The sequence below is a fragment of the Tenacibaculum aquaeponti genome (assembly GCF_052084715.1).
Classification (GTDB): Bacteria; Bacteroidota; Bacteroidia; order Flavobacteriales; family Flavobacteriaceae; genus Polaribacter.
Map to the genome: position 1 here is coordinate 3756714 of NZ_CP197288.1, position 115343 is coordinate 3872056.

General features: G+C 31.8%; 84 protein-coding genes (1 of these 84 only partly in view). 42 read left to right on the plus strand and 42 right to left on the minus strand.

The genetic code is table 11. The features are described 5' to 3' along the window. On the plus strand, window positions 1-193 hold the 3' portion of the coding sequence (locus ACSIGC_RS17095; protein ID WP_442265984.1) for a hypothetical protein. The gene continues 104 nt to the left of window position 1, outside the view; the window shows 193 of its 297 coding nt (coding positions 105-297); its start codon lies off the left edge, out of view; it ends in the stop codon at window positions 191-193. 1 nt (window position 194) lies between these two features. On the opposite strand, the gene ACSIGC_RS17100 is transcribed toward ACSIGC_RS17095, so the two are convergent. Beyond that, the gene (locus ACSIGC_RS17100; protein ID WP_442265985.1) at window positions 195-500 is read right to left on the minus strand and encodes a DUF6787 family protein; all 306 of its coding nucleotides are present in this window, start codon (window positions 498-500) and stop codon (window positions 195-197) included. An 88-nt stretch (window positions 501-588) separates the two neighbouring features. Beyond that, window positions 589-1230, minus strand: coding sequence for a DUF937 domain-containing protein (locus ACSIGC_RS17105; RefSeq protein WP_442265986.1), 642 nt, complete (start codon window positions 1228-1230; stop codon window positions 589-591). A 141-nt stretch (window positions 1231-1371) separates the two neighbouring features. Here ACSIGC_RS17105 and ACSIGC_RS17110 point away from each other — a divergent pair, with 141 nt between their 5' ends. The 6 genes from ACSIGC_RS17110 to ACSIGC_RS17135 all read left to right on the plus strand — a co-directional run bounded on the left by ACSIGC_RS17110 (window position 1372) and on the right by ACSIGC_RS17135 (window position 7048). Next, window positions 1372-2697 (plus strand): dicarboxylate/amino acid:cation symporter, encoded by a 1326-nt coding sequence (locus tag ACSIGC_RS17110; RefSeq protein WP_442265987.1) that lies wholly within the window; start codon window positions 1372-1374, stop codon window positions 2695-2697. A gap of 124 nt (window positions 2698-2821) precedes the next feature. Continuing rightward, window positions 2822-3853 carry a glutathione synthase gene (gene gshB / locus ACSIGC_RS17115; RefSeq protein WP_442265988.1) on the plus strand — a complete coding sequence of 344 codons (1032 nt, stop codon included), beginning with the start codon at window positions 2822-2824 and terminating at the stop codon, window positions 3851-3853. Window positions 3854-3864: 11 nt separating this feature from the next. Further along, the gene (locus ACSIGC_RS17120) at window positions 3865-4704 is read left to right on the plus strand and encodes a sulfurtransferase (RefSeq protein WP_442265989.1); all 840 of its coding nucleotides are present in this window, start codon (window positions 3865-3867) and stop codon (window positions 4702-4704) included. Between the two features lie 2 nt (window positions 4705-4706). Continuing rightward, the gene (locus tag ACSIGC_RS17125; RefSeq protein ID WP_442265990.1) at window positions 4707-5033 is read left to right on the plus strand and encodes a hypothetical protein; all 327 of its coding nucleotides are present in this window, start codon (window positions 4707-4709) and stop codon (window positions 5031-5033) included. After that, a complete protein-coding gene (locus tag ACSIGC_RS17130; protein ID WP_442265991.1) occupies window positions 5034-5864 on the plus strand; it encodes an N-formylglutamate amidohydrolase in 831 nt (276 codons plus the stop codon). 23 nt (window positions 5865-5887) lie between these two features. Continuing rightward, window positions 5888-7048, plus strand: coding sequence for a flavohemoglobin expression-modulating QEGLA motif protein (locus ACSIGC_RS17135; protein ID WP_442265992.1), 1161 nt, complete (start codon window positions 5888-5890; stop codon window positions 7046-7048). Between the two features lie 4 nt (window positions 7049-7052). Here ACSIGC_RS17135 and ACSIGC_RS17140 read toward each other — a convergent pair whose 3' ends face one another. From ACSIGC_RS17140 to ACSIGC_RS17150, 3 genes are read right to left on the minus strand one after another with little or no spacing between them, the layout of a single operon-like run. Then, window positions 7053-7745, minus strand: coding sequence for an SMI1/KNR4 family protein (locus ACSIGC_RS17140; protein ID WP_442265993.1), 693 nt, complete (start codon window positions 7743-7745; stop codon window positions 7053-7055). Then, on the minus strand, window positions 7745-8395 hold the full coding sequence (locus tag ACSIGC_RS17145) for an HAD family hydrolase (RefSeq protein ID WP_442265994.1): 651 nt from the start codon (window positions 8393-8395) through the stop codon (window positions 7745-7747). The genes ACSIGC_RS17140 and ACSIGC_RS17145 overlap by 1 nt, the downstream gene beginning before the upstream one ends. After that, entirely contained in the window at window positions 8396-8812 is a 417-nt protein-coding gene (locus ACSIGC_RS17150) for a thiol-disulfide oxidoreductase DCC family protein (protein WP_442265995.1), read from the minus strand. Window positions 8813-8948: 136 nt separating this feature from the next. On the opposite strand from ACSIGC_RS17150, the gene ACSIGC_RS17155 reads away from it, so the two are divergent. The 6 genes from ACSIGC_RS17155 (at window position 8949) to ACSIGC_RS17180 (ending at window position 16381) form a co-directional block, all read left to right on the plus strand. Further along, entirely contained in the window at window positions 8949-9650 is a 702-nt protein-coding gene (locus ACSIGC_RS17155) for an ABC transporter ATP-binding protein (protein WP_442265996.1), read from the plus strand. Between the two features lies 1 nt (window position 9651). Next, window positions 9652-10881: an ABC transporter permease gene (locus tag ACSIGC_RS17160; protein WP_442265997.1), complete on the plus strand. Its 1230-nt coding sequence runs from the start codon at window positions 9652-9654 to the stop codon at window positions 10879-10881. 5 nt (window positions 10882-10886) lie between these two features. Then, window positions 10887-12128, plus strand: a complete 1242-nt coding sequence (locus ACSIGC_RS17165; RefSeq protein ID WP_442267774.1) for an ABC transporter permease — start codon at window positions 10887-10889, stop codon at window positions 12126-12128. Between the two features lie 34 nt (window positions 12129-12162). Next, on the plus strand, window positions 12163-13284 hold the full coding sequence (locus ACSIGC_RS17170; protein ID WP_442265998.1) for an efflux RND transporter periplasmic adaptor subunit: 1122 nt from the start codon (window positions 12163-12165) through the stop codon (window positions 13282-13284). Between the two features lie 192 nt (window positions 13285-13476). Beyond that, window positions 13477-16065, plus strand: coding sequence for a DUF6923 family protein (locus tag ACSIGC_RS17175; RefSeq protein ID WP_442265999.1), 2589 nt, complete (start codon window positions 13477-13479; stop codon window positions 16063-16065). A 190-nt stretch (window positions 16066-16255) separates the two neighbouring features. Then, a complete protein-coding gene (locus ACSIGC_RS17180) occupies window positions 16256-16381 on the plus strand; it encodes a hypothetical protein (RefSeq protein ID WP_442266000.1) in 126 nt (41 codons plus the stop codon). A 145-nt stretch (window positions 16382-16526) separates the two neighbouring features. Here ACSIGC_RS17180 and ACSIGC_RS17185 read toward each other — a convergent pair whose 3' ends face one another. After that, on the minus strand, window positions 16527-17414 hold the full coding sequence (locus ACSIGC_RS17185) for a 3-hydroxybutyryl-CoA dehydrogenase (protein WP_299679613.1): 888 nt from the start codon (window positions 17412-17414) through the stop codon (window positions 16527-16529). 32 nt (window positions 17415-17446) lie between these two features. Then, the gene (locus tag ACSIGC_RS17190; protein WP_442266001.1) at window positions 17447-18412 is read right to left on the minus strand and encodes a Gfo/Idh/MocA family protein; all 966 of its coding nucleotides are present in this window, start codon (window positions 18410-18412) and stop codon (window positions 17447-17449) included. A gap of 117 nt (window positions 18413-18529) precedes the next feature. Here ACSIGC_RS17190 and ACSIGC_RS17195 point away from each other — a divergent pair, with 117 nt between their 5' ends. Then, the gene (locus ACSIGC_RS17195; protein WP_442266002.1) at window positions 18530-19171 is read left to right on the plus strand and encodes a protein-L-isoaspartate(D-aspartate) O-methyltransferase; all 642 of its coding nucleotides are present in this window, start codon (window positions 18530-18532) and stop codon (window positions 19169-19171) included. A gap of 396 nt (window positions 19172-19567) precedes the next feature. Here ACSIGC_RS17195 and ACSIGC_RS17200 read toward each other — a convergent pair whose 3' ends face one another. From ACSIGC_RS17200 to ACSIGC_RS17245, 10 genes are all read right to left on the minus strand, one after another. After that, window positions 19568-19726, minus strand: coding sequence for a hypothetical protein (locus tag ACSIGC_RS17200; RefSeq protein WP_157730221.1), 159 nt, complete (start codon window positions 19724-19726; stop codon window positions 19568-19570). A 24-nt stretch (window positions 19727-19750) separates the two neighbouring features. Next, window positions 19751-20605 carry a substrate-binding domain-containing protein gene (locus ACSIGC_RS17205; protein ID WP_442266003.1) on the minus strand — a complete coding sequence of 285 codons (855 nt, stop codon included), beginning with the start codon at window positions 20603-20605 and terminating at the stop codon, window positions 19751-19753. Beyond that, the gene (locus ACSIGC_RS17210) at window positions 20606-21475 is read right to left on the minus strand and encodes a nucleoside phosphorylase (protein WP_442266004.1); all 870 of its coding nucleotides are present in this window, start codon (window positions 21473-21475) and stop codon (window positions 20606-20608) included. Between the two features lie 7 nt (window positions 21476-21482). Further along, on the minus strand, window positions 21483-22415 hold the full coding sequence (locus tag ACSIGC_RS17215) for a DUF1835 domain-containing protein (RefSeq protein WP_442266005.1): 933 nt from the start codon (window positions 22413-22415) through the stop codon (window positions 21483-21485). A gap of 174 nt (window positions 22416-22589) precedes the next feature. Beyond that, window positions 22590-22913 carry a translation initiation factor gene (locus tag ACSIGC_RS17220; RefSeq protein WP_442266006.1) on the minus strand — a complete coding sequence of 108 codons (324 nt, stop codon included), beginning with the start codon at window positions 22911-22913 and terminating at the stop codon, window positions 22590-22592. A 6-nt stretch (window positions 22914-22919) separates the two neighbouring features. Then, window positions 22920-23867, minus strand: a complete 948-nt coding sequence (locus ACSIGC_RS17225) for an isopenicillin N synthase family dioxygenase (RefSeq protein WP_442266007.1) — start codon at window positions 23865-23867, stop codon at window positions 22920-22922. 61 nt (window positions 23868-23928) lie between these two features. Continuing rightward, entirely contained in the window at window positions 23929-24651 is a 723-nt protein-coding gene (locus ACSIGC_RS17230) for a DUF6048 family protein (protein WP_442266008.1), read from the minus strand. After that, window positions 24626-25108 (minus strand): DUF6452 family protein, encoded by a 483-nt coding sequence (locus ACSIGC_RS17235; RefSeq protein ID WP_442266009.1) that lies wholly within the window; start codon window positions 25106-25108, stop codon window positions 24626-24628. Before ACSIGC_RS17235 ends, ACSIGC_RS17230 begins: the two co-directional genes overlap by 26 nt. Before the next feature lie 6 nt (window positions 25109-25114). After that, window positions 25115-26566 (minus strand): 23S rRNA (uracil(1939)-C(5))-methyltransferase RlmD, encoded by a 1452-nt coding sequence (gene rlmD / locus ACSIGC_RS17240; protein ID WP_442266010.1) that lies wholly within the window; start codon window positions 26564-26566, stop codon window positions 25115-25117. A 123-nt stretch (window positions 26567-26689) separates the two neighbouring features. Continuing rightward, on the minus strand, window positions 26690-27043 hold the full coding sequence (locus ACSIGC_RS17245; RefSeq protein WP_442266011.1) for a hypothetical protein: 354 nt from the start codon (window positions 27041-27043) through the stop codon (window positions 26690-26692). A 138-nt stretch (window positions 27044-27181) separates the two neighbouring features. Between ACSIGC_RS17245 and ACSIGC_RS17250 the strand changes: the two genes are divergently transcribed. The 3 genes from ACSIGC_RS17250 (at window position 27182) to rocD (ending at window position 29494) form a co-directional block, all read left to right on the plus strand. Continuing rightward, a complete protein-coding gene (locus tag ACSIGC_RS17250; protein ID WP_442266012.1) occupies window positions 27182-27718 on the plus strand; it encodes an RNA polymerase sigma factor in 537 nt (178 codons plus the stop codon). A gap of 6 nt (window positions 27719-27724) precedes the next feature. After that, window positions 27725-28108 carry a DUF6768 family protein gene (locus tag ACSIGC_RS17255; RefSeq protein WP_442266013.1) on the plus strand — a complete coding sequence of 128 codons (384 nt, stop codon included), beginning with the start codon at window positions 27725-27727 and terminating at the stop codon, window positions 28106-28108. A gap of 141 nt (window positions 28109-28249) precedes the next feature. Next, window positions 28250-29494 carry an ornithine--oxo-acid transaminase gene (gene rocD, locus ACSIGC_RS17260; protein WP_442266014.1) on the plus strand — a complete coding sequence of 415 codons (1245 nt, stop codon included), beginning with the start codon at window positions 28250-28252 and terminating at the stop codon, window positions 29492-29494. A 55-nt stretch (window positions 29495-29549) separates the two neighbouring features. Here the strand turns inward: rocD and ACSIGC_RS17265 are convergent, their stop codons facing one another. The 5 genes from ACSIGC_RS17265 to ACSIGC_RS17285 form a co-directional block, all read right to left on the minus strand. Continuing rightward, window positions 29550-32525, minus strand: a complete 2976-nt coding sequence (locus tag ACSIGC_RS17265) for an AAA domain-containing protein (protein ID WP_442266015.1) — start codon at window positions 32523-32525, stop codon at window positions 29550-29552. Window positions 32526-32708: 183 nt separating this feature from the next. Next, window positions 32709-33053: a CCC motif membrane protein gene (locus ACSIGC_RS17270; RefSeq protein WP_442266016.1), complete on the minus strand. Its 345-nt coding sequence runs from the start codon at window positions 33051-33053 to the stop codon at window positions 32709-32711. 14 nt (window positions 33054-33067) lie between these two features. Continuing rightward, on the minus strand, window positions 33068-33382 hold the full coding sequence (locus ACSIGC_RS17275) for a DUF2752 domain-containing protein (protein ID WP_442266017.1): 315 nt from the start codon (window positions 33380-33382) through the stop codon (window positions 33068-33070). Between the two features lie 2 nt (window positions 33383-33384). Beyond that, window positions 33385-33762, minus strand: a complete 378-nt coding sequence (locus tag ACSIGC_RS17280) for a VOC family protein (RefSeq protein WP_442266018.1) — start codon at window positions 33760-33762, stop codon at window positions 33385-33387. Between the two features lie 8 nt (window positions 33763-33770). Next, on the minus strand, window positions 33771-34094 hold the full coding sequence (locus ACSIGC_RS17285; protein ID WP_299679685.1) for a YbaB/EbfC family nucleoid-associated protein: 324 nt from the start codon (window positions 34092-34094) through the stop codon (window positions 33771-33773). A 132-nt stretch (window positions 34095-34226) separates the two neighbouring features. On the opposite strand from ACSIGC_RS17285, the gene ACSIGC_RS17290 reads away from it, so the two are divergent. Beyond that, entirely contained in the window at window positions 34227-36323 is a 2097-nt protein-coding gene (locus ACSIGC_RS17290) for a S9 family peptidase (protein WP_442266019.1), read from the plus strand. A 109-nt stretch (window positions 36324-36432) separates the two neighbouring features. Next, window positions 36433-37449, plus strand: coding sequence for a PLP-dependent cysteine synthase family protein (locus ACSIGC_RS17295; RefSeq protein WP_442266020.1), 1017 nt, complete (start codon window positions 36433-36435; stop codon window positions 37447-37449). Here the strand turns inward: ACSIGC_RS17295 and ACSIGC_RS17300 are convergent. After that, window positions 37427-38698 (minus strand): exo-beta-N-acetylmuramidase NamZ family protein, encoded by a 1272-nt coding sequence (locus ACSIGC_RS17300; RefSeq protein WP_442266021.1) that lies wholly within the window; start codon window positions 38696-38698, stop codon window positions 37427-37429. The two genes, ACSIGC_RS17295 and ACSIGC_RS17300, sit on opposite strands and share 23 nt — an antisense overlap. A 4-nt stretch (window positions 38699-38702) precedes the next feature. Between ACSIGC_RS17300 and ACSIGC_RS17305 the strand changes: the two genes are divergently transcribed. The 4 genes from ACSIGC_RS17305 (at window position 38703) to ACSIGC_RS17320 (ending at window position 42455) form a co-directional block, all read left to right on the plus strand. After that, on the plus strand, window positions 38703-39935 hold the full coding sequence (locus ACSIGC_RS17305) for an ABC transporter permease (protein WP_442266022.1): 1233 nt from the start codon (window positions 38703-38705) through the stop codon (window positions 39933-39935). A 252-nt stretch (window positions 39936-40187) separates the two neighbouring features. Beyond that, window positions 40188-40427 carry a hypothetical protein gene (locus ACSIGC_RS17310; protein ID WP_442266023.1) on the plus strand — a complete coding sequence of 80 codons (240 nt, stop codon included), beginning with the start codon at window positions 40188-40190 and terminating at the stop codon, window positions 40425-40427. Window positions 40428-40877: 450 nt separating this feature from the next. Beyond that, window positions 40878-42146 (plus strand): TlpA family protein disulfide reductase, encoded by a 1269-nt coding sequence (locus tag ACSIGC_RS17315; RefSeq protein ID WP_442266024.1) that lies wholly within the window; start codon window positions 40878-40880, stop codon window positions 42144-42146. Between the two features lie 87 nt (window positions 42147-42233). Further along, window positions 42234-42455, plus strand: coding sequence for a hypothetical protein (locus tag ACSIGC_RS17320; protein ID WP_299679706.1), 222 nt, complete (start codon window positions 42234-42236; stop codon window positions 42453-42455). Window positions 42456-42583: 128 nt separating this feature from the next. Here ACSIGC_RS17320 and ACSIGC_RS17325 read toward each other — a convergent pair whose 3' ends face one another. The 3 genes from ACSIGC_RS17325 to ACSIGC_RS17335 all read right to left on the minus strand — a co-directional run bounded on the left by ACSIGC_RS17325 (window position 42584) and on the right by ACSIGC_RS17335 (window position 45406). Next, the gene (locus ACSIGC_RS17325; protein ID WP_299679709.1) at window positions 42584-43006 is read right to left on the minus strand and encodes an SRPBCC domain-containing protein; all 423 of its coding nucleotides are present in this window, start codon (window positions 43004-43006) and stop codon (window positions 42584-42586) included. A gap of 59 nt (window positions 43007-43065) precedes the next feature. Next, the gene (locus ACSIGC_RS17330; protein ID WP_299679712.1) at window positions 43066-43635 is read right to left on the minus strand and encodes a Crp/Fnr family transcriptional regulator; all 570 of its coding nucleotides are present in this window, start codon (window positions 43633-43635) and stop codon (window positions 43066-43068) included. Between the two features lie 157 nt (window positions 43636-43792). Beyond that, window positions 43793-45406 (minus strand): CTP synthase, encoded by a 1614-nt coding sequence (locus ACSIGC_RS17335; RefSeq protein WP_442266025.1) that lies wholly within the window; start codon window positions 45404-45406, stop codon window positions 43793-43795. A 218-nt stretch (window positions 45407-45624) separates the two neighbouring features. Here ACSIGC_RS17335 and rpmH point away from each other — a divergent pair, with 218 nt between their 5' ends. The 6 genes from rpmH to ACSIGC_RS17365 all read left to right on the plus strand — a co-directional run bounded on the left by rpmH (window position 45625) and on the right by ACSIGC_RS17365 (window position 54980). Then, on the plus strand, window positions 45625-45786 hold the full coding sequence (gene rpmH, locus ACSIGC_RS17340) for a 50S ribosomal protein L34 (protein WP_095072834.1): 162 nt from the start codon (window positions 45625-45627) through the stop codon (window positions 45784-45786). A 104-nt stretch (window positions 45787-45890) separates the two neighbouring features. Next, on the plus strand, window positions 45891-48743 hold the full coding sequence (gene carB, locus ACSIGC_RS17345) for a carbamoyl-phosphate synthase large subunit (RefSeq protein ID WP_442266026.1): 2853 nt from the start codon (window positions 45891-45893) through the stop codon (window positions 48741-48743). A 139-nt stretch (window positions 48744-48882) separates the two neighbouring features. Next, complete coding sequence (locus tag ACSIGC_RS17350) at window positions 48883-49338, plus strand: MarR family winged helix-turn-helix transcriptional regulator (RefSeq protein WP_442266027.1); 456 nt, start codon at window positions 48883-48885, stop codon at window positions 49336-49338. A gap of 8 nt (window positions 49339-49346) precedes the next feature. After that, window positions 49347-50480, plus strand: coding sequence for an efflux RND transporter periplasmic adaptor subunit (locus tag ACSIGC_RS17355; protein WP_442266028.1), 1134 nt, complete (start codon window positions 49347-49349; stop codon window positions 50478-50480). 3 nt (window positions 50481-50483) lie between these two features. Next, window positions 50484-53654: an efflux RND transporter permease subunit gene (locus ACSIGC_RS17360; protein WP_442266029.1), complete on the plus strand. Its 3171-nt coding sequence runs from the start codon at window positions 50484-50486 to the stop codon at window positions 53652-53654. After that, window positions 53655-54980 (plus strand): TolC family protein, encoded by a 1326-nt coding sequence (locus tag ACSIGC_RS17365; RefSeq protein WP_442266030.1) that lies wholly within the window; start codon window positions 53655-53657, stop codon window positions 54978-54980. 78 nt (window positions 54981-55058) lie between these two features. Here the strand turns inward: ACSIGC_RS17365 and ACSIGC_RS17370 are convergent, their stop codons facing one another. Further along, window positions 55059-57470 carry a TonB-dependent receptor domain-containing protein gene (locus ACSIGC_RS17370; RefSeq protein ID WP_442266031.1) on the minus strand — a complete coding sequence of 804 codons (2412 nt, stop codon included), beginning with the start codon at window positions 57468-57470 and terminating at the stop codon, window positions 55059-55061. Between the two features lie 157 nt (window positions 57471-57627). On the opposite strand from ACSIGC_RS17370, the gene ACSIGC_RS17375 reads away from it, so the two are divergent. After that, window positions 57628-57990, plus strand: coding sequence for a CoA-binding protein (locus tag ACSIGC_RS17375; RefSeq protein ID WP_442266032.1), 363 nt, complete (start codon window positions 57628-57630; stop codon window positions 57988-57990). Here the strand turns inward: ACSIGC_RS17375 and ACSIGC_RS17380 are convergent. Genes ACSIGC_RS17380 through pyrR form a run of 5 tightly spaced genes read right to left on the minus strand, consistent with a single transcriptional unit; the run spans window position 57987 to window position 61090 of the window. Next, window positions 57987-58928: a ribonuclease Z gene (locus ACSIGC_RS17380; RefSeq protein WP_442266033.1), complete on the minus strand. Its 942-nt coding sequence runs from the start codon at window positions 58926-58928 to the stop codon at window positions 57987-57989. The two genes, ACSIGC_RS17375 and ACSIGC_RS17380, sit on opposite strands and share 4 nt — an antisense overlap. Beyond that, window positions 58925-59245 (minus strand): T9SS type A sorting domain-containing protein, encoded by a 321-nt coding sequence (locus ACSIGC_RS17385; RefSeq protein ID WP_442266034.1) that lies wholly within the window; start codon window positions 59243-59245, stop codon window positions 58925-58927. Before ACSIGC_RS17385 ends, ACSIGC_RS17380 begins: the two co-directional genes overlap by 4 nt. A 19-nt stretch (window positions 59246-59264) precedes the next feature. Then, window positions 59265-59597, minus strand: a complete 333-nt coding sequence (locus tag ACSIGC_RS17390; RefSeq protein WP_442266035.1) for a hypothetical protein — start codon at window positions 59595-59597, stop codon at window positions 59265-59267. A gap of 3 nt (window positions 59598-59600) precedes the next feature. Then, complete coding sequence (locus ACSIGC_RS17395; protein WP_299679749.1) at window positions 59601-60533, minus strand: aspartate carbamoyltransferase catalytic subunit; 933 nt, start codon at window positions 60531-60533, stop codon at window positions 59601-59603. Then, complete coding sequence (pyrR, locus tag ACSIGC_RS17400) at window positions 60533-61090, minus strand: bifunctional pyr operon transcriptional regulator/uracil phosphoribosyltransferase PyrR (RefSeq protein WP_442266036.1); 558 nt, start codon at window positions 61088-61090, stop codon at window positions 60533-60535. Before pyrR ends, ACSIGC_RS17395 begins: the two co-directional genes overlap by 1 nt. Window positions 61091-61237: 147 nt before the next feature. Here pyrR and ACSIGC_RS17405 point away from each other — a divergent pair, with 147 nt between their 5' ends. Next, entirely contained in the window at window positions 61238-63130 is a 1893-nt protein-coding gene (locus ACSIGC_RS17405; RefSeq protein ID WP_442266037.1) for a SulP family inorganic anion transporter, read from the plus strand. 197 nt (window positions 63131-63327) lie between these two features. Here ACSIGC_RS17405 and ACSIGC_RS17410 read toward each other — a convergent pair whose 3' ends face one another. From ACSIGC_RS17410 to ACSIGC_RS17430, 5 genes are all read right to left on the minus strand, one after another. Then, window positions 63328-63963, minus strand: coding sequence for a class I SAM-dependent methyltransferase (locus ACSIGC_RS17410; protein ID WP_442266038.1), 636 nt, complete (start codon window positions 63961-63963; stop codon window positions 63328-63330). Window positions 63964-64000: 37 nt separating this feature from the next. Then, on the minus strand, window positions 64001-64714 hold the full coding sequence (locus ACSIGC_RS17415; RefSeq protein WP_442266039.1) for a hypothetical protein: 714 nt from the start codon (window positions 64712-64714) through the stop codon (window positions 64001-64003). A 194-nt stretch (window positions 64715-64908) separates the two neighbouring features. Then, complete coding sequence (locus ACSIGC_RS17420) at window positions 64909-66660, minus strand: M14 family metallopeptidase (RefSeq protein WP_442266040.1); 1752 nt, start codon at window positions 66658-66660, stop codon at window positions 64909-64911. A gap of 115 nt (window positions 66661-66775) precedes the next feature. Continuing rightward, on the minus strand, window positions 66776-67228 hold the full coding sequence (coaD, locus tag ACSIGC_RS17425; RefSeq protein WP_299679770.1) for a pantetheine-phosphate adenylyltransferase: 453 nt from the start codon (window positions 67226-67228) through the stop codon (window positions 66776-66778). Between the two features lie 41 nt (window positions 67229-67269). Continuing rightward, window positions 67270-68244, minus strand: a complete 975-nt coding sequence (locus ACSIGC_RS17430; protein WP_442266041.1) for a D-alanine--D-alanine ligase — start codon at window positions 68242-68244, stop codon at window positions 67270-67272. Window positions 68245-68353: 109 nt separating this feature from the next. On the opposite strand from ACSIGC_RS17430, the gene ACSIGC_RS17435 reads away from it, so the two are divergent. Together ACSIGC_RS17435 and ACSIGC_RS17440 are read left to right on the plus strand one after the other, a co-directional pair. Further along, on the plus strand, window positions 68354-68911 hold the full coding sequence (locus tag ACSIGC_RS17435; RefSeq protein ID WP_442266042.1) for a PASTA domain-containing protein: 558 nt from the start codon (window positions 68354-68356) through the stop codon (window positions 68909-68911). Between the two features lie 21 nt (window positions 68912-68932). Next, entirely contained in the window at window positions 68933-69970 is a 1038-nt protein-coding gene (locus tag ACSIGC_RS17440) for an RluA family pseudouridine synthase (protein ID WP_442266043.1), read from the plus strand. Between the two features lie 88 nt (window positions 69971-70058). Here ACSIGC_RS17440 and cmk read toward each other — a convergent pair whose 3' ends face one another. Together cmk and porQ are read right to left on the minus strand one after the other, a co-directional pair. Then, complete coding sequence (cmk, locus tag ACSIGC_RS17445; RefSeq protein WP_442266044.1) at window positions 70059-70751, minus strand: (d)CMP kinase; 693 nt, start codon at window positions 70749-70751, stop codon at window positions 70059-70061. Between the two features lie 55 nt (window positions 70752-70806). Then, window positions 70807-71853 carry a type IX secretion system protein PorQ gene (gene porQ, locus ACSIGC_RS17450; RefSeq protein ID WP_442266045.1) on the minus strand — a complete coding sequence of 349 codons (1047 nt, stop codon included), beginning with the start codon at window positions 71851-71853 and terminating at the stop codon, window positions 70807-70809. 163 nt (window positions 71854-72016) lie between these two features. Here porQ and ACSIGC_RS17455 point away from each other — a divergent pair, with 163 nt between their 5' ends. The 9 genes from ACSIGC_RS17455 (at window position 72017) to ACSIGC_RS17495 (ending at window position 111792) form a co-directional block, all read left to right on the plus strand. Beyond that, a complete protein-coding gene (locus ACSIGC_RS17455) occupies window positions 72017-74233 on the plus strand; it encodes a gliding motility-associated C-terminal domain-containing protein (protein ID WP_442266046.1) in 2217 nt (738 codons plus the stop codon). A gap of 6 nt (window positions 74234-74239) precedes the next feature. Then, entirely contained in the window at window positions 74240-76132 is a 1893-nt protein-coding gene (locus ACSIGC_RS17460) for a PorP/SprF family type IX secretion system membrane protein (protein ID WP_442266047.1), read from the plus strand. A 119-nt stretch (window positions 76133-76251) separates the two neighbouring features. After that, window positions 76252-105750, plus strand: a complete 29499-nt coding sequence (locus ACSIGC_RS17465) for a T9SS type B sorting domain-containing protein (RefSeq protein ID WP_442266048.1) — start codon at window positions 76252-76254, stop codon at window positions 105748-105750. 8 nt (window positions 105751-105758) lie between these two features. Beyond that, on the plus strand, window positions 105759-106724 hold the full coding sequence (locus ACSIGC_RS17470; protein WP_442266049.1) for a PorP/SprF family type IX secretion system membrane protein: 966 nt from the start codon (window positions 105759-105761) through the stop codon (window positions 106722-106724). Between the two features lie 73 nt (window positions 106725-106797). Continuing rightward, entirely contained in the window at window positions 106798-107616 is an 819-nt protein-coding gene (gene rluF, locus ACSIGC_RS17475) for a 23S rRNA pseudouridine(2604) synthase RluF (RefSeq protein WP_442266050.1), read from the plus strand. Window positions 107617-107695: 79 nt separating this feature from the next. Then, the gene (gene tgt, locus ACSIGC_RS17480) at window positions 107696-108826 is read left to right on the plus strand and encodes a tRNA guanosine(34) transglycosylase Tgt (RefSeq protein ID WP_299682315.1); all 1131 of its coding nucleotides are present in this window, start codon (window positions 107696-107698) and stop codon (window positions 108824-108826) included. Window position 108827: 1 nt separating this feature from the next. Next, window positions 108828-109907 carry an LptF/LptG family permease gene (locus tag ACSIGC_RS17485; RefSeq protein WP_442266051.1) on the plus strand — a complete coding sequence of 360 codons (1080 nt, stop codon included), beginning with the start codon at window positions 108828-108830 and terminating at the stop codon, window positions 109905-109907. Beyond that, window positions 109888-110790 (plus strand): DMT family transporter, encoded by a 903-nt coding sequence (locus tag ACSIGC_RS17490; RefSeq protein ID WP_442266052.1) that lies wholly within the window; start codon window positions 109888-109890, stop codon window positions 110788-110790. The genes ACSIGC_RS17485 and ACSIGC_RS17490 overlap by 20 nt, the downstream gene beginning before the upstream one ends. Before the next feature lie 48 nt (window positions 110791-110838). Further along, the gene (locus tag ACSIGC_RS17495) at window positions 110839-111792 is read left to right on the plus strand and encodes an acetyl-CoA carboxylase carboxyltransferase subunit alpha (RefSeq protein ID WP_442266053.1); all 954 of its coding nucleotides are present in this window, start codon (window positions 110839-110841) and stop codon (window positions 111790-111792) included. A 94-nt stretch (window positions 111793-111886) separates the two neighbouring features. On the opposite strand, the gene ACSIGC_RS17500 is transcribed toward ACSIGC_RS17495, so the two are convergent. From ACSIGC_RS17500 to ACSIGC_RS17510, 3 genes are read right to left on the minus strand one after another with little or no spacing between them, the layout of a single operon-like run. After that, window positions 111887-112570 (minus strand): response regulator, encoded by a 684-nt coding sequence (locus ACSIGC_RS17500; protein ID WP_299682301.1) that lies wholly within the window; start codon window positions 112568-112570, stop codon window positions 111887-111889. Between the two features lie 2 nt (window positions 112571-112572). Continuing rightward, a complete protein-coding gene (locus tag ACSIGC_RS17505) occupies window positions 112573-114573 on the minus strand; it encodes an ATP-binding protein (RefSeq protein ID WP_442266054.1) in 2001 nt (666 codons plus the stop codon). Window positions 114574-114621: 48 nt separating this feature from the next. Continuing rightward, a complete protein-coding gene (locus tag ACSIGC_RS17510; protein WP_442266055.1) occupies window positions 114622-114849 on the minus strand; it encodes a hypothetical protein in 228 nt (75 codons plus the stop codon). Window positions 114850-115343 lie beyond the last annotated feature (494 nt).

Genomic DNA, 115343 nt, shown 5'->3' on the forward strand with positions numbered 1-115343 from the left:
TATTTGGGCACCTGCTTCAGCTTATATTATGACCAAAATGTATAAAGGAAATCAAGGAAAGATAGCCGGAGCAATTTCTTTTATTGAAGAAATTTTACCAGGATTAGATATCATACCAACTTTTACTTTAATGTGGCTATATACTTATGTGTTAAAAGGAAAAAAAGAAACTAAGAAAATAATTGATGTTTAAGTTATTTCTTGAATAAGAAACCTAAACCTAGTCGAGATAGAAATTTCTTTTCAAATTCCCAAAAGAATTTAAACTGACCGAATAACCAACCAACTATTGGTAAAGTAGTTTGATAAATAGGGAATATTAATAGTATTCTTAAAGGATAATAAATCCAAGGGTTTAAAGTTTCTGGTGATAAACCAAGAAAACTTGTAATTGGTTTAGCAACCCAAGCAGAAAATGAACCATTAATGGCAAATACTATTAAGACGGCAACTACATCCCAAGTTGTTTTAAGTCCCCAACGTTCTTTTAATTTATCCACAGAAAAAAATTAAATAAAGGGCAAATGTATACAAAAGAAAAAGGGTAAACAAGCATGTTTACCCTTTTGTTGTTATATAAACTGAATCTTATTTCTTACCAAATAAACCACCTAAAAGTCCACCAAGTAAACCTCCAGATTTTTTCTGACTACCACCTAATATCATACCAGCAACATCATCGATAACACTACCGTCACCATCTGCATCTAAAATTTTCTCTAAGAAACTTTGTTCTTGTTGATTACTATTTCCGCCTAACATTCCACCTAACAAATCACCAATTCCACCAGCATTGCTTACTCCGTTTTGTCTTGATTGCTTTCCTAAAACTCCCATTAAGATTGGAGCAGCAGTTTTTAAAATATTTCCAACAGCACCAATATCCATTCCAGTTTTCTGACCAATAACTTGTTCAACTCCTTGTTGTTTAGACCCTAAAACATGTCCTAAAATTTTACCACCATCATTAACTACATCATTGTTTACACCACCATTAAACAAATCACCAAGGTTGTCTAATATTCCACCATCGTGTTTATTTAAAGCTCCCATTAATCCTTCAGCTCCTTGAGGTGTAGCTGCATTACGTTGCATTGCTTTCATTAAAACAGGTAAAGCCATTGTTAAAACGCTTCCTGTTTTACTGCTATCTTGTCCCGTAGATCCAGCAACTCCATTAATGATAGTTTTACCCATTGGGCTATTTAGTAAGTCTAAAATTCCTTCCATTTTTTTGATTTTAATATTAATTATACAGTTATACTGACACAATATACAAAAACAAAGTCACAATTTTCTTGTAAATTATAGATATGCTAATTGTATTCAATTTTATATTTTTACAAACATTACTCAAACCAAAATAAACAAATGAAGAAATTAGCATTACACTGGAAAATTATCATAGGAATGATTCTTGGTATAATTTTCGGTTTTTTAATGAATACTATAGATGGAGGTAAAGGATTTGTCTCAAGTTGGATTGCACCTTTTGGAAAAATTTTCATTAATCTGCTTAAATTGATAGCAGTACCTTTGATCTTAGCATCACTTATAAAAGGTATTTCGGATTTGAAAGATATCTCTAAGATAAAATCAATGGGGTTAAGAACATTAGGTATATACGTTACTACTACCTTAGTTGCTATTATTATAGGTTTAGGTATTGTAAATACAGTGAAACCAGGGGTTGGAATGTCCAAAGAAACAATAGAAAAGATTAAAGAAAAATATGCAAGTGATGCTGGTGTTGCAGATAAGTTACAAAAAGCTTCAGATCAAAGAGGAGCAGGACCTTTACAAGCTTTAGTTGATATTTTTCCTAGTAATATTTTTAAGTCATTTGTAAATGCTTCAATGTTACAGGTGATCTTTTTCGCACTTTTTGTTGGAATTAGTTTACTATTAATTGCAGAAGAAAAAGCAAAACCTTTAATTAGTTTTTTCGACTCATTAAATGAAGTTGTAATGAAGATGGTAGATTTAATAATGTTATTTGCTCCTTATGCTGTTTTCGCTTTATTGGCTAATGTTATAATTGCGTTTGATGACACTGAAATATTAGTAAAATTATTATGGTATTCAATGTGTGTTGTTTTTGGTTTAGCTTTAATGGTAGGTTTTTATCTTTTATTAATTAAAGTTTATGTAAAAAAATCTCCACTATGGTTTTTACAAAAGATTAGTCCAGCACAATTATTAGCGTTTTCAACGAGTTCGAGTGCTGCAACTTTACCAGTAACTATGGAACGTGTAGAAGAACATGTAGGAGTGGATAAAGAAGTTTCTGGTTTTGTATTGCCAGTTGGAGCAACAGTAAATATGGATGGTACCAGTTTATATCAAGGGATTGCAGCTGTTTTTATAATGCAAGTAATTTGGCCTGAAGGATTAACATTTACAAACCAATTAACTATCATTTTAACTGCCTTATTAGCATCAATAGGTTCTGCAGCTGTTCCAAGTGCAGGAATGGTAATGCTAGTTATTGTTTTAGAATCTGTAGGATTTCCAAGTGAATTGTTACCTATAGGTTTAGCATTAATTTTTGCTGTTGATAGGCCATTGGATATGTGTAGAACAGTAATTAATGTTACAGGTGATGCAACTGTAGCTACAATGATAGCAAAATCAGTAGGAAAACTTGGTGAACCAAAACCAAAAAACTGGGATGATCATTACGATGAAGTAAAATAATTTTTATTTCTTTCTTGTAAATAAAAAAATAGTAATTTTATAAACACCAATACTCTATAAAGTACTTGGTGTTTTTTAATCTATAATAACCAAAAAATAAACTAACTAAATCAATAATTCTTAGATGAATATTTGTTTTTTAATGTATCCTTGGGAAGAGATTAATCCAGATAAAGATTCTTCTCTTACTCTTATTTACGAATGCGCAAAAAGAGGTCATGGTGTTGCCATTTGTACTCCTTCTAATTTAACAATACGAAATAGTGTAACAAACGCTTTTTGTACAATTATTAATAGAATGGATAAAGTACCATCTTCTATAAAATCATATTATAAAAAAGCAACAACAAGAGAAGAAATGTTGCCTTTAGCTGGGTTTGATGCTATTTTTATGAGAGCAAACCCTCCTTTAGATCCATTAATGTTAAATTTTTTAGATTCAGTTAAAGATGATGTATTTGTTATCAATTCTGTTCAAGGAATGAGAGAAGCAAATAATAAATTATATACGGCTGTTTTTGAGGATCCTAATAATGAGATAATTCCTGTTACTCACGTGTCGAAAAATAAGAATTATCTGATCAAAACTATAGAAGAGTCGAATTCAGATAAGATGATATTAAAACCTTTAAACGGGTATGGAGGTTCTGGAGTAATTCTAATTGAAAAATCCGCAATGGGCAATATTAATTCCTTGTTAGATTTCTACATTAGTAAAAGTGATGGGTCTTCTGATTATGTAATTTTACAGGAGTATATTGAAGGTGCTGAAAAAGGAGATGTTCGTATTTTAATGTTAAACGGATTGCCAATTGGAGCCATGAAACGTATTCCAGGAGAAAAAGATCATAGATCAAATATAACAGCAGGAGGTAGAGTTGAAAAGCATCGGTTAACACCAGCAGAGAAAATCTTATGTAAAAAAATTGGTCCGAAATTAGTTAAGGATGGATTGTATTTTGTTGGAATTGATGTGATTAATGGAAAGTTAGTTGAAGTGAATGTAATGAGTCCTGGTGGAATAACTTATATCAATAAAGTTTCAAAAGTAAAACTTCAAGAAAAAGTAATCGATTTTTTAGAAAGTAAAGTGTTAGAGAAGAATGCTTCTTTCAGAAGAATGACAGATTTAAAGCGTAGAGTAGAAGAAGCTTAAAATTATTAGTAATGTTACAAATAGAAAAGCCTATAGTTTCTGTACAATGGCTTCATGAAAATATAGATAATAATGATTTAATTATTTTTGATGCAACTATACCTAAGGTAACTTCTAATACTATTTCTAATACTAAAAAAGAAATTATTCCTAAAGCAATATTTTTTGATTTAAAAGGAGTGTTTTTAGATAAAGATGGTAAATTTCCTAATACTTTTCCAGAAACATCTTATTTTGAAGAAAAAGCTCAAGAAATAGGAGTGAATAAAGATAGTTGTATCGTAGTTTACGATGACTTAGGAATTTATTCTTCAGCACGGGTTTGGTTCTTATTCAAAACTTTTGGTTTTAGTAATATTGCTGTCTTAGATGGTGGTCTTCCTGAATGGAAAAATCAAAATTTACCAATTCAAGAAGAATTTACTACTAAACTAAATAGAGGAAATTTTAAAGCTGAATTTCAAAGCAAAAAAGTAACATTTACTAAAGATGTTTTATCGAACATTGAAAAGAAAAATTATTGTTTAGCAGATGCTAGATCTAAAGAGCGTTTTTATGCAGAAGTAAAGGAGCCACGAGAAGGATTACGAGGCGGTCATATTCCAGGCTCATGTAGTTTACCACATACAGAATTAAAAGAAAAAGGGAAGATGAAAACTATGAGTCAATTGAAGGATATTTTTAAAACTATAAATCCTACAAATAAATCATTTATCTTTTCTTGTGGAACAGGAATAACAGCTTGTATTCTTGCTTTAGGATTGGAGATTACAGGAGAAAATAATTATACTGTTTACGACGGTTCGTGGACAGAGTGGGGAAGTTCCCTAAACTTACCAATTGAAATATAAATATGAGTATAGATTGGACAAAAACTGAGTTTGAAGCATACGTTTTATTATATGCAGCACAATGTAATATCATAGAAACAGAAGAAGAAAGAGAATATATTCTTTCTAAAGTAGATGAGAGAACATTTAACAAAATACATACTCAAATTGTTTTTGATAAAGAAGAAGATATTATAGAAAATATTAAAGAGTATTTGGTAATTCATAAATATGCTCAAGAAGAAAAAAGAGCATTAATTAAAGATATAAAAGAAGTCTTTTTTGCAGATGGAACCGTAGATAAAGTTGAGAAGTCGATCTTTAAAACACTACAAAAGATATTGAATTAAATGGAGAGATTATCAGTTCAAGAAATTATTCGAAAAATTACTTCTGAAGAGGTTTTTGAAGCCGTTTCAAAAGATTATTCATTTACTATAAAGATTGATAGTTATGTACCATATGTTTGTGGAGCAGTACATGATGGACATCAATTTAGAAAAGAATTGTGGAGTAATTGTTTGCATACTGAATATGATCGTTGGTATGAAGAAGATCCTTGTACAAAACAAATGATAGCATTTCACCCGATTGTTATTGCTGGTTTAGATTCTCGATTTGAATACGATTTAAATAGAGCTCCAGATAATGCAATTTATGAAGATGCCTGGGGAAAACAACTTTGGAAAACTTCATTACCAGGTGAACAGAAAAGTAAAAGTTTACAAAAACATTCTGCATTTTATAAAGTTGTTCATGCTTTAATACATAAAATAGAAGATAAATTCGGCATGTGTATTGTTTATGATATGCATAGTTATAATTGGCAACGTTGGGATAGAGAAGTGCCAACTTGGAATTTAGGTACATCTAATGTTGATCAAATTCGTTTTAAACAAGAAATAGAAAGTTGGCGAGCAATTTTAGAAGAAATGCCTTTGCCTAAAGGAATAAAATCTACTTCAAAAATTAATGATACTTTTCAAGGAAATGGGTATTTCTTAAAATATATTACTCAAAACTTTAAGAACACTTTGGTTTTGGCTACTGAAATAGCTAAAGTTTATTGCGATGAACTCAATCAAATTATATATCCTGAAGTTGTACACGCTGTAAAAGTTTATTTAGATGTAATGTTAAAAGAACATGCAGAAACTTTTTATGCTAAACATAAATCTTAACTTTGCTGTATTGAGTTTTTTTAATGATAATGGATACTTCTGTAAAAGCACAAAAACTATTGGATATAGACAAGCAAATAGATACGCTTGTTAAGAAAATTGAATTATTGAGATATGTAAATCCTGTTAATATAGAAGAGGAAAAACAAAAGTTTTTTGCTTCAAAATATTTAACAGATCCAGATTTTAAATATCCAAAAAGAGATTTCGATAAATTTAAATTGCATAGTCAGTTTTTTGCTTTAGAACTAGAGGCTATACAAGACGAGAGAATTAGAAATTTATATGAAGAAATTATTTATTTCTACTCAGGATTAATTCAATGTATAGAAACAATTGGAGAAGGAAAGAAGTTTTACTACAATAGTTTGCGATCTTTTGGTTCTCCTACAGAGACCGATGTAGAAAATGCAAAATTCATTCTTCATTTTGAAGATGATACGGAAAACAATTCTATTTTTCAACCAAAATATTCACCATCAGAAGCCGAGGCAATCTTTAAAACTTATGGAGAGAAGTATGACTTTGATTTTAATATCAAACATTCTTCAACTATGAGTGCTATAGCAATGGTGTTAAATAGTACAAAGAGTTTAGTTGTTAATAGCAATCATACCTATTCTGAAAATGAAATGGCCATTTTAACCAATCATGAAATTGGAGTTCATATGGTGACTACAATGAATGGTTTAGAACATGATTTAAAAGTCTTTTCTCATGGATTTCCAAATAACGAAGAAACTCAAGAAGGTTTAGCAGTTTTTAGTGAATATATGTCTGGAAATTTAACGATAAAGCGATTAAAAGAATTAGCTTATCGAGTTTTAGCTGTGAATGGTTTAGCAAAAGGATATTCGTTTTCCAAAACATTTAGATTGCTTCATAATACTTACGATTTAGATAGAGAAGCTGCTTTTTATATAACTTTAAGAGCTTATAGAGGAGGAGGTTTTACAAAAGATTATTTATATCTAACTGGGTTAAAAAAGATTTATAATTATCATAAAGAAGGTAAAGATTTAGGAATATTATTAACAGGAAAAGTAACACTGGAATTTGCAGATGATATTAAGTATTTAATAAATCAAGGTTATGCTGTACCATCAAAATTCATTACAGATTCTTATGCAGTGAATGATAATTCAAATACAACGATAAACTTTATTTTAGATAATTTAAAGTAAAAGATTATTCAACAGAAGTTGAATCGTTGCTGATAACGGTTGAGATTTCAGATTTGTGAGTTAAAAGTAAATCTAACCATTGGTTAAAATTATCAACTCCATAATAGAGTTTCTTCTCTTTATTATTGAAATAAGCTATTGGCCATTCACCGTTTTTATTAGATTCATCTTCAGTTAACCAACACCAAATACCATCTTTAGAATCTTCTGAGGTTAAACATAAGATAGAATTAGTATTTATTTTAAATCCATCTTCATCTTCAATTTTTCGATCTGTAGTTTTTAGATATTTAGATAAAAATATTGGTTTTTCTATACTTAAAATTTTATTATTGTATACTGAACCTCCGTTGCCAAAATGTTCTAAAAAAGTAATATAAGATTTCGGAAAAATTAAATCTAATTTTAGTTCAAATTCTTTAATATCAGTGTTCTTCAGTTTTTTTCCTATTTTTTGATGCTTTTCATAATCATCGAGCAATTTAATTATTTGCTCCATAGTGTAATCTTCAGTTTTAGTATCTAAAGTAACAGAATCAATCTGATCTCTAACTTTTTTTACCATCTGAAGTTTCTCGGCTACATTTTTCTTTTCTGCATTGGATTTCGATCTTTTAGATATGTATATAGACAAACCTCCAAATGATAATATAAAAATAAGCGTAATAAAAAACGCTTTTAATGACGTTGCTTTCATTAAAATAAATCAATTAATTCTTTGTAATCAGAGATTACCATATCGGCATTTTCTAAAGTTTGGTTTGTAACTATAGGATTATCATAACCTACAACAAACACACCAGCGTCATTTGCTGCTTTAATACCGTTGTCTGAATCTTCAATTACTATACATTCCTCTTTATTATAACCTCCCAAATGTACAGCTTTTTCAAATATCTCAGGGTGTGGTTTAGAGGCCTTTAAATCTGCTCCGCTAATTTTAGCTTTAAAATATTTCTGAAGATTAAACCTGTCAAATACTCTATTTATATTAACCATAGCAGAAGAAGATGCTAAAACTAAAACATATCCTTTACTATAAAAGTATTTAATTAAATCTTCAACGCCATCTATCAATTTTAAATTTGGATCAGTTTCAAAAAAATCAACATATCGTTTTCTTTTATTTAAAACTAAATCTTCTGGTTGCTCATTTAAATTAAAATGTGCTACTAATTTTTGGAATGCATTTAAAGTTGAAGAACCTGTAAATGATGTATACAAAGTTTCGTTAACTTCAAGGTTTAAAGATTCAAAAACTTGATAATAAGCTTTTTTATGTAATTCTTCTGAATCTATTATTACACCATCCATATCAAAAATTACACATTTTAAATCTTGTACCATTTAATTTAAAAATTTAGATGTTAACTCTGGGGTTGGTATCATACACTGTTCTTTTTTACCAAACCATTTATAACGATTTTTGGCTATAAAATCGTAGGCAAGATTACGCAAAGGTTTTGGAATTAACCAAAAAAAATAAGTTAATTTCCAAATACTTCCGAAGCTATTCATAATTTTTAATGCTGCAGAAGATTTAATGTAATAAGAAGAGGACGGTTTATAAAGGATAATTGAATCTATTTCTGAAGTATTAATTTTTAAATGTTCAAGTATTGTTTTTCCAGTTTCAGATTGTAAAGATGTAAATAAAAAGTTATTCTTCTTATCGTACCTAATAACTTTAAGCACAAAATCATTACATAGATTACAAATACCATCAAAAAGTATGATTTGTTTATCCTTTGGGAAATCAATCATAAAACAATGTTTTAATCTTTTTTACAAAATTACGATAACTTCTTGTAACAAATTTTAATTGTCAGCGTCTAGTGTTTGTATGTATGCAATATTAGGTTTTTTGTGTACTTATTTTAAAGTAAAACTAACTAACCATATGATTCGAATAGAAGGACTACACAAATCTTATCCAATAGGAAAAGAATCGCTACATGTATTAAAAGGACTTGATTTACATATTAAAGAGGGTGAATTTGTATCTATTATGGGATCTTCAGGTTCTGGAAAATCAACATTATTAAATATCGTTGGTTTATTAGATAGCCATGATGAAGGGAATTATTACTTAAACGGACAACTAATTCAAAACCTAAACGAAAAAAAGGCTGCTATTTTAAGAAATAAGTTTCTTGGGTTTGTTTTTCAATCTTTTAATTTGATTTCATACAAGACAGCTGTTGAAAATGTAGCACTTCCATTGTACTATAAAGGTATGGGGAGAAAAGAACGATTAAAAATAGCTCAAGAATATTTAGAAAAGGTAGAGCTTGGACCTTGGGCTAATCACTTACCTAATGAATTATCTGGAGGACAAAAACAGAGAGTGGCAATTGCTAGAGCTCTAGTAACAAAACCTAAAGTAATCTTAGCTGATGAGCCAACTGGAGCATTAGATTCTAAAACAACAGATTCTGTTATGGATCTTTTAAAAGGAATTAATGATGAAGGGATGACAGTTTTTGTAATTACTCATGAGGAAGATGTAGCAGAACAAACCAATAGAATTGTTCGATTAAAAGATGGAGTAATTATAAGTGACGAGTATACAAAAAAACACGATTTGAAAAAAGTTTATTAGTATGTTCGATTTAGATTCTTGGCGAGAGATATTTCAAAGTATCAACAAAAATAAACTTAGAACTATACTTTCTGGGTTTACAATTTCATTTGCAATATTATTATTTACATTACTTTTTGGAATTGTAAATGGACTTCAGAATTTTTTTACTCAAGCTTTTGTTGATGACGCAAATAATTCAATGTTTGTAAGAGTTTGGAAAACTACTAAACCGTATAAAGGGTTACAATCTGGTAGACGAATAAAACTTAGAAATAAAGATTTAGATTATATCGTAGATAATTATTCTGATAAGATTCAATATATATCAGCAAGAAAATACTTAAGTGCTCAGGTTGTTTATAAAAATAATCAAGATAATTATAACATTAGAGCAGTTCATCCAGATCATAGATATTTAGAAAAAACGATCATTGATGAAGGAAGATTTATTAATCAGTTAGATTTAAATCAGAAAAATAAAGTTATAGTTATAGGTCGTTTAGTAAAAAAAGATCTTTTTGGTGAACGAGTAGCTTTAGGTAAATATGTTAACGTTAATGATATATCCTATAAAATAGTTGGGGTTTTTTCTGATGAAGGAGGAGATAGAGAAGAGCGAAATATATATATGCCAATTACAACTGCACAAAAATTATATGGGAATAATGATTTTATAGATAATATTTTAATTGGATATAATCCGAGACTTACGATTGATAGAGCCTTATCATTTGGAAATGGATTAGAAAGAGATTTAAAACAACGATTAGATATACATCCTGATGATCAAAGCGCTTTGTTTATTAGAAATATGGCCGAAGCGAATAAAGGGGTAGGTCAGTTAACAACAGCATTATTCTTTATTGTGATTTTTGTAGGTTCTGGAACATTAATAGCAGGAATTATTGGAATTAGTAATATTATGATTTTTTCTATTAAAGAAAGAACAAAAGAATTTGGGATAAGAAAGGCATTGGGAGCTAAGCCCGTTTCAATAATAGGAATGGTGGTAAAAGAATCACTTTTAATAACTGGTTTAGCTGGGTATTTTGGACTTTTACTCGGAACTTTTATACTGGATCAAATAGGAGATGGATTAGAGAAATATTTCATTTATAATCCTAGTGTAAGTACAGGAATAGTTGTAGGAGCTACAATTATTTTAATATTAGCTGGTTTACTTGCAGGGTATTTGCCAGCAAAAAGAGCCGCACAAATCAAACCAATTGTAGCACTAAGAGCAGATTAATTATGATTAAATTTTTATTTGATTCAGATACTTGGCAAGAGATTTACGGAGGAATTCGTAAAAACAAAACTCGTACAGTGATTACGATTATTGGAGTGCTTTGGGGAATATTCTTGTTAGTTGTTCTTTTAGGAGCTGCAAGAGGAATGGAAAATAATTTTAAAAATTTATTTGGTGATTTTGCAACAAACAGCCTAGTAGTTTGGACACAAAGAACTGAAAAACCTTTTAAAGGATTTCAAAAAGGTCGAAGAATACAATTAAAAACAAAAGATGTTGATGTATTACAAGAAGAATTTAAAGGACGTTTAAAGTATATTGTACCAAGATGTCAAACCATGAATTTAATGGTAAATGGTTTTAAATCTGGAGATTTTCAAGTTAGTGGAGATTATCCAGTACTTGATAAAGTACAGAAGAAAAATTTGATTTACGGAAGATTTCTAAATCAGAATGATATTGATAATAAAACTAAAGTGACTGTAATAGAAGAAAATATTTATAAACAGTTATTTGAAAAAAATGAAGATCCGATCAATCAATATATCATTATTAATAATGTAAACTATAAAGTAGTTGGAGTTTATAAATCTGGAGCAATTGATTTTGATGGTGATACAGCTTACATACCATTTACTACTTTTCAACAAATTTATAATAGAGGAAATAGAATTGATTGGATGATGATTACTGCTGAAGAAGGAATAGATATTGAACAGTTTGAATTAGATATTCAATTAGCTTTAAAAAACCTACATACGGTAGATCCTGAAGATAATAAAGCATTAGGTGGGATCAACTTAGGAAAAGAAATAGGAAAATTTACAGGTTTCCTTACTGGAATGCAATTTTTAACTTGGTTTGTAGGAATCGCAACATTAATAGCAGGAGTTTTTGCAATTGGAAATATCTTATTGATTACGGTGAAAGAGAGAACCAAAGAAATTGGAATACGAAGAGCACTAGGAGCAACTCCAATAGAAATTAGATTACAAGTAATACTAGAATCAATTTTCTTAACTGTTGTTGCAGGAATGTTAGGAATCATTTTCGGAGGTCTTGTCCTTTATGGAATAGATAAAGCATTTGCAACAGGTCCAGATGCGGCCTTATTAAATCCTACAGTAAATATTCCAATTATTTTAATAGCATTTGGAATTCTTATAGTATTAGGAACTTCAATAGGATTAATACCAGCTTATATGGCAACATTAATAAAACCAATAGAAGCATTAAGAGAAGAATAAAAAAAATAGTAATCAGACTTTATAAACAAATAAAATGAGTAAAAGAGCCAAAATTATATTAATAATTGTAGCAATTCTGTTTGCAGCCGTTTTAATCTGGTTTGCGAAAAAGAACAAGAAGAACGTGGTTGAGTATGAAACCGAGAAACCGTTTAAAACTAGTATCGTTAAAAAAACAGTAGCAACAGGTAAGGTTATACCATTAGAAGAAGTTGAAATTAAGCCTCAAATTGCAGGAATCGTAGATCGAGTTTTAGTAGAAGAAGGTCAAATAGTTAAAGCAGGAGATTTAATAGCAACTGTGAGAGTGGTACCAAATGTTGAAGCATTAAATTCAGCAAATAACGAAATAAAAAATGCACAATTGTCATACGAAAATGCCAAAACACAATTTGATCGTAATAGAAGCCTTTTTGAAAAAGGGGTGATTTCTAGGCAAGAATTTGAAAATTCGGAGTTGTCGTTCAATAATGCAAAGCAACGTTTATCGAATGCAAAATCTAATATGGATATTATTAAAAGAGGTACTACAGCTGGATTAGGAAGTGCTGCAAATACAAATATTAGAGCAACTTCTTCAGGAATGATTGTTGAAATACCAGTTAAAAAAGGATATCAAGTAATTCAAAGTAATAGTTTTAATGCAGGAACTACAATTGCGACTATCGCTGATATGAATAAAATGATTTTCGAAGGAAAAGTAGATGAATCTGAAGTTGGAAAGCTAGTAAGAGGAACAAAGCTTCAAGTGTCTCTCGGAGCCATTGAAAATAAAAAGTTTCCAGCTGAATTGAATTTCATAGCACCTAAAGGAACAGAAGAAGCAGGAGCAGTTCAGTTTAAAATTAAAGCAGATGTTACTTTAGATGATAGTAACTTTATAAGAGCCGGATATTCTGCTAATGCAGATATTGTTTTAGAGAAAAAAGATAGTGTTTTAGCTATAAAAGAGGCTTTATTACGTTTTGATAAAAAAACAGAAAAACCTTATGTTGAAATTAAGAAGGAAGATGGAAAGTTTGAAAAGAAAGAATTAGAGTTAGGTATTTCAGATGGTGTAAATATTGAGGTGAAATCTGGTGTTACTTCAGCAGATGAAATAAAAATATGGAATAAAGCATCTAAAGATAAAAAAGACAAAGAAAAGGATAATTAATAAATTATTATAGATAAACAACAAAAGGAGCTATTAAATAGCTCCTTTTGTTGTTTATAATGAAGTTTGTCTGATTATTTGTGTATTTGAACGTGTATAAAGTGCAAAACAGTATTTTTCCTTTACAAAAGGAATGTTAAAGTTGTAAATTGCTGTAAACATTATTGTTAACCCCCAATAAACTACTTTGTCATGAAGAATTTTTCCCCAATAATCACTAAAAAATTAATTTTAATATTAATAGTTTTATTTCATCAAAATACTTTTACGCAAATTAATGAGCCTTTTAACTGTGTAACTGAAGCATATTTATTTCAAACAAACGATGTTTATACTGTAAATTTAGCTTCTGGTAGTTCTTCATTAGATGGAATAGATTTAGCGTTAGATAATATTAATGCTGTAGGATATAATGAAAAGGATGGGTATATATGGGGATCTTTACGATTTCCAGATAATACGATTATTAGAGTAGGAAAAGATTATAGTACAACTACTTTTTTAATACCCGGAGCTTCTTATTCTTATGTTGGTGATGTAAACCAAAACGGGATATACTATTTAAGAAATTCTAGTAATTCTTATTACACAATAGATTTAGATCCAAGTTCTCCTACATATTTAACTAAATTAGGAACCCAAACAATTAGTAAGTCCATAAATGTTCATGATTGGGCTTTTAATGCAGTTGATGGAAAATTATATACTGTTGAAAAGAATACGAATAATTTATACAGAATTGATACAAATACAAATGTAGTAGAAACATTAGGAGAAGTTCCAATTTTATCAGGTTTAAGTTATACATATGGAGCTGTATATTTTGATGTTGATGGGAATTTTTATGTTTCAGCAAATCAAACGGGTACTGTTTATATTATAAAAGAAGTTCAAAATGTTACTAGTAGTCTCGATATGAATTCTAATTTGTTTGCATTTGGGCCGTCTAGTAATAGTAATGATGGTGCAAGATGTCCTACAGCTCCAGTTCCCCAAGAAGATTGTAGTAATGGATTAGATGACGACGGAGACGGATTGGTAGATTGTGATGATCCTTCTTGTTCTGGTGTTGCAAGCTGTCCAACTATTTCTCCGACATCAAGCGGTAATGGAGGAGGTTTAGAAAGTAATAATCGCTTATCAATTCAAATTAATAAAAGAAATATTAATAGGATAAAAGCTAATTATACTTTTGATGTAGCAAAAGCTAGGAAGATTGAAAAAAATAGTTTTTATGCTAGAAGATCAAATAATCAAAATATATCACTTTGGGATTTAGTTCCAATGGATGTTATATCTGGAACAACAGCGGTGGAAAGTTCTCCAGATGATTTGGTAGATATTACTAATGCAACAGATATAGTTTCAGTTGATTATATAAGAGATAACAAAGGATATGGTACTTTATTATTATTAAAGACAGAAAATAAAGTGTATGAACATACAAAGCATATTTGTGATCGTTTTACAGGTGCTGAGTTATTATCGGTATCAAATATGGAAATAAATGATGGTCTTTTTATTAAATCTAGAGTAAAACAACCAGATGGTTCTGTTGAGTTTGTTGCTAGTTTTTCTGTTAGAGAGTCAGATGATAATACTTCTTTTATAGTTGAATCTCATTGGAATTTAGATAAATATGAAGATAAAGGGTATTATAATTTTCAAGTTTGGGCTAGTTCTATAGATGATTTATATAACCTTTCTCAAGAAGTATTGAATCTTCTAGAGGTTCAAAAACCAATTAGTGAGTACAGAAGTTCAGAGGCACCTCCTGTATTTATAAAAAAAGCAGCATATAAAAGAGGAGGTAAGATCGATTTAGAAATTATCAATAATTTAAAACCATCAACAATTATAATTGAAGGTAATAAAAGAGTAACCGAAACAGCAGCAAGCGAGTCAGTAACTTTTAATGTTGATTTAACTGGTTATATTAATAATGTAACTTTAGATATTGGAAATATTTATGACTTTGGTTTCAGACTTCGTAATCAGTACGATTTAACACCCGATGATTTATTTCTTTCAGATGGTACTTGGGGAATAGATAATAGTTCTCAGACTTTTATAAATACATTTAACGTAATTGTAAATAATGAATCTGAAGAAGAAAATGTATATAAAATTGAAAGAAATATTAACCTTACAGCAACAACAAACCAAGATGTTTCTATTTATAGATCTTTAACACCAAAATTTGAAGGGGTTAATTTATCTGAATTCGATCAAATTTCTTTTGATGCCAAAGGAGTTGGAAAAATGAAAATACTTTTTGTTAAAGAGAGTATAGCAAATTGGGAAGATCAACCATATATAACGGTTAATCTAACGGAGCATTTAAAGAACTATGTATTGTTTAAAGGAGATATTGTTTCTAATTTAAGCGGTGAAGTAAATTTGAATGATGTAAAGATGTTATTTATAACTTTAGTAGCTGAAGATGGTAGTATGGTTGATAAGAGTTTAGAGCTTGCCAATTTCAAGTTCTCTAAACAAGCAACCGCTTCTGTAAAAAATGAATCTCAGTTAGAAACTGCAAAAGTAAGTCCTAATCCAGTTATAGAAAGTACAATATTCACTTTTAATTCAGTAAATACCAACGACTATAGTTTTGAAATATTTAATGTTTTAGGAAAGCAAGTTCACAAAGAAAAAATTATAGCTAAAGTTGGAAGTAACACAATATTCTTTAATAGAAATCAATTAGCTTCTGGTATTTATTTTTATAGAATCAGTTCTAAAGAAAGAGAGATGAATGGTAAATTAATTTTTAAATAAAATAAGTAAGGTAGCTTTATTGTTTTACGTTTATAAACAAGATAATTATCTTAATTTGGTTTAACGAGTGATTAATACCACTTATCGATTAAATAGCTACTAAAAGTCTAAAAACTAATTTATCAACCTTAAAGCTTTTGTAATTTAGCCAGTGTAAGAAGTAAGTAAGAATCCCAAAAAAAACAAAATTATGAGAGTTTTTCAAATGTTAAATGAAATATTAGTTAGATTATTTACAGCAGAGAATACATCAAAAATGAGTGTACAAAAGATTCCAGTTTATTCAAATGAAAATAAATACCCTTTTAATAAATAAAAACTACAAATGTTCGTATAATCCCCAATTATCACATTTAAATGTTTTCCCCTTATTGCATCTAAAGAACATGTAATTCCCCAACAAAAAAAAGGAACTCTTATTTTAGAGTTCCTTTTTCATTTGTATAATTAAAACTAAAAGTTTATTGAAACATTTTAGCAACGTTTTCAGCTTTTCTACTTTCGCTATAGTCATAAAAACCTTCTCCAGATTTTACTCCTAATTTACCAGCAGTTACCATATTTACTAATAATGGACATGGTGCGTATTTTGGATTTTTAAATCCATCATACATTACGTTTAAAATAGATAAACATACATCTAAACCAATAAAATCAGCTAATTGTAATGGTCCCATTGGATGTGCCATACCTAATTTCATTACGGTATCTATTTCTTTAACACCAGCAACTCCATTGTATAAAGTTTCAATAGATTCATTAATCATTGGCATTAAAATTCTATTAGCCACAAAACCTGGATAATCATTTACTTCTACAGGAACTTTTTTTATCTTTTCAGTAAGTTCTACTATAGTGTTGTTTACTTCATCAGAAGTATTATATCCTCTAATAATTTCTACTAACTTCATAATAGGAACAGGATTCATAAAATGCATTCCTATTACTTTTTCTGGTCTGTTTGTAGCGGCAGCGATTTGTGTAATTGAGATAGAAGAAGTGTTTGTTGCAAGAATAGTATCTTCCCCACAAACCTCATCTAAATCTTTAAAAATTTTTAATTTTAAATCGATGTTTTCAGTAGCAGCTTCAACAACTAAACCAACCGATTGTACACCTTCTTTAATAGATGTATGAGTGGTAATGTTGCTTAAAGTATCTTCTTTATCTTGAGCAGATATTTTTTCTTTAGCTACCATACGATCTAAGTTTTTAGAAATCGTAGCTAAACCTTTGTCTAAAGCTGCTTGAGATATGTCTATTAATTGAACATTGTAACCAAATTGAGCAAATGTGTGGGCAATTCCATTTCCCATAGTACCTGCACCAATTACTGCAATATTTTTCATGTAAGATTTAATTTTAGTGTTGTTTTGGATTATTATTTTGAAAAACAATCGATAATTTGATGTGCCACTCGTAAAGCTTCTGTTCCTTGAGTTAAGGAAACGATCGGAGTAGTTTTATTGTGAATTGCATCTGCAAACGAATTCAACTCATCTAAAATCGCATTGTTTGATTCTATCTTTGGGTTTTCAAAATAGATTTGTTTTTTTATTCCTTCAGCATTTTGCAAAATCATAGCAAAATCATCTGGTATTTCAGGCGCGTCTTTCATTTTAACTACTTCAGATTTCTTTTCTAAAAAGTCGACAGAAATGTAAGCATCTTTTTGAAAAAAGCGCGTTTTTCTCATATTCTTCATTGAAATTCTACTCGAAGTTAAATTGGCAACACAACCATTTTCAAATTCTATTCTGGCGTTTGCGATATCTGGAGTTTCAGAAATAACAGAAACACCACTTGCGGAAATATTTTTTACTTTAGATTTTACTACAGAAAGAATAATATCAATGTCATGAATCATTAAATCTAATACTACAGGAACATCTGTTCCTCTAGGATTAAATTCGGCTAATCGATGAGTTTCAATAAACATAGGATTTTCGATGATGTCTTTTACTGCAGTAAAAGCAGGATTAAAACGTTCTACATGTCCTACTTGCCCGCGTACATGATTCTGACTTGCTAAAGTTCGAATTGCTTCTGCTTCTTGTATGGTATTTGTGATAGGTTTTTCAATAAAAATGTGTTTTCCTTTCTCTATAGCTTGTTTTGCACAATCGAAATGAGAAAGTGTGGGAGTTACAATATCGACAACATCAACTGCATCGATTAAGCTTTCTACAGTGTCAAAATATTTGTAGCCGTATTCAGTAACTACTTTATCTGCATTTTCTTTGTTAGGATCGTAAAATCCAACGAGTTCGTATTTATCAGATTCTTGTAAAAGGCGTAGGTGAATTTTTCCTAAATGACCTGCACCTAAAACTCCAGCTTTTAGCATAAATTTCAGATTTATTTTTATTGAACTGATTTACAAATCAGTGTTAACAAAGATACACTTTTATAGACTTTTTTTGGTATTTATTGCTACTTTTAGCCTGCTGAAAATTTACATGTTGTGAGAGATACTACCAAACATCAAGGACTTAGAAATCAATTAGCTACTGTGTTAAACAAAAAAGGAATAGTAGATGAAAAAGTATTAAATGCTGTTAGAAAAATTCCACGTCACCTATTTATCGATAGTAGTTTCGAAGATCATGCCTATCAAGATAAGGCTTTTCCAATAGCAGCGAACCAAACTATTTCTCATCCATATACAGTAGCATTTCAATCACAGGTATTGGAAATTAAAGAAGGTGAAAAAGTATTAGAAATTGGTACAGGTTCTGGTTATCAAACAGCTGTGTTATTAGAGTTAAAAGCAGAGGTTTATACCATAGAAAGACAACATGAATTATTTAAGAGAACATCTTTGTTTTTGCCTAAAATTGGTTATAAGCCGAAACGTTTCATTTTTGGAGATGGTTACAAAGGTTTGCCAGAACAAGCACCGTTTGATAAAATTATAGTCACGGCTGGAGCACCTTTTATTCCTAAACCTTTATTAGGACAATTAAAAGTAGGAGGAAAGTTGTTAATTCCTGTAGGTGAAGGAACTCAAATTATGACTTTGTTAATCCGTAAATCTCTTAAAGAATTTGAAAAACATGAACTTGGTGATTTCAAGTTTGTACCGATGCTACAGAAGAAGAATTAATCATAAACTTGTTTAAAAACTCGACTTTTTTCTTGGATCATAAGATTAATTATGTCTTTGTAAGATAGATTAATATAATTTGATTTAATATAAGATGAAGTCCTTTCTATCATAAGAAAATACAGGCAAATATAGTTGAGCATATTATAAATTAAATCATTTATTGTGTCTCCACTAGTATCATTTTGATGGTAAGCCCCTAAATAATATGGAACTAAAAGTTGTTTATGAGGTACTTTAGAAGAAAAACTTTCATATAGATTAATAGAAAAAGAACCAGCTCCAGTTCCACAATCTAAACCATATTCGTATTTATTTTTAATTCTGGTAAATTTTGTAATAAAAAAAATCCGCTAAAGAAGCGGATTTATTGAATTTGAAAAAAGAACAATCAACTTATTCTGCTGTTGCATCTGCAACAACAACTTCTTGTTGATAGTTTTGTTGAGTTTGCTTAGTTTTTGTTTGTGATAAGCCACAAGGAGCTGTGCTTCCACAAGATGTTAATCCTAATAAACCAACTACACAAATTGCAATAAATACTACTCTTTTCATTTTTTTACTTTTAGAAATGCTAATTTATAAAATTTTAATCAATTTACCAGAATCAATTTTCTCTTCAATAACGTTAAATGTTACCATCTTATTTTGAATACTGGTTAATAAATTTTCAGACATTGGTTTTCCATCATTCCATTCGGTAATAGATAACCATTTTTGGATGTCTTCTAATTGTTGTTCATATCGTATAGAAAGTGTTTCATCTATGTTTTCAATAGATTTGAAATCTGAAGTACAATTATTAATAATATCTAATACTGTTTTTACTTCTTCAGGATGATTTTCTAATATTTCTTCTCGAATAGCAACAACAAAGCAAGGCCATGGAGTAGGGCAGTCACCAACTCTTCTAAAAGTACCATTATCTACTAAAGGTTTTGTTGTAAAATGTTCCCACATAAAATAATCGGCTTCTCCATCAGTTAAAGCATCAATTCCTCCTTGTAAATTTTTAACAACTTTAAACTTCAGTTTATCAATATCCCATCCATTATTATAAGCGTTTACAATAGCCATTAGGTGAGAGCCAGAACCATATCTACTAATAGCTACAGTTGCGTTTTCTAAGTCATCAATAGATTGAAATTTAGATTTAGCTCCTACGTGAATTCCCCAGATTAAAGGACTTTTTACAAAGGTTTGAATAATTTTTGAAGGATTACCATTGATAATATCTTTAATAATTCCTTCAGTTAAAACAATTGCAATATCAATTTTTTTTTCGCGTAAAGCTTTACACATTGCTCCAGTTCCACCTGGGAAATCTTGCCAACGTAAATTGATGTTTTGCTTAGTGTATTCTTTATTTTTTAGAGTGATGTACCATGGGTAATTAAAGTGTTCTGGAACACCACCAACTTTTAAATTCAACATTTATTCAACTAATTTATCTAGGGTATATAAAATTAATTTTTCTACAACTACACTTGGGTTTTCACTAAAAGTTCCATTTGCTCTATTTGCTAAGATAGCATTCATAGAACATGCATTATGACCTAATAATTTTGAAAGTCCATAAATAGCTGAAGTTTCCATTTCTAAGTTTGTAATTCTATGGTTTTGATATGAAAAATTATCAATTTTAGAATTTTGTTCAGGATCTTGAAGTTGTAATCGTAAAACTCTTCCTTGAGGTCCGTAAAAACCACCAGCAGTAGCTGTAATTCCTTGATGAGTTTTTTCAGAACTTAATTTATTAGCGAGCTCTTCAGAATTAGCAATTACAACAGGATATGCCTTTCTTTCCGACCAATCGGTTTGTTTTACAAATGCTTCTTCAATATCTGGATGTGCGATATCTTTTAAGTCATAAGCTTGTAACATACCGTTTAAATCTATAGCATGACTACTTAGTAAAAAGCTATCTACAGGAATATCGTCTTGTAAAGAACCAGAAGTTCCAATACGAGTAATATTTAATTGAGTGTGATTTTTTTTGATTTCTCGAGTTTCAAAATCAATATTAACTAAGGCGTCTAGTTCGTTTAAAACAATATCAATATTATCTGGGCCAATACCTGTTGAAACGACTGAAATTCGTTTTCCTTTATAAATTCCAGTTGTTGTTTTAAATTCTCTTTTTTGAGTAGAAAACTCGATTGAATCGAAGTGTTTTGTCACTTTTTCTACTCTATATTGATCTCCAACAAATATAATATCTGTTGAAATATGTTCAGGTCTTAAGTTTAAATGGTAAATACTACCATCACTATTTAAAATTAGTTCAGAATTTTTAATCTTCATTAAGATGTTATAATTTCAGTAACTTGTCTGTAGCGTTTACATACAAATAACTGTATTTTTTAGCCCCGCCAAGATACGAAAAATCAGAACGTAATTCTCTATAGTAATTTAATTGATTATGAAGCACTTTAATTCCAGACTCACTAAGCTTTACAGGATTTAGTGAAGAAAAAAGTGTTTTTAATTCTTTTATTTTGTTAGAATATTGAACATCTCCAAAGCCATAAACTTTTTGATTAGTTAATAAAGAGCGTATTAAATCATTCTCGTTCTTTAAGTTTGAAGTGTTAACCGTATGTAAAATTGTATTCTCTATTTTGTTTAGTCCGTTTTCTAAAGAAGGAAAACGTCTTAGATGAGCATTTATAGCATCTGTTAAGTAGATAAATGGAGAAGAAGGATTGAATTTATGAACTGTTTCTAATCGTAAAGGACTATCGGAACAATACAATTGCCAAATGTAGTCGGCATATTCAATATCGTCTTGTGATAATGTTACTCTATTATTATATAATACTGTTAATTCATCTTTAGAAATTCCAGAAAAACCATATCTACTTTGAGATTGATCGCTAATATTAGTTTGGACTAAAGTAATTTTTCTGCCTTTTCTATATTTCTTAAGCCAACTAACTACTGCAACTAAATTAACTTGACAAAATAGATCATGATCGAACCATAATACAATTTCATCTTGATTTTGTTTGCAAAGATTTCTATATTCCTTTAAAGTAAAATCTATAAAAGTTTTTTTGGTTACTTTATAAGCAGAACTTAAAAAATCGTAACGAATTTTCCAAAAATCTTCACTACCTACATCTGTAGTAGTTTTTCCTTCACACAACATCTCTCTCCAAGTAATGATTTCACCCTCTATTTTTAAATTTTTTAAAATTTGAGTAGTAACATCACCGTTAGTTATATGTAAAAAAGTGCTCATTAATAGGGACTTAAAAAAATGCACTCCAATATTAATAAAAAAAATAATATTCTGAGAATATTATTTAGTTTTGGTTTAATTTTTAAGTATTTATTGTTTTTTTTGTTAAAAAAGTGATTTTTATTTAATTGATTAAAGGCGTTTTAATAAAAATGGTTAATACTTTTAAAAGTATTAACCACCAACTCTTTTAACATTAAAGCCTTTTTCTTTTAACAGTTCCATAATTTTATCACGATAATCACCTTGAATTATAATTTTGTCATCTTTAAAGCTACCACCAACAGAAAATTTAGTTTTAATTTCTTTAGCTAATTTTTTAAAGTCCTCAGTAGCTCCATTGTAACCATCTATAATTGTAATAGGCTTACCTTTACGTTTTTCATACTTGCAAAGTAAAGGTTCATCTTGTAACCAAACATCTGGTTTTTCTTCCTGTTTTGGTTCTTCGAATTTATGATCTGGAAAAAGATTTTTTAATTGATCTTGTAGGTCCATTACCTGTTATTTTATTAATCCTAATTCACGTAAACGTTCATTTAAGAATTCTCCAGCAGTAATATCTTCAAATTGTTTAGGGTTGTTTTCGTCGATACAGTTTTCTAAAACATTTAATTTCATTTCAGAAACAGGGTGCATAAAAAATGGAATAGAATATCTCGATGTTCCCCAAAGCTCTTTAGGTGGGTTAACTACTCTATGTATTGTAGATTTTAATTTGTTGTTACTATGTCTAGATAACATGTCTCCAACATTAATCATTAATTCATCGGGTTGTGCAATTGCATCAATCCATTCTCCATCATGGTTTTGAACTTGTAATCCTTTACCATGAGCTCCCATTAAAAGTGTAATTAAGTTAATATCGCCATGTGCAGCAGCTCTAACAGCTCCTTTTGGTTCTTCATGAATAGGAGGATAGTGAATAGGTCTTAAAATACTATTACCATTCAATATATAATTGTCGAAGTATTCTTCATCTAAGTTTAAAAACAAGGCTAAAGATCGTAAAACGTATTTAGCTGTTTTTTCTAACATTTTATAAGTTTGTTTTCCAATCTCATTAAATTCAGGTAATTCTTCAACAATTACATTTTTTGGGTACTCTTCTTCTAAAGCAGGATTGTTCTCTACATATTGCCCAAAGTGCCAAAACTCTTTTAAGTCTCCTTCTTTTTTACCTTTAGCACTTTCTTTACCAAAAGAAACGTAACCACGTTGTCCTCCAATACCAGGTATTTCATACTTCTGTTTTGTGTCGACAGGCAAATCAAAAAACTTTTTGATTTGTGCATATAAGTTGTCAACTAAAGCATCATCTAAAAAGTGACCTTTCAACGCAACAAAACCTATTGTTTCATATGCATTTCCAATTTCCTTTATAAATTTTTGTTTTCTACTTTCATCTTCAGATAAAAAGTCTCTTAGATCAACGCTAGGTATTCTGTCCATTGTTAATAAGTTTGTTTAATACTTTTTGTAAAGGTACTAAAATAGCGGGTACGCTTTAAAATTATTTATTAACAAAAGGGATTAAATAAGAAATTGTGTAATTAAAACCAAATCCAGTATTACTTTCAAATACTCTATTAAAACCTGGTGCGTATAAGGTTTTAAAGTTTTTTTGATCATCGATACTTAAACCAATTTTGTATGATCCATGAAAACCGACAAACAAGTTTTTGAAAGTTTCGACCTTTATACCGATTTGAAATTCGAACCAATGAGCTGTTAGTCCAGATTCACTTACTGGTGTTGTGATAGGTTGATTAGGAAATATTATTGGTGTATCTGTACTTCCAGTAGAAATATTAGGAGTAAATTCATTTAAAGTATGTTCAAATATAGCTAAGCCATATCTACCACCAACATATACTTCGTTATTCATATCTAACCAATTATTATAGGTGTTTAAGTTAGCGCCTAAACGAATATAATTTCCTTTTGAAGTAGAGGTTGTAAAATCTTCAAATGTAATTTCTTCTTCATGACCAATTTCAGCAGCAACATACCAATTTTTAGAAACTCTATAATCACCAACAATTTCAAAACCAGTATAGCTTTTATCAATAAAACTTAATCCAGGTTTACTTAAATCTATTCCTAAACGTAAACCGTATCCCGTTTTATAAACTACACTATCTTTTGGAGTTTCTTTTTTTGAAGCTTTTTGAGCTTGTAAGTTAACTGCAAATAAGAAAATGAATACCTTAATGGAAAATGTTAACGTGCGCATTCGCTTGATTTTTTATTGATTCTAATTCAGTTACAGATAAACGATCTATCCAACCAGTTGCTTCGAAGGTAACATTATTAAAAATTACTCTAAAACCACAAGATCTAGAAACATATTCATTTTCTGGAGTATATTTTACGGTTAAAGTGGCTGTTTCATCTCCAGTATTATCTACATTATTAGTTTCATTTCTTGTTAAAGTAAAAACAGTTTCTTCCGCTATTGTATTTAAAGGTATGGCTATAGAATCTGTTGCTATATCTGAAAATAAAGTAATTCCTCCAGTAGACATAGTAAAACGTTTTACTTCTTTAAATTCCGTTAAAGTAGTATTATCGTAAAAACGCAAAATAAGATTAGGGGTTACAGGGTTTTGCGTGCAAAAATCATCTTTCTCACACGATAAAAAACAAATTGCTGCTACAAATAAAATGATAGCATATTTTAGAAATCTCATAAACTATTATTTTTCAAATAAAACTACAGTTTCGATATGAGCTGTATGTGGAAATTGATCTACTAAACTTATTTTCTTAATAGTATAACCTGCTTCCTGTAATTGCTCTGTATCTCTTGCTTGAGTAGCTGGGTTACAAGATACATAAACCATTCTATCTGCGTTTAGATTTATGATTTTTTTAAGTGTTTTAGGAGCTATACCAGCACGAGCAGGATCTAAAATAATAGTCTTGATTTTATTTTTGAATTGAGGTTGTTCTAATAAAAACTTTCCTACATCGGCAGCATAGAATTCAACACCTTCAATATTATTTCGTTTGGCATTTTCTCTAGCATCTTCAATAGCAGAAGCGACAATATCAACACCAACAATTTTTGCATTTTCACTACGAGAAGCTAAAATCTGTCCGATAGTTCCTGTTCCACAGAATAAATCCATAACAATTGTATTATCAACAGCTTCTTTATTCTCTAAGGCATAATCTACTACTTTGTTATATAATTTTTCAGCAGACTTCGGATTTGTTTGAAAAAAACTTTTCATACTTATTTCAAAGTTCAATCCAAGTAATTCCTCTACGATTTTATCTTTACCATATACTAAATCAATACTTCCAGAAGTAGCAATTGTTCTATCTCCGGTTTCATCATTTATAGTATGTAATAAACCAGCTAAACGCTCACCAAACAATTCTTGTAAAAGCGCTATAAATTTTGGGAAACTAAATTTATCTAAATCTTTAGAAGTAGTAACAAGATTGCATAACAACTCGTTTGTTTTGTAAGATTTTCGTACTACAAAATATCTGAAAAAACCTTCTTTTTTTGGTCCATGCCAAGGTGCTAAACCTGTTTCTTCACAGAAAGTTCGTATTGTTTTTAAACTATTTTCAAAGTCAGCATCAAAAAGTCCGCTATCTTTATCTAGGTTTTCACCCATCCACCAAACACCACGTCTTTTAAAACCTAATGTAAATTCATCTACATCTGTTTTTTGTTCACGATCGTAACCAATAGCAGAAAAACTATATTCCATTTTATTTCTATAATGAAATACGTTTGGTGAACTCACAAATTCATCAAAGTAATCTTCGATATTTTCAATTTTTCCTATTTTTTTGAATAAAGACATGGTACTTGTGTATTTGTACTCGTGTTGTTTTTCTATAGGAAGTTGAATATAAGGTGCACCAGGAACTTCTTGATAATTTGAAGAAATTTCATCTTCAGAAGCTTTTAGAACATCAATTAATTTACATTCAGCATATTTCTTCTGAGATTTCGTAACCCTAGCTTTTACTGTTTGTCCAGGTAAAGTATTCGGAACAAAAACTACAAATTCTCCGTGTTCGTTACGAATACGTCCTATACCTTTTCCACCAAAGGCATAATCTTCAATAAGAATTTCAATAATCTCTCCTCTTTTAACAAACTTGTTACGTTCTCTTCTTGGCATCTTTATATTGATTTTAAAGATTGCAAAATTAGAAAATACTTATGGGTTTATTATCGAATTTAATATAAAAAGACCTCTTAAAAGTAATTTTAAAAGGTCTTCATTGTTTTTTATATTGTTTTTCTAATCTCGTGGAGTAGAAGTGATATCAATTGTGTTATCGCTTTTCACTATTACTACATAATCTTCACAAAAATTTACATCTATTTTTTTTACTAATTCAGTTCCGTTTTTTAAAACTACTGTATAAGTAATTTCTCCAGGAGCGTAACTTGTAGTTACTGAAGATTGGCCAGAAGCAATATTATTTATGTTTTCGGTATTTCCTCCTGATGTTTTTACTTGAACACTTACGTCATCTGTTCCTTGGTTAGTAACTCTTGCTGTAGGATTTTCGTTATCGCAGCTAGAACAACTCTGTAAAATTAACATTAAGGAGATAAAAAAAATAGGGGTAATTTTTTTTAATAAATTCATAGTTAACACCTTTTAATTGTTATTAATTGTTTTTTTTATGACACTTTATATTTTAATTAAGTCACCATAATTATTTCAATATAAAAAAAAAAAATGAACCTTTTGCAAAATTACACGTCATGTAAGTGAATACAACTTATGAAAAATAAAATTCTACATACAGATAAAGAGCTTGTTCAAATGTATTTAAAAGGAGATAAAAAAGCACTTATGATTTTGGTAAAAAAATGGCATCAACCTTTTTGTAAAATCGCTTTTTCATATGTGAATAGTTCAGTTGTAGCAAAAGATATAGCTCAAGAAAGTTGGGTGGTTATAATAAATAAGTTGAAGACTTTAGAGGATGCAAACAAGTTTAAGAGTTGGGCAATACAAATCGTAAAAAGGAAAGCTTTAGATTATTTAAGAAAAAAACAAAGACAAACGAAACATATCACATTTTATAAAGAAGATGTTGAAATAGAAGAAGAATTTCAAGAATCGATAAATGATAAGAAAGATAAATTAAGTAAAGCAATAAAAGAATTAACGATAGCACATCAGCAAGTGATACGTCTTTTTTACGTTGAAGAAAGATCATTAACTGAAATAAGTGAATTATTAAAAGTTTCGGTAGGTACTGTGAAATCTAGATTATTTCATGCAAGAGAAAAATTAAAGAATACAATAAAATAATACATTATGAAATTTACAGAAGATATTGATAAATTAATAAAAGAAACATTAACAGAAGAAGAAGCTGTTTTTTATCAAGAGCTAGAAGAGCAAACCATTTGGCAGATGGTATTTGGCTTATTTAAAGGGAAAAATAAATGGATTTTAGTAGCTATGAATATAGTTACATTAATCTTTTTCGGATTTTTTATATTCTGTCTTGTTCAATTTTTTGAAGCATCAGAAGTTAAAGAGTTAATAAAGTGGGCTACGGGAGCAGTAATTTTTTTACTTGGCGTAAGTATGTTGAAAGTATTTGCTTGGATGCAAATGGATAAAAATGCTTTATTAAGAGAAATAAAAAGATTAGAAGTGCAAATCTTATCATTAGCATCAAAAAGCTTGAAGTAAGATTTTATCAGCCGATGAATATTTATTAATTTGCGAACCTCTTAGGGGTGATTTCTCTCCCACGCTGCTTTTTCGAACTTCTTCGAAAGAATAAAGGTACAGTAGGAATGGTTATTTTATAAATTTTAAAAAATTAAAGAAATGGCTGTTTTAGAAAAATTAACGTCACAGCAAGCAATCGATTTAGAAAACAAGTATGGAGCTCATAATTACCATCCGTTACCAGTAGTTTTAAGTAAAGGTGAAGGAGTGTATGTTTGGGATGTAGAAGGAAAAAAATATTATGATTTCTTATCTGCTTATTCTGCCGTAAATCAAGGACATTGTCATCCGAAAATCGTAAATGCAATGGTTGAACAAGCTAAAACGTTAACATTAACGTCTAGAGCTTTTTACAACGATATGTTAGGACAGTATGAGAAATATGCTACAGAGTATTTTGGTTTTGACAAGTTGTTACCAATGAATACTGGAGCAGAAGCTGTTGAAACTGCATTAAAAATTTGTAGAAAATGGGCTTACGAAGTTAAAGGAATTGACGAGAATGAAGCCGAAATTATTGTATGTAAGAACAATTTCCACGGTAGAACTACAACAATTATTTCATTTTCAAACGATCCTGTTGCTCGTAAAAACTTTGGTCCATTTACAAATGGTTTCATCAAAATTGAATACGATAATTTACAAGCTTTAGAAGAAGCACTAGCAAATAATAAAAATGTAGCTGGGTTTATGGCTGAGCCAATTCAAGGTGAAGCTGGAGTTTATGTTCCTTCTGAAGGGTATTTAGCAGCAGCAAAAGCATTATGTGAAAAGTATAATGTGTTATTTATTGCAGATGAAGTACAAACAGGAATTGCTAGAACAGGGAAATTATTGGCTGTAGATCACGAAGAAGTAAAACCGAACATCTTAATCTTAGGAAAGGCATTAAGTGGAGGAGCTTATCCAGTATCTGCAGTATTAGCAAATGACGAAATTATGAATGTAATTCGTCCTGGAAACCACGGTTCTACTTTTGGAGGAAATCCTATCGCAGCAGCAGTTGCTATTGCAGCTTTAGATGTAGTTAAAGAAGAGAAACTAGCTGAAAATGCAGATCGATTAGGGAAAATCTTTAGAGAAGAAATTGGTAAATTAGTTAAAGAAACTGAATTAGTTACTTTAGTAAGAGGAAAAGGATTGTTAAATGCGATTGTAATTAACGATTCTGAAGAGAGTGAAACTGCGTGGAATATCTGTATGAGATTACGAGATAACGGATTGTTAGCAAAGCCAACTCACGGAAATATTATTCGTTTTGCACCACCATTAGTAATGAATGAAGAAGAGCTTAGAGATTGTATTTCTATTATTAAGAAAACAATTTTAGAGTTTGATAAATAACAAATAAAGTATAAAAAAGCCTCATTATATCATATTATGAGGCTTTTTTTAGCTTTTAAGTTGCCATTTCATAAATATTCAAATGTTTCTTCAGAACTCCTGAAGGAGTGTTTTTTGTTTCGTCAAAAATTCTAGTATCTCCAAATAAAATAAAACTATCTTTTGCTCTAGAAACAGAAACATTTAGCATATTCGGCTTATTATCTTTTTCAAAGAACATAGTACCTTCATCTTCGTTGGTGTATACAGAACTAAATAAAATAATACTTCTTTCTGCACCTTGTAATGCGTGCACTGTTCCTAGTTTAATATTACTAACTTTAAAACCAGCTTCAATTAAAGCTTTAGACAGTTCTCCTTTTTGACTTGCAAATGGAGTGATGATTCCTAAAACTTCTTCAATATGATCTACATTGTAAGCATCTTGTATTTTTTCTTTATTTTGTTGTAACCAAGTAATAATAGCTTTTACTTCCTGTATGTTTTGTCGGCTATTATATTTACGTTCACTTACGCCGTTAATGTGATAAGCCATCATCGAAGGAAAAGCTTGTTCTTCTCTAGCTTTACCTTTCATTGGTTTTAAAATACCACCATAAGCCAATTCGTTACAGAAATCAATAATTTCATCATTACACCTTCTGTGTTCTAAAAGAATTAAACCTTGTTCTTTGGTATTATTAATTGGTGTTTCATACTCACAAGAGTTTTGAGCCATTTTCATAATACATCCATTGGAAGCTAAAAAACCTGAATTTTCTAAAGAATACATGTCTTGTTCTTGCTGAATGATATTTAAGCTAGATAAATTTCCTTTATCAATTCTAGAAGGAATAGACCAAATAGGTTCAATTTGTTTTAAATCACCAACGACGAAAGCTTTTTTGGCTATCGCAAAAACAGGAATACTTACTTCAGGAGTAACTTGTCCGGCCTCATCAATAATTAATAAATCGATAAAATTATATAGCGGAAAATATTCAAAAATAGGTTTTCCATTTTCATTTTCTCCTTGATATTGGCTATATAAAAAGTGACTTGGCGCCATGTAAAAAGTTGCCACAAAACAAGGTGTTAACATTGCTCTACGTTTCCATTTTAACATAATGGCTTGTTCTCCTGTTCCTCTCTCAGTATCTTCTTCTAAAGCTTCTCTTGTGGCTAATAACCATCTCCCTTCCCAGTAATGTGTTGCTAATAAAAAAGCTTTGTGACGTAAAGAAACGTCTAGTTCATCATAGTAAAAACGAGGAGTTGTGTTTTTTGAATTTAATTTTTCAAATTCAGAAGCCCATAATTCTTCTTCCTTCAAAATAGGGAAGCTTTCAATGTTTATTTGCTTTCTCCAACTTTTCAATTTTAAATTGGTTTGAAGCGCGATATTTAAATGATTAATAAGCTCTTTTAAATATGTATTCGTTTTTTCTTTATCGTTAATTGTGATTTCATCTATTTTAAAAATCCAATTTTTATGTTCTGTAGGTTCTTCATTATTAACTTTAAAGTGTTCTTTTACTAAAGAAAGAAAATCAGCTTTTTTGTAACTAGCCTTTAAAGAACTTAAAGTTGTTCTCCAAGCAGTAAGTTTACCAATATTGAAGTTTTCTCGAGTAACATGATCTTCTTCATTTAGTAATGATTTATTAATGAAATTAATTGATTTTATATGATTTCTAGGAAAATCAACACTGTCAATCAATTGTTCTTCAATAATTAAAATTTCATCTTGAATATGATCAATGGCATCTTCTATAGAATTACTCTGTATATTAAAATAATTACAGTATTCGGTTAAGAAATTATATTCTGCATCTTCTAAATATTCTTCATTTTCAAGATTACATAAAGTTCCTTCATGTCCGAATAAATTACCTTTTAAGAAATTAATATCCCCCAAATACTTTTCATTTTTTCCGTTTGAAGGTAAATAAGTGGCATAACCTTTAAAGTTTGGGATCCATCTTTTAGATAATTCTGTCAAGCTACTTTCAGAATTAATAAAACTATCTATAATATTTGTAACAGCTTGATTGTTGTTTGAACAAGCTAAAACAATTGGAGGCTCTTCACCAATAATTGCACTTCTTACTACTTCTGTAGCTACTAAACTCTGCAATAAAGTTGTTTTTCCAGTTCCTGGAGGTCCATTAACTGCGGTAACAGAGCTTTTTTCTGCAGATAAATAGGATAATAAAGTTTTACGTTGACTTACAGATAAAGGGAAACTATCTGACATTTGACCTAAATGTAGGTGGTTGAAGTTTAAAAAATCTTCATCAGTAATGGCATCTCTTTTTACAACTTGTTCAGGAGTAATTATTTTAGATAGTAATGGTAACTCTTCATCATAATTTAATAAGTTCTCGTATAAAAATAATATACTTTTTGCTGTAGATATTTTAGAGCTTACAGAAAAGTAAGTTAACTTAAACTGTGTAGTGTATTTTTCAGCTCTATATTGGTATAAGTTTTTATAAGTAATAGCTTTAAAAACCTCATTAATATAGTCCCAGTATTCATTCCAAGGAACCACTTCATCTTCATATTCTGGCATTGGAGGTTCAATTTCTTTAGCATCTAATACTGTGTCGATAGAAGTGAAAATGAAATCATTTTTTACATCTGCCATTGGCGTCATGTAATTACGAACAATTAGCGGGAAAATATCTTTAGGAGCAGATAACTGTCCTAATCTATTTACAGTAGCATAAATCCAAAAAGGATGAATTAATTTTTGTTTGAATTTAGGGTTATCTGTTTGATATTCTAAATGGAAAGGAGCTATTAAAATTTTTGTTTGATCAATTTCGTGCCAATTACTACTATCTTTTTTTAAAATACCACGTAATCTATTAATTCTTCTTTCCTCTGCATCTATCAATTCAGTAGCTTGCTTGTTGTTTATAAAAGCATTACTTAAATCTGAATTGTTTTGATGATACAAATTTTTAATTTTAGCAATATCAACTGCTAAATTTTCACTATCTGTTAAGCTATTTTTGTAATAGTGTAACCAGTTTTTTTCGTTCATTATATAATCCCCGTAATCTTAAACTAAAGCTGGCGAAAATAGAATAATAATAAAATAGGAAGTTGCTTTTTGGAAGTTTTTTATTAACGAAAAGCAGACTTTTTATAAAGGCCTGCTTTTCGTATTGTTAAAAGTGATAGAGTAATCACTTTAAAGTTTTATTAAGTTTTTTAAGAGCTAGTTTTACTGCATTTGTTCTAATTGTTCCATTCGCTCTCTCATTAATTCAGGATCTTGTAAAGCATCCCAACCTACCATAGAAATTGCCCAAACAATCATTAAGATAAAAATGAAACTTAAAACAATTCCGATAATAGATAAAATAAATCCTGTATTTAAGTTTGAGTAATTTGTATAAACACTTGGGTTGGATAAATACAAATCTTTATCTTTTTTGTATAAAATTAAGGCTATAATTCCTAATAATATTCCAGGAACACCATAGCAACAACAAGTTAGTATAGAAAAAATACCAAGAACTAGTACGGCTGTAGCATTAGGCAGCTTTCTTTCTTCAAATTCGAACATATTTTAAAGTTTATTTAATTGAAAAATAGTTTATTCATTTTTATTAGATACGCTGCCATTAAAGTTAAAACATTAATGATAGCTACAATAAGCAATATTTTTGCTGAGATTTTCTTCTTACTGAAAAAATGAAAACCGATGGCTAAAATAAAAAAAATAGAAGTGTAAATAGCTGGAAATAAATTAAAGGCTTGTTTAAACTCACCTTTAGCAACTAAAACAGCCGACCTTTGAAAACCACAACCAGGGCAATCAATTCCAAACATTTTCTTGTTTAAACAAGGTAGCATGTAATCTTCAGCTTTTTTATTTTCTTTTGCTTCTTGCATTTTTATTTAATTCTCCAGGGCGGATTTAATCTATTGTCTCCACCGTAAAATAAGATGATTTTATTCCCACCTAAATCTTTTAACCTAGCTTCTCGCCAAAGCCAAGTTTGATCTACTGGGTCTTGATCAAAAACGATTCCTTTTTCTTTAAGAATTTTAACTTGAGTATCTAAATTCTCACATTCAAAATAGACATAAATTCCATCTCCAACAGGTAATTCTTCAACCAAATGAATTGAAAAAGTAGCATTTCCATCTGGGCATTCAAACCTAGCATAATGTGGAAGAGCTTTAACAATTAGTTTTAAACCTAATTGCTCGTAAAAAGGAATTGATTTAGTTAAGTCTAAAGAAGGAACAGTAATTTGATTTAAATTCATTTTTGTAGTTATTTGAACATATCCATACCTGGAATATTTGGCATTCCGCTTTTAGCAGCGATAGCCATTTCTTGTTCATTTATTTCTCCTGCTCTTTTTAGTGCTTTATTTAAAGTTAACACTAAATAGTCTTCTAATTCTTCAGCATCTTGTAATAAAGTATCATCAACACTAATTGCTCTAATTTCTCTGTTAGCAGTAACAGTAACTTTAATTTTCCCGTCAGCACCGTTTTCATCAATTAATACAGTGTTTAAACGCTGTTTTGTTTCTTCAACTTTTTGTTGTGCTTGTTTAAGCTTATCCATCATTCCAGATAAATCTCCGAACATAAGTTATATGATTTTAAATAATGTTTCATTGCAAAATTACTACTTTACACTACTAAAAATTAATGAAACCCAAAAAATCTTATATTAAGTATTGCTATAAATGTTACTTTTGCGTTCTGCAAAAAAGAAAAGATGGAGAATAATATAAAACCACCTGTAGCTGATAAAAGTCCAGAAAAGTTAGAGAAACATGGTGATGTAAGAATAGATAATTATTTCTGGATGCGTTTAACAGATGAACAGAAGAACGCAGAAAAAAAAGACGAACAAACTCAAAAAGTTTACGATTATTTAGAAGCTGAAAATACCTATTTTGATAAGGTAATGGGGCATACGAATAACTTTCAGGAATCTTTATTTGAAGAAATGAAAGGAAGAATTAAAGAAGATGATGAATCTGTGCCTTATAAAAAGAATGGGTATTTCTATATTACTAGATATGAAAAAGGGCAACAATACCCTATTTATTCTCGAAAGAAAGGTAGTTTAGAAGTAGAAGAAGAGATAATGTTTGATGTTAATAAAGAAGCGGAAGGACATGATTATTTTCAATTAGGCGGATTAAATGTATCTTCAGATAATAAGTTGGTAGCCTATGCAACGGATACAGTTAGTAGACGCCAGTATTTTATTAAAGTAAAGAATCTTGAAACAGGTGAAGTTTACAGTGATAAAATAGAAAATACAACAGGAGGAAGTGTTTGGGCCAATGATAATAAAACATTATTCTACACAAAGAAAGATCCTGTAACATTACGAAGTTCTAAAATTTATAAACATATTTTAGGAACAGATACTTCTGAAGATGTTTTGGTTTTTGAAGAAAAAGATGAAACTTTTGGGGTCTTTGTAACCAAAACAAAGTCGAGAAAATATTTAGTCATAGGTTCTTACAGTACAGTTTCTAGTGAGTACCAAGTTTTAGAAGCTGATAATCCAAATGGTGAGTTTCGTTTAATTCAACCACGTGAGCGTGATTTAGAATATGATATTGCTCATTATGAAGATCATTTCTATATCAAGACAAATATTGATGGAGCAACTAATTTTAAAGTTATGAAAACTCCTGAAAATAATACTGCTAAAGAAAATTGGGTAGATGTAATTCCGCATAGAAAAGATACGTTTTTAGAAGATTTTTCAATATTTAAAGACTATTTAGTTCTAGAAGAAAGAAATAACGGATTATTTAAAATTAGAATAAAACGTTGGGATGGAGCAGAGGATTACTATTTACCTTTTGAAGAAGAAACATATTCTGCCGGAGTATATTCAAATCCCGAATTTGATACAGATATAATTCGTTATTCGTATAACTCAATGACGACTCCAAGTTCTGTGATTGACTTCAATATGAAAGATCAATCTAAAGAAATCAAAAAAGAACAAGAAGTATTAGGAGGAAAGTTTGATAAAAATAATTACGAAAGTAAACGTTTATGGGTAACAGCCAGAGATGGTAAAAAAGTTGCACTTTCTATTGTTTATAGAAAAGATACAAAGATTGATGAAAATACACCTGTATTGCAATATGCTTATGGTTCTTATGGATATACGGTTTCTGACGGATTTTCAACGACACGTTTAAGTCTGTTAGATCGTGGTTTTATTTTCGCTTTAGCACATATTAGAGGAAGCCAATATTTAGGAAGGGAATGGTACGATGATGGAAAAATGTTGAATAAAAAGAATACATTTAACGATTTTGTCGATTGTTCTAAATATTTAATTGATAACGGTTATACTTCTTCAAAGCATTTGTATGCTATGGGAGGTTCTGCAGGAGGTTTGTTAATGGGAGCTGTAGTAAATACAAATTCTGAATTATATAATGGAGTTATAGCAGCAGTACCTTTTGTTGATGTTATTTCTACTATGTTAGATGATAGTATTCCGTTAACGACTGGAGAATATGACGAATGGGGAAATCCAAACGACAAGCAATATTATGATTACATTAAATCATATTCACCTTATGATCAAGTAGAATCGAAATCATATCCAAATATGTTAGTCACTACAGGATTACATGATAGTCAGGTACAGTATTGGGAACCAGCTAAATGGGTGGCTAAATTACGTGAAGTAAAGACAGATAGTAATTTATTGTTTTTACATACAAACATGGAAGCTGGTCATGGAGGTGCTTCTGGAAGGTTCGATTCATTAAAAGAAACCGCCAGAGAGTATACTTTCTTATTAGCTTTAGAAGACAAGTTAGAAAAATAATTATATTTTTGCCCTCGATTGAGTAAATGTAAACGTTATTGTAAAAAACAAACATCTCAATTATAAATAGATGATTCAATTATTACAATAACGTTTCTTTATATATAGAATGAATAGGAATAAAACAATAGTAAATTCGGTTTTAGATTTAGTAGGAGAAACTCCAATAGTTAAATTACATAGTGTTACTAAAGATTTACAAGGAGATTTTTTTGCGAAATTAGAATCTTTTAATCCAGGACAATCAGCAAAAGATAGAATTGCACTTCATATTATAGAAAATGCTGAGAAGAAGGGGATTTTAACTCCAGGTGATACTATTGTAGAAACTACTTCAGGAAATACAGGATTTAGTTTAGCTATGATTAGTTTAGTAAAAGGCTATCGTTGTATTTTGGCTGTAAGCGATAAATCTTCAAAAAATAAGATTGATGTTTTAAAAACAATGGGAGCAGAGGTTCATATTTGTCCAGCTAATGTTGCGGCAGATGATCCTAGATCTTATTATGAAACAGCAAAACGAATCCATAAAGAAACTCCAAATTCAATTTATATCAATCAATATTTTAATGAGTTAAATATTGAAGCTCATTATGCGACAACTGGACCAGAAATTTGGAAACAAACAGAAGGTAAGATTACTCATTTAGTTGCTGCTAGTGGAACTGGAGGAACTATTTCTGGAACAGGAAGGTTTTTGAAGGAACAAAATCCTGATATAAAAATTTTAGGTGTAGATGCTGTTGGTTCAGCAATTAAAAAATTTCACGAAACAAAAGAATTTGATCCAAAGGAAATTTCACCATACAAAATAGAAGGCTTAGGTAAGAATTTAATTCCTACTTCAACAGATTTTGATATTATTGATATTTACGAAAAGGTAACAGATGAAGATGCCGCTTTAGCAGCAAGAGAATTAGTTCGTTCAGAAGGTTTATTATGCGGTTATACTTCTGGAGCAGTAATTCAAGCAACGCAACAATACGCCGAAAAAGGAATGTTTAAATCGGATAGTTTTGTAGTTGTTATTCTTCCAGATCACGGAATTCGTTATATGGATAAAATTTATTCAGATGAATGGATGAAAGCTCAAGGTTTTTCTATTACTCGTAAAGTAAATATTTAGCTCTTACTTTTTTAAATTCATCCAAATCTTTTTGCCAGGTTGTTCTGATTTCTTCTTCAGATAAGCCATTCTCTATTTGTTCTTGTAATAGTTTAGTTCCAGCTAATTTAGTAAAGAATGAAGTGAAAAACGCTTTTTCTTTTGAATGCTCTTTATGAGCATTGTAAAACTCAATTAACCATTTTAAACTCAGTTGCTCTAATTTTTTTTCTGAAGACAAATCGTAACCAAAACATTTCTTGTTTTCGTGTTTTGGATATTTCGCACCTTCATTTGGTTTAGGAATAAAACTATATTTATGGTTTTCTAAATGGTGAAATGGACTACCTACAACTTGGAATTGCTTCGAAGTTCCTCTACCTACAGAAACATTTGTTCCTTCAAAAAAACACAAACTAGGATATAAATTAATAGAAGTGTCGTTTGGTAAATTGGGAGAAGGTTTTACAGGTAAGCTATAACTAGATTGATGAGTGTAGTTTTTATTAGGTATTACTGTTAAATCACATTGAATTCCATTTTTTAACCATTTTTCTCCGTTAATCATTTTACCATATTCACCAATTGTCATCCCGTAAACAACAGGAACTTTATGTAAACCAATAAAACTTTTGTGTTTAGGTTCTAAAATAGGGCCACCTATATAATGAGCATTCGGATTTGGACGATCTAAAACAAATAAAGGAATATTATTTTCAGCACATGCTTCCATTACATAATGTAAGGTAGAAATGTAAGTGTAAAAACGTGCTCCTACATCTTGAATATCAAAAATCATAAGATCTATGTCTTCTAATTGTTTTTTTGAAGGTTTTTTGTTTTTTCCATACAAAGAAATAATTGGTAATCCTGTTTTGGTATCAATACCATCTTTTACTTTTTCTCCTGCATCTGCTTTTCCTCTGAATCCGTGCTCAGGAGCAAATACTTTTTTTACATTAATTTTTGTTGAATTATGCAAGTAATCAACTAAGTGAATTTGAGTAATGTCTGGATTGAATTTAGAAACTTTATTGATTATCGAAGTTTGATTAGCTACAATTCCAATATTTTTATTTAAAATTTTAGGAATGTAAATTCCAGTCTGATCTGCTGCTGTAAGAATTAGCGTGTTTTTTTTCTCAATAACAATTTCTTTTTCCTTTTTTTCTTGAACAGATATGTGAGAAGTTTGTTTACAAGAACTAAGAGAAAAAATCGTAGTTAAAAACAAGAATAAATATGTACTTTTGATTGTATTAAAAAACATTTCTTTGAATTACGAATTATTTATTGCAAAACGAATAATTGCTGGTAAAGAGCATAAAAATAGTGTATCATCTCCAATAATAAAAATAGCAATTGTTGCTATTAGTTTAGGAATTGCGATTATGTCTATTTCAGTATCTGTAAGTTTAGGTTTTAAAAATAAAATTCGTGAGAAAATAGCTGGGTTTAAAGGCCACGTTCAGATTACAAATTATGACAATAATTATTCTGATGTTTCTACGGTACCTTTAAGTTTAAACCAAGATTTTTACCCAAATTTCACTTCTGTTTCTGGAATAAAAAAAGTTCAACCTTACATTAATAAAGCAGGTTTAATTAGAACAAAGAATAACTTTCAAGGAATTGTATTTAAAGGAGTAAATAAAGATTATGATTTTTCTTTTTTCGAAGAGTTTTTAGTTAGTGGACGATTACCAAATTATGATCAACCACGTAATCGAGAAATATTAATATCAAAATCCGTCGTAGATCAGTTAGAACTGAAATTAAATGATACCATAAATATTGGATTTCAAGTAGAATCTTCTACAGGTTTCAAATCAAGAAAACCAATAATTGTTGGGATTTATAAAACTGGTTTTGCTGAATTTGATAACTCTATAATAGTAGGAGATTTAAAAGAAGTTCAACGAATAAATAAATGGGAAGATGATGAAGTTGGAGGTTTTGAAGTGTTAATCGATGATTTTGATGATTTGAAAGAAAAAGGAGAGGAGATAAACATGAATATTAGTCCAACTTTACAGGCAAATACCTTGTTGCAAACATTTTGGCAACTTTTTGATTGGTTGAAGTTGTTCGATAATAATGTGTGGTTTATTCTTGGAATTATGATTTTAGTTGCTGGAATTAATATGATAACTGCTTTATTAGTTCTAATCCTTGAGCGTGTTCAAATGATTGGAATATTAAAGTCGCTTGGTAGTAAAAACACAGAAATAAGGAAGATTTTTTTATACAATGCCTCTTATTTAATTTTAAAAGGATTGCTTTGGGGTAATTTAATTTCTTTTGTTCTATTGTTTATTCAAAAATATTTTAGAATAATAAGTTTAAATCCACAAACTTATAATGTGTCTACAGTTCCTGTAGAATTTAACTTTTTCTATCTCTTTTTATTGAATATAGGTACTTTGTTTTTGTGTTTATTAATGTTATTGGTACCTTCAATGATAATTTCTAAAATACAACCTTCAAAAGCAATTAAATTTGATTAAATATTTTAATTCTTAATTTTAATTATTACAATATATTTTGGATTTTGCATGATAATTACTTATTTTAGATTTTAAATTGATGAGAAGAAAGATAAAATTTAGGTTAAGTCGACCTTAAATCTAGCTATAGTCTTTATTATTAGTTGTTAAGTTAATTCGTTTTAACGGATGTTAAAATCTTTTATATATTTTGTAAAAGACAAAAATCTTAGGTGTCTATAAATTTCTAAGTCTAACTATTAAAATTAAATAATGAAAAAAGTAAATTTTGAAGTAAAAAGAGTGCTTAAAAAAGATGAGTTAAAATCTATTACTGGAGGTTTAGTACCTCAGTTCTTTGCCGGAGGTAATTGTTCAGCTATATGTGGAGATGGTACCAAAGTATCTTGTAGTGGAGGTGGATGTTCTGCCGTAGATACAATAGGGTCAGCTAAAGGATTTTGTGAAGCAAGTTCTAATGGTAAAAAAGTTAAAAAAACCTGTAAATCTTAAAGGATTTGCTAGAAAGGAGGTTTTTTCACTCTCCTTTCTAGCATTTAATATATACTATAAATATAACAGTTATATATAGATTTCTTAATTCTACTATTAAAATTACAAACAATGAAAAAACTAAATTTTGAATTAAAAAAAGTAAGGGAAAAGAGTGAACTTAAAAATATTTTGAAAGGATTAATTTCTAAACAGTTTGAATATGGAAAATTATCCTGTTAAATGTAGAGATGGGCGAAATATACTTAAGATAATAAATGTATTTACTCTAGATTGAGAGGTGCTTGAAAGACTTTTGTGAGGCATGTTCTAACGGATTAATACTAAAAAATTTTGTAATTAAATATTAAAATAAAAATGGAGAACTTTTACTATCCATTGTATTAATAAAATAGATCAAACATGAATAAAATTAGAAAAAGATTTTATTTGTTATACATTATATTTTTTATGATATCATGTAAAAATAAGAATGATTTAATAATAGATTTATATAAAAGACATGGTGACCCATCATCAACAATATTAACACCAGTCTCTTTTTTGAATTCAATACCCGAGAAACTGAAAGATGTATATACATCAGATAGCTTATCGAGAGTAGGATATTTTGAGATTACACCAAATGAAAAAATAAAAAAACTATTTAAAGAGAAGAAAATATCAGAGGAAGAATATCAAGATTTTAAGTCTAGAATTTATTTGATTTCAGGCTTATCAGAAGACAAACAATTTTTCATAGTTGATGAGAATATGAACTTTTCTTTTAAAGATGATGAAGTAGTTTTTTTTGATAAACAAATAACAAATCTTACTGCAAATAACAATAAGTTAATAGATAGTTTATTCAGAAATTATTTAATTCCAGTTTCAAAAGTTACTAAGGATTTTATATATAAAGATACAGTGTCTTTAAGATTTTATCCAGATGCTAATTATTTTGACTATCCTGAGTCAAATAAAAATGTTGAATTGAAAAATAGATTACAATTAATTACGGAAGAATCATCTTATTTTTATGGAGAGTTTTCAGCAAGTCCAAAAGAACAATTTAAAGTAAGAGTAAATAAAGACGGTTTTTTCGGAGATGAATTTAAATTCTCAAATCAGAACCAAAAGTTCTCGAATGCTTTTTATGATTCTTATTTGTTAAAGGATGATGTAAAAATTGGAAAAGAGTTCTATGTAATTGACACTTTAATATTAGACCCTAAATTTCAGTTGAAGCTCAAAAAGAACAATAAAATCAAACAGTTTGGTTTTAGACCAGGGTTTAAAATGAAAGATTATGGAATAGAAAATTTAGAAGGAGATAAAAATAAGGTTTCTAGTTTATTTATTGGAAATCAAAAACTTTTATTACTTGATTTCTGGGGAACTTGGTGTGAACCTTGTAAAGAGCTTACACCTAGACTTATTCAATTAAATAAATCACTCAATGACAATTTGGGTTTAGTTAGTGTAGCTTATCAAGAGGATATTGAACCTGTAAAAAAGTATAATTTAGATAATGATATTAAATGGTTTAATGGTATTGTCAAAGAGAAGCCAAAAACTAATAATATTTCTAAATCTCCTTTAATTAGAGAGTTAAGGATTATTGGTTATCCTACTTTTATTTTAGTAGATAAAGAATTGAATATTTTATATAAGTCGTATGGTAATGATGAATCGTTTGATAGTTTAGTTCAATTTGTAAACAATTATTTAGAAAAATAATAAAAAAAATCAAAATATATAAAAGGAAGACATTAGATCTTATTATGTCTATAAAAAACAATAAGTTTTACTTAAATAATATTGAAAATGAAATTAAATTTTGAAATTAAAAGAGTTTTAAAAAAGAATGAATTAAAGAATATTTTAGGAGGATTAGCTCCGTCTTTTTCTCAAGGAGAATTCGCAACATGTGAAGCAAAATGCGCAGGAGGAGTTACTGTAAAGTGTACTGGTGCTGGGTGTGTAGCAGTCGATGGAGTTGGTTGTTTTACAGTTAGTGGAGGAAAAAAGAAAGAGTTAAAATGTTAGAATAACAAAGCATATTTTCTTGTAGAAAATAAAGAGGATTGAAAATTAGTTTTCAATCCTCTTTTATTAATTTTCAGAATATATAGTAGTAGCCATCTAAAGCAATTAAGTTTGAGTAGCGAATAAACTTAACGCTCTTCAACCATACTTTTTAAAGCGTTGTTCATACTATTAAAACCATTTTTCACGTCGGTATGTATCTTTTTCTTAAATAAAAGAATCAAAATCCCATTAAACTTTTCGCTTTGGATAAAAGTAGTGGTACCGTTGTTATTATCTTGAAGGTAGAATCGATGCTCACCATCGAATAACCCTTTAAAAAGTAATTTTCCTTTCCATTTTAATTCGATATTGGGATTGGATTCGAGAATTATAGGTTTAAATGTCATAGTTCCAATATTAACTTCGATAGTATTTCCAGTTTGAGGGACACCAACTATTGAAGAAATAAAAGGATTCCAACTAGGGTAGGTTTCAGAATCTAAAAGTACTTTCCAAATTTTTTCAGGAGTTGCTTTGATATGGATAGAAGTTGTGATTTCTGTATGCATAAAAATAGTTTTATGAATACAAATTTCAAGAAGAATACAATTGTTCTACTTGATATAAATCAAGAATTAATTTTTTTACGAATTCTACTTAAAGTTTCAGGTGTCATACCTAGCATTGAAGCTAAGTATTGTAAAGGTACTTCGTTAAATAATATTTTATTTTGATTGAAGAATTTAAGGTAGCGTTCTTCTGTATTTAAAGATAAATGATCAAAAACACGATCTTCTAATGTTGAAAAACAAGAAGAAATAAAATTTTTCTCTACGTTATACCAGTTCGGTATTTTGTTGCTCAGTTGCTTATAATCTTCTTTAGAAATGGTATATAAAGTACAATCTGTTAAAGCTTGCATATTCCAGCGTGATCTTTGATCAAAAAAGAAACTATGTAAGTCTGTAATAAAATAACTACTAGTAGTAATCCATTGTGTAACTTCTTTGTCTTTTACATTTGCAAAAACACGAATATATCCATGTTCAACAAAGCTTAATTTTTTACAATATTGCTTTTTTTTAACAAAATAACTGTCCTTATTTAATTGATGTCTTAAAAATAAATGTTCAATAGCTTTAAATTCATCAGAAGTAATTCCAAAATAAGATCGAAGCTGTTGTTGTAAAGAAAGCATATACGAAATTAGGTTAATCGATAGTTAAAGCTAAAAATATTTTTTCACACATAAAAAAGCTATCTAAAAAGTTTCAATATTATCAATTTGAAATAAGAATAAATTGATGAAAAATTATCTTTCAGATAGCCTTGTTAATCTATTTAATTTAGAAAAATTAATTTTCAGAATATGTAATCGCTGCTTTAATAAAGCTTAAGAATAAAGGATGCGGATTTAAAACTGTGCTCTTATATTCTGGATGGTATTGTACTCCAACAAACCAAGGATGATTTGGGATTTCAACAACTTCTACAAGTCCAGTTTTAGGATTTATACCAGTTGCCTTCATACCTGCAGCTTCAATTTGCTCTTTGTAGTCACTATTAAATTCATACCTATGGCGATGTCTTTCACTTATTGCAAGAGAATTATAAGCTTCAAAAGCTTTAGAATTTTTAATCAATTCACAATCCCATGCTCCTAAACGCATCGTACCTCCCATGTTGGTAATATCTTTCTGCTCTTCCATTAAATTAATCACAGGAGCAGAAGTTTCTTCATTCATTTCAGTTGAATTTGCATCAGATAAATTTAATACGTTTCTAGCGAATTCAATAACTGCCATTTGCATTCCTAAACAAATTCCTAAGAAAGGAATGTTATTTTCTCTAGCATATTTAACAGCTTCAATTTTACCTTCAATTCCACGTTCACCAAAACCAGGAGCAACTAACATACCATTTAAACCTTCTAAATGTTCTTTGATATTGTCAACAGATAACTCTTCAGAATGAATCCAACGAATATTAACTTTAGCGTCGTGAGTAGAACCAGCATGAATAAATGCTTCAGTAATCGATTTATAAGAATCGTGTAATTCTACATATTTTCCAATTAACCCAATTTCTAAAGTGCGTTTTGGGTTCTTATACTTTTTAACGAAACAGTTCCAATCAACAAGTTCTGGTTGTTTTTCTGTAGAAAGATCTAGTTTATTTAAAACTACACGATCTAAACCTTCTTCAAACATTAAATTAGGAACATCGTATATTGTTTCAGCATCTAAAGATTGAATCACATCTTCTTTCTTTACATTACAGAACAAAGCAAGTTTTCTCTTAATGTCTTCAGAAATTTCATGTTCAGATCTACATACTAAGATATTCGGACCAATACCGCTTTGCATTAACATTTTTACAGAGTGTTGTGTTGGCTTAGTCTTTAATTCACCTGCAGCAGCTAAATAAGGGACTAATGTTAAATGAATAACAATAGCGTTGTCTTCACCAAGTTCCCATTGTAATTGACGAACAGCTTCTATGTAAGGTAATGATTCAATATCACCAACAGTTCCACCAATTTCAGTAATTACAATATCATAATCGCCAGTATTTCCTAAAATCTTAATACGATGTTTAATTTCATCAGTAATATGAGGAATAACCTGAACAGTCTTTCCTAAGAAATCTCCTCTTCTTTCTTTATTAATTACAGATTGGTATATTCTACCAGTTGTAACATTATTAGCTTGTGAAGTAGGAATGTTTAAAAAGCGCTCATAGTGACCTAAATCTAAGTCCGTTTCTGCCCCGTCATCTGTAACATAGCATTCCCCATGTTCATATGGATTCAAAGTACCTGGATCTATATTAATATAAGGATCTAGTTTTTGAATTGTAACAGAGTATCCACGTTCTTGAAGTAACTTAGCTAAAGAAGCTGCAATAATTCCTTTACCAAGTGACGAAGTTACACCACCTGTTACGAATACATATTTAGTGTTGTTCATGTAGTATTAGGTTTGCGCAAAAGTAATAACAATGATAGATTTTGCAACGAAAAAGTGTAAAAAAATGTGTGAAAATCAGTCTAAAAAAAATATTCTAAAAAAAAACTTTTTAAGATTTGTCAGAACGAAAAACTGTTGTATATTTGCCCACGCTTTTAGCAGTCGAATTTCACTATTAGCAAAAGATAAGTTTAGAAAAATTTTAAGATTTATTTAAAATGAGTAAGAGAACCTACCAACCATCAAAAAGAAAGAGAAGAAACAAACACGGTTTCCGCGAAAGAATGGCTTCTGCTAATGGTAGAAAAGTATTAGCTAGAAGAAGAGCAAAAGGAAGAAAAAAATTATCAGTTTCATCTGAAACGAGACCAAAGAAATAATGATTGTTATTCAATTATATAGAGGTGTTACTTTTTATTAGTAACACCTTTTTTTATACCTAATCAATTTTATATTTTTACATAAACAACACAATACAACACAAATGCCTAAGAGAGAAGAACTAAAATCGATTTTAATTATTGGATCTGGACCGATTGTAATCGGACAAGCGTGTGAATTTGACTATTCAGGGTCGCAAGCGTTACGTTCGTTACGAGAAGATGGAATTGAAACGATATTAATCAATTCTAATCCTGCAACGATAATGACTGATCCTTCAATGGCGGATCACGTTTACTTATTGCCTCTTAATACTCGTTCTATAATTAAAATTTTAAAAGAACACCCACAAATAGATGCAGTTTTACCAACTATGGGAGGTCAAACAGCATTAAACTTATGTATCGAGGCTGATGAAAAAGGTATTTGGGAAGATTTTGGAGTAGAGATTATCGGAGTAGATATTGATGCTATTAATATCACAGAAGATAGAGAGAAGTTTAGAGAGTTAATGGAAACTATCGATGTACCGATGGCACCACAAGCTACAGCTACTTCATATTTAAAAGGTAAAGAAATAGCTCAAGAGTTTGGTTTTCCATTATGTATTAGAGCGTCATTTACATTAGGTGGAGCAGGAGCTTCTATCGTATATAATGAAGAAGAGTTTGAAAAATCATTAACTAGAGGTTTAGAGATTTCTCCAATCCACGAAGTTATGATTGATAAAGCCATGATGGGATGGAAAGAATACGAGTTAGAATTACTTCGTGATGATAATGATAATGTTGTTATTATCTGTTCTATCGAAAATATGGATCCAATGGGAATTCATACTGGTGATTCAATTACAGTTGCTCCAGCAATGACATTATCTGATAAAACATATCAGAAAATGCGTGATATGGCAATTAAAATGATGCGTAGTATTGGTGAATTTGCAGGTGGATGTAATGTACAGTTCGCAGTTTCTCCAGATGAGAAAGAAGATATCATTGCAATTGAAATTAATCCACGTGTATCTCGTTCTTCTGCTTTAGCAAGTAAGGCAACAGGATATCCAATTGCAAAAATCGCTTCTAAATTAGCAATCGGTTATACTTTAGATGAATTAGATAACCAAATTACAAAGTCTACTTCTGCATTATTTGAGCCAACTTTAGATTATGTAATCGTGAAAATCCCTCGTTGGAATTTTGATAAGTTCGAAGGTTCTGATAGAACTTTAGGATTACAAATGAAAGCAGTAGGAGAAGTAATGGGAATTGGACGTTCGTTCCAAGAAGCGTTACACAAAGCAACTCAATCTTTAGAGATTAAGCGTAATGGTTTAGGAGCAGACGGAAAAGGATATAAAGATTATAACCAAGTAATAGATAAATTAACTCACGCAAGTTGGGATCGTGTTTTTGCAATCTACGATGCTATTGCTATGGGAATTCCTTTAAGTAAGATTTACGATATCACTAAGATTGATATGTGGTATTTAAAACAATACGAAGAGTTATTCCACTTAGAGAAGGAAATTTCTACATATACAATTGATACTTTAGATAGAGAGTTATTACTTGAAGCTAAACAAAAAGGATATGGAGACCGTCAGATCGCTCACATGTTAAACTGTTTAGAAAGTGAAGTATATAAGAAACGTGAAGATTACAAAATCAAACGTGTTTATAAATTAGTTGATACTTGTGCTGCTGAATTTAAAGCACAAACTCCTTACTACTATTCAACATTCGAGCAAGAGATTGAAACTGCTGATGGAGAACGTTATGTAGCAAATGAGAGTAAAGTATCTGACAAGAAAAAGATTATCGTTTTAGGTTCAGGACCAAACCGTATCGGTCAAGGTATTGAATTTGATTATTGTTGTGTTCACGGAGTTTATGCAGCAAAAGAAGCTGGTTACGAAACAATCATGATTAACTGTAACCCAGAAACTGTTTCTACAGATTTTGATACAGCTGATAAGTTATACTTCGAGCCTGTTTTCTGGGAGCACATCTACGATATCATTAAGCATGAGAAACCAGAAGGTGTAATTGTTCAGTTAGGTGGACAAACTGCTTTAAAATTAGCTGAGAAATTAGATCGTTACGGAATTCCAATTATTGGAACAAGTTACAAAGCGTTAGATTTAGCGGAAGATAGAGGAAGTTTCTCAACATTATTAAAAGAAAACAACATTCCTTATCCAGAATTTGGTGTGGCAGAAAATGCTGATGAGGCATTAAAGTTGGCAGATGAGTTGGATTTTCCAATTTTAGTACGTCCTTCATATGTATTAGGAGGTCAAGGAATGAAGATTGTAATTAATAAAGAAGAGTTATTAGAGCATGTAGTAGATTTATTGCGTAAGATTCCAAATAACAAATTATTATTAGATCACTATTTAGAAGGAGCAATTGAAGCAGAAGCTGATGCAATTTGCGATGGAGAAAATGTGTACATCATCGGAATTATGGAGCACATTGAGCCATGTGGAATTCACTCAGGAGATTCTAATGCTACATTACCTGCTTTTAACTTAGGTGAGTTAGTATTAGATCAAATAAGAGAGTATACAAAAACAATAGCACTAGCATTAGATACTGTTGGATTAATTAATATTCAGTTTGCTATTAAAGATGATAAAGTATACATCATTGAAGCAAACCCTAGAGCATCTAGAACTGTTCCGTTTATAGCAAAAGCTTATAAAGAACCTTATGTAAACTACGCTACGAAGGTAATGTTAGGAGATAAAAAAGTGACTGATTTTGATTTTAATCCACAGTTGGAAGGGTTTGCAATCAAGCAACCGGTATTCTCTTTTAATAAATTTCCAAATGTAAATAAGAATCTAGGACCAGAAATGAAGAGTACAGGAGAGAGCATTTTATTTATAGATAATTTAAGAGACGATGATTTCTACGATTTATATTCTAGAAGAAAAATGTATTTAAGCAAATAATAATTACTGCATAAAAATCAAAAACCTGAAAAGTTAATTTTCAGGTTTTTTTTTGTCTTTTTTTAACAGAAACTTAACTTGTTGTATATGCAACTAAATTAAACCTTAGCTGTAATTTTGCGTCCTATAAATAGCTTTTATGGGATTAGAAAATACATTAGCACCTTGGTTAGGTAAAACAACGAAAATGATTGATAATCATATTCAAGATATATTTCATGAGCAAGATATTAAGCTTACGAAAACACAATGGATATTGTTGAAGAAATTAGACGAGAAAGATGGTGTGCCACAACAAGAGTTAGCATTTTTAACAGGACGAGATAAAACCTCATTAACTCGTTTAATAAATACTATGGAAAAGAAGAGTTTGGTAGCAAGAATCCCATCAAAATTAGATAAGAGAATTAACCATATTTTTTTAACTAAAAAAGGAGAATTATTATTTAAAGAAACATTACCAATTATAGAAGACTTTGCACAGTCGTTACAAGAAAATATTTCTGAGGAAGAGATAAAAGCAACAATAAAAGTCATCAAAAAAGTACAAGAAAATTTAATAGCTAAATCAGATAACAGTTGTATTAGCAACTAAATATAAACATGAGAAAACTAATCATATCAATAGGAGTAGGAATATTAATCTTAGCCTTAGCAGTAATTATATCAAAACGATTTGAAAGTAGTAAAAAGACGCCGAAAAAAAAGGCAACAAAAGTAGAAAAAACCGTTTTTGTTGAATCAGTTAAAAACAGTGAAATTCCAATTAAGATTACTGCAAATGGTAATTTAATAGCAAAAAATAAAGTAGATATTTATTCTGAAGTTCAAGGAGTTTTACAAACTGCTGGAAAGGATTTTAGAGTAGGAACTTCATATAAAAAAGGACAAACTTTATTAAGAATAAATAATCAAGAGTTTTATGCTTCTATACAATCTCAAAGAAGCTCTTTACAGAATTTAATAGCTTCTGTAATGCCAGACATTCGATTAGATTATTCTGAATCTTTCCAAGCTTGGGATACTTATTTAAAAAACTTTGATATTAATTCAACTTTAAAACCATTACCAGAACCAAAGTCAGATAAAGAAAAGTACTTCATTTCAGGTAAGAATATTTATACAACGTTCTATAACATTAAAAATTTAGAAGTTCATTTAGGAAAATATAATATTAGAGCTCCTTTTAATGGAATTTTAACTGAAGCTTTAGTTACTAATGGAACTTTAGTAAGATCTGGACAAAGAATGGGTGAGTTTATCGATACTTCGGTATTAGAGCTTCCTTTGTCAGTAAGTGCAAGTTTTGCTGATCTTTTAGAGAAAGGAAAAAAAGTAGTTTTATATAATCTTGAAAAAACAAAAACTTGGGAAGGAATAGTAACCAGAATTAATGGGAAAATAGATCAAACTTCACAAACTGTTCAGGTTTTTATTGAGGTAAAAGGAAAAGGTTTACGTGAAGGGATGTATTTAGAAGCGAGTGTTGCTACAAAATCTGTTCAAGATGCTTTAGAAATCAACAGAAAGTTATTGGTAGAAAATAAAGCTGTTTATGTAGTTAACAACAATCAATTAGATTTGGTAGATATTAATCCTGTTCATTTTAATGAAAATACAGTTATTATAAAAGGATTGGCAAATGGAACACAGTTAGTTTCAAAGCCTGTTCCAGGAGCTTATGCTGGTATGCCAGTGAAATTATTTTCTGAAACAAAACAAGAAGTAAAAAAGTAAGGAATGAAGAAAATAATAGCATATTTTATTAAGTATCCTGTTGCGGTAAACATTATTATAATTGCTTTTGTAATTTTAGGATACTTTGGTTTTTCAACCTTAAAATCATCATTCTTTCCTTTAACAAGAGCAAAGTTTATCAATATTAATGTTGTGTATCCGGGTGCTTCTCCTCAAGAAATAGAAGAAGGAGTTGTACTTAAAATAGAAGACAATTTAAAAGGTTTAGTTGGAGTAGATCGAGTTACATCTACATCTTCTGAAAATTCTGCTAGTATTCGAGTAGAAACGCTTAAAGATTACGATATAAATGTAGTTTTAGCTGATGTGAAGAATGCGGTTGATAAAGTTCCGAATTTTCCTACAGGAATGGAACCTCCAGTTGTAGCCAAAGTTGAAAATGTTGCGGAGACCATAAGTTTCGTAGTTACTGGAGATAAAATTCCATTAAAATCATTAAAAGATATTGCAAGAAATATAGAAAATGATATTCGTAGAATTGATGGAATTTCTCAAATAACAGTTTCAGGTTATCCTGCTGAAGAAATAGAAATAGCAGTTCGAGAGAATGATTTAATCGCTTATAATTTAACTTTTAATCAAGTTGCAAGTGCAGTTTCTGCATCAAATATTTTAACTACAGGAGGTTCTGTAAAAACAGACGCTGAAGAATATTTAATTAGAGCGAATAATAGATCGTACTACGGAGATGAGTTAGATAATTTGGTAGTTAGAGCAGATGTTTCTGGAAGAATTATCCGATTAAAAGATGTAGCTACAGTTAGAGATATTTGGAATGAAACCCCAAATAGAAACTATTATAATGGAAATTTAGCGGTAAGAGTACAGGTAAGTAATACAAACAATGAAGATCTTTTAAGTTCGGCTAAGAAAATTAATGAGTATGTAGAAAAGTTTAATGAAGAGCATGATACTGTTAAAGTAGAAATTACACGAGATTCTTCTATCACTTTAAATCAACGTACCGAACTATTATTTAAAAATGCTTGGCAAGGAATGTTGTTAGTAATGTTGTTTTTATCATTATTCTTACGTCCACGATTAGCATTTTGGGTAGCAGCAGGTTTACCAGTAGCATTCTTTGGAATGTTTATGTTAGCAGGATATTTCAATATTACAATTAATGTGTTATCATTATTCGGTATGATTATCGTAATCGGAATTTTGGTGGATGATGGAATTGTAATATCCGAGAATATTTATCATCATTTCGAGCAAGGTAAAAATCCAATTCGTGCAGCAATTGATGGAACTATGGAAGTTGTTCCTCCAATTATTTCAGCAATAACAACAACAGTTTTAGCTTTTTCGGTTTTCTTCTTTTTAGATGGTAATATTGGAGAGTTCTTTGGGGAAGTAGCAACAGTAGTAGCGCTTACATTAATTCTTTCTTTGGTGGAAGCATTAATAATTCTTCCTGCTCACGTAGCACATTCCAAATCCTTAGACAGAAATCAAAAATTATATACACTAAACAAATACGCAGAAATCGCTATGGATTTTATGCGTGATAATATTTATGCGCCAGCATTAAAATTTGTTCTAAATTATAAAGTAATAGGTTTAGTAATTCCTTTCGCATTATTATTAATTACTACAGGTGCATTTAAAGGTGGTATTATTAGAGGAACATTTTTTCCGTCTATAGCAAGTGATCGTGTTTCAGTAAATCTAACAATGCCTCAAGGAACTAATGAGAAAATTACAGATAGTATTATTTCTGTTGTTGAGGCTAAAGTTTGGGAAGTGGAGAAAGAGTTTACAGAAAAATATGGAGTTGATGGAGAACCAGTTGTAGAAAATATATTAAAACAAATTGGTCCAGGTTCTGCTCAAGCTTCTCTGCGAATTAATTTATTACCAGGTGAAGAAAGAACTTTTAGCTCTAGAGAAATCACAAATGTAATTCGTGATAGAGTAGGAGAGGTTTATGGAGTAGAATCTTTAACATTTGGTTCAGGAGGAAATTTTGGAGGAAGTCCAGTTTCTGTTTCTTTATTAAGTAATAATATAAAAGAACTAAAAGCAGCTAAATTAGAACTGAAAGAAGAACTGAAAAAAAATCAAGAGCTAAAAGATGTTACTGATAATGATCCGCAAGGGATTAAAGAAATTAAGATTCAATTAAAAGACAACGCATATCTCTTAGGTTTGAATTTAAATGAAGTAATGTCTCAAATTAGAAGTGGTTTCTTTGGTAGACAAGCACAACGTTTTCAAAGAGGACAAGATGAAATTAAAGTTTGGGTGCGTTACGATAAGAAAGAACGTTCATCTATTAAAAACTTAGATGAAATGCGAATCGCAACTCCTTCAGGAAATAGAGTTCCTTTAGCTGAAATAGCGACTTATGAGATTGAAAGAGGAGAGATTTCAATAAATCATCTTGAAGGACAGCGAGAGATTAAGGTAGAGGCAGATATGAAAGATGCACAAGCGAGTGCAACAGACGCTTTAACAGATATTCAAGAACGAATAATGCCAGAAATCACAGCAAAATATCCTTCAGTAACTGCTTTATATGAAGGTCAAAATAGAGAAGCGTCAAAAGTTTCAGGGTCAGCAGCAGTTGTAGGACCAGTTATTTTATTGTTAATCTACATTGTTATTGTATTTACATTCCGTTCTTACGGACAACCTTTTATGTTATTAATAATGGTTCCTTTTAGTTTAATTGGAGTTGCTTGGGGACATTATTTTCATGGTTTCGCAGTAAATATTTTATCTCTTTTAGGAATCATTGCTTTAATCGGTATTATGGTAAATGACGGTTTAGTACTGATTAGTAAATTCAACAGTTATTTAAAAGAAGGATTAAAGTATGAAGAGGCTTTATTTGCAGCTGGAAAATCGAGATTTAGAGCTATTTTCTTAACGACAATTACTACAGTAGCTGGATTAGCACCTTTAATTTTTGAAGAAAGTAGACAAGCTCAGTTTTTAATTCCTATGGCAATTTCTATTGCGTATGGAATTGTAATAGCTACTTTCTTAACATTACTAACATTACCAGTTTTACTTTCAATATCTAATTATGCAAAAGTATACGTGAAATGGTTCTGGGAAGGGAAAAAACCAAGTAGAGAAGAGGTAGAAAGAGCTATAAAAGAATTAAAATCAGAAAGTGAAGAAATTAGCATAAAAGAGATATAAATGAGAAATAAAATAGGAATCATATTAGGATTTTTAATAACGGGTTATTCTTTTCATGCTCAAGAATTATTAAGTAAAGAAAAGGCGGTAGAGTTAACGTTAGAAAATAATTACGATATACGAATTACTAAGAATAATTTAGAAACAGCTAAAAACAATAAAAGTATTTATAATAGTGGTTATTTACCTACTGTTACTGGAAATGCTGGAGCAAATTATACAAATAATGATACAGATCTTGAATTCCAAGATGGTACTATTAATTCTGTTACTGGAGCAGAATCTAAATCGTATAATGCTTCGGTTGGATTAAACTACACCCTTTTTAACGGGTTTAATAGAAAGAATACTTTTAAAAGGTTAAAAGAAAGTTATAATTTAACCGAATTACAGGCTCGTCAAGTAATGGAAAATACGTTAATTACGTTGTTTATTGCTTATTATGAAGTTGGAAGATTAACAGAAAATGAAAGTACTCAAAAACAAGCATTAACGATATCAAAAGAGCGTTTAAAAAGAGCCAAGTATAGTTTTGATTATGGACAAAGTACAAAGCTCGAAGTTTTAAATGCTGAAGTTGATGTGAACAATGATAGTATAACTTATATCGATGTAAAAAGACAATTAAATAATGCTAAAAGAGATTTAAATGTCGTTTTAGGTAGAAAAGTAAATACACCTGTTACTGTAGATACTAATGTCTTGTATAATGAAGATTTGGTGTTTAATACTATTTTATCTCAAGCCAATGCTAATAATGCTAATTTATTGCAATCTCAAAAGAATATAGAACTAAGTAAGTTAGATGTAAAAATTAATCAATCTGGTTGGATGCCAAACGTGAGTTTAACAAGTTCTTATGCTTGGAATAAAAGTAATAGTGATGCAACAAATGCATTTAGTCCAATAAGTAATACTAGAACAGGTTTAAATGCAGGCGTAAATTTATCTTGGAATATATTCGATGGAGGTAGAACTAGGACAAACGTAACCAATGCAAGAATAGCTTTAGATACACAGGAGATTCGTAAAAATCAATTAAAAGAACAATTAGAAAGAGATGTAAATAATGCCTGGGAAACTTATCAAAACAGTTTGTTTTCACTTAAGGTTCAAGAGCAAAATGTGCAAACCAATAAATTAAATTTTGAGCGTTCAAATGAGCGATATAAATTAGGTCAAATTTCATCAATAGATTTTCGACAAGCACAAATAAATCTTATAAATGCAGAGCTAAATAGAAATAATGCTAAATATGTAGCTAAAAATGCAGAACTTCAGTTGTTACAATTAGCAGGAAGTTTGCTTGAAAATAATAACTTTTAATAGTTGTAAAATAAATACATAATAAAAAAATCCGAAGTTTAACTTCGGATTTTTAGCGTTAATACTTCACCCTTTCAATTAAAAGAAACCTCCGCCACCTTGTTTCTCGTTACTATCTCTTCGTCTTCTTGATTTAGCTTTGTTTTTACCACCACCAAACCTATAATTAAAGCCTAAGTATGCCGTTCTACTCTCCCATTTAAATCTACCGTTTTGAACAAATGGATTACTAGATTGAAATTGGAAACGCATCGTATTAAAAATATCATTTACTCTAAAAGTAATATTACCTTGTCCTTTAAATACAGTATAATTTGCGCCTAAGTTTACCATTTTCATTGGGTCTACTTTCCATTGAATATCTTCTTGTGCGCCACGATACATTGCAAATAATTGTAAACGTAGTTTTTTTGATACCGTAAAACTATTACTAATTCGAGCATTAAAAACTTCGTTTTGAACTTCTAATCTCTGAGCGTTAGGATTATTTAAATCTGCAATACCAAATTGTTTCTGAGAATAAAAATCAGCACTTGCATTTGCTCTCCACCAATTAGCAATTTTATAATTAGCAGAAAGTTCAATTCCGTATGCATCTGTATCGTCAAAGTTTTGGAATGTTAGTAATTGACGAACATCAGAAACATCTGTAGGATCTTTATATGTAACTCTAGAAATAACATCATTAATATTTCTATAGAAAGTTCCTAAAGTGATAGATCCTCCTTTAATTCTTCTTGTATAATTTAATTCAAGTGAGTTAGTGAATTGCGGAACTAAATTCTCATTACCAATAGAAGTGATTAAAGGTGTACTCCATTCTCTAATAGGGTTTACTTGTTGTATACTTGGTCGATCAACTCTTCTACTATAACTTAATTGAAATTGATTCTTTTCAGAAGGATTGTAGGTAAAGAAAGCAGAAGGATAAATAGAGAATATGTCATCGGTTACAACTTCAGTTGTTAGAACAGAATTATCATCTAACCCTGTAAAATTCCCTTCAATTTCATATTGTTCTATACGTGCACCTAATTGCATCTTTAGTTTACCAAATTGATGGCCGTAATTTACATAACCAGAGTAAATTTTTCTATCATAAGTAAAACTAGAGTTTCCTATAGGGGTAGTACCTGTAATTGTATTTCCTGTAAACACATGTCTTTCTTGATTAGTAATGTTTGTATTGTCAGTTTCATTACTTCTGTACTCTAAACCAACTTCTAATTTTCCTTTTTTAGAAATAGGATTTGTGTAATCTAAGTTTATTAAAATATTTTCCCCTTCGTTATTTATATCATTAGAATAGTTTAATAATCTATAATCTCTATCCGTAGAGTTTAATAATAAATCAGAATTATCTAAAAACTGTGGATTATTGTTTAAAGAGTAAGTAGTTTCAAATTCTATATTGTGTCCTTTATCATTAAAATCATGTTTATAGTTAATGTTATAGGTTTGATTGTGACTATCTGAGTTTTGAATGTTAGGTGAATTGTTTATTAATGAATTAGTATTATCAGTAATTAATACACGTCCGTTTCCAATAGTTTCAGCCCAATTCTGTGTTGTATATAAAGAAAAAGTGTTTTTATCGTCGATATATATATCTGCTCCAATTTTAAAAAGATGTGATTCATTATTGTTTTTGAAAAGAAAATCTTGAAGGTTTACTCCAGCTCTATTCACAAAACCAAAATTAAATTGTTTACCTCCATTAAATCCATAGTTACTGAAGAAATTTACTTTTCCAGTTTTATAATTCATATTAGTAGAAGCATTGTAACGAACATAATGCCCTGTTTCAACTCCAGTATTTAAAGAACCATTAAAACCAATATTTGCATTTTTATTTAAAATAATATTTATGATTCCACTCATTCCTTCAGGATTATATTTTGCAGAAGGATTTGTAATTAATTCTACACTTTTTATAGAAGAAGAAGGTAATTGTCTTAGCAATTGTGCTACAGGAACATTTGTAGGTCTTCCGTCTACTAAAACTCTAACATTTTCGTTACCACGCAAGCTAATATTTCCAGTTTGGCTGTCTACACTTACAGATTGTACGTTGTTTAATAATTCAGAAGCTGTTGCTCCGGCTGAAGTTAAATCTTTACCAACATTAATTACTTTTCTATCTACTTTTTGAACTACAGTAGAAGTTTCTGCCCTAATTTCTACCTCATCTAATGTAGTTGTATCTTCTTCTAAAGAAATTGTTCCTAGTTTAATATTTCTATTACCGCTTTTAATTGTAATTTCTTTACTGATAGTTTTATAACCAATAAATTGAACTTCTAAAATACTTTTCCCTTCAGGAATTTTAGGAACATTAAATACTCCTTTCTCATCTGTAATACCACCAGTTATTACTTTTTTTGAAATATCTCTAATAATAATGTTAACATATGGAAGAGGTTCTTTTGAAGTTTTATCTATAACCTTACCACTAACTTTTCCTGGCCTGGGTAAATTTTCTTTTTTCATCTGAGAGAATGAAAATGTACTTATTAAAATAATGAATATGCATAGTGCTTTTTGCATTGTTGTAATCTTTTAGTTGTTATACCGACTAGACATTTTGGTGAGAAAATTGTTACCCAAAAATTCCCTTTTAAGTTTTATTTAACTTAAATTAACAAGTATGAAAAAAACAACATTAGTGATTGGAGCCTCGGTAAAACCTGAGCGATATTCGAATAAAGCGATTAAAAGATTAAGGAGTAAAACTATTGAAGTAAAAGCTATTGGTTTAAGAGCTGGAAATGTTCTAGATGTTGCTATTGATACTGAATTGAAGCTTTATAAAGATATACATACTGTAACATTATATTTAAATCCGTCAAGACAAAAACAGTACTATAATTATATTATTGGTTTACAACCTAAACGTGTAATTTTTAATCCAGGAACAGAAAATTTTGAATTTATAAAGTTATTGCGTAAAGAAAATATAGAGACCGAAGTTGCTTGTACATTAGTTTTGTTAGGAATTGATCAATATTAGTTAACCAATTCATTGCAAGGTTTTAATGTGGTGTACTTTTTTCCAACTTCTCCTAACTCAACATTATTAAAAACGTTTTCAGCTTCTTCTTTAAAGCATGTCACATCTGAATAACGGCTTGAATAATGCCCTAAAATTAATTTTCCAACATTAGCTTCTTTAGCAATAATAGCAGCTTGCTCAGCAGTAGAATGTTTTGTGCGCTCACAAAGATGTTCTAATTCTTTTAAAAATGTTGATTCATGATATAATAAATCGACATTTTTGATAATCGGAATAATATCCGGTTTAAAAGTAGTATCGCTACAATATGCGTAGCTTTTTGGAGCTTCTGGGGATACTGTTAATTCGTCGTTAGGAATAATTTCCCCTGAACTTAAAATGAAATCTTTACCAGCTTTTAAGTTGTGGTAATCACAAATTTCTATTTCGTCGTATTGTTTAATATTGTCTAAATGTAAATGCCTTGCTTTAGGTTTTTCAGTAAATAAAAAACCATTAGTATATACTCTATGATTAAGAGGTATTGTTCTTACAGAAACCTTATCATCTTCAAAAATTAATTCGCTTTTTTTAGATGTTAATTCATGAAAAATAATAGAATATCTGACATGAGACTGGGAAAGTTTTAGTTGTAATAGAGTTAGTTCTTTAATTCCTTTAGGGCCATAAATATGTAATTCTTTCTCCCGGTTTAAAATACCAAAGGTTGATATTAATCCTATTAAACCAAAAAAATGATCTCCATGCAAATGAGAAATGAATATATGATTGATTTTAGAAAAACCAACTTTGTATTTTCTCATTTGTCTTTGCGTACCTTCACCACAGTCAATTAAAAAATGACGGTTATTAATCTCAAGATATTGAGAAGTGGGGTAGGCATTTACTCTTGGTGTGGCAGAGTGACATCCTAAAATTGTTAACTGTAAACTCATTTAATTACAAAACGTTTCGACATTAATTCATTGTTCGTTTGAATAGCGTAGATGTAAATACCAGATTTTAAATTGTTTCTATCAAAATGAATCGTGTTTTTGCCTTTATGAGCAACGATTTTCTTGAAAAAAACAGTTTTACCTAATACGTTTTTTACACTAATAATAACTTTTTGTTTGTTAGTTGAGTTAAATGATATGTTGGTTATTGAGTTGTATGAGTTTTGAGATGCTACTAGTTTATTCACAGATTTTTCTTGCGAAAAAGCACTAGCAAAACAAGCTATACAAAGAATTAAGAGTATTTTTCTTATCATAATTGGGGATTATAATTAGTTAAAAACCTAGATCTCTTTGAATGTTTTCCATTTCTAAAACATCTTCTGCTTCAACTAATGTTGGAACAATATTAAATGTTTCAGGAAAACTATCAATATCTACATCAGGATAAATTAGAACAAAAGTTGTGCCGCTTTTATGATGTAAATTTGCATATTCTAAAAATAATGAAATTTCCGATGATTGTACATTAAGTTTCGACGAAAGGTCAATTATTACATTGTTTTCTGTAAGATTTTTATGATTAACTGTGAAATAATCGTAAAATTCTTTAAAACTCTCTTCTTGAGAAGTAAATAGTATGTAATCGTCTTTTTCTTCGAATTTCATTTTTTATCTCTTAATTTGTTGTGCTAGCAAATATAAAACAGCCATTCTAACTGCAACACCATTTTCTACTTGATTTAATATAATAGATTGTTTACTATCAGCTACATCACTTGTTAATTCAACACCTCTGTTTATAGGTCCTGGGTGCATAATTACAATATCCTTGCCAATGTTATCTAATATTTCTTTGTTAATTCCAAAAAGTTGAGTGTATTCTCTGGTAGAAGGGAAATATTTTATAGCCATTCTTTCGTGTTGTACACGTAAAACATTGGCTACATCACACCATTCTAAAGCTTTTTTAAGGTTAGTTTCAACTTCTACACCTAAACTTGTAATATATCTTGGAATTAAAGTTGTTGGTCCGCATACTTTTACTTTCGCACCTTGCATTTGTAAAGCAAAAATGTTAGATAAAGCTACTCTAGAGTGTAAAATATCACCAACAATTACGATCTTTTTTCCTTTCAAATTAGAATTTAATGCTTCCCGCATAGAAAAACTATCTAATAGTGCTTGTGTAGGGTGTTCATGAGTTCCATCTCCAGCATTAACTATTTTTGCATCTACATGTTTAGAAAGAAAAACTCCAGCTCCTACATTACCATGACGCATAACAACAATATCAACTTTCATAGAAAGAATATTGTTAACAGTATCAATTAAGGTTTCTCCTTTTTTAACAGAGGATTGTCCTGCAGAGAAATTAATTACATCAGCAGATAATCTTTTCTCAGCTAATTCAAAAGATAATTTTGTTCGCGTACTATTTTCAAAAAATAAGTTTGCTATTGTGATATCTCGTAAAGAAGGAACTTTTTTAATCGGACGATTAATAACTTCCTTAAAATGAGCTGCGGTTTCGAAAATGAGTTCTAAATCATTTTCTTGTAAATATTTAATCCCTAATAAATGTTCAACACTTAACTGCTTCATTAGTTATCTATCTTAGGTAGTTTTGGTATTAAATAAATTTCGTCTTTGGAATGTGTTTCTTCCCAGTTTACTACTACTTTTTCTTCATTAATAGCATCTACTTGTCTACCTCTATAATTGGGTTGAATTGGTAAATGTCTACTAAACCTTCTGTCAATTAAAACTAAAAGTTCAATGTTTACAGGTCTACCAAAAGCTTGTAATGCAGTTAAGGCTGCTCTTACACTTCGGCCAGAATATAAAACATCGTCTATAATTACTACTTTTTTGTTTTCAATTAAAAAGTCAATTTTAGTAGGAGTTGCTTCTAAAGGTTCGTCTTTTCTTCTAAAATCATCACGATAAAAAGTGATGTCTAAAAGACCAAGCTTTAAATTTTCTATTTGATAATCTTCAATAAGAATCTTCTTTAAACGTTGCGCTAAATAAGTTCCTCTCGGTTGTAAACCTATTAAAACAGTATTTGAAAAGTCGTTATGATTTTCGATTAACTGACAAGCTAAACGATGCAGAATTATGTCGATTTCTTTTGAAGTAAGTAAGGTTTTTCTGCTCATGAGTTGCTACCAATTTTCTTGATAGTTATTGGGGTCAAAATTAAAGTAAAAAAATAAGTAAGCAAAATTTAAAGTTAACGAAACTAAAAAGTGTATCAATAAAATTATTTTTACATTTGCCAACTTTTAGAAAAGACTTGTGATATTATGATGAAATACATTAGAAATAAGAAGATTAACGTTAAAGATGATGCATTAGCTGGTATTACAGTTTCTTTAGCAATGATCCCTGAAGTTGTAGCCTTTGCCTTTGTAGCACAAATTAGTCCAATAGTAGCACTTTTTGGTGCTTTTGTAATCGGTTTAATTGCTGCAATTTTTGGAGGAAGACCAGGTTTAATATCTGGAGCAGCTGGAGCTGTAGCTGTTATTTTTGTAAATATGATTCAAGAAGGACACGCAAAAGGCCTCTTGTTTGGACAACCTGTAGAAAACATGGGGTACTTTTATTTATTGGCAGCGGTTGTATTAATGGGAATTATTCAAGTATTGGCAGGTGTTTTTAAGTTAGGAAAGTTTGTTCGTTTAATTCCTCATTCTGTAATGATGGGGTTTGTAAACGGTTTGGCAATCGTCATTTTCATAGCACAATTAGGAATGTTTAAAGAGCATGTGAAGAATGTATATGGAGAAAATAAAAGAAAAACTATTTCTAAAGAATTAGTTTATAACGTACAAAATAATCAAGTTAAAGATTTGGCTTCTAATACAGTTTTATTTACCATTAATGAAAACTCTGTAGTGAATGCAGAGACCAAAAAAGAAGCATATCTTATTTCTGAAGGTCAGGTTTTTGATGTAAATACTAAAAAAGTAGCTTTTAATGTTACTGATCAAGGTTTTTACTCTGTAAAAGATCATGGTGTAGTAAAAGAAACTATGACTGGTAAAGATTTATATACTATGATTGGTTTAGTGTTACTTACAATGTTAATAGTTTGGGGATTACCAAAATTGACTAAAAAAGTTCCAGCTGCATTAACAGCAATTCTAATTGTTTCTTTAGTTGTTATTTTAGGTGGAATTAATTCTATAAATGTAGGAGATTTTATTAGAGAAGGTGGTGGAGCTGGTTTAAACGGGGTAGACGAAATTTCTAAGAAATTAAATATTTTCGAATTATGGAGTCATCTTCCATTCAATTTAGACACTTTAAAATTTATTGCACCTTATGCGTTTTTAGCTGCTTCTGTTGGATTAATTGAAACATTAATGACAATGAATTTGGTTGATGAGTTAACAGATTCTAGAGGAAATGGAAATAAAGAATGTGTGGCTCAAGGAGCAGGAAATATTTTAAGTGGAATGTTTGGTGGTACTGGAGGTTGTGGTATGATTGGACAAACTGTAATCAACATTAATGCAGGAGGAAGAGGAAGATTATCTGGAGTTTCAATGGCTGTTACTTTGTTAGTTTTTATTTTGTTTGCAGATAAATATATCGAACAAGTACCAATTGCAGCTCTAGTTGGAGTAATGTTTATGATGGTGATAGAAACATTTGCTTGGTCTAGTTTTAGAATATTAAAGAAAATTCCAATTTCAGATGCTGTTGTATTAATTGTTGTTTCTGCGGTTACTGTATTTTTTGATTTAGCAATAGCTGTTTTCGTAGGTGTAATAATTTCTGCATTATCTTTTTCTTGGGAAAATGCCAAAAGAATTAGAGCCAGAAAGCGTATGCTTGAAGATGGAACCAAAGTATATGAAATTTGGGGGCCTTTATTCTTTGGAAGTATTACTTCATTTAATGAAAAATTTGATGTAAAAAATGATCCGGATAACGTAGTTATTGATTTTGTTGAAAGTAGAATTTCAGATCACTCTGCTTTAGAAGCGTTGTTTGTTTTAGTAGAGAAATATCAAGCAGCAGGAAAAACTATTAAAATGAAACATTTAAGTGAAGATTGTAAAGTTTTAATGTATAAGGCAAGTGATACATTTAGAGATGTTATAATTGATGATGTAGACGATCCTCGTTATCATTTAGCGGCGAATCCAGAAGCTTTTCCAAAGCCATTAAGAGAATATACTTTTTAAATAAAAAAATCCTGCATTTAGCAGGATTTTTTATTTCTGAAATAACCAAACATCTTGTTGAGGTTTTCCGTCTTCTATTTTTCCTGGAACATGTTTTAGAATCTTTAAACCATATTGTTTAGCAATTTCTAACATAAAAGATTCAGACTGATATGCAGAAAATAAACGATTTCCTTCTTTTTTAAAATCATGTACAATTAGTTTTCCTTCTTTATATTTTCAAGTTCTTTAGCTGTCAGTTTAAATTGATGAGCATTTCCGTGTGTAGTTAAAAATAAGATACCATTAGGTTTTAAAACGCTATAAAGTTCTTCAAACCATGAATGATGTTGGGCTAAAGAAAGGTGAGTAAAGATGGAAATACCATATACTAAATCAAATTTTTCTCTGTCGTAAGGTAGAGGAGGAGTGATGTTATTGAGTTTAAAATCAATTCCATTTAAATTATTTTGACACCATTTAACATATTTAGGATTATAATCGCAACCAAAATAATTATTAGTTGTACCAGCTACAGTAGGTAAATGTCTTAATATCCTACTTGTTCCACATCCCCAATCTAAAATACTAACGTTTTTTAACGATTTAAATTCATTTACATAATCGTAAATCCATTGTGCAGTAGGAAGACCATTTGTGTAAAATTTCTTGTAGTTTAATTGAAAAGTCTCATAAATATAAAAATCAGGAGGAAGTTTTACATCAGGATTATCTAATAAAAACTTTCTGTTATCTTCTCTGTTTTTAAATTTTTGACGATAGAAATTAATTTGTTCAACTAATGGTAACAAGTTTAATCTGGTTAAAAATCTTTTTATGACGATTTTTTTCATTGGTTTTTCTGCGTATTTCTAGTCAAAGGTAAATAGGTTATTTATATACTTTTCCATTAAATTTTAAAACTGTTTTTTGAAATGATATTTTTTCTTCATCTATACATTCACCAGTTTCATCAGTGTCAGATTTTCTATTGGTGATTTTATTATTTACGATAATATCGAAAAAACCATCTGTTTTATTTTTAGATAAAATCAAAGTCTTTTCTTCATTAATACTCCATCCAGCACATTGCATATCCCATTCACCAACATATTCTTTGCTCTCAAAATGATCTAGTACTGGAATCAGTTTTTCTTCTTTTTTTAAAAATAAAGTAAGTGTTTCAGAGCTATATGGGTTTGGTTTAGATAAAGTGTAATATGAAGAACGAATTCCGAATGCTCTTTTATCTTTTGATACATAATATGGGGCAGTATCAATTTTTATTTCAGATAAAATTAAAGCATCAGAAGTCCAATATGAAGGCTGAAAATATTTATGTTTTATTTTACTAGTATTGCTGTCTATAATTAATATATATCCATTATATTCTTCTGTTGTATCATCACTTTTAATAATTTCTGGTATGACAACTATTGTTTCATTCTTAGTATTTGGTAGTTGTTTAGAAACTATAAATCCAACTTCACATTGACTTCTTTTTAAACTTAATTGATGTAAAACTTTATCTAAGTCAAAATTTGTTTGACTGTAGGCATTATAAGTTAATACTAAGAGTAAAAAAGCTGTGAGTTTTATTTTCATAAAAAATTACTTGTTCGTTGTGATTTGGCCGTTTTTATCCCATTTAATGTTTGTAATCAAATTATTGTTGTCCTAATGTTCTTTTCTTATTTCCTTTTTTATTTTAGAAGTAATTTCTTTTTTATTGTTCTTTTTTGTACCACAATTCATAAGAATTAAACCTAATATTATGAAAGAAAGGAAAGTCTTGTACATTATTTCATAATTTTAAAAACAGGTAGTCTTAAATGAGCTTTTTCATAATGTTGTGTTTTGGTATAAATCCAATTTAATTGTGCTCTTGGATTTTTATTGAAAGTAGAATCCATACTCATTTTCTGATCAAATTCTGCTTTTACAAGTGGATTCTCATTTAAAAAAGCTTCAGCTTTGTCTTCAAAAACATAACTAGAAAATCCTTCTTTACGTTGTAAAATTGTATCAAAAAAATTCCAATTAAAAAAACTATCCATTGCTTCAGCTTCTAATGTTTCTAGTAAATAACGAATTCCATTCTGATTCGTAGGAATTATGTAATCTCCTTTTTGAAATTTAATGTCTTGAAAAGAAGAGTTTACTTCAGTATTGTAATGCAAATAATGTCCTTCAAATGGAGAACTAACTGTTTTAAAGTCTTTAATGTGATTTACTTCCACATTTAAAATAGTATCTTTTTCAAAACGAATAAGCTCAATATTGTTATTCTGTAAACGAGAAATAACATTATGCCAACCTTTCGGAATTACATATGCCTTTGGAATAGTTATATTTTTAGTAGTCTTAAAGTTGTTGTAGTATTTTACAGGAACTTCGTAAGGTTTATTTTTATCATAAAATAAACGTTTTCCATTGGTTACTTTACTATCAATATAACTTCCTTTGTAAGCTTTAAAATTGAATTCAGTAGGATTGTCTAAATCAACTTTAAATTGAATAGCGTAGTTTTTTTTATTAATAATATTTTGAACAGCTTCAGTTCTTAACGATTTTATTTGACTACTATTTTTCTCAGTGAAGTCGAGCATCGATTTCATAAGTTCGTAAGTTTGTTCTACACGAATTTTATAAGGTTTTAACATGTGTGTTTCTACCATCATACCAAAAGTGTTAAACAAAGTTGTGTAGCCAGTTGAATATCTTGGAGAATCCATAAATTGACTCCAACCTTTATCTGGTGTCGAGCTCCAAACATTTACATATGGGGTAATTGGAATTCCTTTTTTAGCTAAAGATTGTTCTAAAAACGGACGCATTTCTTGTTCTAGGTAAGCGCCAAGTTCACCACCTAATTTATTATGTTGTGTAAATAAATGGGTAATTGCGTACTGATAATCGGCTCCATTACTTACGTGATTGTCTATAAATATATCAGGACTTACAGTATGAAAAATTTCAGCAAAACTTGCAGCGTTTTTGGTGTCTTGTTTTACAAAATCACGATTTAAATCAAAGTTTCTAGAATTTCCTCTAAAACCATATTCTTTTGGTCCATTTTGATTTGCACGTGTGTGAGCATTTCTATTTAAAGCTCCACCAATATTGTATACAGGAATTACACAAATTAAAGAGTTTTTATAAGCTTCTTGTAAAGAATCATTTTGTACAATATCTCTTAGTAGAAGCATAGAAGCATCAATACCGTCTGATTCTCCTGGATGAATTCCATTATTGATTAAGATTCGATTTTTTTTTGAATCTTTTATTTGATTTTTTTTAGTTTTTCCTTTTGGATTATAAACTACTAAATGTAAGGGATTACCGCTATCTGTAGTTCCAAATTCGAGTAAAGAAACTTCAGAATATGTATCTGCTAAGTCAGAATAATAAGAAATTACTTCATTATATTCTGGAGTTTCTAACCCATTAGATTTTTCAAATGTAGTTGTAAAGTCTTTAGAAGATTTAGTTTCAGTTTTATGACAAGAAAGAATACAAATTACTAAAGAGAGTAGTATTGTTTTTTTCATTTTTGGTTCTTGGTTTCACCAAATATAAATCTTTCAAAATAATTTTAAATCAAACTATGTCATTCTTTTAACTTCTTAAACTTTGATTCTAAAATTTGCTGATTTAGAATTATAATTATGATCTCACAGAATCAGGAACTAAACCAGTATAATCTCCACCATTTCTAATAACATCTCTAACAATAGATGAAGAAATGTAACTTTTACCAGAAGAAGTAAGTAAAAATACAGTTTCTATTTCTGAAAGTTTTCTATTTGTATGCGCTATAGCTTTTTCGAACTCAAAATCTGCAGGATTACGAAGTCCTCTTAAAATAAATTGAGCGTCGATTTCTTTACAGAAATTTACAGTTAAGCCTTTATATGTAACTACTTTTATCTTTGGTTCGTTTTTAAAAGTTTCTTCAATAAACTGTTTTCTTTTTTCTAAAGGAAACATGTATTTTTTATCAGCATTCACTCCAATTGCAATAATAAGTTCATCGAATAAAGTGATGCCTCTTTCAATAATATCTAAATGCCCTAAAGTAATAGGGTCAAAAGATCCTGGGAAAATAGCGCGTTTCATTTTTAATTATGTTGTTAATGGTTGTGTTATTTATATTTTGTTTAGGAATTTAGGCTGCTTTCTATTGCGTTTCCAAATAGTTCAGTTAAACTAATTCCTGCTTCTTGTGCTTGCTGTGGTAAAATACTTTCCTCAGTTAATCCAGGAACGGTATTCATTTCTAAAAAGTGAGGTACACCATTTACAAAGATATATTCAGATCTAGAAAACCCACTCATATTTAAAACGGTATATACTTTTTTAGCAACTTCACGTACTTTAAATTCTTCTTCTGAAGTTAGTCTTGCTGGAGTAATTTCTTGAGATTTACCTTCATATTTAGCTTCATAATCGAAGAAATCATTTTCGGAAACAATTTCAGTAATTGGTAAAACTATAGTTTCAGTCTTGTATTGAATAACTCCAACAGAAACTTCTTTACCATCTAAAAAACTTTCGATTAAAATTTCATTGTCTTCTTTATAAGCTTTTTCTATCGCAGGGAGAATGTCTTCTTTTGTATGTGCCTTAGAAATACCAAAACTCGACCCAGCATTGTTAGGTTTTACAAAACAAGGTAAGCCTACTTTTTTTATAATTGTATCTACATCAACAGTTTCACCTTGGTTTAAATATACTGAGATTGCTGTTGGTATATCATACTTTCTTAAAATACTTAATGTATCTCTTTTATTGAAAGTTAAAGCCATTTGATAAAAAGGGGCAGAGGTATGTTTAATTCCTAATAAATCGAAATATGCTAAAATCACTCCGTTTTCACCTGGTGCACCATGAATTGCATTAAAAACACAATCAAAAGTTAATTTATTTCCTTTAAAATCAACAGAGAAATCATGTTTGTTTACAGGGAACTTTTGTTTATCTTCAACTAAAAACCAACCTTCTTTTAAAATATGAATACAGTAAGGATTGAATTTATATCTGTCTATATGTTGATATACAACATTTCCGCTCTTTAGAGAAATAGCTACTTCAGAAGAGTAGCCGCCCATGATAATGGCAATATTTTTTTTCATTTTCAATAATTAACCTTACAAACTTACCAAAAAAGTATTTTAAAAATTAATGTTTTTAAATTAGTATTATTTTTAATGTACATTTGTTGAATCTTTCAAAAAATCAATAATGAAATTGTTACAGTTTTTAAAGAGCAAGGTTTTCGTAAAACAAATTATAATTGCTATAATTGGATTGCTACTATTTGTGTTTTTATTACAATGGTGGTTAGGGTATACTACAAATCATAATCAGAAAATTCAAGTACCAAACTTAGAAAAGAAAAGTATTGCTGAAGTAAAACAATTACTAGATGAGTTAAGTTTAGATTTTATTGTGATTGACAGTGCTAGTTATAATCCAGATTTTCCAAGAAAATCAGTAATGGAGCAAAATCCTGAAGCTGGAGATTTCGTAAAAGAAAAAAGAAAAATTTATTTGACATTAAATCCATCAAAATATAAAGATGTTACAATTCCTGATTTAAATGGGAAAACAAAGCGTCAGGCAATTACACATTTACGTTCAATAGGTTTTTCTGTTGGAGAAAAATTCACATATGTTCCAGATATAGGAAAAGATGTTGTAAGAGGGTTAAAATACAAAGGAAAGCAAGTAGGCTTAGGAGATAAATTACCTAAAAAATCTGTGATTGATCTTATTTTAGGTGATGGATCTTTAAATTAAACTTTTTTAAATAGAGATTAGATGCAGGAGGAGAATTATGATATTCAAGACGAAAGTTCTGAATTATATGAACATTATCGTTTTACAGCTACAGAAGGACAAGATCCTTTACGTGTAGATAAATTTTTGATGAACTTTATTGAGAATGCTACACGAAATAAAATTCAACAAGCGGCTAAGGCAGGAAACATTTTAGTGAATGATAAAGCTGTAAAATCGAACTACAAAGTAAAACCAAAAGACGTAGTTCGTGTAGTTTTAGCACATCCACCACACGAAAACTTATTAGTAGCTCAAGATATACCAATTAATATTGTATATGAAGATGATGATGTTATAGTGGTGAACAAAGAGCCAGGTATGGTGGTTCATCCAGGTCATGGAAATTATTCAGGAACTTTAGTAAACGGATTAATTCATCATATCGAAAACTTACCAAAGAATAGTAATGAACGTCCGGGTTTAGTTCATAGAATTGATAAAGATACCAGTGGTTTATTAGTTGTGGCTAAAACTGAATTTGCTATGGCGCATTTATCGAAGCAATTTTTTGATAAAACTACAGAACGTTTGTATTATGCGTTAGTTTGGGGAAGTGTAGAGAATGATGAAGGAACTATTGAAGGACATATTGGGCGAAGTGCTAAAGATAGAATGCAAATGGCAGTATACCCTGATGGAGATTATGGAAAAGCAGCAGTAACACATTATAAGGTTATTGAACGTTTTACTTATGTTACCTTAGTGGAATGTCGATTAGAAACAGGACGTACACATCAGATCAGAGCACATTTTAAATATATTGGTCATACTTTATTTAATGATGAGCGTTATGGAGGGGATCAAATTTTAAAAGGAACTACATTTTCTAAATACAAACAATTTGTAGATAATTGTTTTAAGTTATTACCAAGACAGGCACTACATGCAAAAACTTTAGGATTTGTTCATCCAACTACTGGAGAGTTTATGCAATTTAATTCCGAAGTTCCAGAAGATATTACAGCTTGTTTGGAAAAGTGGAGGAAATATTCTACGAATTCAACATTTGAAAGTTAAAAAAAGCTATTTACTGAGAATCGCGTATTTCAAAAAATCTTATGATATATACAGAATACGCGATTCTCAGTTGTTATGTTTTTTTAAGTTATTTAACTCTATCGTTTACTAAACTCATTATACGTTCAAATTGTTCTTCTAATCCCATATCAGAATTATCAAACTCAACAGCATCATCAGCTTTAACCAGTGGAGAATCTTTTCTAGTAGAATCAATTCTATCTCTTTCTTGAACATTGAATAAAACTTCTTCGTAATTTACTTTATCACCTCTATCTAATAGTTCTTTGTAGCGTCTTGTAGCTCTTTTATCTGCAGAAGCAGTCATAAATAACTTCAATTCAGCATTAGGAAAAACAACAGTTCCAATATCTCTACCATCCATTACAATTCCTTTTTCAGTCCCCATTTTTTGTTGTTCAAGAACAAGTTTTCTTCTTACTTCAGGTATAGTTGAAACTTTACTTACTAATTTTGAAACTTCTATAGTGCGTATTTCTCTTTCAACGTTTTCATTATTTAAATACATTTCAGCAAACCCTAAATTAGAATTAAAAAGAAAAGATAATTTAATGTTTTCGAGATCATTTATAAGTTGATCTGTTAAGAGTTTATCATCAGAAACATAATTTTTACGCATTGCATATAAAGTAACAGCTCTGTACATAGCACCAGTATCTACATAAATATAATTCAGTTGTTTAGCAAGTTGTTTAGCAATAGTACTTTTTCCAGTAGAAGAAAAACCATCTATTGCGATAATTATTTTATTTATATTCATTTAAAAAGTATGTGGAACAAAGATAAAAGTTAAAGTAGAAAGAAGAAAAAACAAACTAATATTTAGTTTTATGATGGTAGTTTTTCCCTCTGTTTAAATCTATAGAAATACCAAAGGTGCTTACATTAGAAGCAGTATGAAATCTTGAGTATGCATAGTTTAACTTTACTTTATTCATTCGTAAACCAAACCCGAAAGAAATACCTCCAAACGATCTTACGTTTTGTAACTGTAATTCTTTTCCTCTTCTGAAATTATATCCTATTCTGAAGTTAACGGCACGTTTAGGAAATAATTCAGCTCCTATGCTTAAATGTCTGAATAAATTATCAATAAAAGATATTTTTTCCTCAGTAATATTTCCATCTAAATCAGAAGTTTGATTTGAAGGATTAGCAACGCTAATGTTCCATTGTTGAAGATTATCTGCAGTTAAATACCAACGTAACGGAACATTTTCTAACAAGTAAGAAGCTCCTAGAGCTATTTCGAAAGGAAGTTTTTCTTTTTCTCCATTAAAAGAAGTAATCTGTGTTCCAATGTTTCTTAATGCTATTGAGAAAATATAAGGTTTCTGATCATTGTAGTACGTGGCAGCTAAATCAGAAGAAACTCCAAAAGATGAAAAATTAGCAATAGAAGAATTAATCAATCTAAGGTTGGCTCCTAAATAAATGCTAGTGTTTGGTATACGATATGCATATCCGACAGACAAAGCAATATCACTAGCTCCAAAAGTACCAGTTTCATTTCCTTCAGCGTCAGCTTGAATTAAAGTTCCATAATTAATATAAGTAATGTTTCCGTGTATGGTTTCTGAATATCTAGAAAAACGATGTGCGTAAGAAACAGATCCCACAGAAATATCAGCTAAATAACTAGTGTAGTTAATAGAAAGTTTTCTGTCTAAATCTAAATTTATAATTGAAGGGTTCCAAGTTGCTTGGTCAACATCATCAACTAAAGTTAAAATCTTTCCACCCAAAGCAGCTTGTCTGGCATTTGTTGTTGTGTTAAGGAAAGAAAAAACACTAGTTCCACCAACTTGAGCATGACCTAAAGAAAAAGAAAATAAACTAGCAATTATAAAATGTTTTAGCATTTTTTAACTTTGATATAATAAGTTTGTAAAATTAACGTATTAATTTTAAGGATAGTGTTTAAATAGTTTTTAAATAATAAAATTTTTTTTTATTTTAAAATGAATATATTTGTATGTTATAAGTGTGTTCAAGCATTAAAATATTTAATGGTCCCCATCAATTATGTTTAAGTGTAAAAAAAATAAAGTACAGCATCTTTTTTTACTACTAGCTTTATTGTTTAGTAGTGTTATTTATGGGCAAACACTTGAGGTGCCAAGACCTAACTTTACTTTTGCATGTGCTAAGGAAGGTTCAAATAACTTTAGTTTGTTATTTGATTTTTCAGGTATGGCATTTGATCCAAATAATGTTTTTACAGTTCAACTTTCAGATCCAAATGGTGATTTTGATTCAGGAAATAATAAAAACCTTGCAACCATATCTGGTGAAAACGATAGTTTCTTTGATATTTCTGCGAATTTTGCCTTTCCAACAGATACTTATGGATTTAATTATAGAATAAGAATAATATCAAGTATACCTGCAATGGAAGGACCTTCTTTTGGTCCATTTGAAGCTTTTTATACAACTTCTGAACAATTAGTTTTAAATGATTTTAATGATGTTGTTTTATGTGGCGGAGCACAAACAGTTTCTGTAAACGAAATAGAACCAGATTTAACTTATTTGTGGTATAAGGTAGAGGGAGGTAGAGATGTGTTAATTCCCGGAGAAACAGGAGCTTCTATTAGTCTTTCTGATGGAGGTAGATATTATGCAGCTATCAATTATGGGCAATGTACACAGTCTGGGGCTGGAGTTCGTTCAAATATTATTGATGTTACAGAGATAGCACCAACTAGTTTAGTTATTGAAGGTCCGAATTCTGTAGAAATTTGTGCTAACGAAACTTATGAATTAGTAGCAAGTGTTGATGATCCAACTTTTAATTATAAATGGTATAAAGATGGTACTTTGATAGATGCTTTGCCAGCTTACACACCTAGATATACAACACCAAGTAGTAATCAATTTGGTGTGTATCATTTAGAGATCGAAGTAGGAGGTTGTTCATCACGTTCACAGGATGTTACAATAGAACAAAGAGCGGGAGTTGATTTTGATGTGAATATTGAAAATCCAGCTGTAAGAGTTAGGTTGCCAAGAGAAACCATTGAGTTAGTTATTACTCATACATCTAGCTCGGCAACAATTACTTGGTTTAAAGATGGTGATCCATTACCTTCTTCAAGTAATTCTTTAACAATAAATGCTGTTGAGGAAGGAGAATATTTTGCAGAGGTTGTTGATAATTCTTCAACATGTCCTACTTCTAAAAATTCTGCTGTTTATACAGTATTAGATGTGGTTTCTATTACACCTGAGATTAGAGCTGCTTCAAATTATTCAGATTGTAGCAATGATAGTACAACTTTGTCAATTGTTGGAGTAACAGCTACAGCTACAGATGGAAATGATTATGATTTAACACAAGATCAGATTGATAGTTTAGATTTTCAATGGAAAAAAGACGGAGCAGATTTAGCGGGAGAAACTTTAAATCAATTAACTATAGATTCTTATAATGATAATGGAGAATACGTTTTAAATGCTATAATAAGTGCAACACTGAATTTTGATTCTAATCCTTTAGATGTTTTGTTAACGTTAACAGGAGTTGAAATTCAATCATCATCTATTTCAAATGCATTATGTCCTGGAGAATCAATAACGTTTAATATGAACATAGTACCAGGTTTTGTTTATACTTGGTTTAAAGATGGTGAAGAGATAGTTTTATCAGATCCAAGCACTTTAGTTGTAAACGAAATTGGAATATATAGTGTGACTTATGAAGGGTTTGGTTGTCTAAATAATGTAGCTGAAATTAATGTAGTAGAATTTGATGATACAGTTTTAGAAGTAAGTCCTTCTTCTACAGCAGTTTTAGAGCCCGGTCAAACAATTACGTTGGAGGCAAGTGGAGCTGATTCTTATGAATGGTTTGATCAAGCTGGAAATTTGTTGTCTTCAAATGAAACTCTTGATGTTAATGCATTAGGAACATATACAGTTTTTGGTACTGTTGGAGGGTGTAGAGCACAAAGAGATATAAATGTAGTAGAGGATGATGGTAAATTAGTTATACCAAATATAATAACTCCTTTTAATGGAGATGGAATTAACGATACTTGGGAGCTTCCAAATAGATTTGCTTTTCAAAATAATGTTCAAGTAATTATTTATAACTCAAGAGGTAAGGAAGTATTAAATACAACGGATTATCAAAATAATTGGCCAGTAAATAATAATTTGAAAGATGGAATGTTATTCTATTTCAGAGTTATTCAAGATAATAACTTAATTAAAGCAGGTACAATTTCTATATTGCAATAATAATATATGGTAAAGAAAATTACTTTATTAACACTATGTGTATTTATGAATTTACTAGCTTATGCTCAAACGAGTATTGCTAGTGAAGATTCTTATAATGGTTTTTCATCAAGGAGCTTTATGAAGTTTAATAACTTCATGACAGTTCCTACATTTTCTTTACTTCATAGAGAAACATCTACAATAGAAGCGATTAGTAGAAGCTCAAATATTGATTTTGAGGATGCTTCTCGTCTACATATTTTAAGCTATTCAGGTAAAATGCAATCTAATGTTGGTGCAGGAATAGCTGTATTCCAACAAGAAATAGGGGTTTTTAAAGATTTTGGTGCCATGGCAAATTATGCCTATCAAATCAATTTATCAGAAAAAACTCATTTAACTTTTGGATTCAACTTTTTTTACAGCAGAAGAAGTTTAGATGAGCCCAGAGTGTTAACTAATACACCAGAACCTTTAATCAATAATTATCAAGACAGACCCGTAGTAGTTTTTCAGCCAGCAGCTACAGTTTCTTTTGGTAATTTTGATGTTGGATTATTCTTTGAAAACTTAGGAGATTTTAATTTAAAAAGTAGTGAATTTGTAACAGAATTTGGAGATAAAACAATCTCTGCTCATGCTGCCTATACTTATAGATTGCAAAATACTAGTGGTTTGTTTTCTGGAACAACGATTAGAGGATTAGGTATTGGAAGAAGAACAAAAGTAGATGGTTTTTCTTATGCTGCTACTGTATTAGCTGATTTGCCTAAAGTAGGTTGGTTAAAAGTTGGTTATGATAAGTTATTTGGTTTAAATGCTGGTTTTGGTATTAATCTGAATAAAAGATTATCAATTGGTTTTACATATGAAAAGCAACAAAACTTAAGTGGAACAAACGAGGTTGGTTTAATTTATCGTTTAGGGAAAAGAAAATCAAGAAAAACAGGTAATGTTACTGTTAGTATTCCTGATAATTCGATTAAACCAATAATAGATAGAAGAGAGGAAGAATACGAAAACCCTGAACATAACGATTTATCAGATGAAATAAGAATCGCTCAGGATTCTATAGATAAATTAAATAAGAAAGTAGATGAAATTTTAAAGAAATTAGAAAATCAACCTACAAATACTAAAACTACAGAAATTATTAGAGAGGTTTCACCTTCTGAGCCTACCGAAACAAGAGATCAATCTTTACCTAGAAGAAGTGATAGGCCTTGGAGAGAAACTACAGTAACAGAAAGAGGAGGAGGAGGTACAATGTATTATGTTGCAATAGAGCAATTTAAATCATTGAAAAAAGCTCAAGAAGAAGTTAAGTTTTACAATAATAAAAAGAGTGTTAAACAATATAATAAAACTCATAAGAAAAAAGTAAGAGCTAGATATGTTAGAGATCCAAAATATAATGTATATGTAGTATATATAGATCGTCATGGAAAGAAAGAAGAAGCTGAAGAACAACGTGATGAAATTAATGGAGCGATTAAAAAAGAAACAGAGAGTGATGATGAAGTAGGTGGAGGCCTAGGAATTAGTACTTCAAGTGGTAATTCTTCAGGAAAAGATAGAGTATATGTAATGAAAGTAACTCTTGGGCCTGAAGGAGAAACATATAAAGTGCCTAAAACACAGCCAAAAGCAAGAGTACAAACAATGAGTTTGGTAGATGGCTTAGAACCAGGTTATTATATGCAAGTAGGAGTATTTTCTAAAAAGCCATATGCAGATAGACTGTTAGATGAATTAGAAAGTGATGGTATAAATGCAGGTTATTTTATAAATCCAAAAACTGGATACAGACATGTATATATTCATAAATCTAACGATAGACAAGAGATAATAAAATTATACAATAGTAATTTAAACGGAAAATATTACGATAGAAAAAATATTGTCCATGTAAGATAAGGTATTGAAAATCAGTTTTTAAAATTGTGTTAAAATACTTATCTTTATAGAGATACCGTTTAGAAGTGTTATAAAATTTTGATTATAAGTTTTTTATAAGAAAGCAAAAATCCCCAAAAATGAAAAAAAAGTTACTTTTTCTATTTATTGCTTTAACTTCAGTTCTAGGATTTTCACAAGATGATGGAAGTCAATCAGAAAAAGAAGCTAAAGTTCAAGTATTGCCAGAAAATATTGGGCAAATCTTAAATCAAGAAGCTACTCAGAAAAAAGGAATTTCTGAAACTCCGCCGAATAATTTAATGGCAAGAAGGAGACCTGATGTAGCCTTTGATGAAAGAAGATTACCACCTGGAGGTATTAATATTAGAGGTAATGTTACTTTTGTAGGTAACAATATTTTAAATAGAGATTTTAGAGAGTTTACTTTATACACTAGAAGTTCTACAATGTCTTGGTTTAGAGATCGATGTGGTAGATGGTATAGAGACTATACTTATACTCCCACAACACAGACTGTAGATGCTAATGAACCGCATCCAAATAATACTGTTGGAGACGATTTGTATGTTATAAATTCTATTAATGGTTGTAATAGAGCATTTTTTATTAATGTTAATGATGCACAGTTCAATAATGGTAATATTTATATGAATTATATAGATATTGATGATGATGAAGGAATCGCTGGAAATGGGGATACGTTTTCTTCGTCTAAATCAACATTAAATTTACCAAATTGTTCAAGAGTTGTACATGCAAGTTTATATTGGGCAGGTGTTTTTCCTTATGAATCTTGGGAAACTGAAAATTCTAGACCTGGAGACTACAGAAATATAAAATTTAAGTTACCTGGAGAACCTTATCAAGATATAACAAGTGATGAAGTTCTATATGATAGTGGTATAGCAACACAAAGACCTTATGTATGTTATAAAGATGTAACATCTATGGTACAAGGGTTATCTAATCCAAATGGAGATTATTATGCAGGAAATATTAGAGCAACAATTGGTCGCGATAGTAGAAATGGTTTAGGAGGTGCTGCAGGATGGGTAATGGTTGTTATTTATGAAAATGAAACTGACTCTAGTAAAAATATTTCAATCTTTGATGGTTTTGCTACCATAGATGGTACTAATAATGCTGATGTTAATTTTACAGGTTTTAATACAATTCCTTCTGGTCCAGTAAGAGCTCAATTTTTAACTGCTGCTTTAGAAGGAGATGGTTTTATTTTTAATGATAACTTTCAAATAAGAAATACATCTGGGAATTTTGTTAATGTTAGCACGCCTACAACAAATCCAGTTGATAACTTTTTTAATGGAAGTATCACACAATATGATGCACACACTACTTCAAGAAACCCTGATAGTGAAAACACTTTAGGATTTGATGTAGATTTATTTAATGTTGATAACCCATTAAATACAAATATAGCCAATAATCAAACTAGTTTAGATGCAAGATTTACAACTGGAGGAGATGTATATTGGCCATTTTTAAATGTATTTGCAATTGAAATTATTGAACCAGTTATTCAACTTGTAAAAACTGTTGATGATAATGCTGGTACAGATTTAGCCGGAGTAACTTTAGGGTTAGGAAGTGACTTGTGGTATAATGTTTCTTTTCAGAATACAGGAACAGATGATGCTACGAATACTGTAATTACAGATAGACTTCCTAGAAACGTAAATTTAGTTCCAGCAGATGTTATTACTCCTACGGGGGTAACATTAACAAATTATGTTCCACCTTCAGCAGGTAATGGTTTTAGAGGTGAATTAACATTTGAAGTTGATGATTCTTTAGTTGAAGAAGGTGGTGCTGTTCATAATATACGATTTCATGTTCAAGTTGTTTCAGATTGTAGCTTATTGACAGATGTATGTTCTAATGTTGTTGAAAATCAAGCGTTTGCAAGATATGATGGTGTTACGGGTGGAGTTTCGGTAAATGATGCTCCTAGTGTTTCAGGAATAGATGCATGTAATTTTGGAATTGTTGGATCAACAAATTTTTTAGTTGATATTTCAAGTTGTAATAATTTCTCTCAAAATGTTTCATTGTGTGGATCTTCGGTTGATTTAACTGCTGGTGCAGGTTTTGGTAATTATGAATGGAGAGATGGTTCTGGTAACATTATTGCTTCAGGAGATGAAGCTAGTACAAGAACTATAACGGTTACATCAACAGGAACTTATACAGTAACAAAGACAAATCCACCAGGAGCTCCTGCTGCTTGTGTGCCTTTTGACGAAACCTTTGTGGTAGGGCCTTTTGGTTCAGGAGTTAATCCTATTGCTGCTGTTGCTGATAGAGTTGTAACTTGTGTAAATGATCCTACTTTAGAGTTAGCAGAAATTTATTTATGTGGTAGTTCTGATTCTCGTTCAATTCCTACTGGAGTAGCAGCTCCTACTACCGTAAGATGGCAAGTTTTAAGTTCAGGAAGTACACCAACTCCAGATGTTACTTGTCCAGATGTAGGAGGAACTTGGGTAGATGTAGCAACAGATGTAAATAGTACAACACGAACTTTTTCTGATGCAGGTCAATATAGGTTAATTGTAGAAGAACCAGGAGGGTGTTTCGAACGTTATTATTTTAATGTTTTTAAAGGAACAGTTAACCCAACAATTGTTACTGAAGATATTATTTGTTCTACAAACGGTAGTATAACAATTAACAGCGTACCTGCAGGATATGAATATGCTATAGTACCAGCAGGTGATCCAGCACCAGCAGTTGGAGCTTATCAAGCATCAAATGTCTTTCCAATTTCTACAGCTGGAAATTACGATGTTTATATAAGAAATGTAGCTATTTCTTGTGTGTTTCCTTACCCTAATCAGTCTGTAGGAGAGGTAACTATGGATGTAGACGTAACAACTACTCCAATATTATGTGCTGGTGATTCTGGGGAAATTAATATTCAAATAAACGCTCCAACATCTGAACAATATGTATATAATATTACTAGCGGAGGATCGGTTGTAAGTACTTTTGGACCAACAACAGATCGTTCTAGAACTTTCCCAATTAGTGCATCAGGAACATACACAGTAGAAATAACATCAACTACAAGTAGTTGTACTTATACAGAAACTTTACCTGCAATAACAGTACCACCGGCGTTAAATATTAATGCTGTGAATACAAAAGATATAGATTGTTCTAATGGAATAATTACATTATCTGCTAATGGAGGTACTATAGGAGGCAGTGGTTATACTTATGCTTTATGGTCTTATACACCTGCTAGTACAGCAACAAAAACAGCAATAAGTTATGCTGATTTTAGTGCTATTCCAGCTACATATGACGCTACAACTTTTGAAGGTTTTACAACAAACACAACATATAACATCCCAAATGGAAGTGAAGGAACTTATGAATTTATTGTTGTAGATGACAATAACTGTACAGATATTTCTTCACCTGTAATTATAAGTTTAGAAGATGCTTTACAATTTTCTGAAAACCATACAGATACTACATGTTCAGGAAATATAGATGGAACGATTACAATTATCACAGATACGCCACCAGGTTCATTAGCATATTCTTTAGAATATAGTGATGATGGAGGAACAACATTTCAAGCTTCAAATTCATTTACAGCTTTGGCACCTGGTGATTATACAATTACTATAAGAGCAACAAAAGGAGCTTCAGTTTGTAGTTATACTGTTGGTCCAATCACTATTGCTAATCCTTCTTCACCATCTAGTTCTGCTACTTTAAATCCAGATGCAACTTGTACTCAACCGAACGGAGTAATTACATTTACAGATGCAACAGGAGGTTCAGGTACTGGTTACCAGTATAGTATAAATAATGGAACTACATGGCAAAGTTCAACAATATTTAATACTGTTGGTCCAGGTACCTACGATTTATTAGTAAGAGATTCAAATGGATGTACTTCTCAAGTGTTACCACAAATTGTTGTTGATCCTTTTCCAACAATTCCTAATATTCCAAGTGCTATAGATTATAATTGTGATGGAACAGCAACAGTAACTTTCAACCCACCTGCTACACCATCATTAACATATAGTTATAGTATGGATGGAGGTACACCTCAAACATCTAATGTATTTACAAACGTAAGTGCTGCCACTCATACATTTACAGTTACAGCTGATAGAGCATGTCCGAGAGATTTTATTGTTGATGTTCTACCAAATCAAGGGTTTTCAGGTAGTATTACTGGAAGTACAAATTCAGAATGTAATGCTTCTAATAATGGAACAATTACGATTCAAGCAAATAATTTTACAGGAGGAAGTTATGAATACTCTATAGATGGTGGAGGTAGTTGGTCTTCAACAGCTGATAATCCTTTCAGGATTGTTGGTGTTCCAGCAGGAAATCATAACGTTAGAATTAGAGAAGATTCAGGTTCAATAGTTTGTGAATTAGACTTAGGAAATGTAACGATAACAGAACCAGATCCTTTAAATGTAACAGGTTCAATAACAACGACTGCAAATTGTACAGGACCAAATTCTGCATCTATAACGGTTCAAGCTACAGGTGGTACAGCACCATATGAATATAGCATAGATGATGGAGCAACATGGCAATCATCTAATATATTTACAGGTTTATCATCAGGAACTTATACTATAAGTGTAAGAGATACCAATAATTGTACAGAATGTGGTTGTTCAACAGATCCTTTCATCAATGGAAGTTTTGAAACTGTACCTTCTGGTATAACAACTTTTAGAATTGTTGATGAAAATCAATTAGATGGTTGGGACAGTACGGCTAGCGACAATCAATTAGAAATTTGGAGAAGTGGGTTCAATGGAGTTCCTGCTTCTGATGGAAATTATTTTGCTGAATTAAATGCAAATTTACCATCAGCTTTATATCAAGAATTTTGTACAATACCTGGAGATGTAATTAATTGGTCTTTAGATCATAGAGGAAGAAGTGGTACAGATGTAGCAGAAGTAAGAATTGGAGGAAACTTAACTACTTCGAACTTTACACAAACAATGTCAGATGGTAATTCTTCATGGGGATCATACTCAGGTTCTTATACAGTTCCTGCGGGACAAACAACAACAGTGATTTCTTTTGTTGCAATCTCTACTGCATCTGGTAGTTTATCTGTAGGTAATTTTATAGATAATGTTAGAATGACAGTAAATGCTGTAGGTTGTGTTCCTTTTACTATTGATGTTCCAAATCCAGATCCAGTATTATTTACAGCTACACCAGTTACATGTTATGATGGAACTAATGGAGAGATTACATTAAATATTACTAGTGGAGAAGCACCATTTAGAGTACGTTTAAACGGAGGAACTTTTGAGAATGTAACAGGATCAAGTCATACTTTTACAGGATTAGGAGCCAATACATATAATATAGAAGTTGTTGATAATAAAGGTTGTACAAACTCAATTTCCACAACAATTCTACCACAGATTACAGTAACAGCTACTAGCACACCAGAGGATTGTAACTTAGGTACGATTACTTCAGTAGGTGCAGGGGGAACAGGAACAGGATATGTTTATGCCGTAGTTGCAGATGGAGTTACACCAGTTGCAGGCGATTTTTCATCAGGTAATGCTTCAGTTGATAGAGCAGCTGGAACTTATGATGTTTATGTAGAGGATAGTAACGGATGTCGTGGAGTTTTCCAAGATGTTGTAGTAGGAAGTGTTTTACCAGTAACAGCAAGTGTGTCAGATACTCAGCCAAGCTGTTCAACAGATACAGGAAGTTTAAGTATTACAGTATCTCAAGGAACTTCACCATATACAATTAATATAACAGGAGCTTCTACTATTACACGAACAGGAGTTGGAACTACATCAGAGAATTTCACAGGCTTAGGAGATGGTACCTATAATATAGAAGTTGTAGATTCAGAAGGATGTAATTTTACAACAACAGGAACAATTACAGTTCCAGTTGCTTTAAGCGGTGGCGGAGCAAGTGAGACAGATTTAAGTTGTACTCCAACAGGAGGAACGAACTTAGGAAGCATTAGTTTCACAGATCCAACAGGAGGAACAGGCTCATATGTTTATTTCTACAAATTAACAAGTAGTGCTACATTCTTAAGTAGTACAACTTCACCAGTTACAGGCTTATCATCAGGAACTTATGATGTTCTTATAGAGGATACTAATGGCTGTAGTGGATTTACAGGTACAGTTACAATTGATGATTTACCAGCAGTACCAACGTTAAGCGAAGCAGTTGTTTATAATTGTGATGGTACAGGTAATATTACTATTACACCTAGCCCAGTAGGAACATATACCTATACTTTATTAGATTCAACAGGAGCTACAGTTGCTACAAATGGTACAGGAGTTTTCAATGGTCAAGCTGTTGGAAGTTATACAGTTGAAGTAGCTTACGGAAGTGGCTGTAGTACAGATATAGGAGTAGTTATATTAGATAATCAAGAATTTACAGCGAGTGTTGTAGGTTCAGCAGTTTCATGTAATGGTGATACAGATGGAGATATAACAATTACAGCGACTAACTTTGGAGTTTCATTTGAGTACAATATTAATGGTTTAGGTTGGGTAACAGGAAATACAACAAGTCCATTAACAGTACCGACTACATTAGGAGCAGGAACCTACACAGTTGAAGTTCGTTCCTCTACAGTTTCATCAGGAGGTTCACAATGTGTTGTTACGGTAAACAATGTAAGTATCACCGAGCCAAGTGCTTTAACAGGCTTAACGGCTAATGTTTTAAAAGAGGTTACATGTGATCCAGCTACAGGAGCGACAATTGAAGGAGATGTAACGGGAGGTACTCCACCATATACCTATGATTACCAATTAAATGGAGCGGGAGCTTTCATTACAAGTTTAACCGACATTCCAGCAGGAACACATACAATTAGAGTAACAGATGATAATGGATGTACAGCTACAGCTAGTTTTACAATAAACAATTTTGATCCAGTACTATTTACAGCTACACCAGTTACATGTTATGATGGCACTAATGGATCGATTACATTAAATATTACTAGTGGAGAGGCACCATTTAGAGCAAGTATAGATGGGGGAGCCTTTGAGAATGTAACAGGTTCAAGTCATACTTTTACAGGATTAGGAGCCAATACATATAGTATAGAAGTTATTGATAATAAAGGTTGTACAGAAACAGTAAACACAACAATTCTACCACAAGTTACGGTAACAGCTACCAGTACACCAGAGGATTGTAACTTAGGTACGATTACTTCAGTAGGTGCAGGGGGAACAGGAACAGGATATGTTTATGCCGTAGTTGCAGATGGAGTTACACCAGTTGCAGGCGATTTTTCATCAGGTAATGCTTCAGTTGATAGAGCAGCTGGAACTTATGATGTTTATGTAGAGGATAGTAACGGATGTCGTGGAGTTTTCCAAGATGTTGTAGTAGGAAGTGTTTTACCAGTAACAGCAAGTGTGTCAGATACTCAGCCAAGCTGTTCAACAGATACGGGTAGTTTAAGTATTACAGTATCTCAAGGAACTCCACCATATACAATTAATATAACAGGAGCTTCTACTATTACACGAACAGGAGTTGGAACTACATCAGAGAATTTCACAGGCTTAGGAGATGGTACCTATAATATAGAAGTTGTAGATTCAGAAGGATGTAATTTTACAACAACAGGAACAATTACAGTTCCAGTTGCTTTAAGTGGTGGCGGAGCAAGTGAGACAGATTTAAGTTGTACACCAACAGGAGGAACGAACTTAGGAAGCATTAGTTTCACAGATCCAACAGGAGGAACAGGCTCATATGTTTATTTCTACAAATTAACAAGTAGTGCTACATTCTTAAGTAGTACAACTTCACCAGTTACAGGCTTATCATCAGGGACTTATGATGTTCTTATAGAGGATACTAATGGCTGTAGTGGATTTACAGGTACAGTTACAATTGATGATTTACCAGCAGTACCAACGTTAAGCGAAGCAGTTGTTTATAATTGTGATGGTACAGGTAATATTACTATTACACCTAGCCCAGTAGGAACATATACCTATACTTTATTAGATTCAACAGGAGCTACAGTTGCTACAAATGGTACAGGAGTTTTCAATGGTCAAGCTGTTGGAAGTTATACAGTTGAAGTAGCTTACGGAAGTGGCTGTAGTACAGATATAGGAGTAGTTATATTAGATAATCAAGAATTTACAGCGAGTGTTGTAGGTTCAGCAGTTTCATGTAATGGTGATACAGATGGAGATATAACAATTACAGCGACTAACTTTGGAGCTTCATTTGAGTACAATATTAATGGTTTAGGTTGGGTAACAGGAAATACAACAAGTCCATTAACAGTACCGACTACATTAGGAGCAGGAACCTACACAGTTGAAGTTCGTTCCTCTACAGTTTCATCAGGAGGTTCACAATGTGTTGTTACGGTAAACAATGTAAGTATCACCGAGCCAAGTGCTTTAACAGGTTTAACGGCTAATGTTTTAAAAGAGGTTACATGTGACCCAGCTACAGGAGCGACAATTGAAGGAGATGTAACGGGAGGTACTCCACCATATAGCTATGATTACCAATTAAATGGAGCGGGAGCTTTCATTACAAGTTTAACCGACATTCCAGCAGGAACACATACAATTAGAGTAACAGATGATAATGGATGTACAGCTACAGCTAGTTTTACAATAAACAATTTTGATCCAGTACTATTTACAGCTACACCAGTTACATGTTATGATGGCACTAATGGATCGATTACATTAAATATTACTAGTGGAGAGGCACCATTTAGAGCAAGTATAGATGGGGGAGCCTTTGAGAATGTAACAGGTTCAAGTCATACTTTTACAGGATTAGGAGCCAATACATATAGTATAGAAGTTATTGATAATAAAGGTTGTACAGAAACAGTAAGCACAACAATTCTACCACAAGTTACGGTAACAGCTACCAGTACACCAGAGGATTGTAACTTAGGTACGATTACTTCAGTAGGTGCAGGGGGAACAGGAACAGGATATGTTTATGCCGTAGTTGCAGATGGAGTTACACCAGTTGCAGGCGATTTTTCATCAGGTAATGCTTCAGTTGATAGAGCAGCTGGAACTTATGATGTTTATGTAGAGGATAGTAACGGATGTCGTGGAGTTTTCCAAGATGTTGTAGTAGGAAGTGTTTTACCAGTAACAGCAAGTGTGTCAGATACTCAGCCAAGCTGTTCAACAGATACGGGTAGTTTAAGTATTACAGTATCTCAAGGAACTCCACCATATACAATTAATATAACAGGAGCTTCTACTATTACACGAACAGGAGTTGGAACTACATCAGAGAATTTCACAGGCTTAGGAGATGGTACCTATAATATAGAAGTTGTAGATTCAGAAGGATGTAATTTTACAACAACAGGAACAATTACAGTTCCAGTTGCTTTAAGTGGTGGCGGAGCAAGTGAGACAGATTTAAGTTGTACTCCAACAGGAGGAACGAACTTAGGAAGCATTAGTTTCACAGATCCAACAGGAGGAACAGGCTCATATGTTTATTTCTACAAATTAACAAGTAGTGCTACATTCTTAAGTAGTACAACTTCACCAGTTACAGGCTTATCATCAGGAACTTATGATGTTCTTATAGAGGATACTAATGGCTGTAGTGGATTTACAGGTACAGTTACAATTGATGATTTACCAGCAGTACCAACGTTAAGCGAAGCAGTTGTTTATAATTGTGATGGTACAGGTAATATTACTATTACACCTAGCCCAGTAGGAACATATACCTATACTTTATTAGATTCAACAGGAGCTACAGTTGCTACAAATGGTACAGGAGTTTTCAATGGTCAAGCTGTTGGAAGTTATACAGTTGAAGTAGCTTACGGAAGTGGCTGTAGTACAGATATAGGAGTAGTTATATTAGATAATCAAGAATTTACAGCGAGTGTTGTAGGTTCAGCAGTTTCATGTAATGGTGATACAGATGGAGATATAACAATTACAGCGACTAACTTTGGAGCTTCATTTGAGTACAATATTAATGGTTTAGGTTGGGTAACAGGAAATACAACAAGTCCATTAACAGTACCGACTACATTAGGAGCAGGAACCTACACAGTTGAAGTTCGTTCCTCTACAGTTTCATCAGGAGGTTCACAATGTGTTGTTACGGTAAACAATGTAAGTATCACCGAGCCAAGTGCTTTAACAGGCTTAACGGCTAATGTTTTAAAAGAGGTTACATGTGATCCAGCTACAGGAGCGACAATTGAAGGAGATGTAACGGGAGGTACTCCACCATATACCTATGATTACCAATTAAATGGAGCGGGAGCTTTCATTACAAGTTTAACCGACATTCCAGCAGGAACACATACAATTAGAGTAACAGATGATAATGGATGTACAGCTACAGCTAGTTTTACAATAAACAATTTTGACCCAGTACTATTCACAGCTACACCAGTTACATGTTATGATGGCACTAATGGATCGATTACATTAAATATTACTAGTGGAGAGGCACCATTTAGAGCAAGTATAGATGGGGGAGCCTTTGAGAATGTAACAGGTTCAAGTCATACTTTTACAGGATTAGGAGCCAATACATATAGTATAGAAGTTATTGATAATAAAGGTTGTACAGAAACAGTAAGCACAACAATTTTACCACAAGTTACGGTAACAGCTACTAGTACACCAGAGGATTGTAACTTAGGTACGATTACTTCAGTAGGTGCAGGGGGAACAGGAACAGGATATGTTTATGCCGTAGTTGCAGATGGAGTTACACCAGTTGCAGGCGATTTTTCATCAGGTAATGCTTCAGTTGATAGAGCAGCTGGAACTTATGATGTTTATGTAGAGGATAGTAACGGATGTCGTGGAGTTTTCCAAGATGTTGTAGTAGGAAGTGTTTTACCAGTAACAGCAAGTGTGTCAGATACTCAGCCAAGCTGTTCAACAGATACAGGAAGTTTAAGTATTACAGTATCTCAAGGAACTCCACCATATACAATTAATATAACAGGAGCTTCTACTATTACACGAACAGGAGTTGGAACTACATCAGAGAATTTCACAGGCTTAGGAGATGGTACCTATAATATAGAAGTTGTAGATTCAGAAGGATGTAATTTTACAACAACAGGAACAATTACAGTTCCAGTTGCTTTAAGTGGTGGCGGAGCAAGTGAGACAGATTTAAGTTGTACTCCAACAGGAGGAACGAACTTAGGAAGCATTAGTTTCACAGATCCAACAGGAGGAACAGGCTCATATGTTTATTTCTACAAATTAACAAGTAGTGCTACATTCTTAAGTAGTACAACTTCACCAGTTACAGGCTTATCATCAGGAACTTATGATGTTCTTATAGAGGATACTAATGGCTGTAGTGGATTTACAGGTACAGTTACAATTGATGATTTACCAGCAGTCCCAACGTTAAGCGAAGCAGTTGTTTATAATTGTGATGGTACAGGTAATATTACTATTACACCTAGCCCAGTAGGAACATATACCTATACTTTATTAGATTCAACAGGAGCTACAGTTGCTACAAATGGTACAGGAGTTTTCAATGGTCAAGCTGTTGGAAGTTATACAGTTGAAGTAGCTTACGGAAGTGGCTGTAGTACAGATATAGGAGTAGTTATATTAGATAATCAAGAATTTACAGCGAGTGTTGTAGGTTCAGCAGTTTCATGTAATGGTGATACAGATGGAGATATAACAATTACAGCGACTAACTTTGGAGCTTCATTTGAGTACAATATTAATGGTTTAGGTTGGGTAACAGGAAATACAACAAGTCCATTAACAGTACCGACTACATTAGGAGCAGGAACCTACACAGTTGAAGTTCGTTCCTCTACAGTTTCATCAGGAGGTTCACAATGTGTTGTTACGGTAAACAATGTAAGTATCACCGAGCCAAGTGCTTTAACAGGTTTAACGGCTAATGTTTTAAAAGAGGTTACATGTGATCCAGCTACAGGAGCGACAATTGAAGGAGATGTAACGGGAGGTACTCCACCATATACCTATGATTACCAATTAAATGGAGCGGGAGCTTTCATTACAAGTTTAACCGACATTCCAGCAGGAACACATACAATTAGAGTAACAGATGATAATGGATGTACAGCTACAGCTAGTTTTACAATAAACAATTTTGATCCAGTACTATTCACAGCTACACCAGTTACATGTTATGATGGCACTAATGGATCGATTACATTAAATATTACTAGTGGAGAGGCACCATTTAGAGCAAGTATAGATGGCGGAGCCTTTGAGAATGTAACAGGTTCAAGTCATACTTTTACAGGATTAGGAGCCAATACATATAGTATAGAAGTTATTGATAATAAAGGTTGTACAGAAACAGTAAGCACAACAATTTTACCACAAGTTACGGTAACAGCTACTAGTACACCAGAGGATTGTAACTTAGGTACGATTACTTCAGTAGGTGCAGGGGGAACAGGAACAGGATATGTTTATGCCGTAGTTGCAGATGGAGTTACACCAGTTGCAGGCGATTTTTCATCAGGTAATGCTTCAGTTGATAGAGCAGCTGGAACTTATGATGTTTATGTAGAGGATAGTAACGGATGTCGTGGAGTTTTCCAAGATGTTGTAGTAGGAAGTGTTTTACCAGTAACAGCAAGTGTGTCAGATACTCAGCCAAGCTGTTCAACAGATACAGGAAGTTTAAGTATTACAGTATCTCAAGGAACTCCACCATATACAATTAATATAACAGGAGCTTCTACTATTACACGAACAGGAGTTGGAACTACATCAGAGAATTTCACAGGCTTAGGAGATGGTACCTATAATATAGAAGTTGTAGATTCAGAAGGATGTAATTTTACAACAACAGGAACAATTACAGTTCCAGTTGCTTTAAGTGGTGGCGGAGCAAGTGAGACAGATTTAAGTTGTACTCCAACAGGAGGAACGAACTTAGGAAGCATTAGTTTCACAGATCCAACAGGAGGAACAGGCTCATATGTTTATTTCTACAAATTAACAAGTAGTGCTACATTCTTAAGTAGTACAACTTCACCAGTTACAGGCTTATCATCAGGAACTTATGATGTTCTTATAGAGGATACTAATGGCTGTAGTGGATTTACAGGTACAGTTACAATTGATGATTTACCAGCAGTCCCAACGTTAAGCGAAGCAGTTGTTTATAATTGTGATGGTACAGGTAATATTACTATTACACCTAGCCCAGTAGGAACATATACCTATACTTTATTAGATTCAACAGGAGCTACAGTTGCTACAAATGGTACAGGAGTTTTCAATGGTCAAGCTGTTGGAAGTTATACAGTTGAAGTAGCTTACGGAAGTGGCTGTAGTACAGATATAGGAGTAGTTATATTAGATAATCAAGAATTTACAGCGAGTGTTGTAGGTTCAGCAGTTTCATGTAATGGTGATACAGATGGAGATATAACAATTACAGCGACTAACTTTGGAGCTTCATTTGAGTACAATATTAATGGTTTAGGTTGGGTAACAGGAAATACAACAAGTCCATTAACAGTACCGACTACATTAGGAGCAGGAACCTACACAGTTGAAGTTCGTTCCTCTACAGTTTCATCAGGAGGTTCACAATGTGTTGTTACGGTAAACAATGTAAGTATCACCGAGCCAAGTGCTTTAACAGGCTTAACGGCTAATGTTTTAAAAGAGGTTACATGTGATCCAGCTACAGGAGCGACAATTGAAGGAGATGTAACGGGAGGTACTCCACCATATACCTATGATTACCAATTAAATGGAGCGGGAGCTTTCATTACAAGTTTAACCGACATTCCAGCAGGAACACATACAATTAGAGTAACAGATGATAATGGATGTACAGCTACAGCTAGTTTTACAATAAACAATTTTGACCCAGTACTATTCACAGCTACACCAGTTACATGTTATGATGGCACTAATGGATCGATTACATTAAATATTACTAGTGGAGAGGCACCATTTAGAGCAAGTATAGATGGGGGAGCCTTTGAGAATGTGACAGGTTCAAGTCATACTTTTACAGGATTAGGAGCCAATACATATAGTATAGAAGTTATTGATAATAAAGGTTGTACAGAAACAGTAAGCACAACAATTTTACCACAATTGGTAGCGGGTGTTACTGTTGTAGATGCAAGCTGTAATGCAGGTTCTATCACTATTAATCCTTCAGGTGGATCTGGTGGGTATACTTTTTCTGTAGAAGTCGACGCTGCAACCCCAGCAGGTGCTCCTTCTGGAAGTTTTTCAGGAACTAATCCAATATCAGCAGGTGCAGGTACTTATGATGTATTTGTAAGGGATAGTAATGGTTGTACAATTGTTATTGAAGATGTAATAGTAGGTAATGTTCCACCAGTAGGATTATCATTAACAGGAGTTCAACCTTTATGTAATGGAGATGAAGGAAGTATTGATGTAACAATTTCTAATGGTAGAATTCCTCATACAATAACAATTGAAGATTCAGTTGGAACAGTTTTACAAACAATAAATAATTTTACAGGGACTGTTTTATCATTCCCTAATCTATCTGCTGATACTTATACAGTGAGAATAACAGATGGTTTAACATGTAATGATTCTGACTCTGTAACATTAGTTAATCCCAATCCATTAGTTTTAGATATTGAACCAGTTCCACCACCAAATTGTGGAGTTTCAGAACCTTTATTAACTGGTTTTAACTTTATAAATGTTAGTCCTACAGATTTTCCTGGAGATATTTTAGAGTATACAGTAGATAATGGAACGACTTGGTTAGCATTTACTGATGGTCAAATTAGAGGATATGACCCTGATGATGTTGTTTATCCGGGGTTAAGAATTAGAGATGGAGTAACAGGTGTCGTTAAATGTATAGAACTTAACGGACAATTTATTATACCATTTAATGTTAGTGGTATTGTAGTAGATGTAACACCAACAGGAGATTGTGCAACAGGTTATATAGTTACTGTAGTTGCTCAAGGAGGAGTTGGACCATTTGAGTTTTCTATTAACTCATCAACAGGACCTTGGTTACCAGCAATTCAAGCTGGACCAGTAGATCTTGATCCAACCAATCCAAATTCAGATTTTAGAAGACACATTTTCTCAGATATAATACCAGGTTTAGATTATCAATTTTATGTAAGAGATACAACAACTGGATGTATAGAAACAAATGATCCGGATACGCCTTTAGTTTTCCCAGATTCTACATTTGACGTAAGTATTACAGGAGTAGTAAATAGTCAATCTTGTTCAGGTGCATCTAATGATGGAGCAATAACTTTTACTATTGATGACATTGACGGAGTTTTAGCAGGAAATAATATAGCTTGGGAATTATATGACGGAAATACTAATGCCCCATTAACAACACCAATAACAGGTACAATAGCAGATACAGAAACATATCCTTTCAATTTACCTGTTACAGGTTTAGATCCTGGTTTATATTATTTAATAATTGAAAGAGATCCAGCAACACCTACTACATGTAGTTGGGGAAGTCTAGATTTCGAAGTTCTTGAATCAGTAGCAATTACAGGAGTTTTAAATCCGATAAGAGATATTACTTGTAATGCAAATGGTGTAATAAGAGTTGAAAGTGTTGCAGGAGGTACACCTCCTTATACATATTCTTTAGTTAGTGCAACTAATTTTACAGTAGCTAGTGCTATAGTTAATGGTAACGAAATTGAGTTCCCATATTCTGCTGTCGGTACTATAACTTCAGATGTTACTAATATTTTTATTAGAATTACTGATAGTAATGGTAATGTTTGTACAACAGACTTAGGTCCAGAAACATTAATTGTTAGTCAGATACCTACATTTTCAGTTGCAAAGAATGATAATGCTTGTACAGCAGATTTAGGTGAAGTAACAGTAACAGTAACAGGAGCCACTACAGGAAATTATACAGCCACATTAACAGGTGCTCTTGGATCAAGTTTCACTTTAACAGGATCAGGACCTTTTAACTTCACAGGTTTAGTAGCAGATACATATACAGTAGCTTTTGAAGATACAAATGGATGTTCACCAGCAACGCAAAATATTACAATTAACCCAGATTTAGACTTTGATATTACTCCAGTAAGCATTTTAACTTGTGCTGTAGGAGCAGAATACAGTATTGAGGTTAGTTCAGGAACAGGAAGCTACAGTTATGTAGTTGAAGATCCAAGTTCAACAAGTGTTGCTACTGGCACAATAGTAGTAGGAACAGGAGTAAGCAGTAACTTTACTTTACCATTAGGTACAGCATTAGGAACGTATACTGTTAGAGTTACCGATACAGGTTCAGGTAGTTGTGTTGTAAGCAAGACCTTTGAAGTAGTTGCACCAGTTGATCCAGCATTTACAGTAAATGCTATCGATGCTACATGTAACGGAAGTGCTACAGGACGTATTGAAGTAACAGTAACAGCAGGCTTAACTCCATTCACATACAGTTTAGTTCAAACATCAGGATCAGGCTTAGGAGCAGGAGAAGGGGATTATGATCCGGTAAGTGGCGCTTTTACTAATGTCCCAGCAGGAACATATACAGTAACTTTAACTGGAGCAAATGGATGTTCAACAGATGTTACCGGAGTTATAGTAGATGACAATCCATTATTAACGGTTGTAGCACCAAGTGCAGTTCAATTTGGATGTAGTACAGGTAACACCGTTGACAATGCTACATTAAGTATCGATACTGCATCAGGTTCAGGAATTTCAGGAGGAAGCACAGTGTATAACACCGTTGAGTTATACTTAGATGTTGCCCCATTTGGAGATTTTGATACAAGTTTAGATACAGAGATTACAGCTGTAACAGTTGCAGGAAGTGTTAACACATACAGTATCTCAGATACATCAGGAGGGAATTTCTATGTGCGTGTTGTAGATAGCGAAGGGTGTGAGAGTTTCTCAGCAATAACTACAATCAATGCATTTGATGAATTACAAGATATCATCCCGAGTCAGAATGATGCGATTAGTTGTGTTAATGGTGGAGAATTAATAGATATAATCTTTAATTCAAGTTTAACAGTAACAGGAGCTACGGTTGTTATTTCAGATAATACAGGCGCTACAGTTGAGACGATCAATAATGTTGATAGTGGAGTAAGTGTAACAAATACTACACGATTAGCAGCAGGAGTTTACACAGTAACAGTTACTCATCCAGTAACAGGTTGTGAGTTAAGTTCGAGTTATGAAGTTGTTGATGTACCAAATCACTTAATCAATGTAACTCAAACGGCACCAGTTGTTTGTTTCGGCTCAAGTACCGCAGCAGTAGAGATTATCTTTGATAGTAGTACCCCATATACAGGCGGATATACTTATACAGTATTTGATGCAGGTACAGGAACAGCTACTGCTATCACAGGAAGTGGAACAGGAAATGTAGTAGAATCGATTACAGGTTTAGCCGCAGGCGATTACTTTGTTAGAGTAGCTATGACAGCGTTCCCAGACTGTACAAGAGATACAGCTACGTTTACCATATCAGGTCCAACAGGAGCTATTAGTTATACAGCGGTTCCAACAGGAATTACCTGTACAGGCGATAGTGATGGAAGTATCCGTGTAGACGCAGTTACAGGCGGATGGGGCGGTTATGAATACCAATTAGCTCCAGACACAGGTTCAGCTACCCCAGGAGGAACAGCAGCAGTTGCTTACAGTGGAAATAACTTATTTGAGAATTTATTACCAGGAGATTATATCGTAACTGTACGAGATACCAATGGATGTGAGGTTGCACAGAATGTTAATGTATCAGATGTTACTCAGGTTAACTTTAGTGTTACCAAGAATGACAATGCATGTAGTACAGATGGAGGAGAGATTACAGTTACTATTGCAGATGGAAGTTCACCATACACAGCAACGTTAAGTGGTGCATTAGGATCAAGCTTTACTTTAACAGGAGCGAGTCCATTAGTATTTAGTGGTTTAGTAGCAGATGATTATACGGTTTCAGTAGTTGACAGTAATAACTGTCCAGCAGCAGGAGCACAGAATATTACAATTAATCCAGATTTAGACTTTGATGTTACTCCAGTAAGCATTTTAAGTTGTGTTGGAGGTCCAGAATACAGTATTGAGGTTAATTCAGGAACAGGAAGCTACAGTTATGTAGTTGAAGATCCAAGTTCAACAAGTGTTGCTACTGGCACAATAGCAGTAGGAACAGGAGTAAGCAGTAACTTTACTTTACCATTAGGTACAGCATTAGGAACTTATACTGTTAGAGTTACCGATACAGGTTCAGGTAGTTGTGTTGTAAGCAAGACCTTTGAAGTAGTTGCACCAGTTGATCCAGTATTTACAGTAAATGCTATCGATGCTACATGTAACGGAAGTGCTACAGGACGTATTGAAGTAACAGTAACAGCAGGCTTAACTCCATTCACATACAGTTTAGTTCAAACATCAGGATCAGGCTTAGGAGCAGGAGAAGGGGATTATGATCCGGTAAGTGGCGCTTTTACTAATGTCCCAGCAGGAACATATACAGTAACTTTAACTGGAGCAAATGGATGTTCAACAGATGTTACCGGAGTTATAGTAGATGACAATCCATTATTAACGGTTGTAGCACCAAGTGCAGTTCAATTTGGATGTAGTACAGGTAACACTGTTGATAATGCTACATTAAGTATCGATACTGCATCAGGCTCAGGAATTTCAGGAGGAAGCACAGTGTATAACACCGTTGAGTTATACTTAGATGTTGCCCCATTTGGAGATTTTGATACAAGTTTAGATACAGAGATTACAGCTGTAACAGTAACAGGAACAGTAAAAACTTTCAGTATATCTGATACTGCAGGAGGTAACTATTACATTAGGGTATTAGATAGTGAAGGGTGTGAGAGTTTCTCAGCAATGACTACAATCAATGCATTTGATGAATTACAAGATATCATCCCGAGTCAGAATGATGCGATTAGTTGTGTTAATGGTGGAGAATTAATAGATATAATCTTTAATTCAAGTTTAACAGTAACAGGAGCTACGGTTGTTATTTCAGATAATACAGGCGCTACAGTTGAGACGATCAATAATGTTGATAGTGGAGTAAGTGTAACAAATACTACACGATTAGCAGCAGGAGTTTACACAGTAACAGTTACTCATCCAGTAACAGGCTGTGAGTTAAGTTCGAGTTATGAAGTTGTTGATGTACCAAATCACTTAATCAATGTAACTCAAACGGCACCAGTTGTTTGTTTCGGCTCAAGTACCGCAGCAGTAGAGATTATCTTTGATAGTAGTACCCCATATACAGGCGGATATACTTATACAGTATTTGATGCAGGTACAGGAACAGCTACTGCTATCACAGGAAGTGGAACAGGAAATGTAGTAGAATCGATTACAGGTTTAGCCGCAGGCGATTACTTTGTTAGAGTAGCTATGACAGCGTTCCCAGACTGTACAAGAGATACAGCTACGTTTACCATATCAGGTCCAACAGGAGCTATTAGTTATACAGCGGTTCCAACAGGAATTACCTGTACAGGCGATAGTGATGGAAGTATCCGTGTAGACGCAGTTACAGGCGGATGGGGCGGTTATGAATACCAATTAGCTCCAGACACAGGTTCAGCTACCCCAGGAGGAACAGCAGCAGTTGCTTACAGTGGAAATAACTTATTTGAGAATTTATTACCAGGAGATTATATCGTAACTGTACGAGATACCAATGGATGTGAGGTTGCACAGAATGTTAATGTATCAGATGTTACTCAGGTTAACTTTAGTGTTACCAAGAATGACAATGCATGTAGTACAGATGGAGGAGAGATTACAGTTACTATTGCAGATGGAAGTTCACCATACACAGCAACGTTAAGTGGAGCATTAGGATCAAGCTTTACTTTAACAGGAGCGAGTCCATTAGTATTTAGTGGTTTAGTAGCAGATGATTATACGGTTTCAGTAGTTGACAGTAATAACTGTCCAGCAGCAGGAGCACAGAATATTACAATTAACCCAGATTTAGACTTTGATGTTACTCCAGTAAGCATTTTAAGTTGTGTTGGAGGTCCAGAATACAGTATTGAGGTTAATTCAGGAACAGGAAGCTACAGTTATGTAGTTGAAGATCCAAGTTCAACAAGTGTTGCTACTGGCACAATAGCAGTAGGAACAGGAGTAAGCAGTAACTTTAATTTACCATTAGGTACAGCATTAGGAACGTATACTGTTAGAGTTACCGATACAGGTTCAGGCAGTTGTGTTGTAAGCAAGACCTTTGAAGTAGTTGCACCAGTTGATCCAGCATTTACAGTAAATGCTATCGATGCTACATGTAACGGAAGTGCTACAGGACGTATTGAAGTAACAGTAACAGCAGGCTTAACTCCATTCACATACAGTTTAGTTCAAACATCAGGATCAGGCTTAGGAGCAGGAGAAGGGGATTATGATCCGGTAAGTGGCGCTTTTACTAATGTCCCAGCAGGAACATATACAGTAACTTTAACTGGAGCAAATGGATGTTCAACAGATGTTACCGGAGTTATAGTAGATGACAATCCATTATTAACGGTTGTAGCACCAAGTGCAGTTCAATTTGGATGTAGTACAGGTAACACCGTTGACAATGCTACATTAAGTATCGATACTGCATCAGGTTCAGGAATTTCAGGAGGAAGCACAGTGTATAACACCGTTGAGTTATACTTAGATGTTGCCCCATTTGGAGATTTTGATACAAGTTTAGATACAGAGATTACAGCTGTAACAGTTGCAGGAAGTGTTAACACATACAGTATCTCAGATACATCAGGAGGGAATTTCTATGTGCGTGTTGTAGATAGTGAAGGGTGTGAGAGTTTCTCAGCAATGACTACAATCAATGCATTTGATGAATTACAAGATATCATCCCGAGTCAGAATGATGCGATTAGTTGTGTTAATGGTGGAGAATTAATAGATATAATCTTTAATTCAAGTTTAACAGTAACAGGAGCTACGGTTGTTATTTCAGATAATACAGGCGCTACAGTTGAGACGATCAATAATGTTGATAGTGGAGTAAGTGTAACAAATACTACACGATTAGCAGCAGGAGTTTACACAGTAACAGTTACTCATCCAGTAACAGGCTGTGAGTTAAGTTCGAGTTATGAAGTTGTTGATGTACCAAATCACTTAATCAATGTAACTCAAACGGCACCAGTTGTTTGTTTCGGCTCAAGTACCGCAGCAGTAGAGATTATCTTTGATAGTAGTACCCCATATACAGGCGGATATACTTATACAGTATTTGATGCAGGTACAGGAACAGCTACTGCTATCACAGGAAGTGGAACAGGAAATGTAGTAGAATCGATTACAGGTTTAGCCGCAGGCGATTACTTTGTTAGAGTAGCTATGACAGCGTTCCCAGACTGTACAAGAGATACAGCTACGTTTACCATATCAGGTCCAACAGGAGCTATTAGTTATACAGCGGTTCCAACAGGAATTACCTGTACAGGCGATAGTGATGGAAGTATCCGTGTAGACGCAGTTACAGGCGGATGGGGCGGTTATGAATACCAATTAGCTCCAGACACAGGTTCAGCTACCCCAGGAGGAACAGCAGCAGTTGCTTACAGTGGAAATAACTTATTTGAGAATTTATTACCAGGAGATTATATCGTAACTGTACGAGATACCAATGGATGTGAGGTTGCACAGAATGTTAATGTATCAGATGTTACTCAGGTTAACTTTAGTGTTACCAAGAATGACAATGCATGTAGTACAGATGGAGGAGAGATTACAGTTACTATTGCAGATGGAAGTTCACCATACACAGCAACGTTAAGTGGAGCATTAGGATCAAGCTTTACTTTAACAGGAGCGAGTCCATTAGTATTTAGTGGTTTAGTAGCAGATGATTATACGGTTTCAGTAGTTGACAGTAATAACTGTCCAGCAGCAGGAGCACAGAATATTACAATTAATCCAGATTTAGACTTTGATGTTACTCCAGTAAGCATTTTAAGTTGTGTTGGAGGTCCAGAATACAGTATTGAGGTTAATTCAGGAACAGGAAGCTACAGTTATGTAGTTGAAGATCCAAGTTCAACAAGTGTTGCTACTGGCACAATAGCAGTAGGAACAGGAGTAAGCAGTAACTTTACTTTACCATTAGGTACAGCATTAGGAACTTATACTGTTAGAGTTACCGATACAGGTTCAGGCAGTTGTGTTGTAAGCAAGACCTTTGAAGTAGTTGCACCGGTTGATCCAGCATTTACAGTAAATGCTATCGATGCTACATGTAACGGAAGTGCTACAGGGCGTATTGAAGTAACAGTAACAGCAGGCTTAACTCCATTCACATACAGTTTAGTTCAAACATCAGGATCAGGCTTAGGAGCAGGAGAAGGGGATTATGATCCGGTAAGTGGCGCTTTTACTAATGTCCCAGCAGGAACATATACAGTAACTTTAACTGGAGCAAATGGATGTTCAACAGATGTTACCGGAGTTATAGTAGATGACAATCCATTATTAACGGTTGTAGCACCAAGTGCAGTTCAATTTGGATGTAGTACAGGTAACACCGTTGACAATGCTACATTAAGTATCGATACTGCATCAGGTTCAGGAATTTCAGGAGGAAGCACAGTGTATAACACCGTTGAGTTATACTTAGATGTTGCCCCATTTGGAGATTTTGATACAAGTTTAGATACAGAGATTACAGCTGTAACAGTTGCAGGAAGTGTTAACACATACAGTATCTCAGATACATCAGGAGGGAATTTCTATGTGCGTGTTGTAGATAGCGAAGGGTGTGAGAGTTTCTCAGCAATAACTACAATCAATGCATTTGATGAATTACAAGATATCATCCCGAGTCAGAATGATGCGATTAGTTGTGTTAATGGTGGAGAATTAATAGATATAATCTTTAATTCAAGTTTAACAGTAACAGGAGCTACGGTTGTTATTTCAGATAATACAGGCGCTACAGTTGAGACGATCAATAATGTTGATAGTGGAGTAAGTGTAACAAATACTACACGATTAGCAGCAGGAGTTTACACAGTAACAGTTACTCATCCAGTAACAGGCTGTGAGTTAAGTTCGAGTTATGAAGTTGTTGATGTACCAAATCACTTAATCAATGTAACTCAAACGGCACCAGTTGTTTGTTTCGGCTCAAGTACCGCAGCAGTAGAGATTATCTTTGATAGTAGTACCCCATATACAGGCGGATATACTTATACAGTATTTGATGCAGGTACAGGAACAGCTACTGCTATCACAGGAAGTGGAACAGGAAATGTAGTAGAATCGATTACAGGTTTAGCCGCAGGCGATTACTTTGTTAGAGTAGCTATGACAGCGTTCCCAGACTGTACAAGAGATACAGCTACGTTTACCATATCAGGTCCAACAGGAGCTATTAGTTATACAGCGGTTCCAACAGGAATTACCTGTACAGGCGATAGTGATGGAAGTATCCGTGTAGACGCAGTTACAGGCGGATGGGGCGGTTATGAATACCAATTAGCTCCAGACACAGGTTCAGCTACCCCAGGAGGAACAGCAGCAGTTGCTTACAGTGGAAATAACTTATTTGAGAATTTATTACCAGGAGATTATATCGTAACTGTACGAGATACCAATGGATGTGAGGTTGCACAGAATGTTAATGTATCAGATGTTACTCAGGTTAACTTTAGTGTTACCAAGAATGACAATGCATGTAGTACAGATGGAGGAGAGATTACAGTTACTATTGCAGATGGAAGTTCACCATACACAGCAACGTTAAGTGGAGCATTAGGATCAAGCTTTACTTTAACAGGAGCGAGTCCATTAGTATTTAGTGGTTTAGTAGCAGATGATTATACGGTTTCAGTAGTTGACAGTAATAACTGTCCAGCAGCAGGAGCACAGAATATTACAATTAACCCAGATTTAGACTTTGATGTTACTCCAGTAAGCATTTTAAGTTGTGTTGGAGGTCCAGAATACAGTATTGAGGTTAATTCAGGAACAGGAAGCTACAGTTATGTAGTTGAAGATCCAAGTTCAACAAGTGTTGCTACTGGCACAATAGCAGTAGGAACAGGAGTAAGCAGTAACTTTAATTTACCATTAGGTACAGCATTAGGAACGTATACTGTTAGAGTTACCGATACAGGTTCAGGCAGTTGTGTTGTAAGCAAGACCTTTGAAGTAGTTGCACCGGTTGATCCAGCATTTACAGTAAATGCTATCGATGCTACATGTAACGGAAGTGCTACAGGACGTATTGAAGTAACAGTAACAGCAGGCTTAACTCCATTCACATACAGTTTAGTTCAAACATCAGGATCAGGCTTAGGAGCAGGAGAAGGGGATTATGATCCGGTAAGTGGCGCTTTTACTAATGTCCCAGCAGGAACATATACAGTAACTTTAACTGGAGCAAATGGATGTTCAACAGATGTTACCGGAGTTATAGTAGATGACAATCCATTATTAACGGTTGTAGCACCAAGTGCAGTTCAATTTGGATGTAGTACAGGTAACACCGTTGACAATGCTACATTAAGTATCGATACTGCATCAGGTTCAGGAATTTCAGGAGGAAGCACAGTGTATAACACCGTTGAGTTATACTTAGATGTTGCCCCATTTGGAGATTTTGATACAAGTTTAGATACAGAGATTACAGCTGTAACAGTTGCAGGAAGTGTTAACACATACAGTATCTCAGATACATCAGGAGGGAATTTCTATGTGCGTGTTGTAGATAGCGAAGGGTGTGAGAGTTTCTCAGCAATAACTACAATCAATGCATTTGATGAATTACAAGATATCATCCCGAGTCAGAATGATGCGATTAGTTGTGTTAATGGTGGAGAATTAATAGATATAATCTTTAATTCAAGTTTAACAGTAACAGGAGCTACGGTTGTTATTTCAGATAATACAGGCGCTACAGTTGAGACGATCAATAATGTTGATAGTGGAGTAAGTGTAACAAATACTACACGATTAGCAGCAGGAGTTTACACAGTAACAGTTACTCATCCAGTAACAGGTTGTGAGTTAAGTTCGAGTTATGAAGTTGTTGATGTACCAAATCACTTAATCAATGTAACTCAAACGGCACCAGTTGTTTGTTTCGGCTCAAGTACCGCAGCAGTAGAGATTATCTTTGATAGTAGTACCCCATATACAGGCGGATATACTTATACAGTATTTGATGCAGGTACAGGAACAGCTACTGCTATCACAGGAAGTGGAACAGGAAATGTAGTAGAATCGATTACAGGTTTAGCCGCAGGCGATTACTTTGTTAGAGTAGCTATGACAGCGTTCCCAGACTGTACAAGAGATACAGCTACGTTTACCATATCAGGTCCAACAGGAGCTATTAGTTATACAGCGGTTCCAACAGGAATTACCTGTACAGGCGATAGTGATGGAAGTATCCGTGTAGACGCAGTTACAGGCGGATGGGGCGGTTATGAATACCAATTAGCTCCAGACACAGGTTCAGCTACCCCAGGAGGAACAGCAGCAGTTGCTTACAGTGGAAATAACTTATTTGAGAATTTATTACCAGGAGATTATATCGTAACTGTACGAGATACCAATGGATGTGAGGTTGCACAGAATGTTAATGTATCAGATGTTACTCAGGTTAACTTTAGTGTTACCAAGAATGACAATGCATGTAGTACAGATGGAGGAGAGATTACAGTTACTATTGCAGATGGAAGTTCACCATACACAGCAACGTTAAGTGGTGCATTAGGATCAAGCTTTACTTTAACAGGAGCGAGTCCATTAGTATTTAGTGGTTTAGTAGCAGATGATTATACGGTTTCAGTAGTTGACAGTAATAACTGTCCAGCAGCAGGAGCACAGAATATTACAATTAATCCAGATTTAGACTTTGATGTTACTCCAGTAAGCATTTTAAGTTGTGTTGGAGGTCCAGAATACAGTATTGAGGTTAATTCAGGAACAGGAAGCTACAGTTATGTAGTTGAAGATCCAAGTTCAACAAGTGTTGCTACTGGCACAATAGCAGTAGGAACAGGAGTAAGCAGTAACTTTACTTTACCATTAGGTACAGCATTAGGAACTTATACTGTTAGAGTTACCGATACAGGTTCAGGTAGTTGTGTTGTAAGCAAGACCTTTGAAGTAGTTGCACCAGTTGATCCAGTATTTACAGTAAATGCTATCGATGCTACATGTAACGGAAGTGCTACAGGACGTATTGAAGTAACAGTAACAGCAGGCTTAACTCCATTCACATACAGTTTAGTTCAAACATCAGGATCAGGCTTAGGAGCAGGAGAAGGGGATTATGATTCGGGAAGTGGCGCTTTTACTAATGTCCCAGCAGGAACATATACAGTAACTTTAACTGGAGCAAATGGATGTTCAACAGATGTTACCGGAGTTATAGTAGATGACAATCCATTATTAACGGTTGTAGCACCAAGTGCAGTTCAATTTGGATGTAGTACAGGTAACACTGTTGATAATGCTACATTAAGTATCGATACTGCATCAGGCTCAGGAATTTCAGGAGGAAGCACAGTGTATAACACCGTTGAGTTATACTTAGATGTTGCCCCATTTGGAGATTTTGATACAAGTTTAGATACAGAGATTACAGCTGTAACAGTAACAGGAACAGTAAAAACTTTCAGTATATCTGATACTGCAGGAGGTAACTATTACATTAGGGTATTAGATAGTGAAGGGTGTGAGAGTTTCTCAGCAATGACTACAATCAATGCATTTGATGAATTACAAGATATCATCCCGAGTCAGAATGATGCGATTAGTTGTGTTAATGGCGGAGAATTAATCGATATAATCTTTAATTCAAGTTTAACAGTAACAGGAGCTATGGTTGTTATTTCAGATAATACAGGCGCTACAGTTGAAACGATCAATAATGTTGATAGTGGAGTAAGTGTAACAAATACTACAAGATTAGCAGTAGGAGTGTATACAATAACTGTCACACATCCAACTACAGGTTGTGAATTAACTACAACTTACAATGTAGAGGATGTTATAGATCATATTATTAATGTTTCTCAAACAGCACCAGTTGTTTGTTTCGGTTCAAGTACAGCAGCAGTAGATATTATATTTGATGCAAGTTCTCCATATGCAGGCGGATATACGTATACGGTATTTGATGCAGGTACAGGAACAGCTACGGCTATTACAGGAACAGCTACATCAGGAAATACTCCTCAAACAATTACAGGTTTATCAACAGGAGATTACTTTGTTAGAGTTGTAATGAATGCATTCCCAGACTGTACAAGAGATACAGGAGTATTTTCTATAGCAGGTCCAGCTGCAGTTTTAAATGCTACATTAACAACTACGCCAATTAATTGTGCTACTAATGATAGTGGTGAAGTTACAATTAATGCTGTAGGCGGATGGAATGGATATGAATATCAATTAGTAAATACTACGACTTCGACCACAGTTCAAGCTTTTGGAACTAATAATATTATTGGAGGTTTAACAGCAGGAACTTACGAGGTAACTGTTAGAGATGCCAATGGATGTCCATTTGTAGATACATTTACATTAACAGATCCTACAACAATAGATTTTATCCCTCAAGTAACAACTCAAATAGAATGTGAGGGTGATGAAACTGCAGTAGTTACTGTGACAGGAGTAACAGGAGGAGCTCAAACAACAAGACCTGTATATTCTTATAGTTTAGAATTTCCTGATGGAACTTCTACAGCAATTCAGTCTTCTAATGTATTTAGTGGATTAGGTGCAGGAGTTTATAAAGTAACAGTTTACGATGAATTTAACTGTAGAAATACGTTGAGTGTAACGGTTAATGAACCTTCTGAAATTGTTGCATCTGCGGTTATTACAGGAAACATTACATGTACTGTTCCTAACGCTACAGTAGAAGTAAGTGGAATTGGTGGAACTGGATCTTATGAGTATAGTATTGATGGAACAACGTTCGTAGCATCAAATGTATTTACAGTACCAGCAGGAGATTATAATTTTTATGTTAGAGATGCGAATAATTGTATTTCAGTTCCATTTGTAGTCTCAATCCCAGCTTTAGAACCATTAGTGGCTACATTAGATGATTCTTTAGGATTTATTACTTGTAATGGTAATGCTGATGCCGTTTTATCTGCAACTACAGTAGGTGGTTTAGGAAGTAACATGTATGAATTAATAGATGTTAATACTTCTGCTTCAGTTGCTGGTCCTCAGGCTGATAATATATTTAGAAATATTGGGCCTGGTGAATATTTAATCAGAGTAACAAGTTTAGATTGTACAGCTGATACACGTCCAGTTACTATTACTGATCCAGATCTTTTAGTAACTACTCCAACAGTAGTTAATGTAAGTTGTAATGGATCAACAGACGGTAGTATCACTTTAAATACAATTGGAGGTACAGGTGCTTATGTTTACGAGATAAATACAGCTCCAGGTAGATTCCAATCAGAAAATGTGTTCAATAACTTAGCTGCAGGTATCTATAGAATTACTGTGCTTGATGAAAATGGATGTCCGAATATATTAGATGTCGAAGTATTTGAGCCAACTGTTTTAAATGCAGAAATAGATATTACATCTGTTGTACAACAACCATGTGTAACAGATCCAGCACCATCATTTACAGTCAATATTACAGGAGGAACACCTCCATATACATTAAGATTAAGTGATGGTAGCGCACCAGTAACATTAGGATTAACAGAAACTAGTTATACATATAATAACTTAAATTCTGGTCAATCTTATGCAGTTATCGTTACAGACTCTAGAGGATGTAGAATACCAGATCCTTTAAGAGTTCAGTTCGAGGCAGCAGTAGATTTAGGATTTGAAACACCAATTGTTTCTTATGATTGTTCACAACAAGCTACTATTACAGCTACAGTTGCTGAAATTTATAGAGATGAAGTAGTTTATATGTTAACTGGTCCAGAAAGTGCAAGTAACGATACAGGTATTTTCCAAGTGAATACACCAGGAACTTATACTGTTGAAGTTACACATGCAGTAGGATTAGGGTGTACACCTCCTTCAGAACAAGTTACTGTATCAGCAATATCGCCATTACAATTAACGATTGATGATTCACAATTAAATACTTTAATAGCAAATGCTTCAGGAGGTATTGGACCATTTGAGTATAGTATAGATGGAAGTGCTTTTACATCAGAGAATACATTTATAATAAATCAAACAAGAGATTATGTAATAACAGTAAGAGATTCTAGAGGTTGTGAAGAAACAGTAACTGTAAGAGGAATATTTATTACGATAGAAGTTCCAAACTATTTCACACCAAATGGAGATTCACAACAAGATTATTGGTATCCTGTTAAAGTACAACCGTATCATAATTTAAAAGTTTATATTTATGACAGGTATGGTAGACAGTTACAATTATATTCAGGAGTTCAACAAGGTTGGGATGGAACATATCAAGGAAGACCATTACCTTCAGGTGATTACTGGTATACAATAGAATTTACAGAAATTACTGGTGAAGAGAAAAGATTAATAGGACACTTTACGTTATATAGGTAAAAAATAAAATGAAGAATACATTTTTAGCATTTGTGCTACTGATTTTCTCAGTAGCACGTTTATCAAGCCAAGAGAATGACTTACCCCAATATGTCAATCATATGGCTGATAATCCTTTTTTAATTTCGCCCGCTTATGCAGGTATTGGAGCTGGATTTCAGCTTCGATTAAATGGAGTTAGTCAATGGTTAGGAGTTAAAGAAGCTCCAGATACTCAATCTTTAAGTTTAGAAGCTAGGTTAGCTGAAAGATTTGGAGGAGGATTAACTATTTTTAATGATAAAAATGGATTTACAACACAAAAAGGTGTACGTTTATCTTTAGCTAGCCATTTAACATTAAGTGATCTTTATGATAGTTTTTTATCATTAGGTTTGAGTTATAGTTTTATACAGTTTGGAATTGATACTACAGATTTTATAGATCCTTTAAGTCCAGGAACACCTGTGAATTTGCCTAATAGAGTTTTAAACTCTTCAAATTTTGACATTAGTATGTTATATCGATTCGGAAGATTTGCTATTAGTGGTAATGTTGTAAACTTGTTAGATAAAAAGATAGATGATTTTACAACAGGTGAACCAGAAGTACTAAGAAGATATTCTGTTTATACAAATTATAATTTTAGGATAAATAGAAATACAGAGTTTGAACCTTCTGCTTTTGTAGAATATTTTGAAGCCAGTCAACGTTCTAGAACAGATATTAATGTAAAATTAAGAAGACGTATTAGAGATGGATATATTTGGGGAGGATTAAGTTATACTTTCTTAAACGATCAATTCTTTACTCCAAACGCGTTAGCTCCATTATTTGGTATAAAAAAGAATAAATTGTATTTATCTTATGGTTTCAGTATCACAACAAATGAAATCATCGGATTCAACAATGGTACTCATATGATAACATTAGGGTTCGATTACGATCGTAGACCAAGTTTGGCTCGATGTACAAGAAAGATGATTATGTTCTAAGAAATCATATCATAAATAATAAAAAAGCCTCAAGTAAGATAACTTGAGGCTTTTTTATTCTAATTTTGCAGAGATGAATAATAGTGAATCAACAAATCTTAATAAATTTATTAGTTCAACAGGAATTTGTTCTAGAAGAGAAGCAGAAAAACTAATTGTTGCAGGAAGAGTTACGATTAATGGAAAACCAACTCAACTAGGAAACAGAGTTTTTGAAGGAGATATTGTAAAAGTTGATGGCAAACCATTAAAAGCAAAACCAAAGACGATTTATATAGCTTTAAACAAGCCTATTGGTATAGTTTGTACAACTGATAGTAAAGAGAGAAAGAATATTGTAAAATTTGTTGGTCATCCGCAACGGTTATTTCCTATCGGACGATTAGATAAACCTTCTGAAGGGTTAATTTTTTTAACGAATGATGGAGATATCGTAAACAAGATATTAAGAGCAGGAAACAATCATGAAAAAGAATATATAGTTACAGTAAACAAAGAGATTAATGATCGCTTTATAACTAGAATGGGAAATGGAATTCCAATTTTAGGAACAGTAACTAAAAAATGTAAAGTCACTCAAATTAATCCCAACACATTTAAAATCATACTAACACAAGGCTTAAACCGTCAAATTAGAAGAATGTGTGAGTATTTAGATTACGAAGTAACCAAGCTTAAAAGAACTCGTATAATGAATGTTGAATTAGGAAGTTTGAAAACAGGAGAATGGAGAGAACTTTCTAGTCACGAAATGGATAAGATTAATCAATTAGTTAAAAGCTCTGTAAAAACAGAAGAAGCTTCAAAAGAAAAAGCACCACAAAAGAAAAAAAACACCCAAAAGCCTAAAAGTTTTAAATCTAAATTTGGTAGACAAAGAAGAAACAGATAATACTATATTCTTCAAAAAATAAGAAACTTTTAACGAAGTGCTTTTTAACATTTAACTTACATGCGTATCTTTGTCGCCTATGCAATTCGAATTAAAACAAAAAGACCCTAAAAGTAAGGCAAGAGCTGGAGTAATAACAACCGATCATGGTACTATAGAAACTCCAATATTTATGCCTGTTGGTACAGTAGCTTCAGTAAAAGGAGTACATCAATCTGAACTTAAAGACGAGATTAATCCAGATATTATTTTAGGAAACACCTATCATTTATATTTAAGACCAAAAACAGATATTCTTGAGCAGGCCGGTGGATTGCATAAATTCATGAATTGGGATAGAAATATTTTAACTGATAGTGGTGGTTATCAAGTATATTCTCTTTCAGGAAGAAGAAAAATTAATGAAGAAGGTGTAAAATTTAAGAGTCATATTGATGGTTCTACACATTTTTTTACACCTGAAAATGTAATGGAAATTCAACGTTCTATTGGAGCTGATATTATTATGGCTTTTGATGAATGTACTCCGTATCCATGTGATTACAACTATGCAAAGAACTCGATGCATATGACACATCGTTGGTTAAAACGTTGTATTAATCACTTAGAAAAAACGCCACTTAAGTACGATTACAATCAAACTTTATTTCCAATTGTTCAAGGAAGTACATATACCGATTTGCGTAAACAATCAGCTGAATTTATAGCTTCAGTAGAGGCAGAAGGAAACGCAATTGGAGGATTATCTGTAGGCGAGCCGGCAGAAGAAATGTATGCAATGACAGATGTTGTTTGTAGTATTTTACCAGAAGATAAACCGAGATATTTAATGGGAGTTGGAACTCCAATTAATATCCTTGAAAATATTGCTTTAGGTGTAGATATGTTCGATTGTGTAATGCCTACTAGAAATGCTAGAAATGGTATGTTATTTACAGCACACGGAACAATAAATATTAAAAATAAGAAGTGGGAAAATGACTTTTCTCCAATCGATGATATGGGAATTACTTTTGTAGATACACTATACTCAAAAGCCTATTTACGTCACTTATTTGCTTCAAAAGAATTATTAGGGAAACAAATCGCTTCAATTCATAATTTAGGTTTCTATTTGTGGTTGGTTAGAGAAGCTAGAAAACATATTTTAGAAGGAGATTTTGCAGTTTGGAAAGACAGAATGGTAAAACAAATGAGTAAACGATTGTAAATTGAAAATACTCGATTGGTACATATTAAAACGTTACTTAACTACGTTTCTGTTTACACTGCTTATTTTAATACCTATTGCAGTAGCGATAGATATTGCAGAGAAAATCGATAAGTTTTTAAGACACGAAAACTTAACCTTTTTCGAAGTAGTAAATGATTATTATAAGAATTTTATTATTTACTATGCAAACACTTTTATGCCTTTGGCGCTGTTTTTAGCGGTAATTATATTTACTTCTCGATTAGCAAATAATACTGAAATTGTAGCAATTAACAGTTCTCAAATTTCATTTACACGTTTTCTGTATCCTTATTTCATAGGAGCTACTATTGTTACTATTATTGCTTTAGGAATGAATCACTATGTAGTTCCAAGTAGTAGTAAAACAAGAAAAAAGTTTGAAAGAACTTATTTAAAGAAAAAACGTTATCAAGATCAAATTGTAAAAGAATTTAGCCTGCAATTAAATGATAGTACTTACATGTATGTGCAGAATTATAATTTAAAATCTAATTCAGGAAGTAATTTTTCTACATCAATTTATGAGGATAGAAAATTAAAATTCAAATTAATTGCTGATCATATTCGTTGGAAGGATACGATATTTAAACTTCAAAATTGGAAAGCTCGAAAGATTTATAAAGATCGAGATAGTATTTGGTTTGGAACTTCAATGGATACTGTATTTAGTTTTACTCCAAAGGATTTCAATTATAAAACAGCAATGGCTCAAGAAATGCCTTCAAATGAGTTAAAAGAATTCATAAAAATATCAAAGAAAAGAGGGGTTAAAAACTTAAACGCTTATTGGGTAGAATTATATAAAAGAACTAGTTTACCTTTAGCATCATATATTTTAACTATTATAGCTGTAGCATTAGCTTATAAAAAGAGAAGGGGAGGAATAGGTGTAAACTTAGCTTTTGGAATTGCAGTTATGTTTGTTTATGTCTTTTTCTTAAAAGTAGCAGAAGTTTTAGGAGCTGTAGCTGGAGCTAATTCATTACTTAATGTTTGGATGCCGAATTTTATATTCGGTACATATGCTATTTATCTCTATGTCAAATCAAGAAAATAAACTTAAGAATTATCTTTTACTACACTTAATCGTATTTATCTGGGGATTTACAGCCATTTTAGGAAAGTTAATATCTATAGATGCTATTCCTTTAGTTTGGTATAGAATGTTAATAGCTGTAGGTTTTATAGGTTTATATTTTGTAATCAATAATAGATCTTTTACGTTAACTAAAAGAGCTGCCGTAGAGTTTTTAATCACAGGAATTATCATTGCAATTCATTGGATTACTTTTTTTAAAGCCATTAAAGTTTCTAACGTTTCTGTAGCTTTAGTAACCATGAGTACAGGTGCTTTTTTTACTTCTTTGCTAGAACCAATTTTTTTCAAACGAAGAATTAAACCTCTAGAAATGATATTAGGCTTACTAGTTGTTTTTGGCTTATATATCATTTTTAGTTTCGAAAGTAAATACACTTTAGGTATTATTTATGCGTTAATTTCTGCATTTTTATCTGCTTTATTTGCAGTATTAAACGGACTCTTTGTTAAAAAATATGAAGCTGATTCTATTTCGTTTTATCAATTGTTTTTTGGAGTTGCTTTTGTAACTGTATATCTAGCTTTTTCAGGAAGTTTTACAGCTGAGTTTTTCAATTTACTAGCTACAGATTGGTTATATCTAGTTATTTTAGGGAGTGTATGTACAGCTTATGCTTTTATCGCTTCTGTTAAAGTGATGAAATATTTAACTCCATATACAGTAATGTTAACGATAAACTTAGAGCCAGTTTATGCAATTATACTAGCATTAATAATATTTAAAGAAAAGGAACAGATGAATGTAGAGTTCTATTATGGAGCATTTATAGTACTTTTTGTGGTGTTGTTAAATGGTCTAGTGAAAAATTCTTCAAAAATTAAAAAGAAATTACAACGATAATTTATTATGTTTGCTTAACAAACAGCAAATAAAATCAAACTTTAATAAATGGAATATTTAGATTTTGAAATGCCAATTAAAGAGTTAGAAGACCAGTTGGCAAAATGTCATGATATTGGGAAAGAAAGTGAGATAGATGTTACTGAAACATGTAGTAAGATCGAAAAGAAGTTAGAAAAGGCAAAGAAAGATATTTATAAAAACTTAACTCCTTGGCAACGAGTACAATTATCTCGTCATCCAAACAGACCATACACATTAGATTATATCAAAGCGATTTGTGGAGATACGTTTATGGAGTTACATGGAGATAGAAATGTTCGTGATGACAAAGCCATGATTGGTGGTTTAGGAAAAATCGGAGATCAATCTTTTATGTTTATCGGCCAACAAAAAGGATACAATACAAAAACACGTCAGTACCGTAATTTTGGTATGGCAAATCCTGAAGGTTACCGAAAAGCCTTACGTTTAATGAAAATGGCTGAAAAGTTTGGAATTCCTGTAGTAACGTTATTAGATACTCCAGGTGCTTATCCAGGTTTAGAAGCTGAAGAGCGTGGACAAGGTGAAGCTATCGCAAGAAATATCTTTGAAATGACTCGTTTAAAAACTCCAATTATTACTATTGTTATTGGTGAAGGAGCTTCTGGAGGTGCATTAGGTATAGGAGTAGGAGATCGTGTTTACATGATGGAAAATACTTGGTATACTGTAATTTCTCCTGAATCTTGTTCTTCTATTTTATGGCGTAGTTGGGAGTTTAAAGAACAAGCTGCAGCTGCTTTAAAATTAACTGGTGATGATATGAAAAAGTTAAAACTTATTGACGGAATCATTACTGAACCTGTTGGTGGAGCTCATGCCGATAGACAAGGTGCTTTTGAAGCAGTTCAAGAGCAAATCTTAAAAGCTTTTGATGAATTAAGAGATTTAGACGAAGTTAGTTTAATTGCCAAAAGAATGGATAAATATGCTAATATGGGAGTTTACAAAGAATAGTAAACTAAATACATAAAACAAAAAACTCGCTGATTCCAGCGAGTTTTTTGTTTTATGTATAAGTAAAAATTATTTTTAGCTTTCCAACTTCCGATTAAATAAAACCTTTATCCTTTGCTACATGAATTAATTCACGATCGTCTGTACTAGTGATGTCAAAAATCTTTTTAAGCTGTCTTTTACGCTTTTCTATAGCTCTTAACGATAAATGCACCATATCTGGTAAATCTTTCATCATAGTACCAATAGAAAGCTGATACATTATTTTTCTATCTACATCGTCAATAAAATATTCACTAGATACTTCATTACGCATAATTTTTGTTACTGTTTTGCTATAAAATGGAGGGTCGCATAGAACTTCCTCAATAGCCTGTACTAGTTGTGGAGGCGTAATATCATTTTTTACTAAAAATCCATCAGGATTAATATTTTTTAAAATGCTATGAACTCTGTAATTATCATTAAAAGTTGTAGATACAATAATTCTAGTATCTGGTAGCATATCGTTTATTCTAATTCCTAAATCTTCACCAGAAAGTATAGTACCATCTTTAGAAGCAGGTAAACGCATATCTAAAAAAACAATATCTAAACGATCGTTGTTTTTAGCATAATCTTTTAAAATTTCACAGGCACTATCACAATCATTAGCCATTAAAATATTAAAGAATACTCCTTCTTTCTGACTTTCAATAAAAGTAAAAGCACTCTTATAAGCTTCAGCGATTAATGGATGATCATCAATAATTAAGGCATTGTATTTCTTTGCTATCATGCTTAGGTTATAGGTATTTTAATTTGCAAATTTGTTCCTTTATTAGGTTCAGAAATAAACGAAACGTTACCCTGTAATTTTGCAACTCTTGAATTAATGTTTTTAATTCCTATTCCTTTTCTGCTCTTTTTAGTGTCAAATCCAACACCATCATCAGTAATTTGTATAGCTAGTTTTTCGTTTTCATTAGAAAATGCTAAAGTAACATTTTTTGCCTTTGCATGTTTAATAATATTCTGTAAAGCTTCCTGAATTATTCGATAAACATTGGCCTTTGTAACTTCACTAATATCACTCCAGGCAATGGTGTCATCCGTTTCAAAATGTGTAGTAAACTGACCAATAATACTTTTATCAGCTAGTAATTGTTTAATAATAGTGGTAAAATTAATATTGGCATCATTAAAATTATCACTTAATTTATGTGAGACTTCACGAATTTCTTTTTCTATACTTTGCAATTCATCTAAGTAGGCTTGTTGTTTTTCTTGGGTATCAATGTTCATTTGCATTCCTAAAAAACCAAGATTTACACGTGTTCCAAATAATTTACCTAAAATACCATCATGTAATTCAGCTGAAATTCTATTACGTTCTTTTACACGTTCTTCTTCTAATTTAGCCTGTTGCTGAAGTGTTAATACATAAACTTCTTCATTTGCTTTTTGTTGGTCTGCTTCTAACTGAAGTTTCTCATTTCTTACTTTTTGTACACGTAAAAAGTAGAGTAGGGTAGAAATTAAAATAATACTAATACTTCCACCAATGATCCATATTAATTGCTGACCTAAACGTTCTTTTTCTTCTATATGTTCGTCGGTTTCAAACTCTATACGAGTAAATTTATTTTGAGCTTTACGCTCAACAGTAATTAAGCTATCGTTAAATTCGATATGACGATCTAGATATTTTTTAGCATTTTTAGGTTGTAAATTAGAAAGTTGCTTTAAAGTTGTCAAATAATCTACACTATTTTTTAATTTTTTAGCTAAACTATTAGCCTCTTTAGCATATTTAAAAGCATTTAGTGTATCTTTTATGTATTTATAATAATCTGAGATTCTTATTTTACTAGTTACTATTCCTGCCTTATTATTCATACTATCCCTTATGTACAGAGATTTAAAAAAGTCTTTCTTTATACCTGAAGTGTCCTTCATTAATAGTTTACAATAAGCTCTATTATCAAGAACTCTATAATAGTGTGCTTTAGTAATATTTTGATTTAAGTCAATGTTATAATATTTAATAGCTTTCTCGTACTCTTTTTTCTTAACATAAATATTAGCAATATTATTTTCTAAACCAAATGGTTGTATTTTACTTTTTTTAAAGTACGTCAATGCTTTTTTATAATATTCTAATGCTTTGTCATATTCTTTTATATCTTGTTGCAATTGAGCTAAATAGTTATAAGAATTGCATAAATCTTTATTATTACCAAGCTCTTTAAATAATTTTATAGCTTCAATTATCAGTACTTCACTACCAGTGTAATCTCGATATTTAACCTTAACATTAATCATACCTAATAAAACTTGTGATGCTTCTTTTTTATTTTTACCTTTTATAAAAGCATCATAAGCTTTCTTAAAATGAAAATATGCCTTATTGTATATTTGTTTTCTAATATAAAATGTTGCATAATTCCAATGTGAATCTCCTAAAGTATAATTGTCATTTAACTTTTTTGATATTGATAATGCTTTTTGATTAATTAAGAAAAAATTAGTTGAATCTTTTAATTTATAGAATTCATAAGCTATAGTGCTTAATTTAATAGGTTGTTTTATATTTTGATTAAAGTAATATTTGTAAGCTCTTTCTAGTAATTTTTTCTTATTCTCAAGGTCTATTTTTTGATTTTTAGATTCTCTAATCCAAATACCAATACTGTCTAAATCGTTTTTTTGATAAGCAAAACAATAGTTGAAGAATAAAAAGATTAAAATAAAATTTAAAGAATAAGTTTTGATAACACTTAGTTTTTTTGGTTGTAACAAAACTAAAAAAAACCTCTAACAATTTGTTAGAGGTTCTATAAAATTCAATTAATTACCTTTCCCTCCGTCATTTCCATTTCCATTTTCATCGCCACCTGTGTAATTAGTTCCGTTTCCACCTACAGGGATATCTATAGCGTCGTCATCTCCACCTCCGATATCTGAGTTTGTAACATCTATTGTTTGTGTGTTTGTTACAAGATCTTCTGTGTTATCTGTACAACTTACTGTAAATACAAATACAACAATACATAGCAAAAATTTTAAATTTCTCATAATTCAATTTTTAGTGTTTAATAATAGTTTTCTTGGCCACATTTGTGGCATACATAGCTGATCGAATGTTTTTTTCGATATATCTGCATCGGTAAAACCGAGGCATAAGTGTCCCATCCCGAGTTTTCAGGTGGTTTTTGTAGAATTGAATTGATAGTTGAAATCAATTCATGAAGACTTGGAACTACTAAGGCCTATTGAGTTTAGGCTTCAGGAAATTCTACAGTTTTAGTAAATAAGGAAGCGTTTTTGCAATTTTTATTAGTAACGCTAGCTGATTTTTTTTATTAAATTACGTTCGGTATACTTTATACCAAACTAATTTTTAGCCAATGTTACGTTTCAGTGAGTAAACGTCCTTTTTCATTTAGAGTTAGCAATATTAATTTTTTCATAACTTTAACAATTTCTTACTTATAAGATACAAAATTTAAATAATGTTACCAAATTTTTCGTCTTTTTCTTAATTCATTCATTTTTCAATAAAAAATAAA

Excerpts from the sequence above, each read along its gene's own strand:
- ACSIGC_RS17440 (WP_442266043.1), top strand. The coding sequence starts at position 68,933 with ATGCAGGAGGAGAATTATGATATTCAAGACGAAAGTTCTGAATTATAT.
- ACSIGC_RS17495 (WP_442266053.1), top strand. The coding sequence starts at position 110,839 with ATGGAATATTTAGATTTTGAAATGCCAATTAAAGAGTTAGAAGACCAG.
- ACSIGC_RS17435 (WP_442266042.1), top strand. The coding sequence starts at position 68,354 with ATGAAATTGTTACAGTTTTTAAAGAGCAAGGTTTTCGTAAAACAAATT.
- ACSIGC_RS17420 (WP_442266040.1), bottom strand. The coding sequence starts at position 66,660 with ATGAAAAAAACAATACTACTCTCTTTAGTAATTTGTATTCTTTCTTGT.
- gshB (WP_442265988.1), top strand. The coding sequence starts at position 2,822 with ATGAATATTTGTTTTTTAATGTATCCTTGGGAAGAGATTAATCCAGAT.
- ACSIGC_RS17210 (WP_442266004.1), bottom strand. The coding sequence starts at position 21,475 with ATGAAGATTAAAAATTCTGAACTAATTTTAAATAGTGATGGTAGTATT.
- ACSIGC_RS17160 (WP_442265997.1), top strand. The coding sequence starts at position 9,652 with ATGTTCGATTTAGATTCTTGGCGAGAGATATTTCAAAGTATCAACAAA.
- cmk (WP_442266044.1), bottom strand. The coding sequence starts at position 70,751 with ATGAATATAAATAAAATAATTATCGCAATAGATGGTTTTTCTTCTACT.
- ACSIGC_RS17325 (WP_299679709.1), bottom strand. The coding sequence starts at position 43,006 with ATGCATACAGAAATCACAACTTCTATCCATATCAAAGCAACTCCTGAA.
- ACSIGC_RS17145 (WP_442265994.1), bottom strand. The coding sequence starts at position 8,395 with ATGGTACAAGATTTAAAATGTGTAATTTTTGATATGGATGGTGTAATA.
- ACSIGC_RS17285 (WP_299679685.1), bottom strand. The coding sequence starts at position 34,094 with ATGTTCGGAGATTTATCTGGAATGATGGATAAGCTTAAACAAGCACAA.
- ACSIGC_RS17430 (WP_442266041.1), bottom strand. The coding sequence starts at position 68,244 with ATGAAAAAAAATATTGCCATTATCATGGGCGGCTACTCTTCTGAAGTA.
- ACSIGC_RS17150 (WP_442265995.1), bottom strand. The coding sequence starts at position 8,812 with ATGATTGATTTCCCAAAGGATAAACAAATCATACTTTTTGATGGTATT.
- ACSIGC_RS17295 (WP_442266020.1), top strand. The coding sequence starts at position 36,433 with ATGAATAGGAATAAAACAATAGTAAATTCGGTTTTAGATTTAGTAGGA.
- ACSIGC_RS17220 (WP_442266006.1), bottom strand. The coding sequence starts at position 22,913 with ATGGACCTACAAGATCAATTAAAAAATCTTTTTCCAGATCATAAATTC.
- rpmH (WP_095072834.1), top strand. The coding sequence starts at position 45,625 with ATGAGTAAGAGAACCTACCAACCATCAAAAAGAAAGAGAAGAAACAAA.
- ACSIGC_RS17170 (WP_442265998.1), top strand. The coding sequence starts at position 12,163 with ATGAGTAAAAGAGCCAAAATTATATTAATAATTGTAGCAATTCTGTTT.
- ACSIGC_RS17470 (WP_442266049.1), top strand. The coding sequence starts at position 105,759 with ATGAAGAATACATTTTTAGCATTTGTGCTACTGATTTTCTCAGTAGCA.
- ACSIGC_RS17190 (WP_442266001.1), bottom strand. The coding sequence starts at position 18,412 with ATGCTAAAAGCTGGAGTTTTAGGTGCAGGTCATTTAGGAAAAATTCAC.
- coaD (WP_299679770.1), bottom strand. The coding sequence starts at position 67,228 with ATGAAACGCGCTATTTTCCCAGGATCTTTTGACCCTATTACTTTAGGG.
- ACSIGC_RS17120 (WP_442265989.1), top strand. The coding sequence starts at position 3,865 with ATGTTACAAATAGAAAAGCCTATAGTTTCTGTACAATGGCTTCATGAA.
- ACSIGC_RS17460 (WP_442266047.1), top strand. The coding sequence starts at position 74,240 with ATGGTAAAGAAAATTACTTTATTAACACTATGTGTATTTATGAATTTA.
- ACSIGC_RS17315 (WP_442266024.1), top strand. The coding sequence starts at position 40,878 with ATGATATCATGTAAAAATAAGAATGATTTAATAATAGATTTATATAAA.
- ACSIGC_RS17245 (WP_442266011.1), bottom strand. The coding sequence starts at position 27,043 with ATGAATTTATTAAAAAAAATTACCCCTATTTTTTTTATCTCCTTAATG.
- ACSIGC_RS17335 (WP_442266025.1), bottom strand. The coding sequence starts at position 45,406 with ATGAACAACACTAAATATGTATTCGTAACAGGTGGTGTAACTTCGTCA.
- ACSIGC_RS17255 (WP_442266013.1), top strand. The coding sequence starts at position 27,725 with ATGAAATTTACAGAAGATATTGATAAATTAATAAAAGAAACATTAACA.
- ACSIGC_RS17415 (WP_442266039.1), bottom strand. The coding sequence starts at position 64,714 with ATGAAAATAAAACTCACAGCTTTTTTACTCTTAGTATTAACTTATAAT.
- carB (WP_442266026.1), top strand. The coding sequence starts at position 45,891 with ATGCCTAAGAGAGAAGAACTAAAATCGATTTTAATTATTGGATCTGGA.
- ACSIGC_RS17280 (WP_442266018.1), bottom strand. The coding sequence starts at position 33,762 with ATGAATTTAAATCAAATTACTGTTCCTTCTTTAGACTTAACTAAATCA.
- ACSIGC_RS17510 (WP_442266055.1), bottom strand. The coding sequence starts at position 114,849 with ATGAGAAATTTAAAATTTTTGCTATGTATTGTTGTATTTGTATTTACA.
- rlmD (WP_442266010.1), bottom strand. The coding sequence starts at position 26,566 with ATGCCAAGAAGAGAACGTAACAAGTTTGTTAAAAGAGGAGAGATTATT.
- ACSIGC_RS17225 (WP_442266007.1), bottom strand. The coding sequence starts at position 23,867 with ATGGACAGAATACCTAGCGTTGATCTAAGAGACTTTTTATCTGAAGAT.
- ACSIGC_RS17490 (WP_442266052.1), top strand. The coding sequence starts at position 109,888 with ATGTCAAATCAAGAAAATAAACTTAAGAATTATCTTTTACTACACTTA.
- porQ (WP_442266045.1), bottom strand. The coding sequence starts at position 71,853 with ATGCTAAAACATTTTATAATTGCTAGTTTATTTTCTTTTTCTTTAGGT.
- ACSIGC_RS17250 (WP_442266012.1), top strand. The coding sequence starts at position 27,182 with ATGAAAAATAAAATTCTACATACAGATAAAGAGCTTGTTCAAATGTAT.
- ACSIGC_RS17370 (WP_442266031.1), bottom strand. The coding sequence starts at position 57,470 with ATGAAAAAAGAAAATTTACCCAGGCCAGGAAAAGTTAGTGGTAAGGTT.
- pyrR (WP_442266036.1), bottom strand. The coding sequence starts at position 61,090 with ATGAGCAGAAAAACCTTACTTACTTCAAAAGAAATCGACATAATTCTG.
- tgt (WP_299682315.1), top strand. The coding sequence starts at position 107,696 with ATGCAATTCGAATTAAAACAAAAAGACCCTAAAAGTAAGGCAAGAGCT.
- ACSIGC_RS17135 (WP_442265992.1), top strand. The coding sequence starts at position 5,888 with ATGATAATGGATACTTCTGTAAAAGCACAAAAACTATTGGATATAGAC.
- ACSIGC_RS17375 (WP_442266032.1), top strand. The coding sequence starts at position 57,628 with ATGAAAAAAACAACATTAGTGATTGGAGCCTCGGTAAAACCTGAGCGA.
- ACSIGC_RS17300 (WP_442266021.1), bottom strand. The coding sequence starts at position 38,698 with ATGTTTTTTAATACAATCAAAAGTACATATTTATTCTTGTTTTTAACT.
- ACSIGC_RS17130 (WP_442265991.1), top strand. The coding sequence starts at position 5,034 with ATGGAGAGATTATCAGTTCAAGAAATTATTCGAAAAATTACTTCTGAA.
- ACSIGC_RS17205 (WP_442266003.1), bottom strand. The coding sequence starts at position 20,605 with ATGTTGAATTTAAAAGTTGGTGGTGTTCCAGAACACTTTAATTACCCA.
- ACSIGC_RS17215 (WP_442266005.1), bottom strand. The coding sequence starts at position 22,415 with ATGAGCACTTTTTTACATATAACTAACGGTGATGTTACTACTCAAATT.
- ACSIGC_RS17270 (WP_442266016.1), bottom strand. The coding sequence starts at position 33,053 with ATGTTCGAATTTGAAGAAAGAAAGCTGCCTAATGCTACAGCCGTACTA.
- ACSIGC_RS17360 (WP_442266029.1), top strand. The coding sequence starts at position 50,484 with ATGAAGAAAATAATAGCATATTTTATTAAGTATCCTGTTGCGGTAAAC.
- ACSIGC_RS17235 (WP_442266009.1), bottom strand. The coding sequence starts at position 25,108 with ATGAGATTTCTAAAATATGCTATCATTTTATTTGTAGCAGCAATTTGT.
- ACSIGC_RS17140 (WP_442265993.1), bottom strand. The coding sequence starts at position 7,745 with ATGAAAGCAACGTCATTAAAAGCGTTTTTTATTACGCTTATTTTTATA.
- ACSIGC_RS17110 (WP_442265987.1), top strand. The coding sequence starts at position 1,372 with ATGAAGAAATTAGCATTACACTGGAAAATTATCATAGGAATGATTCTT.
- ACSIGC_RS17350 (WP_442266027.1), top strand. The coding sequence starts at position 48,883 with ATGGGATTAGAAAATACATTAGCACCTTGGTTAGGTAAAACAACGAAA.
- ACSIGC_RS17180 (WP_442266000.1), top strand. The coding sequence starts at position 16,256 with ATGAGAGTTTTTCAAATGTTAAATGAAATATTAGTTAGATTATTTACA.
- ACSIGC_RS17310 (WP_442266023.1), top strand. The coding sequence starts at position 40,188 with ATGAAAAAAGTAAATTTTGAAGTAAAAAGAGTGCTTAAAAAAGATGAG.
- ACSIGC_RS17155 (WP_442265996.1), top strand. The coding sequence starts at position 8,949 with ATGATTCGAATAGAAGGACTACACAAATCTTATCCAATAGGAAAAGAA.
- ACSIGC_RS17410 (WP_442266038.1), bottom strand. The coding sequence starts at position 63,963 with ATGAAAAAAATCGTCATAAAAAGATTTTTAACCAGATTAAACTTGTTA.
- ACSIGC_RS17355 (WP_442266028.1), top strand. The coding sequence starts at position 49,347 with ATGAGAAAACTAATCATATCAATAGGAGTAGGAATATTAATCTTAGCC.
- ACSIGC_RS17320 (WP_299679706.1), top strand. The coding sequence starts at position 42,234 with ATGAAATTAAATTTTGAAATTAAAAGAGTTTTAAAAAAGAATGAATTA.
- ACSIGC_RS17265 (WP_442266015.1), bottom strand. The coding sequence starts at position 32,525 with ATGAACGAAAAAAACTGGTTACACTATTACAAAAATAGCTTAACAGAT.
- rluF (WP_442266050.1), top strand. The coding sequence starts at position 106,798 with ATGAATAATAGTGAATCAACAAATCTTAATAAATTTATTAGTTCAACA.
- ACSIGC_RS17500 (WP_299682301.1), bottom strand. The coding sequence starts at position 112,570 with ATGATAGCAAAGAAATACAATGCCTTAATTATTGATGATCATCCATTA.
- ACSIGC_RS17465 (WP_442266048.1), top strand. The coding sequence starts at position 76,252 with ATGAAAAAAAAGTTACTTTTTCTATTTATTGCTTTAACTTCAGTTCTA.
- ACSIGC_RS17290 (WP_442266019.1), top strand. The coding sequence starts at position 34,227 with ATGGAGAATAATATAAAACCACCTGTAGCTGATAAAAGTCCAGAAAAG.
- ACSIGC_RS17380 (WP_442266033.1), bottom strand. The coding sequence starts at position 58,928 with ATGAGTTTACAGTTAACAATTTTAGGATGTCACTCTGCCACACCAAGA.
- ACSIGC_RS17125 (WP_442265990.1), top strand. The coding sequence starts at position 4,707 with ATGAGTATAGATTGGACAAAAACTGAGTTTGAAGCATACGTTTTATTA.
- ACSIGC_RS17455 (WP_442266046.1), top strand. The coding sequence starts at position 72,017 with ATGTTTAAGTGTAAAAAAAATAAAGTACAGCATCTTTTTTTACTACTA.
- ACSIGC_RS17275 (WP_442266017.1), bottom strand. The coding sequence starts at position 33,382 with ATGCAAGAAGCAAAAGAAAATAAAAAAGCTGAAGATTACATGCTACCT.
- ACSIGC_RS17365 (WP_442266030.1), top strand. The coding sequence starts at position 53,655 with ATGAGAAATAAAATAGGAATCATATTAGGATTTTTAATAACGGGTTAT.
- ACSIGC_RS17405 (WP_442266037.1), top strand. The coding sequence starts at position 61,238 with ATGATGAAATACATTAGAAATAAGAAGATTAACGTTAAAGATGATGCA.
- ACSIGC_RS17200 (WP_157730221.1), bottom strand. The coding sequence starts at position 19,726 with ATGAAAAGAGTAGTATTTATTGCAATTTGTGTAGTTGGTTTATTAGGA.
- ACSIGC_RS17330 (WP_299679712.1), bottom strand. The coding sequence starts at position 43,635 with ATGCTTTCTTTACAACAACAGCTTCGATCTTATTTTGGAATTACTTCT.
- ACSIGC_RS17185 (WP_299679613.1), bottom strand. The coding sequence starts at position 17,414 with ATGAAAAATATTGCAGTAATTGGTGCAGGTACTATGGGAAATGGAATT.
- ACSIGC_RS17395 (WP_299679749.1), bottom strand. The coding sequence starts at position 60,533 with ATGAAGCAGTTAAGTGTTGAACATTTATTAGGGATTAAATATTTACAA.
- ACSIGC_RS17105 (WP_442265986.1), bottom strand. The coding sequence starts at position 1,230 with ATGGAAGGAATTTTAGACTTACTAAATAGCCCAATGGGTAAAACTATC.
- ACSIGC_RS17175 (WP_442265999.1), top strand. The coding sequence starts at position 13,477 with ATGAAGAATTTTTCCCCAATAATCACTAAAAAATTAATTTTAATATTA.
- ACSIGC_RS17390 (WP_442266035.1), bottom strand. The coding sequence starts at position 59,597 with ATGAAATTCGAAGAAAAAGACGATTACATACTATTTACTTCTCAAGAA.
- ACSIGC_RS17230 (WP_442266008.1), bottom strand. The coding sequence starts at position 24,651 with ATGCGCACGTTAACATTTTCCATTAAGGTATTCATTTTCTTATTTGCA.
- rocD (WP_442266014.1), top strand. The coding sequence starts at position 28,250 with ATGGCTGTTTTAGAAAAATTAACGTCACAGCAAGCAATCGATTTAGAA.
- ACSIGC_RS17385 (WP_442266034.1), bottom strand. The coding sequence starts at position 59,245 with ATGATAAGAAAAATACTCTTAATTCTTTGTATAGCTTGTTTTGCTAGT.